Source organism: Vibrio sp. VGrn 2, assembly GCF_009361695.1.
Lineage (GTDB): Bacteria > Pseudomonadota > Gammaproteobacteria > Enterobacterales > Vibrionaceae > Vibrio > Vibrio diabolicus.
On sequence record NZ_RBWD01000012.1, the window covers coordinates 1 to 115,343 of the forward strand.

At 43.9% G+C, this 115,343-nt stretch carries 110 protein-coding genes and 1 pseudogene (1 of these 111 running past the window's edge); 73 read left to right on the forward strand and 38 right to left on the reverse strand.

Annotation, left to right across the window (positions count from 1 at the left end):
• Positions 1 to 319 precede the first annotated feature (319 nt).
• Complete coding sequence (locus tag D8S93_RS17905) at positions 320 to 1,228, forward strand: LysR family transcriptional regulator (protein ID WP_152814560.1); 909 nt, start codon at positions 320 to 322, stop codon at positions 1,226 to 1,228.
• A 47-nt stretch (positions 1,229 to 1,275) separates the two neighbouring features.
• On the opposite strand, the gene D8S93_RS17910 is transcribed toward D8S93_RS17905, so the two are convergent.
• Positions 1,276 to 1,722, reverse strand: coding sequence for a prepilin peptidase (locus D8S93_RS17910; RefSeq protein WP_017818101.1), 447 nt, complete (start codon positions 1,720 to 1,722; stop codon positions 1,276 to 1,278).
• A gap of 192 nt (positions 1,723 to 1,914) precedes the next feature.
• Between D8S93_RS17910 and D8S93_RS17915 the strand changes: the two genes are divergently transcribed.
• The 16 genes and pseudogenes from D8S93_RS17915 to D8S93_RS17990 all read left to right on the forward strand — a co-directional run bounded on the left by D8S93_RS17915 (position 1,915) and on the right by D8S93_RS17990 (position 15,254).
• On the forward strand, positions 1,915 to 2,169 hold the full coding sequence (locus D8S93_RS17915; protein WP_045489096.1) for a Flp family type IVb pilin: 255 nt from the start codon (positions 1,915 to 1,917) through the stop codon (positions 2,167 to 2,169).
• 56 nt (positions 2,170 to 2,225) lie between these two features.
• Positions 2,226 to 2,981, forward strand: a complete 756-nt coding sequence (locus D8S93_RS17920) for a pilus assembly protein CpaB (RefSeq protein WP_038897911.1) — start codon at positions 2,226 to 2,228, stop codon at positions 2,979 to 2,981.
• A 2-nt stretch (positions 2,982 to 2,983) separates the two neighbouring features.
• Positions 2,984 to 4,327, forward strand: a complete 1,344-nt coding sequence (locus tag D8S93_RS17925) for a type II and III secretion system protein family protein (protein ID WP_319803038.1) — start codon at positions 2,984 to 2,986, stop codon at positions 4,325 to 4,327.
• Positions 4,327 to 4,776 (forward strand): hypothetical protein, encoded by a 450-nt coding sequence (locus tag D8S93_RS17930; RefSeq protein ID WP_005445974.1) that lies wholly within the window; start codon positions 4,327 to 4,329, stop codon positions 4,774 to 4,776. Before D8S93_RS17925 ends, D8S93_RS17930 begins: the two co-directional genes overlap by 1 nt.
• A 3-nt stretch (positions 4,777 to 4,779) precedes the next feature.
• The gene (locus D8S93_RS17935; protein WP_005445972.1) at positions 4,780 to 5,979 is read left to right on the forward strand and encodes an AAA family ATPase; all 1,200 of its coding nucleotides are present in this window, start codon (positions 4,780 to 4,782) and stop codon (positions 5,977 to 5,979) included.
• Complete coding sequence (locus tag D8S93_RS17940; RefSeq protein WP_152814562.1) at positions 5,976 to 7,241, forward strand: CpaF family protein; 1,266 nt, start codon at positions 5,976 to 5,978, stop codon at positions 7,239 to 7,241. The genes D8S93_RS17935 and D8S93_RS17940 overlap by 4 nt, the downstream gene beginning before the upstream one ends.
• Positions 7,238 to 8,152, forward strand: a complete 915-nt coding sequence (locus D8S93_RS17945) for a type II secretion system F family protein (RefSeq protein ID WP_193621639.1) — start codon at positions 7,238 to 7,240, stop codon at positions 8,150 to 8,152. Before D8S93_RS17940 ends, D8S93_RS17945 begins: the two co-directional genes overlap by 4 nt.
• Positions 8,152 to 9,018: a type II secretion system F family protein gene (locus D8S93_RS17950; RefSeq protein ID WP_054867411.1), complete on the forward strand. Its 867-nt coding sequence runs from the start codon at positions 8,152 to 8,154 to the stop codon at positions 9,016 to 9,018. The genes D8S93_RS17945 and D8S93_RS17950 overlap by 1 nt, the downstream gene beginning before the upstream one ends.
• Entirely contained in the window at positions 9,018 to 10,106 is a 1,089-nt protein-coding gene (locus D8S93_RS17955; protein WP_152814564.1) for a tetratricopeptide repeat protein, read from the forward strand. Before D8S93_RS17950 ends, D8S93_RS17955 begins: the two co-directional genes overlap by 1 nt.
• Entirely contained in the window at positions 10,103 to 10,645 is a 543-nt protein-coding gene (locus D8S93_RS17960; protein ID WP_005445962.1) for a TadE family protein, read from the forward strand. Before D8S93_RS17955 ends, D8S93_RS17960 begins: the two co-directional genes overlap by 4 nt.
• On the forward strand, positions 10,635 to 11,213 hold the full coding sequence (gene tadF / locus D8S93_RS17965) for a tight adherence pilus pseudopilin TadF (RefSeq protein ID WP_203342555.1): 579 nt from the start codon (positions 10,635 to 10,637) through the stop codon (positions 11,211 to 11,213). Before D8S93_RS17960 ends, tadF begins: the two co-directional genes overlap by 11 nt.
• Position 11,214: 1 nt before the next feature.
• Entirely contained in the window at positions 11,215 to 12,597 is a 1,383-nt protein-coding gene (locus D8S93_RS17970; RefSeq protein ID WP_193621640.1) for a TadE/TadG family type IV pilus assembly protein, read from the forward strand.
• A 1-nt stretch (position 12,598) separates the two neighbouring features.
• A complete protein-coding gene (locus D8S93_RS17975) occupies positions 12,599 to 13,162 on the forward strand; it encodes an OmpA family protein (RefSeq protein ID WP_152814568.1) in 564 nt (187 codons plus the stop codon).
• A 319-nt stretch (positions 13,163 to 13,481) separates the two neighbouring features.
• A complete protein-coding gene (locus tag D8S93_RS17980) occupies positions 13,482 to 14,024 on the forward strand; it encodes a chromosome segregation ATPase (protein WP_152814570.1) in 543 nt (180 codons plus the stop codon).
• A 2-nt stretch (positions 14,025 to 14,026) separates the two neighbouring features.
• Positions 14,027 to 14,230 (forward strand): annotated as a pseudogene (locus tag D8S93_RS17985) (diguanylate cyclase domain-containing protein); the annotation flags it as partial.
• 136 nt (positions 14,231 to 14,366) lie between these two features.
• Positions 14,367 to 15,254 carry a LysR family transcriptional regulator gene (locus D8S93_RS17990; protein ID WP_203342551.1) on the forward strand — a complete coding sequence of 296 codons (888 nt, stop codon included), beginning with the start codon at positions 14,367 to 14,369 and terminating at the stop codon, positions 15,252 to 15,254.
• Here the strand turns inward: D8S93_RS17990 and D8S93_RS17995 are convergent.
• Positions 15,251 to 15,859 (reverse strand): response regulator transcription factor, encoded by a 609-nt coding sequence (locus D8S93_RS17995; RefSeq protein ID WP_005395257.1) that lies wholly within the window; start codon positions 15,857 to 15,859, stop codon positions 15,251 to 15,253. The two genes, D8S93_RS17990 and D8S93_RS17995, sit on opposite strands and share 4 nt — an antisense overlap.
• 478 nt (positions 15,860 to 16,337) lie before the next feature.
• Here D8S93_RS17995 and D8S93_RS18000 point away from each other — a divergent pair, with 478 nt between their 5' ends.
• A complete protein-coding gene (locus D8S93_RS18000) occupies positions 16,338 to 17,318 on the forward strand; it encodes a chemotaxis protein (protein WP_152814575.1) in 981 nt (326 codons plus the stop codon).
• A 51-nt stretch (positions 17,319 to 17,369) separates the two neighbouring features.
• Here the strand turns inward: D8S93_RS18000 and D8S93_RS18005 are convergent, their stop codons facing one another.
• Complete coding sequence (locus tag D8S93_RS18005; RefSeq protein ID WP_152814577.1) at positions 17,370 to 17,894, reverse strand: prepilin-type N-terminal cleavage/methylation domain-containing protein; 525 nt, start codon at positions 17,892 to 17,894, stop codon at positions 17,370 to 17,372.
• A 446-nt stretch (positions 17,895 to 18,340) separates the two neighbouring features.
• Here D8S93_RS18005 and D8S93_RS18010 point away from each other — a divergent pair, with 446 nt between their 5' ends.
• The 4 genes from D8S93_RS18010 (at position 18,341) to D8S93_RS18025 (ending at position 21,191) form a co-directional block, all read left to right on the forward strand.
• Complete coding sequence (locus tag D8S93_RS18010; RefSeq protein ID WP_085343729.1) at positions 18,341 to 19,063, forward strand: sulfite exporter TauE/SafE family protein; 723 nt, start codon at positions 18,341 to 18,343, stop codon at positions 19,061 to 19,063.
• A 101-nt stretch (positions 19,064 to 19,164) separates the two neighbouring features.
• Complete coding sequence (gene rarD / locus D8S93_RS18015) at positions 19,165 to 20,070, forward strand: EamA family transporter RarD (RefSeq protein ID WP_109169905.1); 906 nt, start codon at positions 19,165 to 19,167, stop codon at positions 20,068 to 20,070.
• 207 nt (positions 20,071 to 20,277) lie between these two features.
• Positions 20,278 to 20,664, forward strand: a complete 387-nt coding sequence (locus D8S93_RS18020; protein WP_152814579.1) for an MAPEG family protein — start codon at positions 20,278 to 20,280, stop codon at positions 20,662 to 20,664.
• Entirely contained in the window at positions 20,658 to 21,191 is a 534-nt protein-coding gene (locus tag D8S93_RS18025; protein ID WP_152814581.1) for a DNA mismatch repair protein, read from the forward strand. The genes D8S93_RS18020 and D8S93_RS18025 overlap by 7 nt, the downstream gene beginning before the upstream one ends.
• 291 nt (positions 21,192 to 21,482) lie before the next feature.
• Here D8S93_RS18025 and D8S93_RS18030 read toward each other — a convergent pair whose 3' ends face one another.
• Positions 21,483 to 22,847 (reverse strand): endonuclease/exonuclease/phosphatase family protein, encoded by a 1,365-nt coding sequence (locus D8S93_RS18030; RefSeq protein WP_152814583.1) that lies wholly within the window; start codon positions 22,845 to 22,847, stop codon positions 21,483 to 21,485.
• A 352-nt stretch (positions 22,848 to 23,199) separates the two neighbouring features.
• Here D8S93_RS18030 and D8S93_RS18040 point away from each other — a divergent pair, with 352 nt between their 5' ends.
• Complete coding sequence (locus D8S93_RS18040) at positions 23,200 to 25,302, forward strand: M4 family metallopeptidase (RefSeq protein ID WP_152814585.1); 2,103 nt, start codon at positions 23,200 to 23,202, stop codon at positions 25,300 to 25,302.
• A gap of 150 nt (positions 25,303 to 25,452) precedes the next feature.
• The gene (locus D8S93_RS18045) at positions 25,453 to 25,767 is read left to right on the forward strand and encodes a DMT family transporter (RefSeq protein WP_005395239.1); all 315 of its coding nucleotides are present in this window, start codon (positions 25,453 to 25,455) and stop codon (positions 25,765 to 25,767) included.
• Between the two features lie 82 nt (positions 25,768 to 25,849).
• On the opposite strand, the gene D8S93_RS18050 is transcribed toward D8S93_RS18045, so the two are convergent.
• Positions 25,850 to 26,755, reverse strand: coding sequence for a DMT family transporter (locus D8S93_RS18050; protein ID WP_005395238.1), 906 nt, complete (start codon positions 26,753 to 26,755; stop codon positions 25,850 to 25,852).
• A 184-nt stretch (positions 26,756 to 26,939) separates the two neighbouring features.
• On the opposite strand from D8S93_RS18050, the gene D8S93_RS18055 reads away from it, so the two are divergent.
• The 3 genes from D8S93_RS18055 (at position 26,940) to D8S93_RS18065 (ending at position 29,624) form a co-directional block, all read left to right on the forward strand.
• Entirely contained in the window at positions 26,940 to 27,398 is a 459-nt protein-coding gene (locus D8S93_RS18055) for an NUDIX hydrolase (RefSeq protein ID WP_006742305.1), read from the forward strand.
• Positions 27,399 to 27,513: 115 nt separating this feature from the next.
• Positions 27,514 to 28,086 (forward strand): GNAT family N-acetyltransferase, encoded by a 573-nt coding sequence (locus tag D8S93_RS18060; protein WP_193621641.1) that lies wholly within the window; start codon positions 27,514 to 27,516, stop codon positions 28,084 to 28,086.
• Positions 28,087 to 28,211: 125 nt separating this feature from the next.
• The gene (locus D8S93_RS18065) at positions 28,212 to 29,624 is read left to right on the forward strand and encodes a coniferyl aldehyde dehydrogenase (protein WP_152814587.1); all 1,413 of its coding nucleotides are present in this window, start codon (positions 28,212 to 28,214) and stop codon (positions 29,622 to 29,624) included.
• Positions 29,625 to 29,793: 169 nt separating this feature from the next.
• Here D8S93_RS18065 and D8S93_RS18070 read toward each other — a convergent pair whose 3' ends face one another.
• Complete coding sequence (locus tag D8S93_RS18070) at positions 29,794 to 30,273, reverse strand: aminoacyl-tRNA deacylase (protein ID WP_006742302.1); 480 nt, start codon at positions 30,271 to 30,273, stop codon at positions 29,794 to 29,796.
• 157 nt (positions 30,274 to 30,430) lie between these two features.
• On the opposite strand from D8S93_RS18070, the gene D8S93_RS18075 reads away from it, so the two are divergent.
• From D8S93_RS18075 to D8S93_RS18090, 4 genes are all read left to right on the forward strand, one after another.
• Entirely contained in the window at positions 30,431 to 31,972 is a 1,542-nt protein-coding gene (locus D8S93_RS18075; RefSeq protein ID WP_152814589.1) for a glutamate synthase-related protein, read from the forward strand.
• 185 nt (positions 31,973 to 32,157) lie between these two features.
• Positions 32,158 to 34,329: a catalase/peroxidase HPI gene (gene katG, locus D8S93_RS18080; RefSeq protein ID WP_152814591.1), complete on the forward strand. Its 2,172-nt coding sequence runs from the start codon at positions 32,158 to 32,160 to the stop codon at positions 34,327 to 34,329.
• 177 nt (positions 34,330 to 34,506) lie between these two features.
• Entirely contained in the window at positions 34,507 to 34,959 is a 453-nt protein-coding gene (locus D8S93_RS18085) for an antitoxin Xre/MbcA/ParS toxin-binding domain-containing protein (protein WP_006742299.1), read from the forward strand.
• A 1-nt stretch (position 34,960) separates the two neighbouring features.
• A complete protein-coding gene (locus D8S93_RS18090) occupies positions 34,961 to 35,431 on the forward strand; it encodes an RES family NAD+ phosphorylase (RefSeq protein WP_005376497.1) in 471 nt (156 codons plus the stop codon).
• Between the two features lie 79 nt (positions 35,432 to 35,510).
• Here the strand turns inward: D8S93_RS18090 and D8S93_RS18095 are convergent, their stop codons facing one another.
• Positions 35,511 to 37,361 (reverse strand): acyltransferase family protein, encoded by a 1,851-nt coding sequence (locus D8S93_RS18095; RefSeq protein WP_152814594.1) that lies wholly within the window; start codon positions 37,359 to 37,361, stop codon positions 35,511 to 35,513.
• A 239-nt stretch (positions 37,362 to 37,600) separates the two neighbouring features.
• Here D8S93_RS18095 and D8S93_RS18100 point away from each other — a divergent pair, with 239 nt between their 5' ends.
• Entirely contained in the window at positions 37,601 to 37,876 is a 276-nt protein-coding gene (locus D8S93_RS18100) for a nitrogenase-stabilizing/protective protein NifW (protein WP_152814596.1), read from the forward strand.
• A gap of 119 nt (positions 37,877 to 37,995) precedes the next feature.
• Here the strand turns inward: D8S93_RS18100 and D8S93_RS18105 are convergent, their stop codons facing one another.
• Positions 37,996 to 39,096 carry an alkene reductase gene (locus D8S93_RS18105; protein ID WP_152814598.1) on the reverse strand — a complete coding sequence of 367 codons (1,101 nt, stop codon included), beginning with the start codon at positions 39,094 to 39,096 and terminating at the stop codon, positions 37,996 to 37,998.
• Between the two features lie 11 nt (positions 39,097 to 39,107).
• On the reverse strand, positions 39,108 to 39,494 hold the full coding sequence (gene gloA / locus D8S93_RS18110) for a lactoylglutathione lyase (RefSeq protein WP_152814600.1): 387 nt from the start codon (positions 39,492 to 39,494) through the stop codon (positions 39,108 to 39,110).
• A 210-nt stretch (positions 39,495 to 39,704) separates the two neighbouring features.
• Here gloA and D8S93_RS18115 point away from each other — a divergent pair, with 210 nt between their 5' ends.
• Both D8S93_RS18115 and D8S93_RS18120 read left to right on the forward strand, forming a co-directional pair.
• Positions 39,705 to 40,133, forward strand: coding sequence for a PaaI family thioesterase (locus D8S93_RS18115; RefSeq protein WP_054390572.1), 429 nt, complete (start codon positions 39,705 to 39,707; stop codon positions 40,131 to 40,133).
• 26 nt (positions 40,134 to 40,159) lie between these two features.
• On the forward strand, positions 40,160 to 40,549 hold the full coding sequence (locus tag D8S93_RS18120; protein ID WP_140125943.1) for a MazG nucleotide pyrophosphohydrolase domain-containing protein: 390 nt from the start codon (positions 40,160 to 40,162) through the stop codon (positions 40,547 to 40,549).
• 45 nt (positions 40,550 to 40,594) lie between these two features.
• Here the strand turns inward: D8S93_RS18120 and D8S93_RS18125 are convergent, their stop codons facing one another.
• A complete protein-coding gene (locus tag D8S93_RS18125) occupies positions 40,595 to 41,470 on the reverse strand; it encodes a universal stress protein (RefSeq protein ID WP_152814602.1) in 876 nt (291 codons plus the stop codon).
• A gap of 212 nt (positions 41,471 to 41,682) precedes the next feature.
• Between D8S93_RS18125 and D8S93_RS18130 the strand changes: the two genes are divergently transcribed.
• The 7 genes from D8S93_RS18130 to def all read left to right on the forward strand — a co-directional run bounded on the left by D8S93_RS18130 (position 41,683) and on the right by def (position 47,626).
• Positions 41,683 to 43,029, forward strand: coding sequence for a magnesium transporter (locus tag D8S93_RS18130; RefSeq protein WP_025541176.1), 1,347 nt, complete (start codon positions 41,683 to 41,685; stop codon positions 43,027 to 43,029).
• A gap of 289 nt (positions 43,030 to 43,318) precedes the next feature.
• A complete protein-coding gene (locus D8S93_RS18135) occupies positions 43,319 to 43,855 on the forward strand; it encodes an AAA family ATPase (protein ID WP_193621642.1) in 537 nt (178 codons plus the stop codon).
• Between the two features lie 113 nt (positions 43,856 to 43,968).
• On the forward strand, positions 43,969 to 45,414 hold the full coding sequence (locus D8S93_RS18140; RefSeq protein WP_193621643.1) for an AGE family epimerase/isomerase: 1,446 nt from the start codon (positions 43,969 to 43,971) through the stop codon (positions 45,412 to 45,414).
• Between the two features lie 100 nt (positions 45,415 to 45,514).
• A complete protein-coding gene (locus D8S93_RS18145) occupies positions 45,515 to 45,766 on the forward strand; it encodes a DUF2999 family protein (RefSeq protein ID WP_152814608.1) in 252 nt (83 codons plus the stop codon).
• Positions 45,767 to 46,079: 313 nt separating this feature from the next.
• The gene (locus D8S93_RS18150) at positions 46,080 to 46,409 is read left to right on the forward strand and encodes a YceK/YidQ family lipoprotein (protein ID WP_140367925.1); all 330 of its coding nucleotides are present in this window, start codon (positions 46,080 to 46,082) and stop codon (positions 46,407 to 46,409) included.
• Positions 46,410 to 46,440: 31 nt separating this feature from the next.
• Entirely contained in the window at positions 46,441 to 46,899 is a 459-nt protein-coding gene (locus tag D8S93_RS18155) for an ABZJ_00895 family protein (RefSeq protein ID WP_029817912.1), read from the forward strand.
• A gap of 220 nt (positions 46,900 to 47,119) precedes the next feature.
• Positions 47,120 to 47,626: a peptide deformylase gene (def, locus tag D8S93_RS18160; RefSeq protein WP_005395192.1), complete on the forward strand. Its 507-nt coding sequence runs from the start codon at positions 47,120 to 47,122 to the stop codon at positions 47,624 to 47,626.
• A gap of 64 nt (positions 47,627 to 47,690) precedes the next feature.
• Here def and D8S93_RS18165 read toward each other — a convergent pair whose 3' ends face one another.
• Positions 47,691 to 48,098, reverse strand: a complete 408-nt coding sequence (locus D8S93_RS18165; protein WP_024701298.1) for a helix-turn-helix domain-containing protein — start codon at positions 48,096 to 48,098, stop codon at positions 47,691 to 47,693.
• A gap of 84 nt (positions 48,099 to 48,182) precedes the next feature.
• On the opposite strand from D8S93_RS18165, the gene D8S93_RS18170 reads away from it, so the two are divergent.
• The 4 genes from D8S93_RS18170 to D8S93_RS18185 all read left to right on the forward strand — a co-directional run bounded on the left by D8S93_RS18170 (position 48,183) and on the right by D8S93_RS18185 (position 51,838).
• Complete coding sequence (locus tag D8S93_RS18170; protein WP_152814611.1) at positions 48,183 to 48,686, forward strand: DUF2938 domain-containing protein; 504 nt, start codon at positions 48,183 to 48,185, stop codon at positions 48,684 to 48,686.
• A 232-nt stretch (positions 48,687 to 48,918) separates the two neighbouring features.
• Positions 48,919 to 49,947, forward strand: coding sequence for a phospholipase A (locus D8S93_RS18175; protein WP_193447263.1), 1,029 nt, complete (start codon positions 48,919 to 48,921; stop codon positions 49,945 to 49,947).
• A 94-nt stretch (positions 49,948 to 50,041) separates the two neighbouring features.
• The gene (locus tag D8S93_RS18180) at positions 50,042 to 50,500 is read left to right on the forward strand and encodes a hypothetical protein (RefSeq protein ID WP_005395188.1); all 459 of its coding nucleotides are present in this window, start codon (positions 50,042 to 50,044) and stop codon (positions 50,498 to 50,500) included.
• 333 nt (positions 50,501 to 50,833) lie between these two features.
• Positions 50,834 to 51,838: a metal-dependent hydrolase gene (locus D8S93_RS18185; RefSeq protein ID WP_152814613.1), complete on the forward strand. Its 1,005-nt coding sequence runs from the start codon at positions 50,834 to 50,836 to the stop codon at positions 51,836 to 51,838.
• A 41-nt stretch (positions 51,839 to 51,879) separates the two neighbouring features.
• Here D8S93_RS18185 and D8S93_RS18190 read toward each other — a convergent pair whose 3' ends face one another.
• The 3 genes from D8S93_RS18190 to D8S93_RS18200 all read right to left on the reverse strand — a co-directional run bounded on the left by D8S93_RS18190 (position 51,880) and on the right by D8S93_RS18200 (position 55,316).
• Positions 51,880 to 52,272 carry a hypothetical protein gene (locus tag D8S93_RS18190; RefSeq protein ID WP_047008310.1) on the reverse strand — a complete coding sequence of 131 codons (393 nt, stop codon included), beginning with the start codon at positions 52,270 to 52,272 and terminating at the stop codon, positions 51,880 to 51,882.
• 501 nt (positions 52,273 to 52,773) lie between these two features.
• Positions 52,774 to 54,534, reverse strand: coding sequence for an ABC transporter ATP-binding protein/permease (locus tag D8S93_RS18195; protein WP_152814616.1), 1,761 nt, complete (start codon positions 54,532 to 54,534; stop codon positions 52,774 to 52,776).
• A gap of 167 nt (positions 54,535 to 54,701) precedes the next feature.
• Positions 54,702 to 55,316 carry a PolC-type DNA polymerase III gene (locus D8S93_RS18200; RefSeq protein ID WP_170892646.1) on the reverse strand — a complete coding sequence of 205 codons (615 nt, stop codon included), beginning with the start codon at positions 55,314 to 55,316 and terminating at the stop codon, positions 54,702 to 54,704.
• A gap of 356 nt (positions 55,317 to 55,672) precedes the next feature.
• Between D8S93_RS18200 and D8S93_RS18205 the strand changes: the two genes are divergently transcribed.
• The 8 genes from D8S93_RS18205 to D8S93_RS18240 all read left to right on the forward strand — a co-directional run bounded on the left by D8S93_RS18205 (position 55,673) and on the right by D8S93_RS18240 (position 61,892).
• A complete protein-coding gene (locus tag D8S93_RS18205) occupies positions 55,673 to 56,533 on the forward strand; it encodes an immunity 49 family protein (protein WP_152814620.1) in 861 nt (286 codons plus the stop codon).
• 194 nt (positions 56,534 to 56,727) lie between these two features.
• On the forward strand, positions 56,728 to 56,988 hold the full coding sequence (locus D8S93_RS18210; RefSeq protein ID WP_005376453.1) for a DUF5062 family protein: 261 nt from the start codon (positions 56,728 to 56,730) through the stop codon (positions 56,986 to 56,988).
• 240 nt (positions 56,989 to 57,228) lie between these two features.
• Positions 57,229 to 57,723: a YcxB family protein gene (locus D8S93_RS18215; RefSeq protein WP_152814622.1), complete on the forward strand. Its 495-nt coding sequence runs from the start codon at positions 57,229 to 57,231 to the stop codon at positions 57,721 to 57,723.
• A gap of 589 nt (positions 57,724 to 58,312) precedes the next feature.
• Complete coding sequence (gene hxsD, locus D8S93_RS18220; RefSeq protein WP_025523439.1) at positions 58,313 to 58,723, forward strand: His-Xaa-Ser system protein HxsD; 411 nt, start codon at positions 58,313 to 58,315, stop codon at positions 58,721 to 58,723.
• A gap of 35 nt (positions 58,724 to 58,758) precedes the next feature.
• A complete protein-coding gene (locus D8S93_RS18225; protein ID WP_227484007.1) occupies positions 58,759 to 58,959 on the forward strand; it encodes a hypothetical protein in 201 nt (66 codons plus the stop codon).
• Positions 58,952 to 60,415: a His-Xaa-Ser system radical SAM maturase HxsB gene (hxsB, locus tag D8S93_RS18230; protein ID WP_025523442.1), complete on the forward strand. Its 1,464-nt coding sequence runs from the start codon at positions 58,952 to 58,954 to the stop codon at positions 60,413 to 60,415. The genes D8S93_RS18225 and hxsB overlap by 8 nt, the downstream gene beginning before the upstream one ends.
• Positions 60,416 to 60,417: 2 nt before the next feature.
• Positions 60,418 to 61,575 (forward strand): His-Xaa-Ser system radical SAM maturase HxsC, encoded by a 1,158-nt coding sequence (gene hxsC, locus D8S93_RS18235; protein WP_025545765.1) that lies wholly within the window; start codon positions 60,418 to 60,420, stop codon positions 61,573 to 61,575.
• Entirely contained in the window at positions 61,575 to 61,892 is a 318-nt protein-coding gene (locus tag D8S93_RS18240) for a hypothetical protein (protein ID WP_025523353.1), read from the forward strand. Before hxsC ends, D8S93_RS18240 begins: the two co-directional genes overlap by 1 nt.
• Positions 61,893 to 62,010: 118 nt before the next feature.
• Here the strand turns inward: D8S93_RS18240 and gcvP are convergent, their stop codons facing one another.
• The 3 genes from gcvP to D8S93_RS18255 all read right to left on the reverse strand — a co-directional run bounded on the left by gcvP (position 62,011) and on the right by D8S93_RS18255 (position 66,733).
• Complete coding sequence (gene gcvP, locus D8S93_RS18245; protein WP_152814625.1) at positions 62,011 to 64,875, reverse strand: aminomethyl-transferring glycine dehydrogenase; 2,865 nt, start codon at positions 64,873 to 64,875, stop codon at positions 62,011 to 62,013.
• 128 nt (positions 64,876 to 65,003) lie between these two features.
• On the reverse strand, positions 65,004 to 65,384 hold the full coding sequence (gene gcvH / locus D8S93_RS18250; RefSeq protein ID WP_046876056.1) for a glycine cleavage system protein GcvH: 381 nt from the start codon (positions 65,382 to 65,384) through the stop codon (positions 65,004 to 65,006).
• A 53-nt stretch (positions 65,385 to 65,437) separates the two neighbouring features.
• On the reverse strand, positions 65,438 to 66,733 hold the full coding sequence (locus D8S93_RS18255) for a serine hydroxymethyltransferase (protein WP_005395177.1): 1,296 nt from the start codon (positions 66,731 to 66,733) through the stop codon (positions 65,438 to 65,440).
• Positions 66,734 to 67,110: 377 nt separating this feature from the next.
• Between D8S93_RS18255 and D8S93_RS18260 the strand changes: the two genes are divergently transcribed.
• Both D8S93_RS18260 and gcvT read left to right on the forward strand, forming a co-directional pair.
• On the forward strand, positions 67,111 to 67,734 hold the full coding sequence (locus tag D8S93_RS18260; protein ID WP_152814627.1) for a helix-turn-helix domain-containing protein: 624 nt from the start codon (positions 67,111 to 67,113) through the stop codon (positions 67,732 to 67,734).
• A 260-nt stretch (positions 67,735 to 67,994) separates the two neighbouring features.
• Positions 67,995 to 69,113: a glycine cleavage system aminomethyltransferase GcvT gene (gene gcvT / locus D8S93_RS18265; protein ID WP_152814629.1), complete on the forward strand. Its 1,119-nt coding sequence runs from the start codon at positions 67,995 to 67,997 to the stop codon at positions 69,111 to 69,113.
• 131 nt (positions 69,114 to 69,244) lie between these two features.
• On the opposite strand, the gene vdeR is transcribed toward gcvT, so the two are convergent.
• On the reverse strand, positions 69,245 to 69,973 hold the full coding sequence (gene vdeR, locus D8S93_RS18270; RefSeq protein ID WP_006742273.1) for an efflux transporter transcriptional repressor VdeR: 729 nt from the start codon (positions 69,971 to 69,973) through the stop codon (positions 69,245 to 69,247).
• Positions 69,974 to 70,134: 161 nt separating this feature from the next.
• Here vdeR and D8S93_RS18275 point away from each other — a divergent pair, with 161 nt between their 5' ends.
• From D8S93_RS18275 to D8S93_RS18290, 4 genes are all read left to right on the forward strand, one after another.
• Entirely contained in the window at positions 70,135 to 71,208 is a 1,074-nt protein-coding gene (locus tag D8S93_RS18275; protein ID WP_006742272.1) for an efflux RND transporter periplasmic adaptor subunit, read from the forward strand.
• Positions 71,208 to 72,269: an efflux RND transporter periplasmic adaptor subunit gene (locus D8S93_RS18280; protein WP_152814631.1), complete on the forward strand. Its 1,062-nt coding sequence runs from the start codon at positions 71,208 to 71,210 to the stop codon at positions 72,267 to 72,269. The genes D8S93_RS18275 and D8S93_RS18280 overlap by 1 nt, the downstream gene beginning before the upstream one ends.
• Positions 72,269 to 75,328 carry an efflux RND transporter permease subunit gene (locus D8S93_RS18285; RefSeq protein WP_152814633.1) on the forward strand — a complete coding sequence of 1,020 codons (3,060 nt, stop codon included), beginning with the start codon at positions 72,269 to 72,271 and terminating at the stop codon, positions 75,326 to 75,328. Before D8S93_RS18280 ends, D8S93_RS18285 begins: the two co-directional genes overlap by 1 nt.
• A 175-nt stretch (positions 75,329 to 75,503) precedes the next feature.
• Entirely contained in the window at positions 75,504 to 76,217 is a 714-nt protein-coding gene (locus D8S93_RS18290) for a hypothetical protein (RefSeq protein ID WP_152814766.1), read from the forward strand.
• Between the two features lie 82 nt (positions 76,218 to 76,299).
• On the opposite strand, the gene fruA is transcribed toward D8S93_RS18290, so the two are convergent.
• From fruA to fruB, 3 genes are read right to left on the reverse strand one after another with little or no spacing between them, the layout of a single operon-like run.
• Positions 76,300 to 78,039, reverse strand: a complete 1,740-nt coding sequence (gene fruA / locus D8S93_RS18295) for a PTS fructose transporter subunit IIBC (RefSeq protein WP_152814635.1) — start codon at positions 78,037 to 78,039, stop codon at positions 76,300 to 76,302.
• An 18-nt stretch (positions 78,040 to 78,057) separates the two neighbouring features.
• Complete coding sequence (pfkB, locus tag D8S93_RS18300) at positions 78,058 to 79,029, reverse strand: 1-phosphofructokinase (protein ID WP_074190634.1); 972 nt, start codon at positions 79,027 to 79,029, stop codon at positions 78,058 to 78,060.
• Between the two features lie 9 nt (positions 79,030 to 79,038).
• Positions 79,039 to 80,172 carry a fused PTS fructose transporter subunit IIA/HPr protein gene (gene fruB / locus D8S93_RS18305; protein ID WP_152814637.1) on the reverse strand — a complete coding sequence of 378 codons (1,134 nt, stop codon included), beginning with the start codon at positions 80,170 to 80,172 and terminating at the stop codon, positions 79,039 to 79,041.
• Positions 80,173 to 80,546: 374 nt separating this feature from the next.
• Between fruB and cra the strand changes: the two genes are divergently transcribed.
• Positions 80,547 to 81,527, forward strand: coding sequence for a catabolite repressor/activator (gene cra, locus D8S93_RS18310; RefSeq protein ID WP_005397989.1), 981 nt, complete (start codon positions 80,547 to 80,549; stop codon positions 81,525 to 81,527).
• Positions 81,528 to 81,544: 17 nt separating this feature from the next.
• Here the strand turns inward: cra and D8S93_RS18315 are convergent, their stop codons facing one another.
• Positions 81,545 to 82,498 carry an endonuclease/exonuclease/phosphatase family protein gene (locus D8S93_RS18315; protein ID WP_193621644.1) on the reverse strand — a complete coding sequence of 318 codons (954 nt, stop codon included), beginning with the start codon at positions 82,496 to 82,498 and terminating at the stop codon, positions 81,545 to 81,547.
• Positions 82,499 to 82,724: 226 nt separating this feature from the next.
• Here D8S93_RS18315 and D8S93_RS18320 point away from each other — a divergent pair, with 226 nt between their 5' ends.
• Positions 82,725 to 83,258, forward strand: coding sequence for an RNA-binding S4 domain-containing protein (locus D8S93_RS18320; protein ID WP_047008325.1), 534 nt, complete (start codon positions 82,725 to 82,727; stop codon positions 83,256 to 83,258).
• A gap of 103 nt (positions 83,259 to 83,361) precedes the next feature.
• Here D8S93_RS18320 and D8S93_RS18325 read toward each other — a convergent pair whose 3' ends face one another.
• The 7 genes from D8S93_RS18325 to D8S93_RS18355 all read right to left on the reverse strand — a co-directional run bounded on the left by D8S93_RS18325 (position 83,362) and on the right by D8S93_RS18355 (position 89,898).
• A complete protein-coding gene (locus D8S93_RS18325; protein ID WP_085343694.1) occupies positions 83,362 to 84,180 on the reverse strand; it encodes an EAL domain-containing protein in 819 nt (272 codons plus the stop codon).
• A gap of 92 nt (positions 84,181 to 84,272) precedes the next feature.
• The gene (locus D8S93_RS18330; RefSeq protein WP_152814641.1) at positions 84,273 to 85,193 is read right to left on the reverse strand and encodes an amino acid ABC transporter permease; all 921 of its coding nucleotides are present in this window, start codon (positions 85,191 to 85,193) and stop codon (positions 84,273 to 84,275) included.
• 81 nt (positions 85,194 to 85,274) lie between these two features.
• Positions 85,275 to 86,093 (reverse strand): transporter substrate-binding domain-containing protein, encoded by an 819-nt coding sequence (locus tag D8S93_RS18335; protein ID WP_152814643.1) that lies wholly within the window; start codon positions 86,091 to 86,093, stop codon positions 85,275 to 85,277.
• Positions 86,094 to 86,102: 9 nt separating this feature from the next.
• Entirely contained in the window at positions 86,103 to 86,900 is a 798-nt protein-coding gene (locus tag D8S93_RS18340; RefSeq protein ID WP_152814645.1) for an amino acid ABC transporter permease, read from the reverse strand.
• Positions 86,900 to 87,634 (reverse strand): amino acid ABC transporter ATP-binding protein, encoded by a 735-nt coding sequence (locus D8S93_RS18345; protein ID WP_020835258.1) that lies wholly within the window; start codon positions 87,632 to 87,634, stop codon positions 86,900 to 86,902. Before D8S93_RS18345 ends, D8S93_RS18340 begins: the two co-directional genes overlap by 1 nt.
• A 170-nt stretch (positions 87,635 to 87,804) precedes the next feature.
• Positions 87,805 to 88,452, reverse strand: coding sequence for a lysoplasmalogenase (locus D8S93_RS18350; protein WP_104972557.1), 648 nt, complete (start codon positions 88,450 to 88,452; stop codon positions 87,805 to 87,807).
• A gap of 297 nt (positions 88,453 to 88,749) precedes the next feature.
• Positions 88,750 to 89,898 carry an iron-containing alcohol dehydrogenase gene (locus tag D8S93_RS18355; protein ID WP_152814647.1) on the reverse strand — a complete coding sequence of 383 codons (1,149 nt, stop codon included), beginning with the start codon at positions 89,896 to 89,898 and terminating at the stop codon, positions 88,750 to 88,752.
• 206 nt (positions 89,899 to 90,104) lie between these two features.
• On the opposite strand from D8S93_RS18355, the gene D8S93_RS18360 reads away from it, so the two are divergent.
• Positions 90,105 to 90,986, forward strand: a complete 882-nt coding sequence (locus D8S93_RS18360; protein ID WP_152814649.1) for an AraC family transcriptional regulator — start codon at positions 90,105 to 90,107, stop codon at positions 90,984 to 90,986.
• 277 nt (positions 90,987 to 91,263) lie between these two features.
• Complete coding sequence (locus D8S93_RS18370) at positions 91,264 to 94,428, forward strand: chitinase C-terminal domain-containing protein (RefSeq protein ID WP_152814651.1); 3,165 nt, start codon at positions 91,264 to 91,266, stop codon at positions 94,426 to 94,428.
• 97 nt (positions 94,429 to 94,525) lie between these two features.
• On the opposite strand, the gene glgC is transcribed toward D8S93_RS18370, so the two are convergent.
• The 4 genes from glgC to D8S93_RS18390 all read right to left on the reverse strand — a co-directional run bounded on the left by glgC (position 94,526) and on the right by D8S93_RS18390 (position 100,146).
• Positions 94,526 to 95,743, reverse strand: a complete 1,218-nt coding sequence (gene glgC, locus D8S93_RS18375) for a glucose-1-phosphate adenylyltransferase (protein ID WP_065646271.1) — start codon at positions 95,741 to 95,743, stop codon at positions 94,526 to 94,528.
• A gap of 410 nt (positions 95,744 to 96,153) precedes the next feature.
• Entirely contained in the window at positions 96,154 to 97,902 is a 1,749-nt protein-coding gene (locus D8S93_RS18380; protein ID WP_152814652.1) for a formate--tetrahydrofolate ligase, read from the reverse strand.
• Between the two features lie 236 nt (positions 97,903 to 98,138).
• Entirely contained in the window at positions 98,139 to 99,443 is a 1,305-nt protein-coding gene (locus tag D8S93_RS18385) for an inosine/guanosine kinase (protein WP_005397615.1), read from the reverse strand.
• A 232-nt stretch (positions 99,444 to 99,675) separates the two neighbouring features.
• Positions 99,676 to 100,146 (reverse strand): CreA family protein, encoded by a 471-nt coding sequence (locus tag D8S93_RS18390; protein WP_104970679.1) that lies wholly within the window; start codon positions 100,144 to 100,146, stop codon positions 99,676 to 99,678.
• Positions 100,147 to 100,412: 266 nt separating this feature from the next.
• Between D8S93_RS18390 and D8S93_RS18395 the strand changes: the two genes are divergently transcribed.
• A complete protein-coding gene (locus D8S93_RS18395) occupies positions 100,413 to 100,922 on the forward strand; it encodes a hypothetical protein (RefSeq protein ID WP_006742250.1) in 510 nt (169 codons plus the stop codon).
• Positions 100,923 to 101,116: 194 nt separating this feature from the next.
• A complete protein-coding gene (locus D8S93_RS18400; RefSeq protein WP_005397612.1) occupies positions 101,117 to 101,785 on the forward strand; it encodes an HAD-IA family hydrolase in 669 nt (222 codons plus the stop codon).
• Between the two features lie 429 nt (positions 101,786 to 102,214).
• Here the strand turns inward: D8S93_RS18400 and D8S93_RS18410 are convergent, their stop codons facing one another.
• Entirely contained in the window at positions 102,215 to 103,645 is a 1,431-nt protein-coding gene (locus D8S93_RS18410; protein ID WP_152814653.1) for a methyl-accepting chemotaxis protein, read from the reverse strand.
• Between the two features lie 568 nt (positions 103,646 to 104,213).
• Here D8S93_RS18410 and D8S93_RS18420 point away from each other — a divergent pair.
• Both D8S93_RS18420 and D8S93_RS18425 read left to right on the forward strand, forming a co-directional pair.
• On the forward strand, positions 104,214 to 104,816 hold the full coding sequence (locus D8S93_RS18420; RefSeq protein ID WP_139060986.1) for an ACP phosphodiesterase: 603 nt from the start codon (positions 104,214 to 104,216) through the stop codon (positions 104,814 to 104,816).
• A gap of 67 nt (positions 104,817 to 104,883) precedes the next feature.
• The gene (locus D8S93_RS18425; protein WP_193621645.1) at positions 104,884 to 106,143 is read left to right on the forward strand and encodes a DEAD/DEAH box helicase; all 1,260 of its coding nucleotides are present in this window, start codon (positions 104,884 to 104,886) and stop codon (positions 106,141 to 106,143) included.
• Positions 106,144 to 106,169: 26 nt separating this feature from the next.
• On the opposite strand, the gene D8S93_RS18430 is transcribed toward D8S93_RS18425, so the two are convergent.
• Together D8S93_RS18430 and D8S93_RS18435 are read right to left on the reverse strand one after the other, a co-directional pair.
• Positions 106,170 to 106,958: an EAL domain-containing protein gene (locus tag D8S93_RS18430; RefSeq protein ID WP_152814655.1), complete on the reverse strand. Its 789-nt coding sequence runs from the start codon at positions 106,956 to 106,958 to the stop codon at positions 106,170 to 106,172.
• A 185-nt stretch (positions 106,959 to 107,143) separates the two neighbouring features.
• Positions 107,144 to 107,776, reverse strand: coding sequence for a hypothetical protein (locus D8S93_RS18435; RefSeq protein ID WP_152814656.1), 633 nt, complete (start codon positions 107,774 to 107,776; stop codon positions 107,144 to 107,146).
• A 186-nt stretch (positions 107,777 to 107,962) separates the two neighbouring features.
• Here D8S93_RS18435 and D8S93_RS18440 point away from each other — a divergent pair, with 186 nt between their 5' ends.
• From D8S93_RS18440 to D8S93_RS18450, 3 genes are all read left to right on the forward strand, one after another.
• Complete coding sequence (locus D8S93_RS18440) at positions 107,963 to 108,205, forward strand: DUF2164 domain-containing protein (protein WP_005395529.1); 243 nt, start codon at positions 107,963 to 107,965, stop codon at positions 108,203 to 108,205.
• Positions 108,206 to 108,379: 174 nt separating this feature from the next.
• A complete protein-coding gene (locus D8S93_RS18445; RefSeq protein ID WP_124007873.1) occupies positions 108,380 to 108,919 on the forward strand; it encodes a cytochrome b in 540 nt (179 codons plus the stop codon).
• Entirely contained in the window at positions 108,916 to 109,485 is a 570-nt protein-coding gene (locus tag D8S93_RS18450; RefSeq protein ID WP_005395526.1) for a YceI family protein, read from the forward strand. Before D8S93_RS18445 ends, D8S93_RS18450 begins: the two co-directional genes overlap by 4 nt.
• A gap of 138 nt (positions 109,486 to 109,623) precedes the next feature.
• Here D8S93_RS18450 and focA read toward each other — a convergent pair whose 3' ends face one another.
• On the reverse strand, positions 109,624 to 111,075 hold the full coding sequence (focA, locus tag D8S93_RS18455) for a formate transporter FocA (protein WP_152814658.1): 1,452 nt from the start codon (positions 111,073 to 111,075) through the stop codon (positions 109,624 to 109,626).
• A gap of 303 nt (positions 111,076 to 111,378) precedes the next feature.
• Here focA and D8S93_RS18465 point away from each other — a divergent pair, with 303 nt between their 5' ends.
• Positions 111,379 to 112,284, forward strand: a complete 906-nt coding sequence (locus tag D8S93_RS18465) for a LysR substrate-binding domain-containing protein (protein WP_152814660.1) — start codon at positions 111,379 to 111,381, stop codon at positions 112,282 to 112,284.
• Between the two features lie 442 nt (positions 112,285 to 112,726).
• Entirely contained in the window at positions 112,727 to 113,209 is a 483-nt protein-coding gene (locus D8S93_RS18470; protein WP_152814769.1) for a DUF1097 domain-containing protein, read from the forward strand.
• 151 nt (positions 113,210 to 113,360) lie between these two features.
• Here D8S93_RS18470 and D8S93_RS18475 read toward each other — a convergent pair whose 3' ends face one another.
• A complete protein-coding gene (locus tag D8S93_RS18475) occupies positions 113,361 to 114,995 on the reverse strand; it encodes an ATP-dependent endonuclease (RefSeq protein WP_012842315.1) in 1,635 nt (544 codons plus the stop codon).
• Between the two features lie 271 nt (positions 114,996 to 115,266).
• Here D8S93_RS18475 and D8S93_RS18480 point away from each other — a divergent pair, with 271 nt between their 5' ends.
• On the forward strand, positions 115,267 to 115,343 hold the 5' end (the start) of the coding sequence (locus D8S93_RS18480) for a bifunctional metallophosphatase/5'-nucleotidase (RefSeq protein ID WP_152814662.1). The gene runs 1,666 nt beyond the window's last position; 77 of the gene's 1,743 nt are visible here — the first part of the coding sequence; the start codon lies at positions 115,267 to 115,269; its stop codon lies beyond the right edge, outside the window.

The window sequence follows — 115,343 nt, forward strand, 5'->3', positions numbered from 1 at the left end:
TGCCTGTCTCTTGAGCTCGGAGATGTGTTTAAGAAACAAGATTAAGACACAATATTATAAATTTACCTTTTTTAAATCAATTATTTTTCAGCGTAAAATAATAATTAAAACATGTGTTTGCAATGTTTTTTGTCTTTTCGGATCAGTGTAAAACTTAGTTAATAAGAAACTGGTTTCTTATACAACTGTTTAATGCTTAGACGTAAAATAAGAGACTGAGTTATAGAGGGGAGCTATTTATTAACTAGCTTCATCTGTAGCTTTATGGATTTATAAAAATTATAACTATCGGAAATTATTGGGTCTTGGTGTTATTAAAATGAAAGCAAATAAACGTACCATCGATGTAAAGTACTTGCGCACTTTTTCACATGTTGCAAGGCATAGAAGTTTTACTGCGGCAGCAGAAAGTCTATATTTAACCCAACCAGCCGTTTCACAACATATTAAAAAACTTGAATGTACTATAGGGGCTGAAGTCTTCGATCGAAAAGATGGATTCAATCTGACTAAACATGGCCAAATATTACTTAGTTATACAGACAGAACAATGTCTTTATATGACCAATTATTTGACGAATTGGCTCAAGTAGATATGTTTGATCGGTATTCTATTGCGATATCTGATTCATTTGCTCCAGAGTTGGTCGCAAAAGTAATTAGCTCTTTTAGAGTGTATAACGACGTCGAGTTAGCTATTACAAGTTATAGCGACATGAATTGTGTTGATAAAGAGAACCACGATTTAGTCTTCGCTATTGGTGACACCACATCCGTGGAAGGGCGTGTATTTCCCCTAAACAGAGAACAATACATTTTAGCTTGTGACTGCGCGGTTGATCCTGAAGAGTGCTATCCCGAGCGAATCGTCTTTTGTAACTCTCTTTCTAGGCGAGATGCCGAGGTGCTTCTTGATTCTTTTGGTGTAGATATTTCTAAGGTAAAACATTGGCTTACGACCTCATCATCACGACTGATGATTAACGAACTACAAGCAGCAAACACGTTTGTCGTTTGTCCAAGTTGGACCTTAGGTGATCACAAATGTAGCCAATATTTATTACCAAAATACATTGAGATGTATGTTTGGTGCAACGATTCGGCAGCCAAGAAAATTGATCAAGAACGTTTAAGAAGTTTGATTACCGAAACTTTCCGACTCACATCTAAAGGAGTGGTAAGTAGAAAACCTCCCACTTCCTTACTGACCAGTTGTGAAGTAATGTAGTAAAACGCCATGCCTATTATAAATAGGCATGGCGTTTGTATTTATAGTCAAGAAAAAAGGGATAGATAAAAGAAAAAAAGTCCACTAATACCGATCGGTATTGTGTAAGGAATGCCATTTTTAAAAGGAGGAGTTTGACGAAAAATGGCCGTCATCCACATCAAAAGAATTTGAATTCCGCCCAATAATCCAATAGCAATCATTGCTAATAACATATATTCACTATGTACACCTAAAAATAGTGCACCGATTAATTTTACATCCCCACCTCCAACTACGTTCATCATCCAAAGCAAAAAGAATGCAATAAAAATACATGTACTCACCAGAACTTGATTAAAAGGAGCTGGAGAATAATACAAGCTAGCTAGTGAGGTAACACTGATAAGAAAAATGAATCGATGCTTCACAATCCTATAGCGAATATCACCATAAAAAATACACATCACGCTGGTAAGGCAAGTTAGCCAAAAGATAAATTTTATATAATTCATTTTACTATTTTAATGGAGGGAGATTGGAATTCAATTGCTTCCTAATAATAAATTATTATGTAACGGATTACATGTGTTTATAACAACTATTTATAAATGAATAAAAAAGCTTAATTGGTGTGATTGTTTCTATTGAGGTAGATTTTCTACGTTCACGAAATGAGTGATTAATTCAAGGAAATAGAGGTAAACATGCTTTTAAACATCAATTCTAAACTTCGTAATATCCGTAACAAATTTAAGTCAGACAAACGTGGTGTAACTGCAGTGGAATACGCAATCATCGCTGTAGCAATGTCTTCAATTATTCTGTTTGTATTTAAAGATGGCACTTTGAAAACAACGCTAAATGAAGCGATGGGCAAAATTTCTACTTCAATGGAAAGTGCTAACTCTGCTGGAGGTTCTGGCAATTCTGGCAATAAAGCTGACGGTAAACAAGGATAAGTTAACCAGTTATAAATTTAGAGAGGGGAAACCCTCTCTTTTAAGGTTTTTATTCTATGAGTAGAGCATTAGTTTTTGTATTTGTTGCCATCACTATGTTTTTGGCTTTTTTCTACGTCAGCGATTTTTTTGATCAGCCTGAGCCAGTGGCAGTGGTCGAAAATGAAGTGTTTGTAGAGGTCGCATTCGTTAATCGAGTTGTAAACAAAGCTGAGCCAGTTAACGCCAATGCAATAGATATTCGTGAGTTTCCCGAGTCGGAAGCAAAACAGCATTCATACGTTCCTTACGCGAGCATCAAGATTGATTCAGGTGCGCTATGGGCGAAAGACGTCAAAGAAGGTATGCAATTAACACCAGACTTGGTTTCTAATCCTGGTGAAAAAGATTACATGTATCTTTCACTTAAAAAAGACCAAGTGCCTTATTACTACTTGTCGCAAGGCAGTAGCATTGTAGAAGCGCTACCAATTCAACCTGGCGATCGCGTCAGTTTTGTTGCCACAACCTCATCTCAATCCAATTTATTAGAAAGTGGCTATTCCGATATCGATAGCTTAACGAGCAACGTCATCATTGACGGGGCTTTGGTTTTGCAATCGATGAACGTTTCTGAAGATGATGATTCGTCAAATGAAGAATATGGCTTGATTATCGCGTTGACCGTTAAACAGGTACTTAAGCTAGAAATGGCACAGAAAATTGGAGCCATAACTCTGGTTCCAGCAAAGATGGTTCATAAATACTTATCTGTAAAAAGTAGCGATTTGATTGAGCATCGATTTGGCGTTCGACAGCTGAGAGGGAATTAAGGGTGTTCAATAAAAATATATTATCAGTCACGCTGGGATTGGTTTTGCTTCTCCCAGCTTCCGCGTCAGCTGGGGATCTATTAAGCCTTGATAAAGGTGCAGCGAAGACGATTAATGTAAAACGCAACATTGATACCGTGTTTGTCGCGGATACTCAAATTGCGGATTACAAGGTCATCGCAAACGGGAAATTAGTGATTTACGGCATTGGCCGTGGCGCCACTTCCATTATCGCGTACGACCGAGCAGGAAACGAAATTTACAACGCAGAAGTGGTAGTAAATAAAAGCTTAAGGCTTTTAAAACAAACGCTTATTGCAAGGTATCCCGATGAAGACATTAAGCTGACTAATATTGGTGAGCAAATAGTTATTGATGGTGTTGTTAGCAGCGAAGAGATCAAAGACAAAGTTTACCGCCATGTTGGCGAGATGCTGAAAAAGAGTAAGCAAAGAAATACTTTTGAGCTTTCTGGCGCAAATGGAGAATCCGTTGATCCGCTTGACTATACAGCTACTTACGTTTTCGAAGATATCATCAACAACCTAAAAGTGCTCACTACCGATCAAATCAATGTGAAGTTGACGGTTGCAGAGGTTTCGAGCTCATTCTTAACAGAACTCGGCGTGTCATACGCAGAGACGAATGGTAAGTCGATTGGCGGTGTTGGTCAGTTCGTCAATAAGATTTTGGACTTTACTGCTGAGGATATCGTTGCGGTGATTTCAGCGAGTGGTAATGACAGCATTGGACAAGTGCTTGCCGAACCAAATCTATCTGTGATTTCCGGTGAGTCTGCAAGCTTTCTAGTTGGTGGTGAAATCCCTATTACAGTTCGCGATAACGATGGTATCTCTGTTACTTATAAAGAGTACGGGGTAAAGCTGTCTATGGTGGCTAAGGTAACGGATTCTGAAAACATTCGTTTGTCACTGCTACCGGAAGTGAGCTCTATTGATAAGACCAATGGTGTGAATTCTGGACTCATCAGTGTGCCTTCTTTGAGGACTCGCAAAGCCCAAACGACCGTACAATTGAAAGATGGTCAAAGCTTTGTTCTAGCGGGTCTGTTGACATCAGAAGAACAGGAATCATTAGCCAAAATCCCTTACCTGGGTGATATCCCGATTTTGGGTGCACTGTTTAGTAAAACCAATACTGAAAGAAGAAAGACTGAGCTGATTATCGTAGCGACAGTTAACCTCGTCGATCCTGTTAAAGAGACCGATATCAAACTGCCGAAGTTCAAACGAACGAGTGATCTTGAGCGTTTGTTGAAACTTGATCTTTCAAATGTTGATGACGAAGAGCTGGAAAATACGATAAAGGCGGGAGGCTTTAACTAATGAAGGCAAACCTATTGTTGGTGGTTTCTGTATTACTCTCGGGTTGCTCGGTATCGGTAACACCAAACAAAACAACCGTAGACACAATTGTAGAAACCTTTGAGTTTCGAGTCACAAACAAAGAAGTGGCGATGGATAAATCGGTTAACTTCGTCAATCAAATTAATCTTCAGTATCCAAAGTCGACATTTGCAATCAATTACGACGCCAAAGAAAGTCAGTTTGTTGATGGCTTTGTGAAAGAAATCAAAGCCAAAGGCGTAAACAAGTTGCGTTATACCCTAAACGCAAACAGCGAAAGCAAAGGCGTAAAAATCGTTGCGAAATACCACAAGATGCAAGAGCAAACTTGTGATGCTGTTTCATTCAACACCCTTAAACATCATCCATTTGGGTGCAGCTTGGAATACAACAGACGCTTGAGTATGACGAATCCTGTGGCGGAGTAAAAAATGGATTTAGATAACCTATTCAAAACGACTTCATCAAGCAAAGATAAGAAGAACAACACCATTGATCTGGTTGTTTCAGATGATTTGGCTTTTCTTCAAGCAATCGACGAGCTCTACGCAATCGAAGGTTTCGCTTCACCTTTAAAAGTCGACGATATTGATGACGAAAGTTGGCATAAAACTAACGCTGAAATAAAACATGTCATTCTTGACTTAAGAGCATGTGGCGAGTTGATTTCAGAAGTTGCGGAGATCTCTTCAAGATTAGACGTCAGCATTTCTCTTATTGTAGTGAGTAACATGGACTCAATACTGATGCGAGATAAAGTCTTGTCATTGGGTGCCAACTACATTCTTTGGGACCCTGAACTCGATGGTTTGTTAGGGGCGCTTAAAGAGTCAAGTGCTGCGACATTCTCACCAACAGTTAAGAAGAAGTCCCGCATTGCCAAGCGAGTCTTAATGCTTGGTAGCAAAGGTGGGGTGGGCGTGTCCACGATCAGTGCCTTTCTTTCACACAGTTTGAGTCAACAAGCTAATTTAAAAACCTTGCTTGTTGAGCATGACACCATCGCACTAAACTCAGACATATTTCTAGGCTTAAAAGGGCTAAAAGCGCAGCAAAACAGCATTGATTTGAACCAGTCTGAACTGGATGCCGCGATTGCTGGAAGCTATGTAAAACCCGTTAAAGATAAGCTCAACTTCCTCACATTAGAAAAGAACGTTGCTTGCTTGAGCGATCATGTAGATTCGTTGTTTCGCATCTCTAATGAACTGGTTGATCAATACAACTTTATCATTGATTCCATGCCGCTCAGTGCGATTGATGAGTTGACAGCAGAAGACATCAGTGACCGATACAACCGTATTTTTATTGTTTGTGAACCTTCTGTGGCCTCACTAAGAGCGTACCACTCAATCAAGAAGAAGCTGGGTAAGTCTGAGCATCGAGTGATTTTCTCGATGACGCGATCTCAGAAAGACTACATGATGCCGCTTCAAGGGGCGAAAGAGAAAATCAAAGCCAAAGACGCGATTGATTTTGCTTATGAAGCCAACCTAGAGAAGCTCATTATTCAACAAGGCATTCAAAATACGGCAAAGCTTAAGTTTGCACCTGCCATTGCCAATATTGTGAATTCGTTGACGGGTAAAAAAGTCAAAGTACAGAAAAAGTTCGCGTGGTTTAAGAAATGAATCACTTGAAAGAAGTTTATATCGAGATCCGGGACGAAATCTTTGACGCTTTAGATGCAGCCTCGTTAGTTGACGTTGAACCGTTAGAGCTTGAGAGCCAACTAAAAGACTCCGTTAATATTCTTATTGAGAAGAAGCAACTTCAAATTAGTAGCTTAAAGCGTTTAGAGCTGGTTAAAGCACTGCTTGACGAGTTGAAAGGTCTTGGACCCCTTCAAGCGTTGGTTGATAACGATGAAATCTCGGACATCATGATCAATGGTCCTTCGGACATCTTTATCGAATTGAACGGTAAGGTAGAAAAATCACCAATTCAGTTTGTTAACGAGAAACAGCTCAACACCATTGCTAAGCGTATTGCCTCAAATGTGGGGCGTCGAATTGATGAATCAAAACCGCTTTGTGATGCTCGTTTGGAAGATGGAAGTCGTGTAAACATTGTTATTCCGCCTCTTGCAATCGATGGGACATCCATTTCGATTCGTAAGTTCAAAGAGCAAAAAATCAAGCTAGAAAACTTGGTTCAATTTGGCGCGCTATCGGTTGAAATGGCAAAGCTGCTTTCGATTGCCAGCCATTGTAAGTGCAACATCCTTATCTCTGGGGGTACGGGTTCAGGTAAAACAACCTTGTTGAACGCATTGTCCGGTTTCATTGGTAGTGGTGAACGTATCGTTACCATTGAAGATGCGGCCGAACTTCAATTGCAACAACCACACATTGTTCGATTGGAAACTCGTCAAGCAAGTGTTGAAGGGACGGGTGAAATCACTGCGCGAGATTTGGTAATCAACGCCCTGCGTATGCGACCAGATAGAATCATTGTTGGTGAGTGTCGTGGTGGTGAAGCGTTTGAAATGCTTCAAGCAATGAACACTGGTCACGATGGTTCAATGTCTACGCTTCACGCGAACACCCCTCGTGATGCGATTGCTCGTGTGGAGAGTATGGTAATGATGGCGACAGCCAGTCTACCGCTTGAGGCGATTCGTCGAACTATCGTGAGTGCGGTTGACCTGATAGTCCAAGTACGACGACTCCATGATGGTAGTCGTAAGATCTTGTTTATCAGTGAAATTGTTGGTCTCGAAGGTGACAACGTTGTTATGGAAGATATCTTCCGGTTTGAAAACAACGGAATGGGTGATGAAGGCAAAATCTCGGGCGAATTTCGAACGCCAGGTCTTTCTAAGCGCTCTGTAATTTATGAGCGTGCGAAGTTCTTTGGCTTGGATGGGGCGCTGCAGGAGGTGTTCTCATGATGCTGATTGTCATTTTGCTATGGGTTGTAATTGCGTTGTTTCTGTTTATTGGGCATTCGAAAAAACAGAAAGAAATCACATCGATCATTGAGCAATCTAATACGTTCGAGGGCGTTTCTGGCTCTCGAGCGGTTATCGATTCAGAAAGCTTTGATATCAGCTACCGAAAAAAGATTAAGGATAAATTTAAGCAGTTGAAAAAGCTGTTGAGTCCTAATGCAGGAATCAAATTGATTGGCTTTTTTGCGGGCTCTTCAGTAGCGGTCTACTTCGTTAACGATTGGTTCTTCATGTTTGAGTATTGGAAAGTGTTGCTTGCTTTGGAGCCAATACTGTTTGTGATGTTTATTCTCAAACTTAGTGGCATTCAAGCGCAGCGATTCAAGGATAACTTCCCGGATGCGCTGAACATTCTTTCTGGTGCGCTCTCCTCGGGTCAGAGTATTGTCCATGCGTTCGAATATGTGGGCACTCAGCTTGATAATGAAGTAGGCGAAGAGTTCAAGAAGATGTCAGAGCGCTTACTTATCGGTGAAGACCCAGATGATGTCTTGGCGCGAAGTGCTGCGTCGTTCCCTTATGTTGAGTACTTTTTCTTTGCGGCGACGATTCGAATCAACTTGAGTCGAGGTGGTCAACTAAAAGATGTCATTAACCGCATCAACCGAATCATGTTTGAAGCAAGGGCAATCGAGAAGAAGAAAAATGCACTGACGTCAGAGGCGCGTGCTTCAGCAAAAATCATCGCGGCTCTGCCGGTAATCTTTATCATGATTTTGAAAGTAACCAGCCCTGAAAATTATAACTTCGTGATGTTTGAAGATGGGGGGAAGCCTATTTTCTATTACGTGTTGATCAGTGAAGCTATCGGATTCTTCTTTATCTACATGATATTAAGAGGGGTGAAGTAGTGGTCGATATAAAATTAATCTTTTTAGCATTAGGGTTGTTTATTTCACTATCTGTCGCGTATTACTCGTTAAAAGTGTTTGATAAAACCAAAGCGAATATTTCGACAAAGAAGATCATTGACTCAACCCAAGAAAAGACGCCTTTTGCGGATAAGTTGGCAGTACAACTTTCGCGCCTGTCTTTTAATAAAGAAGAAACGAAAAACAACTTAGTTAGAGCAGGGATTCATAGTGATTTTATTGCGCAAGCTTATTACCTGCTGAAGATTATACCACTGTTATTTTGCTTAGCATTTATTGGTTATTCTTACATGCAGGGAGACATGGAGTTTTCATCTGCGTTTATTTCATTCTCGCTTTCGATGCTTGTGTGTTTGATTGTGCCAGATATGTACATTTCATCGAAAGGGAATGCGAACGTTCGTCACGTCAGTAGTCGACTGCCTTTCTTGCTCGACTTGATGAATGTGTGTGTGCATACCGGGATGACGCTCGAAGCGAGCTTGGAATATCTGTCGAACGAGCTAAAAACAGTCGATGAAAACCTGGCTTATGTTGTTAAAAAAACGTCAGAACGAGCCAAAATTGTTGGTTTGGATCGAGCGCTTACTGAGTTCTATGATCTGGTTCCAACCACAGAAGCGCAAAGCTTTGTCATGACTCTTACTCAAAGCTTGAAGTACGGCTCATCAGTAGGTGCGGTATTAGCTTCCCTCGCTTCTGATATTCGAGAAATAAATATGCTCGATTTGGAAGAAAAAATAGGAAAGATGGGGGCAAAAATGTCCATACCAATGATCGCTTTTATCATGGTTCCTATTGTTGTTCTAATCGCAGCGCCAGGGATAATGAGGATGCTAGGATAATGAATGTAAAAAACTATATTTCCCTTTTTGTTTTACTGCTTTTAAGTGGTTGTTCAACCATCAATCAGGAATTAGTAACCAAAGAAAAACTACTAACTAATTCTGGACAAACTGAACAACTGATCGAGTTTTATAAAGCAAATTTGGTTGAAGTTCCAAGCTATAAGATAAAACTGATCAATTTATACCTCGATAATAAAGACCAAAAGTCTGCCGAGTTATACATAAATACTCTTGAGAAGAAAGACCTCGAAGATCCAGAGATTATTTACATCTTAGCTAAGTTGGAATATCTAAAACGTAATTATGACGCAAGTGAACGCTATCTAGATGACTATTTAGAAAACGGCGGTCCGAAGGGTAATTATTATCTTTTAAAAGGCAAGATTTTAGCGCGTAAGAAAGATTACAGCGGTGCAATCGCCAACTTCAACGACAGCAAGAAAAACGGCGCATCGGACCGAGAAGCGAATAACAATATTGCCGTCGTGATGATGTTGCAAGGTCGTCCGGAACCTGCGATGGAACTGCTCTACAGCTTGTTTGCGGCTAATCCGAACGATGAAAAGGTCCGCTCAAATCTACTATTAGCTTCGACTCGCTCACACCGACCTGACGTAGCACTGGAAGTGTTAAAGCACGACAGCAGCGAACAGGAAGCGCGAGTCAAACTGAAAAAACTCATGCAGAGCGTTAAACCGCTTCCTAAAAAAGTAACGAAAGCAGTTCCACCAAAGCAGGTCGCTAAAGTAAAGGAAAAGAAAAATATGGAAATGGAAACGAAATCAGTCGATTTGAAACCAAAGTACGTAGCACGCTCAGTTCTAGATCCAAAAAACTTACGCCCTAAAGCACCTTCAATTTACCGAATTCAAGTTTTGGCAACCTATAAGGTGATTCCTTCGGATTACTTAAACTATCTGAAAGGCAATTATGGAAGTGTGTATTCCTACACGCACGGCTTATGGAAGCGTTACTGCATTGGTGAGTTCAGTGATATCAATGAAGCAAAGAAATTTCTTGAAAATATGGATATCAAAGGTGCCTTTGTTGTTGATTACACGAAGAAAAGGTACGTCGAGCTATGATCAAGTTTCAAAAGGGAAGTTTGACGGTCGAGACCGCAATGGGCTTGCCAGTTTTACTAATGGTTCTGTTTACTTGGTTTGACTTGTCGGTTTTAACCTACTCAATGGGCGTGACGGATCATGCATTAACCACAGCAGTGATGAGCAGTAAAAAGCAAGGCAGCTCTCACAGTACTGAAAAGGTCGACTACCAAGACGTAATTAAAACCAAGCTTGAATCAAGTGGTGGCGCACTATGGTCAAAAGTTGTTGATCACTCAACGGTTTCGGCATCGGTTTATTACTTTAAAAACCTAACTGACTTTATCCATTGTAATCGCAGTGGAAAAGCGTTGAGTGAATGCCCAAACATCAAGAAAGGCGACACTGCTGAAAACTCAGTCAACATGCCAATTGCCATATACCAATTGAGCTTCACCTATCAGCCTCTGTTTAACTTTGTTATGCCAAGCATGAACATTAGTCGTGAGATGGTCGCGGTTCAGGAGTACGAGCGCTGCACGTTCAAGTTAGGAGAGGAGATCAGTTGTGGTAACTAAGTCAAAGCAAACCGGTGCTTTTATTGTTGAGCTTGCATTGGTCTTACTCTTTTTTGGCTCCATTATTGCCATGCATATCAACTACACCATCGCCGTTAATAAAAAAGGGCAGTTGGATAGGGTGGTGTATTCGATCGTCAGTGTTATTAGTGAACGCCGACAGTTGTTTGCCAATGAACTTGATATTTGCGGCGCAGGAGGTAAGCAGTGCGAGACACACATGAACAATTCGTTCGATATGGCGAAAGGCATGTTGAAACGCACACTACCAGATTTTGACGAAAATGAGCTGGGGATGCGAGTCTTAGAGCTATCTTTGATTGATAAAGATAAGAAGCTTGTTAGAACCACCGCCTTAAAGGGCATGACGGCGGGGTGTAATTTTCCGGATCTAGAGGACATTACAGTGGAAAAAGCAACAAAACTATTGCCTTTGACCACGCAGAACCGACGCCTTCCTCTTTATCACGTGTCTCTTTGCTACAAAACGCCGTTTAACATTATCGGTCTTATGAGCGGTGAGCCGATCAAAGTAGTGACCAGTTCCTATTCATTTGCAAGGATTTAATATGAATCGCTTCACTAAGCAAAAAGGGGTTGCTGGGATCATATTTCTTTCGTTTCTCCCTATATTAATCATCACTTTCTCGTTTTCTGTTGGCTATACGCAACGTTTGCTTGCGCACTCAAAAATAGAAGAGGCGGCTGAAGTTGCAAGTCTTGCCTTGATTGCAAGTCCGGGCAAAGACAATCAAGAAGACAAAGACTATGCGCAGAGAATTGTTGACTTATATATTACCGACAATATTAGCGACATTCAGATCAATGTATCGACCAAGAAGTGTGAGTACAAAGACGGTTGTGTTCAGAAAGCCAATGAGTTATCGCCATTTGCAGACTTCACCGTGGTTGCCACCTCTGAGCATGATTCATGGATTTCACATAATGAAATCGGCGTAGAGCCAAAATTCAAAGTTTCTGGCGACTCGATCACCCGGAAATACTTACCTCAACCGGTGGATATCTACTTCATACTGGATACCAGTCAATCGATGAGTAACCTGTGGTATGGGCAAAACAACAAAACTCAGATGCAGGTGGTGAAGGAAACAATCACCAAGGTTGTCGAAGATTTGAAGGACTTCAAAACCGGGGAGAATAAGAAGAGTCGCGTTGCCTTGTTGACTTACAACGCCTACAACGTGAAATACGATAAAAAGGATCGCAGACTAAAATTCTACGACTATGCAAGTGAGTTTTCTCACACAGAATCATCTTTCCAAAGCATTGTCGATGATATGTTTGACCAGTCTGTGGATGAACAAAACGTGTACCACTCTAGTTATTATAATCAGGCACGAGATATTCCAATAACAGACAACTATCAGGACTTTATCAATATATTGAATTCCAACAAGGTAATGCCTGCAAGAGGGGGCGGTACCGACTCTTGGTTAGGCTTGATTGCAGCAGCGAAAGAAGCGGACAAAGTGAAGAAAGAAGATCGTAACCCGGAACAGGTGTTTATCTTCCTTTCTGATGGTGCAGATACAGACGTACGATTCCCTGACCATCTCCATAGAAATAGTACGTATAGAAACAAATACGATGTAGTCACAAAAAGTTATCGAGACAGTTATGGTTATATTCAGTATCAACAAGTTTACGACAAGTTCTTGAAGTCATTAGTGCGTGAACACAACCTTTGTGAACAGCTCAAGAAAAGAATTTCTAGCAAAGAAAATAAGTTTCAAAGTGAACACGCGAAGTTAGAAGGTGAAAAAACAAAAGTCACTATGGGCGTTATAGGTGTTAACTACAACGTACAAAAAGACGATGGGTTCGGTGATTGTGTTGGCGAGAAAAATATTTATCACGCAAAAAATGGTAAAGATGTCTACAAATATATATTAAATCTGATTAACGAAGAGACAGGACGATTAAAAGATTAAAATGAAAAAATTATTATCAATCGCGATTATTTTTACCTCAAATGTCGCACTCGCTAATTGTATTAATCATGATGAAAACTACGTGAGCTCTAAAATTCTTAAAAGTTCCGAAACCAAAGTCACTCAGGTTGTTGGTAAGTTAGCGGTGACGGTAAATGAAGAACGTTCTATTGTACAGGATAAAAGAGTAGTTAAGGTTGAGGGGGGGAATGCGACCGACAGCTGCATCTTTGATAAGAACTCGATGTCGTTGATCCTCAACTATGATACTGATAAATACCGTTTAACAGGTGCTCACAAACAAGCGATTTCACAATACTTGGAACTGGTTGACGAGGGTACTCGTGTTCTTGTTGAGGGGCATACTGATGAGGTCGGTTCTCAATCTTATAACAAAGGCTTGTCTGCTCGTCGCGCGAATGCCGCAACAACATACCTGAAACGAGGGTTAGGTCTAGGCAACAGGATTGTTGAAAAAGCATTCGGTGAGTCTGCGCCGATTTGTAAGGTAAATGAAAACAAATTATCTGGCTGTAACCGTCGAGTTGTACTGACTATAGAGTAATGTGCAATCCACTAGTTGCTGTCGTGATTTTAATATTTATGTGCTCAATTTTATGTGGTGTTTAAACGTCTTTGCTGATTTTTAGATGGCGTCGAAATAGGTTGGAAATACTAAACGACATCTAAATTATAAACAAAGCTTAGAGTGGGTAGAGCGATAAATACTAGCGATATGTTAAATATGAGCCCTATTTTTGGGCTCAAAGTTTTCTTATTTTAATTGAAGATGATTTAATGTGGTGAGTATAAGTTCTACTTTAATATTACATAGATTAATTTTTAGATATAGAACATTGTTTACAATATTTGCGGATTGATAAATGAAGCTTAATTATGTTTTACAAATGCTAATTTTGTTTTTAGGAAACTCTTGTTATTCTTATGGTAAAGTAGAAAATCTAAGTATGAGTAAACAACTGGAGGTATATGTATATAACACACGTATAATTAAGGATACGTCGGATTCTTTAGTCGGGATAGACTTAGATAGAAATAGTATTCGTGATGACGTTGATAAAGCTATCGGTTATCTTTCGGTAAGCGAGGTTGATAAAGAATTTGTTTCTCGCTATGTAAAGTATGCAACAAAAATACTGGAATATAATTTCAAATTAGATAGGTTAGAAAATAAACTAGTTGCGGATGAGCTTTACAAAGAGCATATATATATTAAAAAATGTTATAAGGAGTCTGGCGTTGATGGCAAGGAACTATATGACTCAATAAATGCTTTAAATGTCTTAATTTTTAATACAGAAACTAGGATAATGGCTTACCTCTACTATGAGAAGTACTTAGATATAAGGCAAACTTACATGGGGGTAAGCTATGATTGTAAAAATAGTAATTTCTATCAAATATGATTATTTTGCCCGGATGCAGCATGAGCAAAGCTTCCATGTTAGCGAAAAAGCTTCGTGGCGTTGTTAAACACAATCGTTTAAATACATTAGATATAGAGATCAGCGTTAGTACAGGTGTTGCTGTGCGCGGAGAGGATGAAACGCTGCAAGAGGTGATCGTGAGAGCAGATGAAGAGTTATATGAAATGAAAAAACAGCGTGTTTGAGGACAACAATACATAACCATGACATAACTGTTTGATAAATTTGACCAAGCAGTACCCTTGGTCTTTTATATTAGTCGAGCAATGCATAATGCTCCTTTGATTGCTGATTAGCATAAGACCCAACTGGTACTGTATCGTGAACAAAGACCTTGATCTAAACCTATTAAAAATACTGGTTCTGCTAGAAAAGCATCGTCAGCTTAAACCCGTAGCGAAAGCCTTGGGCAAGAGTGAGGCGTCGATCAGTAAATATCTTGCTCGCTTACGCATCCAGCTTGGTGATGAACTATTCATTCGTCACCCACATCATTTAGAACCCACCAACTTTCTGATGCGTCAGTTACCCAAAATAGCAGATGCATTAGATAACTTAGAAACATGCTTAGTTCGATCAGAATTCAAACCAGAAAAATACAGTAAGGATATAACGGTCTGTTTACCCCAAACGGCTCAGTACTCATTTGGACACTTGTTGGCGATGGATTTAATGACGCTGTTTCCTAAAGCTCATATTACTGTCGCAACCATCACGGAATATACGGTGGACGAAATCCTTTTAGGCAAAGTGGATGCCCAGCTTCATTACTTCAATGATGAATTGCCAAAATCTATCCATCAGAAATTTATTGGCTACGCGCCTGCTGTGGTTGTTGTTCCGGAAGAGCTTGGGATCACCACTCTTGAAGAGGCTGCCAAACTGCCATTTATTATGCTTGAAATTATCGGTTGGAAAGAGAAAGAGCAGCTTGCAAAACGAGCAATGGAAAATCACGGTATGGTGATCAATCGAATTGCAGCGCTAGATAACGTGAGTAGTGTGCTAAAGCTGCTCAAACAAAAAAAGGCGGCGACGGTTTTTCTGGAGTATCAGGCGCCAATCGAAGGATACCGTTTTATTCGTATTCCTGAATCTTATTACCCCAACGGCTGGCCAAAGGTTGTAATTCAGATGAAGCAAAGCCATCGTCACGACGCAATGCACCAGATATTAACCGATGCCATTGCAAAATATATGAAGAACTAACGATCGCATTGAATGTTTTCAGCGCTTGGGATCGTATGCAGTAATTCAATCAATGAATCTGCATGGTATTTTTTCAAAATACGAGTTTTGTAAGTGCTGATGGTTTTAGCGCTGAGTGATAGTTGTTCTGAAATACGTTTATTTGAATAGCCCTGAGCTAAGTAGTGGAACACCATGGCTTCGCGATTGGATAGCGTGACATCACCAGTAGAAGGAGCGTGAGTAGACTTAAACATAGAGTACCCACGTGAGACACTCACAATCGCGTCAGCAATCGCTTCTTTTGTCTCGTTTTTATTCAAGAAACCATGAGCTCCCATCTCGTAAGCCGCTTTAGAAAGGCTGGAATAGTCGCGTGAAGAAATGAAAAGTAATTTACCTTGATAGCCCGTTGCTAAAATATTCTTCGCCAAACGCATACCATCTCGATCACCAAGGACAACGTCTAGAATAATAAAATCAATTTTTGTATTTCGAACTAAGTCCATTACTTCTGCGCTGTCTTTTGACTGAATGACTTCGGCTGTGTTGATTACGCTCTCAACAAGAGAAGTCAGTGCTTCGCTGTAAAGTGGTTGGTCATCAATGATAAGAACATTATTCAAATGGAGCCTCACTACTATCCGAACTGTCATACCGCCCAACGCAATATGATCGTATTAAGAGGGATTGTAGGAAAAACCTTGCTGATGGAAAGGAAAATGACATTTTCTATAATTGAAATTCACTGAGCACAATTGAATAAGATACTGTCGAATACACCAATACACGAGGGATTTCATATGTGTGGGAATAGTGATAGGCCAACGAAAAACATCAATATTAACCCTAAACTTTTTATCGAAATGGCCGCTAAAAGTGGGAAGGTAAGCTCGCACTAAGTTAACTCATGTTATCCTGTTCAAAAATGAGACATTTTTTCACAGTTTGATATGGAAATGTGCGTTGGCCGTCCTTTTGGTGGTTTACAAACTTTGTTGTAACGACTAAAAAGGATTCTTGGATTTGTAGCCTGAGAATGGCTTCTCATGGCGTTTGCATCAAACTTTTTCTGATGCGTATTTTGGTTGGATAATTGGCTTTATGAGTAACGTAACCAGCACCATTTTGACAGAAAGTGGTACCAATGAGCTTGAAATCATCGAGTTTCATTTAGAAAAAACATTGCCGGATGGCAGCACAAAAACTTGTTATTACGGCATCAACGTTGCGAAAGTACGAGAAGTGATTCGCGTACCAGAGACAACCGATTATCCAAACGCACAACCTCACATGATCGGGGTGTTTTCGTCCAGAGATGTATTGACGCCTTTAGTTGATTTAGCTGGTTGGTTAGGTGTACCAACACGCCAGGACCTAGAGCGTAAGTTTGTTATCGTTACTGATTTCAACAAAATGACCAATGGCTTTCTGATTGATAGTATTTCACGTATTCATCGTATCTCTTGGAATGATGTGGAATCACCAAGTCAGTTTTTGGAAGCGGGCGAACAAGATTGTGTAGTGGCAGTTGTTCGCAAAGAAGGCAACCTGATCATGATTCTCGACTTTGAAAAAATCATCGCGGATATTAACCCAGAGCTGAGTATGGAAAAATACGATGTGAAAGGGGATAAGTCGGTAGATCTAAACCAGAGAATGGTGGGTAAGCGTAATGCTAAAACGATCATGGTGGTGGATGACTCAGCATTTATTCGCTCTTTGATTCAAGATACATTAACTTCTTCAGGTTACAATGTGATCACTTGTAAAGATGGTGGTGAGGCTCATGAGAAATTAATGAGCTTAATCGAGGTCGCGAAAGAAGAAAACTTGCCAGTTAAAGAGCTGTTAGATGCGGTGGTTACGGACGTAGAAATGCCTCGAATGGATGGTATGCACTTAGTGAAGAGACTACGCGATACTGAAGCGTTTCATGAAATGCCGATCATTATGTTCTCATCATTGATGAGTGAGGATAACCGAACGAAAGCACTGTCTCTTGGCGCAAATGATACGATTACCAAGCCAGAGATTGGCCGTATGGTGAATATGATGGATAAATACGTATTTAACTTTGCGTAAACAAACCCGATAAGATTAAAAATAAGGCTGCCGATGGGCAGCCCTGTTGTTTTAAGAACAATGATTAATTACTAGAGTATAGTCTTGGTTTTCTCTAAGTGGTGGACCATAAATGATACTGCACTTCTCTTTTGACGCACTCTTGTCATCTCTTGCCATTATTGCTACGAGCCTTTTATCTTCAAAAGCCTCAATTTTCCAATCTGTTGTACCGTACTGATGTTCAAGTTCATTAACAAGCAACCCCAAAGCAGTCTCATCTGCATCAGGGTATCCGTATAAGAAGACGCATCGCTTGTTGGCGCCAATAGTACAGCCTTCGAAAGGCAGCTCTGCTTTGGTGAATTTATTATCAAAATTTGCAACGTATGCTTTGCTCTCCAACCCTGCAATCGCCATTTTCCCATAACCGACACCGAGCGCTGATGCAATCGCGCCCTTCATGCCTTCTAAACGCGCTTCACGCGCATCACTTTGAAGGTTTAAAAAGCGTGGTGCGGCAGTGACAGCAAGAATGCCGAGCACGACAATAACTACGACTAACTCTATTAGAGTAAATCCAGTTTGTTTTCTCATATTATTTTCACAGCAAGTTAAAGGTAGAAAAAGTAACACTGACCTTACACTTGTTGTTGTGTAAATAAGTACGGTAATGACAAAATGATCAATAGTATAAAGCGATGAGTCATAAAGTGCTATACCGACGTAGTGAGAATCGGCTACGCCTATATAGAGCGGGAGGAGGGTTCAAAGATCTAATGCGGCCGTTTTTGAGCAGTCATTAATTCCGTGGAAGAAATGCTGCATGAACAGTCGAGCATGAATTCGCCTAGATATAAGCATACGCGTACATCGGCTGAATGAAAGACGAAAAGAAGTGACGGCAAACCGCACAAATGGATTGTCTTTTTGTTCACTTTGATGAATGCTACGCGAGATTCATATCACAACACACTCGACGCATTCATTGTGCGAATGTGCTTTGCTTTCGTGTTTGGCTTTCAAATATAAGAATAATCTAAATGGAATTCGATTCGATAAACTTGCTTGCGATAGGGCTAATATTTCTTGGCTCTTATGTACAAACCGCAATAGGCTTTGGCTTGGCAATTGTTGCCGCACCTTTACTGATTCTTTGGGCGCCGGAGTATGTGCCTGCACCAATCTGTTTAGTCGCGTTATTTATTTCGTTGATGAATGCGATGAAGCACCGCAGTAGTGTTGAAATCGGCGGTTTAAAAATGGCATTGATTGGGCGTGTGCCCGGATCGGTCGCTGGCGGCTTGCTACTGTTTTTTGTCTCGACTCAAGCTCTTACACTTTGGATTGGTTTTTTGGTGTTATTCGCGGTTGTGGTGAGTGTTTTACCGTTTCGGGTTGAACCCACACCAGCGCGTATGACATTAGCAGGATTCTTTTCTGGATTGTTTGGTACCAGTTCGGCGATTGGAGGCCCACCGATGGCGCTGTTGTTGCAACATCAAGAAGCGAATCAGTTACGTGGTAACCTATCGGCATTTTTTGTTTTTAGTTCCATCATTTCGCTCGTTGTTCAAATTCCCGCTGGTTTCTTCGCATTACACCATTTGGTGATTACTATTCCGCTATTACCTGCGGCAGCACTTGGGTATTGGCTCGCGATGAAAACCACCCAATCGTTACCAAAAGAAAAAATTCGGTTTGGAGCACTTATGTTGTGTTTTGTGAGTGGGTTTACAGCAGTAGTACAAGCGTTGAACCAGTAATGCCCTCAGCATCTTAAACTCACAGGGATATCGATCTCCTTTTATCATGCATAGCGCGATTTGTTTGCGCTGACTTATTCGTTTAGATGAGCGATAGTTTTATGAATAACACTCGTTATGGCACTTTTATGGCAGCATTCTCCTTTGTAATTTGGGGGCTGCTACCCATTTATTATCGTTATTTACCGAATGCTTCAATGGATGAGTTGCTGGCATGGCGAATCATCGGCTCAGTTCCGGTCGGTTTTTTAATTGTGCTTGGTATAACCCGTCGAGGACCGAATTGGAAAGAAATCTGGTGTGACAAAAAATCTTTGTGGTACACGTTTGTCGCGAGCAGTTTGATGTGTATTTCATGGAGTGCGTTCACTTGGGCTTTGACTCACCATCGAGTCATTGATGCAAGCTTAGGCTTTTTTATTGGACCGTTAGTGTCAGTGGCGCTAGGCGTGTTTATTCTTGGAGATAAGCTTTCAAAAGGTAAACTCATCGCAATTGTGCTAGCAACAATTGGTGTGATGTATCAAGTGATTCATTATGGCCAGTTGCCTGTTATCGCACTAACGATGGGGTTGTTCTTTGCTTTGTATGGCTTGTACAAGAAGAAGATAGCATACGACTGGAGCACCACCTTGTTTGTTGAGGCCCTGCTATTGACTCCAGTTGCCGTGGCGTATTTGTTTTACAAACAATGGACAGTGGGTGAGTTGGCTTCAGGCGTAGATATCACAACATTGCTTTTGTACTTTGGCAGCGCACCGATCACGCTTTTACCACTGATTTTTTATTCTATCGCGATACGTATAACAAACTTATCGACAGTTGGTTTAATGCAATATATTGAACCAAGCTTGCAATTTGTTTTGGCTGTGATGTTTTTCGGTGAACTGTTTGATGAAGTTAAAGCAGTGACTTTTGCCTTTATTTGGGTGGGGCTGTTATTTACAATCTTTGAAAGTATTGTCAAAGGGCATAAGCGTAAAAAGCTGGCCAATCATCCTTTATAGTGCACCATTCTTGAATATTCACGATTTCACTCTGACGCCCTCTATTCGAGGGCGTTTTTAGTTCCATAAAGTATTCTCTTACTCGTTTTCTTATATTCGAGTCAAAGCATAATTTGAGGTTAATTGACGCATTATCATTAGGATACCGCTATATTTATAGCCAAGTGACACGCTATATAATGAAAACCGGATCAAAAAGGACGACATATGATCACAGCTCTATACGCTAGCATTCTTGCAATACTGATTATTTGGTTGGCCGTTCAAGTGATTAAGCAGCGTCGCTTAAATCAGGTTGCTTATGCTGACGGAGGAGTGGAGGCTCTCCAAATCGCTCGTAGTGCACAGAGTAACGCGACAGAGTATATCCCCATTACTCTGATTCTAATGGCACTATTAGAATTCAATAGTGCTTACCCAACCTGGATACATCTCACAGGCATTATTTTCGTGATCGGTCGAATTATCCATGCTCGAGGTATATTGAAAGAGGACTTTAAAAGGCGTGTTAGGGGCATGCAGGTGACATTCCTAGTGATACTTTCTCTGGTTGTGCTGAATATGATTTATCTTCCGTACGATAAGTTATGGTAAGTCTTCGTAGCTATATCCCGCCGCCATGGGTACTCGTTCTGATTGGGTTAGTACTGAATATTGGCGCGATCGTTCTTACTAGCTTGGTCCTTGATAGGCTTGGCAAACAGTATTCGCAACTCGCAGAGCAAAAGGCGGAAAACTTGTACTCCATCCAACTCGCGTGGAATAGCGTTGAAACTCTAGAAAGAAAAAGAGAGGCGTTGCTGCTTCACTTGCACATAGGTCAGAGCGCAGCGATACCTTCGGAGATAGAACAGATATTGGAAGGGCACTTATCCTCTTGGACTCATCACGAATCGGATGAAATACAAATAGATAAACTCCCTCAGCTAATGTCAAAGATAAACCAAGCACAAGCTTCGTATAGAGATCGCATTGATGACTATTACATTGAGAATGTAGAGCTCAATGAGCTAATGGCAAAGCAAGATGAAAAGATCGCTTGGTACAAGAATATCGGGCTCTTCTTGCAAGTATTCGGACTCGCATTAATCCTCGTACGTGATTTGGCTAGGAAGCCATAGAACAAAAGTTAATGGTAGGGTTTATTGCGAAATGCCAATAATAATTTGCAAATTGCAATTCATTGCGTGAGCAAACAGTGGCTATTGGTGAAGTTTTAATGAAAGTGATTAAATAACAACCTGTTTTTGTGCGCTACAAAGTTGGCACGTCTCATGCTTTAGTATGAATGACCCTTTCTAAGCCGAGGGTCACCTAGCCAACTGACGTTGTTAGTGAACCACTTTGTTCACAAATATATACAGCCAATCACGAATCCTTGTGGTTGGCTTTTTTTATTTAAATGACATAGTTTAGAACTGTGCTTTAATCCAGATCATGCGATGGTCGGAAGACACATCTTTGCCATCACCATACTTGCCGATACGCGCATCGTTAAATAGCTTACGACCTTCTTCATAAGAAGCTGACCAGTATACACCAGAGTCCACCAAATTTAGGTTTGCAGAAGGCAAGGCATAATCTACACCTAAGCCAAACGTCGAAGTGATGCGATTCGGATATGGGTGAGTGGAGCTGCGGTCAACAGCGTGCTCGGCTGCCCCAAAGCTTGTCGGATAAAGCTCACCATTCATCACGGTTTGGTTAACCAATGGATCATTATGCAGTTCTTGCATAACAGAGCTAATACCGTCACCGGCTACTGGATCAAGGTTTTGATCGCCCATCATTACGAATTTAGCCCCGCTCGCTAAGCCGCCTTTCTTACCAGCATCGTCGTAGAAATAGTCTTTACCTTGAATATAGTGATGCCAGAACTCTACTTCGGCTGCGTTTTGCGCTTTGTTTTTACCTGGGTCGAATACTGGTGGAGTAGGGTGCGACATCAGTAGATGCACAACTTCCTCGCCATTGCGAGTCGGAATGATAATTGGTGCATCTACGTGGTTTTTAGAAGATAGGCGTACTTGATCCCATTCTTCTGCAGAGTACCACTCATCACCACACTTCATGCCATCTGGAATTTTTTGTGAGCCGTCACAGATAGTAATGGTTGGAATCTTCGCACCTTCCATATCTTTCCATTTAAACGCTTGAAACGTGCGCGTATTTGCCGTATCAATCTTGTATTTAGACATTAGGGCAAAGGCGTATTGACCGTGGTACATGCCAAAGCCCCATGCATCGCCCGGCATTTGACCTGCTGTTCCATTGTTGTCGAGGTCAAACTCGCTTAGCAAACCTGTGTTGGTAGAGTAAGACTCCGCGTAAGGATATTCGATAGGTTCAAGGTTCGCTTCACCGCCTGCACCATTGATGCTTTGCGCGACAGACAGGTAGTTCTTCTGGAAGCCTTCAAGGGCAGCTTTATTTTCGCCTGTTCCGTCGTTGTTGTATTCCGCCATCATAAGAACATCAGGGCGATTCTTCTGAATAATCGCAGCAACGTTCCGAATTTGAATGACTTTTTCCGCAGTGGTTTTGTCTTCAGCGGCGATAGAACCGTCTAAATAGGCAGTAACCAATACAGTTTGCTGCGCTGGTTCAATTTGCATTTCACTCACTAAAGCTTCAAAAGTTGCACGGTCAAAAGAGAGGTTGTAAGTCGCTATTTTTACTTCTTTAGGCTGAACATTGACGTATTCAGTGTCGTCATTACATCCAGATAATAGAGCGGCGCCAACCAGGAGAGCGATAGAGGTTTTGATTGTTTTCATGGGTACGTCATACCTTATAATTGATTCGGCTGAATATTAAAGTCATCAGTAATTGTTTTAAGCGATATCAATCACACAAACGTTTTCATATTTACATGTTCAATTAGTTTTTGTGTGATTTGTGCAATAAACGCAACACTTTCAACACCAAAAGGTTATATGCAAATTGTTAAAAAACGGTGTCGTTTTTAATAGATGAAATGGCACTAAAACATAAGCTGTATGATTGTGTGTGCTAAAATCAATGAGCGGGATGATTACGATAAGTTTGACTTCACTTTTGGGTGAGAAACAAACAAATAAGAACTGGTCAGTTTGGCTTTGCTATTGATGCAAAATAGGGGGCTAACCGATGGGTTCAGTATTAAACTATCAGAGCAGGCTATTTGTCACGGCAATGCTTGCTTCACCACTTCTTTTTTCAACATCTTTATCCGCCGCTCAGTCCGAACGGCTAGAGCAAAACCATGGTCTTGTTGTTGCTTTAGAAAAACGCAACCTTGCAGCCACACAAAATATAGATCGTGTGTTAGGTTTACAAAATGGAAATCGTGTACAAAAGCTGAAAACCAACCAAGGTAAAAACGGCGGTACGCATAGTCGTTATCAGCAGATGTTTAAAGGCGTCCCGATTTGGGGCAAGCAAATTGTCGTACATCGTGATAAACAGGGCCAAATCAAGCATATCAACGGCACTCTCGTAAAGGATATTGCCCGAGATATCAATGATATGGTGCCTAAATTGTCGCTTTCTCAAGCAATGTCTTCAACGCAAAAGCCGTACCGTGAAAACGGATACCAAATAGAGAATCAGCGCCAAGGTTTGCGTATTTATGTCGATAAAAGTGACGTGGCGCACTTAGCTTATATTGTCCAGTTTTTTGCTGATAATGAGCATGGTGGTAAGCCTACGCGTCCCACCTTTCTTGTTGATGCTAAAACAGGAAACATTTTGCTGCAATATGAAGGGTTAGCGCACGTAGAAGCGAATGGTCCGGGAGGAAACCAAAAAATTGGTCGTTATCATTATGGTGTGGACTTTGAGTCTCTATTAGTCCAGCAATCCGGTGATACGTGTTTGATGGACATTCCTGGCGTGGTCAAAACCATCAACTTGAATGGTAGGACGTCTGGCAATACACATACGTTCGTTTGTCCAACCAATAGTGTTAAAGAAATTAATGGAGCGTACAGCCCATTAAACGATGCGCATTACTTTGGCAAAGTGGTATACGACATGTACAAAGATTGGCTGAATACTGCTCCCTTAACGTTTCAGCTTCAAATGCGAGTGCATTACCGCAAACGCTATGAAAACGCCTTTTGGAATGGCTCGAGCATGACTTTTGGCGACGGTGCGAGTTATTTCTATCCTTTAGTGAGTTTAGATGTCTCAGCGCACGAGGTTAGCCATGGATTTACAGAACAAAACTCTGATCTGATTTATTCAGAGCAATCTGGCGGAATCAATGAGGCTTTCTCAGATATGGCAGGTAAGGCGGCTGAATTCTATTCACGTGGTTCTAACGATTGGAAAGTTGGGTACGATATTAGAAAGGCTGCCAATGCGGCGTTGCGCTACATGGGTAATCCGCCCCTTGATGGTCGTTCAATTGATCATGCGTCTCAGTATGTGAGTGGCATGGATGTGCATTATTCAAGTGGTGTGTTTAACAAAGCGTTTTATCTATTGGCGGTTGAGTACAATTGGGGAACGCGACAGGCGTTCGAGGTTTTTGCGTACGCTAACCAGAACTACTGGACGCCAAGCGAAACGTTTGACTCTGCAGCTGCGGGTGTATTGGCCGCCGCCCAAAGCTTAAACGTGGCGGCGAATGATGTAGCCGACGCTTTTGCTCAGGTCGGTGTTTCAGTTGATGGCGGAGTCGTCGAGCCACCATCTAGCACGTGTGAGGCTATCGCCCTAAACAATGGTGTTTCCAGCAACATAGACTCTTCATCTACTGGTGAGTGGCATTGTTTTACGATTGATGTGCCTACCAACAGTTCAGATTTTATTGTTACCACATCGGGAGTAAACGGCGATGCGGATCTTTACGTTAAGCTGGGAAGTGAACCAAGTTTAACTAGCTACGATTGTCGCTCATACAGTAGCAACAGTAATGAAACATGTAGTATTACTTCTCCGAATGAAGGAACGTGGCACATTGGCGTGTACGCTTACAGCAGTTACAGTAACTTGAATGTGGAAGCAAGTTATGTAGGACAAGAAGCTCCACCATCTGATGAAGTTACTACACAATCAATCAACAATGGTAAAACATGGACGGCGATTATTACTGGTTCTGGCTTGATGAATGGCGTGTGGAATGTTATTTCAAATACGCCGTGTGATAACGATAACGAGTGCAGTTTATCCGGTATCGGAAAGAAAACCAGTGAGGTTAGCTTTACGTTGACGGATGGTACCGTATTCATCATCGCTAAGCCCTAGCGATTTTTATGTAAAGAGGCCCTGAAATATCAGGGCCTTATTTTTTTACGTTCAATTTTCTGTATATAATAGCGAGTCACAAAGAAGTGAGGACGACCTCACCGCTCTATCTTTTCTCGGGGACGACCCTATCTCGTTGGGAAATATGACATGGCTTGGGGAATTCTCTTCATTGCTGGCTTATGCGAAGTAGCATGGGCTGTCGGACTAAAATACTCACAAGGTTTTACCAAATTGGCAGCATCTGGCTTTACCGTTACGTTTATGGTGTTGAGCTTTTGGTTACTTGGAATTGCATTAAGGACGCTACCACTCGGTATCGCTTACGGCGTTTGGGTAGGTATAGGAGCGATTGGAACGGCAATCGTCAGTATCTACATATTTAACGAGCCCGCGACGCTAATAAAATTGCTGAGTTTATTGCTTATTGTAGCTGGTATCGCTGGATTAAAGTTATCCGCTTAACGTCAGTTTAAACATAAAAAGAAAGCCAGAGTCGACTCTGGCTTTTTACGTTTTAGTGTTATCTCGCTTTGGGGCTGAAGGGTTAAGCGCTGCGCTTAACGAATGGCAATCGCAAATGGTGGCCAAATACGTTAATGAGTGCGCCCGCTACAATTAGTGCACCACCGATGTACGTCCAGATGAGCGGGATTTCGCCGAAGAAAATGATGCCTAACAACACAGAAAATACGATCTGAATATACGAGTAAGCAGACGCTTTGCCCGCTTGCTGAGTTTGCATTGCTTTGGTTAATCCCAATTGCCCAACTTGGGTGAATACACCAACCAAAACCAACATGAAAGTCAGATACAGGTCGGGCATAACAAAATCATCGCCAATCAGTAAGAGTGAAGCGGGTAGAGCAACCAGAGGGAAATAGAAAATGATCACTGAACTATCTTCAGTTTGGCTAAGTTTTCTAACAATGACATAAGCAATTGAGCTACCAAATGCGCCCAAGATTGCAATCATTACGCTAAACATAGGTAAAGTGCGCTCTGCTTCTTGTCCTGTTTCTGGACTTACCATTATATAGATGCCGAGTAAACACAAGGCAATGCAAAGGAACGTCGATGGTTGAATGCGTTCCTTCAAGAAAAAGACGGCTAGGAGCGCAGTAAATACTGGGTGAATGTATTGGAAGATGGTCGCTTCTGCCAAAGGTAAGGTAGTCACCGAATAATATACGCACATCAATGCCATGGTGCCCACTGCGCCACGCGCAAACAGTAATGGCTTATTATTGCCCCATACAGAAATTCGTTTTCGCTTAACATCTAAATAGCTGATAACAAGTGAGACGAGTGCCCTCGCTGCAACAATCTCAAATACAGGGATACCATGAAGACTGACATGCTTTACTGTGGCAGACATTAGCGCGAAACCGAATGCGGAGAGCACCATAAAGCGCACACCAATGGGAACCAGAGTGTTGAATGAATTAGACATTTTACTGCTCATTTGTTGCGACAGATCGCACTTTAGCATACTCAGCTCACAAAATGATCCGTGATATTCAAACACATCTGCCGAGAGTGAGAATAAGTAGTAGACTATGGAGTCTCAAGCAACCCTATCTTTCATTCGCGCATGGAGCGCATCTAGGAAATATCTAGATATTTAAGGAGCATACATGATCCCAGTACAAGCGACGCATACTTCTGGCGTTGTCATTTCTAAAATTGATGGCGTCGATAAAATGCTGTTGCTCAAACGTGTTAAAGGTGGTTATTGGTGCCATGTTGCTGGTGGTGTAGAGGCCGGTGAAACCGGATGGCAAACTATTCTCAGAGAACTGAAAGAAGAGACGCAAATTGACGATGTTGAGTTACATACTGCAGACTTTCTAGAACAGTTCTACGAAGCAAAAAATAACCGCATCATGGTTATTCCATGCTTCGTATTATTTTGTCCACCTAACCAATCGGTTGTACTTAACGAAGAACACACTGAGTATTGTTGGTGTACGCTTGAAGAAGCAAAGCGACTAGCCCCGTTTGCAAATCAGCACCACCTTTACGAACATGTGTGGAGGCATTACGTAGATGTGGAATCGTTGACGCCATTTACGTTGATTGAACAAACAGACTAGACGAGAACGCCATCCTTTTAAGCACGTTTGACATAATGAATATGGAAGTTTGTTCTCAGCGCAATGAGGCGGTAGGATTTGTGAGTAGTGTTTACTGAAAAAAGGGATAAAGTGGATGGATGAGGTCATGTGCCCAAAGGCGTATCAAGGAAATAGCATGCAGGCCAGTTTTTCTGTTTCAGAAAGGGTCTCAATTGAGCCTCTCACCACCAAACACGCGACCGTTTTACTGGAAGTGGTGAACACGTATCGAAACAGCCTCTCTGGCTATTTGCCTTGGACGGACTTTGTGACCAACCGCAGAGAAGCGGTGAACTACATCTCTCAGCGCGTGAACAGCAAAGCGTTAGATGCCCACTGGTGCGCGATTTATTTTGATGAGCAGTTTACGGGTGTTATTGGCATAAAAGGTGTGGATTCGCACACACGCGTCACTGAGATTGGCTATTGGCTTGCCAACAATGGGCGAGGACACCGAGTGATCGACCAAGTACTCGCGGTGTTGATTCCTTTTTTGAAGCAGAAAGGGCACGCGCAATTCATCCAATTCCACTGTATGGAAGACAACATTGCCAGCATCAATATTGCTGAGCGTGCTGGTGCTACATTAAAAGAATACGTTGATCACGAGTTCGAGACGCTTGACCGCTCTCAACGGCTCGGCATTTATGAGTTGCGTCTGACTTAGCTCCAAACCCACTGATATTTCAATCAGAGTTCGAACTCTAATTTCGCGAGCGCTACAATAGTAACATTGTTGCGCTCGTGTTAATTTGGAGCGTCATTGGTTGAAACTAGGTTAGGAGAAGCATCATGAACGCAATCGCAGAGGTTGAAGTGGACAACCTGTTACAACAAAGCCTTGATCGCTTAAAAGCAGCGTATGCCGCCGAACCTTATCCTAGTCTGGATGAACGTAAGCAGCGCCTTGTCTTGCTAAAACAAGCTCTGATTGCGAATAAACAAGCATTGGTGGAAGCGCTGAGTGACGATTTTGGCTATCGTTCCGAATTTGATACCGCCATGACCGACGTTTTGCCGACGGTCTCGCACATCAATTACACCCTCAAGCAGCTAAAAAAGTGGTGCAAACCAAGTAAGCGTGAATCCGGTCTGTTGCTTGCTCCGTCGAAAGTGACCGTTCAGTATCAGCCACTCGGCGTGGTCGGGATCATTTCGCCGTGGAATTTTCCTGTTATTTTGAGCCTTGCGCCTTTAGTTACTGCTTTGGCCGCAGGTAACCGTGTGATGATGAAGCTCAGCGAATTTACGCCCAAAACCAATAAAGTCATCGTCAATATTTGTCGCGAGTTGTCTGAATATGTCGAAGTATTTGAAGGTGAAGCGGACGTTGCACAATCATTCAGCCAACTGCCATTCGATCATCTTTTGTTTACTGGCTCGACAAATGTTGGTCGCGCTGTGGCAAAAGCAGCGGCTGAAAACCTGACTCCAGTGACGTTAGAACTGGGTGGGAAGTCTCCGGTGATCATTGCAGAAGATGCAGACATGAAGAAAACCGTTGATGCGATTTTGTTTGGTAAATGCATCAATGCCGGCCAGATTTGTGTGGCGCCTGATTACGCGTTTGTACCACAAGAACGCGTCGAAGAGTTCATCACGCTGTTCTTAAAACGTTTTGAAAAACTCTATTTGAAATCCAACAAGAGTCAAAAGCTGACCCATATTATCAATCAACGACAGTATGATCGTTTGACTGCGCTACTTGAGGATGCCAAAGCTCAGGGCGCAAGCCTCCATACTGTTGAAGCGTCACCTCAACAGGAAAGGCTTTTGTATCCTCATTTGATCACAGATGTGTCGGCAGATATGCGTATCATGCAAGAGGAAATATTTGGGCCATTTCTACCCATCAAGCCCTACAATACCGTTGAGGAAGCGATTGACTACATTAATCAGCACCAGCGACCACTTGCGCTGTATGTTATGTCGGACAACAAATCGACCATCAGACATATTGTACGCAACACACACAGTGGCAGCGTCGGCATTAACGACACGGTATTACACGTTGGCGCTGAAGATGCGCCTTTCGGTGGCGTTGGTGAATCAGGCATTGGTCATTATCACGGAGTGGAAGGATTCAGAACCTTTAGCCACGCGAAAACCGTACTCCACACGCCGAAATGGCTACCAAGGACGGGGGCATTAATGCGTCGCAGAGCTATGGCGATAAAAGCGATTCAAAAGATATTTGTTCGATAGTGGTTGGATTGATAAAAACCGCCCAAACGGGCGGCTTTTTTGGTTTCTATGTGTTCTGAATTGCGGATTACCTAAGGTCGGGAAGTTTCCACCACGCGCTGCCAATAGAGAAAGAAAGGTTCTTTTTGAAAGAGCCTTTTTCACGAAATGTCGACAGATTTTTGGAAGTTTAATGCAGAACTTCACTGCTGAATCTTAAGTATTTGCAGTCGTTCATTAGCTCTTTAAATGCCTTTCTATCTAGCTTAATCAGAGTTTCATGATCGCCGGCTTCAAGATAGACATGTTCCAAGTTTGCTAATCTTTCATCACAAACGGTCGACATGTGGTAAGGACTACCAATCGGTGGAATCGCGCCGTGCTCACAATCAGTGAAGAGTCGGTAAACCATACGCTCTTTCACCAAGTGGAAAGTAGCGTTAAATTCATCGTTTAATCTCGACAAACTGATTTTGTTGTTGGCAGGTAAGACTGCCATCATATGATGCCCTTCATGATCCTCAAGAATGACGCCTTTTGCGATATTCATTAAAGGCACACCTGCGGCAACACCACTTTGTAGCGAGCTATGACTGTGGCTGTGATTCACGGTTTGAAAGTGAATGTTATGCTCAGTCAAATATTCATCTAATCGGGTTGCAATCGTCATATAGCCTCCACGTGTATGAGACCCATAAAGAGTATAGGTGAGGCAAGCGACAATCGCGTATTTTACACTGGTTTCGCTGACGCTCTTTCCGCTCCTGTTCTACGCTTATTGCAAGCCAGCGAGAAAGCGTGGTTAACAATAATAAATAGGGGGCAACATGAGCAAGCCAATCATCGCCGATAATAAGCCGATTAAAGTGAATCTAACCGAAGGGCAAGAATATTACTTTTGCCGATGTGGACGTTCTAAAAATCAACCTTATTGCGATGGGTCGCATTCGGGAACAGGCTTAAAGCCAATGAGCTTTACTGCGGAAAAAGATGAAGAAGCGTATCTCTGCCAGTGCAAGCACACCTCTAATGCCCCATTTTGTGATGGAACACATAAGCGTTTTTCTGCTGAGCAAGTCGGCAAAGAAGGCCCTGAGAAAACGCGAGAGAAAAGTGACAAACCGACTGCGTCCGCTACTCAAGAAGAACCAACCCTAGAGTTTATCCACCAATTAGCGAGAGAAGGGCTCTCTAAACTCGGCCATCATGGTCCGATGGCTGCAATGGGGGTTCCTAGGCATTTGCTACCACATTGGGATGCTATACAAATCATGGTGGCGCAAATGGCGACACAACCGTTGTTAGAAGACGTTCCCGTATCAACTGAGCTGATTGTGGGGCCAAACGCGCGTAAGCCGCTCAAGCTCGCTATTCCTTTGTTGGTGTCGGACATGAGTTTTGGCGCACTCTCGGAAGAGGCGAAAGTTGCGCTAGCAAAAGGTGCTGAGTTGGCAGGGACTGGGATTTGCTCCGGTGAAGGGGGGATGCTACCTGAAGAACAAGCTGCAAATTCGCGGTATTTCTATGAGCTTGCCAGTGCTAAGTTTGGTTACGATGAATCTAAGCTTCTTAATGTTCAGGCTTTTCATTTTAAAGGTGGGCAGGGCGCCAAAACAGGCACGGGAGGTCATCTTCCAGCAAATAAAAATGTGGGTAAGATCTCTCAGGTGAGAGGTATCCCCGAAGGGCAACCAGCGATCTCACCGCCAACATTTAAAGATCTTCATACTACTCACGATTTCAGAAAGTTTGCTGACAGAGTCCGTGGCATCACGGGCGGCATTCCAATTGGCTTTAAACTCAGTGCAAACCATATTGAGCAAGACATACAATTTGCGCTCGATGCGGGTGCCGATTACATCATCTTAGATGGTCGCGGTGGTGGCACGGGCGCGGCGCCAACTATGTTCCGTGATCATATTAGCGTGCCAACCATTCCTGCGTTAGCTCGCGCACGTAAGTACTTAGATGAAAAAGGCGCAAGTGACCGCGTCACATTAATCATCACTGGTGGGTTGCGAGTTCCTATGGATTTTGTCAAAGCGTTGGCACTTGGGGCAGACGGAGTGGCGATAGCAAGCAGTGCGATGCAATCGATCGGTTGCGTCGCGGCCCGGATTTGTAACACCAATAATTGCCCTGCGGGAATCGCAACGCAAAATGCCGATTTGAGGCAGCGTCTCGATATCGAAAAGTCATCTCAGCAACTGAAAAATTTCTTCGAATCCTCGGTCGAGCTCATGCAAGTTATGGCAAGGGCATGTGGTCACCACGCTCTGAATGAATTTAGTCGCCATGATTTAGCTACATGGGAGCACAACATGGCGAGGCTGTCTGGGATCAAGTATTCAGGTATGGACTTAAACTGATCTCTATCCATATTTTCTGCATATAGGTACATGTTTGATAACAATTATTTATTAGCCGAGATATGGAAATTTTGACTTGGCGTTAACTAAAAATTCAGTGTATGAACTACGCTGTTTGAGGTGGATATTCGATTTGTTGAATAACAAAGAGTGGTTACCACAACCACGATACGAAGGAGCATTATATGAGCAACACAAACGGCGGTTCGGTAGGTAAATGTCCAGTTATGCATGGTGGGCAAACATCTACAGATAAGTCGGTGATGGATTGGTGGCCGAATGCCTTAAACTTAGACATCCTGCATCAACACGACTCCAAAACCAACCCATTTGGCCAGGACTTTAATTACAAAGAAGAACTGAAAAAGCTAGATGTCGAAGCACTTAAAAAAGACTTAAAAGAGTTAATGACTGATAGCCAAGACTGGTGGCCTGCCGACTGGGGACATTACGGCGGTTTAATGATCCGAATGGCATGGCACGCAGCGGGTAGTTATCGTATCGCGGATGGACGTGGCGGCGCTGCGACAGGCAACCAGCGTTTTGCTCCTCTCAACTCTTGGCCAGATAACGCAAACCTCGATAAGGCTCGCCGCCTTTTATGGCCCATCAAGAAAAAATATGGCAACAAATTAAGTTGGGCCGATCTGATTGTCCTTGCCGGTAACATGGCGTATGAATCCATGGGCTTTAAGACCTTTGGTTTTGGCTTTGGGCGAGAAGACATTTGGCATCCCGAAAAGGACACCTACTGGGGTTCCGAGCAAGAATGGTTAGCCACAAGTGATGCTGATAACAGCCGCTATTCTGGTGAGCGAGATTTAGAAAATCCACTTGCCGCAGTAATGATGGGGCTTATCTACGTCAACCCAGAAGGGGTGGACGGGAACCCAGATCCTCTCAAAACAGCACATGACATGCGTGTGACCTTTGCGCGAATGGCAATGAACGATGAAGAAACTGTCGCGCTCACAGCGGGTGGTCATACGGTCGGTAAGTGTCATGGTAATGGTGATGCCGCAAACCTTGGTCCAGAGCCCGAAGCCGCAGACGTTCATGAACAAGGTCTTGGCTGGATTAACCACAAAACACGTGGCATTGGCCGTGACACGGTAACGAGCGGTATTGAAGGTGCTTGGACGACACACCCTACACAATGGGACTACGGATATTTCCACCTACTATTTAAGTACGATTGGGAACTGAAGAAGAGCCCAGCAGGTGCGTGGCAGTGGGAGCCAATCGACATTGAAGAAGAAGACAAGCCTGTCGATGTTGAAGACGGTTCTAAGCGCTACAATCCAATCATGACTGACGCCGATATGGCGCTCAAAATGGACCCTGAATATCGCAAGATTGCAGAAAAGTTCCAAAATGACCCAGCGTACTTTGATGACGTTTTTGCTCGTGCCTGGTTTAAGTTGACACACCGCGATCTAGGACCAAAATCATGTTATTTCGGACCTGATGTGCCAAGCGAAGATCTTATTTGGCAAGACCCAACGCCTGCAGGTAAGACAGACTACGATGTCGATTTAGTGAAAACAAAAATCGAAGCAAGTGGCCTATCCATTAGTGAGCTAGTAAGCACGGCTTGGGATAGTGCGCGTACTTACCGTGGCTCTGACCGCCGAGGCGGCGCAAATGGTGCGAGAATTCGTTTGGCTCCGCAAAAAGATTGGCAAGGAAACGAGCCAGAGCGTCTAAGTCGTGTTCTTGCTGTGCTAGAAAAAATAGCAGCAGAAGAGGGCTGTAGTGTTGCTGACGCTATCGTGCTTGCTGGTAACGTAGGTATTGAACTGGCTGCGCGTGCCGCAGGTCATGATGTTTCCGTACCATTCGCGCCAGGCCGAGGTGATGCCACTCAAGAGATGACGGATGTTGAATCGTTCGAAGTTCTTGAGCCTGTTGCTGACGGTTTCCGAAATTGGTTGAAGAAAGACTACGCGGTTAAGCCGGAAGAGCTTTTATTAGATCGTGCTCAGCTTATGGGGCTAACGGCGCCAGAAATGACGGTACTTATCGGTGGTATGCGCGTTTTAGGCAGTAACTACGGCGGTGGAAAAGAGGGCGTATTTACTGACCGAGTCGGCACTTTGTCGAATGATTTCTTCGTGAACCTTACTGACATGTCATATATGTGGCAACCGGTAAGTGCTAATCAGTACGAAATCCGTGATCGTAAAACAGACCAAGTGAAATGGACGGCGACTCGAGTGGATCTTGTCTTTGGCTCAAACTCGATTCTACGTTCGTACGCGGAAGTGTATGCGCAAGATGATAATCAGGAAAAATTCATCCACGATTTCATCGCTGCATGGACGAAAGTCATGAACGCCGACCGTTTTGACTTGTAGTAAGTGAAACGATGCAAATCGGTAGATGCGTAAACAAAGTTGATGAATAAGTAAGAGAGGCGGGCGCAAAGCTCGCCTTTTTCTTTACCTGTCTTTTTACTTTGATTGTTACTTTGATTGAAAGTTGAGCTCATTTGAACCATAATAACTAGACTATATGAACCATAGGAGCTTGATATGGCAACTGCAGCATTAAAAAGCTTTAAGCCGAAACAATCTCATAAAGCCAATTTCTGGCTTATGCTAGGTATTGAAGATGCTGAAACGGGTCGTATTGATGCGGTTCACAAAGGCTTTGAGCCCAAGGTATACCGGAACATTGTTGATCGAGTAAAGCTTTCTCAAAGTGAATTCCAACATGTGACACTGATTCCTGTTAGTACAATTAAGCGTCGTCTTAAAAATGATGAGCGTTTTAATACTCAAGAGAGTGATGCAATCTATCGATTAGCGATGTTATTGAAACTCGCGACAGAGTTGTTTGACGACGAAGAGCGCGCGTTAAAATGGATGAGAGAGAATGTGTACGGCTTAGGTGGAAAAAGGCCGCTAGACATGGTCTCGACCACGGTGGATTTTGAAATCGTCAAAGATTTGATCGGCCGTTTAGAGCACGGGGTGTTCTCGTAATATGAAGCTCTATCGTCTCACACAAAAGAAATTTGCTGACACGCCATTCAGCCCCGTTGGCGCAAAGTTGTTTGGAGGGCGATGGAACTCAAAAGGAACCGAAGCCCTCTACTTCTCTGAATCGGAATCCCTTTGCTCGTTGGAAGTGTTTGTTCACGTAAATAACGATCCAGCTATCACCAAACTGTACGATTTATATCGTATTGAAATGCCCGAATATCTCATCGCCACCTTAGATGAAGAAGATCTCCCTGTGACGTGGCGAGCAATACCGGCGAGCGAGTCTACACAGTACATTGGTGACCAGTTTCTCAATGACCCTCATCCCGAGTTTGCCGCACTGCAAGTGCCTTCAACGATTTCACCTCGTGATAAAAACTACGTGGTGAACCCAAATCATCCCAAAATGAAAGAGATCATCAAGAAAGCTGAAAAGCTTGATTTCGCGTTTGACCCGCGCATTTTCAAATAGAGGCGTTGGTTTTGTCTTGCTTTAAAATATTCAGCGCTTACCTGAGATAAGCGCTGAAGCATAAATGCTTATTCCTTGGTTATTGTCGGTCGTAAGTGAACTGTTGAGTTTCATTCGTACGGCTGTGGTAATGCCCAAGCACCAACTCAGCACCTTTGTAAGACAAATGGCTGTCATCGGTATACATGGCGTTGTTCGCACCAACTTTCATTCGACATACACCATTTCTGCAAATGGCATCGGTCAAGTCGACAAACTCAACGTGCTCAAATTGATCAAAGTAGTTCACTAACTTCGCCACGTTTTGAGGGTGATGTCGCTTTGGAGAGAAATCGCATGCGGACTCTTCTGTCTCGCCAAACAAACGCGCTTTCCAAAGGCATTCTCCTACCGCAAAAGGTGCGGAAGGGGTTGGGCCGAAAACGACCACTTCTTTCCCTTCCAGTTCATTCAACAATCCAGTTAATGATGCCTCATAATCAGCTTGTGAAAGCTCTTTATTGAAGTTGGAAGAGATAACGACGCGACGAATTGAAGGGGTACGCAAAATGGTATCGACTGCCTCTTTGAAGAACTGTCGGCAAGAAATTGAGCCAGCAGCTTCCAGGATGTCGACATAACCGACCGCACAGGAATCTTGAGTAAGTTGCACCACGCCAGTTGGTGTTACTTCGGATAGACGCTTCACGTAAACCATGCTGTGACTATTGCCTAACACAGCAATGGTGGGTTGCGGCGCAGACGAGCACACATCGTTAACGTCGGTGTTGCCGTTGCAATCTAAACCGTAACCGTTGTTAACGCGCATGGCCTCGAAAAATGCGCTTCTTTCTGGAAAACCACCGTTTTGATGACCAATAACGCCGAACGTCAACAAGGGCAGCGTCAACAACACAACAACCGTAGACACAGTACGCATACTCATGGCTTTTCGGCTGCGGAACGGCTTTTCAACAAAGCGCCAAGTGAAGTAAGACAGTACAAAAAGAGCGGCAATGTAAAGCGAGATATTGACGTCTTGAGTTGCGTCCAGCATGTAGCGGTAAAACACAAATAGCGGAATGTGCCACAAGTATAAGCTGTAGCTGATTAAGCCAACGAACACAACCCATTTTAGGCTCAGCAATTTACCGCAGACATTGTCTTTAGAGGCAAACAAAATCACTAACGCGCTACCGATGACTGGCACCAGCAAAGTGATACCCGCGCCATCTTGCGATTTTTCAAACAAAAGTGCAGAGGCCAATATCAAAACGATGCCAATGGTTGCCAGCGTATCGTTGGAACGAACTTGAGCTTTTCTCATTATTAATGCGAGTAATGAACCGGTTGCCAGTTCCCAAGCACGAGAGAAGATCATGTAGAAGGCGAAATCAGGATCGTTGCTCGCATAGACAATAGTCATCAAACTCAGCGCAAATACCGCGACAAAAAAAGTCAGGAAAAACGCGTTTTTGCCACGAGCGAGTAGCATGAGTAGCAAAGGAATGACAATGTAGTATTGTTCTTCAACGCCCAAGCTCCAAGTGTGAAACAGCGGATTGGCTTGATCTTCTAAACCGAAGTAATTGTGGCCTTTTAAATACAGAAGAATGTTGGATGAAGAAAGAATAGAAGAGACTGCGAACTGACCAACGTCTTTGTGTGCTTGTGGCAAAAATAGCCACCAAGACATCAAATAGCTGACGGCAATCACCACCAGTAGCAGGGGAAGTATGCGGCGAATGCGTCGCTCATAAAAATCACCGAGGCTGAACTTCTGGTTTTCCAAATCGTTAATCACGATGGTGGTGATCAAATAGCCGCTGATAACAAAAAATACGTCGACGCCAATAAAGCCACCAGCGAACTGCTCAACACCTGCATGAAACAAAATCACCAACGTGACTGCAATCGCTCTTAATCCGTCTACTTCCGCTCTGTAAGTCATATCGTGTCCCTCCAACATTCCGTTTAACGAAGTAGAGCAAAATATGAACCAGAAATAATGTTGCTTTAAATCAGAGTCTTAAAGTGATTATCAAAATAAAAAGGCTGGGGAAATAACGAATTCCCAAATTGAATTTCAATATGGAAATTCCAGAAAGAGTGATGTTAGAAGCGCTAAATCAAAGAACGTAAAGCGCGAGACACATAAACTTCATTGAAAACGATAACGCTAAAGAAACGATGACAGAGAATACGATTCAGGAAAAAATTGCCAGCTTTACTTGTATCGAACAAGCGTTGGATTACTTCGAAATCGAGTTTGATAGCCGATTTATCGAAAACAACCGAATCGAGTTGGTTAAGAGGTTTAACGGCTACTTAATCCTCACTAAACCGGATGATTGGTTTTCAGGCCGCCGCGCACTGAAAAATGCCTACTGTAAAGTACAACGCAGTTTACTAAGTAAAACGACGCGCTCTGCGTGCCGAGGTTGTACATCTTGTCAAAGACGTTAACCCTTGGTGGCTTGCCTAAAAAAGAACCCTGCATCTTGGCGTCACAGGGGGAAGAGCAAGGTTCTTTTGGGTTAGCTATTGGTTTGTCGTGAGTTGCGAATCAGCTTTACGCAGATGAATTAACCCGCATGATACGCAGGGTAGTCCACTAAGCCTTTTTCACCGCCGCCGAACAATGTGGCAGAGTCATGTTCTGCCAGTGGGTAGCCATGCTTGATGCGGCTTGGCAAGTCTGGGTTTGCAACAAACGGGCGACCAAAACCGATCATGTCGGCTAAGCCACTTTCAATCGCGTGTTGCGCCTTTTCTGCGTTGTAACGACCGGCATAGATCAGTGTGCCTTTATACGCCTCACGAACCGCGGTTTTAAAGGCGAGTGGAGTGTCTGGCGCGTCGTCCCAATCCACTTCTGCAATGTGAATGTAAACAACATTGAGTTTATCAAGCAGCGCAGCAGCAGCGGTGTAGGTGTCGACAGGTGTGCTATCAACGGTGCCGTTTAACGAAGTGAATGGTGCAAGGCGAACACCAACACGATCTGCGCCAATGGCTTGCGTCATCGCTTCGACCACTTCACCAAGAAAACGCAGACGGTTTTCAATTGAGCCGCCGTATTCATCGGTGCGGATGTTCGCTTCAGAATCGATAAACTGGTTAACCAAGTAGCCATTTGCTGCGTGAAGTTCGACACCATCAAACCCAGCTTTTATCGCGTTTAATGCGGCTTGGCGGTATTCTTCAATAACATTCTTGATGTCTTGTTTGGTCATCTCACGCGGCTCAACCACGTCGACAAAGCCAGGTTCGTCTGTGCCATTGTCGATAAATACTTTCACGTTTTCTGCTTTAAGCGCAGAAGAAGAAATAGGTTGCTCGCCGCCGATGTTGTCAGGATGAGTCACACGACCAACGTGCCATAATTGCGCGAAGATAACGCCGCCTTTCTCGTGCACTGCATCAGTTACTTTTTTCCAGCCAGCAATTTGCTCTGGGCTATAAATACCCGGTGTCCACGCGTAGCCTTGACCCATTGGTGAAATTTGCGTGCCTTCAGCAACGATTAATCCCGCTTCGGCTCGTTGAGCGTAGTAGGTGGCCATCATGTCGTTGGCGACATTACCTGGTTGAGAAGCACGAGAGCGCGTCATCGGAGGCATAACGATACGGTTTATTAATGAGAGAGAGCCAAGTTGAATCGGTTGAAATAATGCATCTGTCATAGGAAACCTCGTTATTGTTCAGTTTGAATCAGTTCGATTGGGTAGCCATCGGGATCTTTAATAAAGGCGATGTGAGTTTCTCCGCCTTTCATTGGACCTGGCTCGCGAGTAACGTTGCCACCAAGCGCTTTGATTTGTTCGCAAGCGGCGTAAATATCTTCAGACCCCAGTGCCATGTGTCCGAATGCGTTACCCAAGTCGTAACTGTCGGTATCCCAGTTATAAGTTAGCTCGATGGTCGCGCCATCTGGTTGATCAGGGTTACCAACAAACACCAGTGAGTAACGGTATTCTTGGTTTTCAAAACGATCCAAAACACTCATTCCCAGAACTTTTGTATAAAATTCGATAGATTTGTCTAGGTCAGCTACACGGATCATCGTGTGGAGAAACTTCATAAGTCGCCTTTCATAACGTTGCGTAATCACGGTGCAAACCTTATCGCCACTCTAAATAAACTGGAAATTATCGTTAATTATGAAAATGATTATTTAACGTTATGGATAATGAGGTTGTTGGCCCTACAACGTGAAAACAAAGATTACTCGCCGTTTCTTTTTTATAATTGGCATATGCTAATTACTCTTTTTACAAGCTGAGTACTTAACATGTCCGCAAACAGTCACTTTCATTCCACTCACGAATCTCATTATCAATGTGCGGTTTGTTCTTCAATCGATGCAAATCCTAACTCTTTGGCTGTGAACTACCAGTGTCTAGCCGATGGTTCTGTTGTCGGAGAGTTTCACGTTTTACCGCGTCATCAAGGTTACACAGACCTGTTGCATGGTGGCATTGCGAGTTCGCTGCTCGATGGTGCAATGACGCACTGTTTGTTATTTAGAGACATTCAAGCCCTTACCGCGCAGTTGGATGTGCGCTACCATGCACCTATTGAGCTAGATGAGCACGTCACGATTACTGCACACTGTGAAGGTGAACGCCACGGTATATATCAATTGGTGGCTCAATTGCTGGTCAATAATGAAGTTAGAGTGACGGCAAAAGGGAAGTTTATTCGTCCTAAAGAGGCGTAAATAAAAACTCGTTCTACGGAGAGATAATGAAGAAATTTGATGAGTTGTACGCAATTGCGACGAGAAAATCTCAATATGACCAAACCAACACTTGGTTTAAAGGCGTAGAGACTTATCTGGAGGCCATTGGCAAAGAAGTCGATGAAGTCCGTGAAGAGATTCGTGAGGACCGCCTTTGTCATTTAGAAGACGAGTTAGGCGATGTGTTGTGGAACTATCTTAACGTATTAAAAGCGTTGGAAAGAGAAAAGGGCATAGATCCTGAGAAAGTACTCGAAAGAGCCTGCACTAAATACGAGCAGCGTGTATCTGCGATTGAATCGGGACGCAGTTGGGATGAGGTTAAACAGCAGCAGAAACAAGCCTTGAACGCGGAACATGAAGCCGCGCAGTTAGAGGCCATGAAGAGCCAATAACTGCGCGTGATATTATTTAAGACGCGGCGGAATGGGGAAGCCTGATCAATCCTTCGTGCTATTGACCAACAGCAGGTCACAAGGAGGTTGATCAAGTAACGTGTCTACAGTGCTGCCAGACCAAAATTGGGAGGACATGCTTCGTTTACACGCGCCCATAATCAGAATTGCCGCTTGTGATTGCTTCACTGCTTTTGGTAACGCCGTTTCAGGGTTTCCTTCTGGCAGCAGTAGTGGTACTAGAGTTAACTTTTGCGCAGAAATAAAGTCCGTAATGCCTGCTTTTTGGTTGCTCAAAATCTCTGCACGATAGCGAGATAGATAAGGCGCAACGTAGCGGCAGTAGACTAACGTCATTTTTCCGCTCAAGGTTTTTTCTAGCTTTGAGCCTCGCGATACGATGGCTCTATCTACGACTGATTTTGCATCTCCGCGATGAAGCGGCTCTATCGCGCAAAGCATGTTGGCGTGAGAAGGCCATGAACGCTCACTTAATAGTAATAAATCACAATCGTTTTTTGCTAGCTCGGTGAGTAAGGTTTGAATGTCGTGCTTGTTAAAATGCCCCACGAGCAGTAAATCTGTGTGGTCAACAAGCCGTTTCGCGACTTGAGCAATCCAATGACTCCCTTTGAAATGCTCGTAAGAGAGTGTTGGCGTTTCAACTTCCTCTTCTTCACAAAGTTCGATAACGAAGTCTTTAAATTTTGATGTCCAAGCTTCAAACTCAGCTTGTCTCTTTTCTATATGGTCAGAGTTGAAACTAAGGAAATGCGCGAACGCGTGATCTTCACTCCGGCGGTGGTCTTCCACCAATACCACGATGGGTTGAGCCAGCGCTGTCGCAAACTGAATCACTTTACGAAGCACCTTACGACTTGGTAAGGCGGCTTGCTGAGTCAGAAAAAATACTGGTGCCATTGATTACTCCATTATCAAACGAGGCAAATGCGCCTAATGCACACTAAAAGTTTATACCATCCCCTTATGCAAAGACGTTCTTTTTCTGCGAGCAAAATATAAATTCCGCAATTGTGCGCGCCATTGCCTAGAATTTGAACATCAGGATCTCATGCCTTTAGGTAATAGACATCGTGTTGACACTAACGTGATGCCCAAGGAAATCGGTGACAATGATGATAGATTCCAGCCAATTACAGATTAATCGTAAAGTGCCTCATTTGCTTGCCGAGATCATTAAAGCGATAGAGTCGACCGAAGACCTCGGTTTTTTGAAAGACTATCAGGAAGCGCAAATCGCGAACATTTTGGAGTCGGTCAACATTGCTTATCGTAAACGCGTGATAGAAGCGGTGCCGCCAGAGAAGTACTGGACGGTATTAAATTTGCTGCGATACGACACCGCCAAGCACATTCATCAATCACTCAACAAAGAGCTGCAACATGAACGCTTAGCGTACATCACGGATTCGGAACTGATCATCTTTGCAGACTTTCTACCGACCGAATTTGTGGATGAGTACCTTATCGACCAAAGTGAAGAGTCGGTCGCGCACATTCAACAAGCGCTGTCGTATGAAGATAACAAAGTGGGGAGATATGCCGAGCCGCATTTTTTAGTCGCAAATCCTAAAAACAGCGTAGGAGGCATCAAAACCGAGTTGTTAAAACGCGGACAAAGCCCGGTGCGATTGATCATCGTGCGTGATGTCGGAGGCGTTATTGGGACGATAGAACCTCAAACCCTGTTGCTGCATGAGAACCATACCAAACTCACAGACTTGACCGTGGTCACGCCAATTCTGGAAGATATCCAAACGATTCAAAGCGTCAGTAAACAGGTCTCGATTGATGGTGGAGCGCATTGGTTTCCTATCATGGCTGGTGGCAAAATTATGGGCGTTTTGTCGATGGCGACCATCGCGATTACTTTGCGCGAGCTCAGCCTACAAGCTGTAGTGGCAGAAAACGTACGAAGCGAAGAGGATTTGTTCACACCATTAACTGTGGCGACAAAGCTAAGAGCACTTTGGTTGGTGATTAACTTACTGACCGCTTTTGTTGCCTCTGCCATCATTGGTATTTTTGATAATGTGGTCGAGCAAGTCGTTGCGCTTGCTATCTTAATGCCCGTGGTGGCGAGTATGGGCGGAATCGCAGGTAGCCAAACCTTAGCGGTGGCCATTCGGGGTATCGCACTCAACCATTTGCACCAAAGTAACTTGAAGTTATTGGTGAATAAGGAATTAAAAATCGCCACCATTAATGGCTTGATCATGGGATTAGTCATCGCGGGTGTCGTCTACATGGTGTTTGACTCTTGGCCATTGGCGCTTATTATCTGCTGCGCAATTTTTCTCAATAGTCTGGCGGCTGCGGCATCGGGTACGCTGATACCATTCACGTTGAAGAAGTTTAACATTGACCCCGCCGTGGCTGGCTCGGTAGTATTGACGACCGTTACTGATGTCGTCGGTTTCTTTGCGTTCTTAGGCTTAGGTGCCATCTTCTTGATATAGAAAGTCAATTGACGCGTTAACCTGATGATCCAATCTCTCCATTTCCCAACCCAATATTTTGGGCAAGTTTGGTTCGCTCAAAATTCCTCCGTTTTTCATAAACACTGAACACGCCGTTTAAGCTTTCATTTCATCAATATTTTTCACTGCTCATTTCTATCCCAAAACTTTCCACTGCCGATCTCGCTTAACGCTGGCATGCCAAATTACAATTTCAAAGGCCCGATCATGCCAATTTTCTTGGCTGTACACGCATTACTTCACTCAAACAAAAAATAAGGAAAAGATTTTGAACAAACTCATCGTATTCACTGGAGGTCCCGGTGCAGGAAAAACCTCGGTTATCGAACAACTAAAAATACAAGGCTTTATCTGCGCGCCAGAAACAGGTCGTCACGTGATACAAACGCAGGTTGCGAATCACGGTTCAGCATTACCTTGGAATGACAAACAAGCCTTTAGAGACGAAATGACAAAAGAAGAAGTGGGCAATTACCGAGCTTTCAATGTCCACCAAGGGGACGTGTTTTTTGATCGCAGTATTGTGGACGTATATGGCTACAGCAAGTTGGAACAATTGCCAATCTCGCATGAGCTCATCACGCATTGCCAGACGCTTCGTTATCATCCTCAAGTATTCATTTTTCCACCGTGGGCATCGATATTCAGTAACGATGAAGAGCGAAAACAAGATTTTTCTGAAGCGGTCGCCACGTATCAACAGATGGTCGATGCATACCACAAGTTCGGTTATCAATTGATCGAAGTGCCCAAAATGTCAGTCGAAGACAGAGTGGCGTTTATTCTCGACTCAGTCATCGAATAAGGCAGACAGATGAATAATGCAAACAAATGCGTAAGGCGATTGTGACCACGACGACAATATGTGTAAAGGGAGTTATTTATACTGGATAAAATTCAATAACTTAATTGAGTATTATGTCTTTTAAATATCTTACCTTATTGCTCGCAACGACGAGCATGAACAGCTTTGCTAATGTGGACCTGCCTTCGGGGGATGATTGGTTAAACCATGTGACAAAGGGCCTAGCTCCATATTGGATGATGGAAAGTGCGCATGGGCAACCTGCGGGGAATTTTCCGACATTTCGTTGTGATAACGGTGTCATTCTCGACCCACAAAAGCCGTGTGAAGAATTAAACAAAGGGTGGATTAGCCTGCACTTCGATCGCGAATACACACGCATGAAATCGCGTCAAACTTACGCTTATGGCGTGCTTTTTCATCTTACGGGTGACAAACAAGCATTGGAGCTAGCCAAGAAAGGGGCTTATTACCTGATTGATCATCTACGAGATGAGAAAAACGGTGGCTTCGTGAGCTTTACGCGTAGTGGAAAACCGGGGATGGAGTGGCAACAGCGAACTTCTCAAGACCAAGCTTACGCCTTGGTGGGCTTGGCGATGTACTACTACTTGACGCAAGATCCAAAGGTTGAACAAGCACTTATCGACCAGCAAGCGTTTATATTTAAACAATACCGACGAAGCGATGATCGCGGTCTGGCGTGGGTTTTGAAAGATGGTGATGGAGAAAGTGAGAAGCAGCAAGAGTTAGTCGCTCAACTTGACCAAATCAATGGCTACCTGTTGTTAACGGCGCCACTTTTACCAGAACCAGCGCAAGCCAAGTGGAAACAAGATCTGGAGTGGCTGACGCAAGTGATGCTAGATAACTACCACTCTGACAAAGAGCAGCGCTTTTATGGCGCGATACATCACAAAGCAGTAATGATGCCAGATGCGAAACACAATGATTTTGGACACACCACCAAAGCGTATTGGATGACGTATCTCACTGGTCAGTTGTTGGAGAATTCTAATTGGACAGAGTTTGGTTTCAAAGGAATGAAACACACGCTTAAACAAGCGCAATACCAGCAAAACTTTGAGCAAGTCAAAGCGCTTTTCTCACCAGAATGGCAGGGTAAATGGACGCAAGAGAGCATTCCTGCTTGGCAATCAAGACCGCACAAGCATTACAGCTCGTCTTGGGAATGGGCAGAACTCGATCAAGCGGCGATGACGGTTTCTCTTGTCGATGGTTCGATGAAAGAAACGCTTCAATACACGTTACCCACCTTTATGGACGCGTGGGTGGATCATCAGTACGGAGGTGTTGGTCTGAATCCTAAATCAACCAAAGCGTTCCATTGGGGAAATGGTTACCACCAGTTTGAACATGCGTTGGTCGGATATTTGTACTCGCAACAAATGGCAAAACAGCCCGCCAAGCTTTACTACGCGCGACCAGCCGATAGTAAAATGCCACTTAATCCATATTACTTTAACGCGGATATAAAAGCGCTTTCATCGCAAAGTGATGGAGTCACTACCGCAACGTTCACCAATATTCGACCATAACTTGGTCGATGGTGGTGTGGTGGTTAAAGTCTGCGTGCAAACTAACAAAACCCAATGGTAAACTGTGGGTCTGTTTTACATAGTATTTAAAGGTAATTTGATGAACCCGATTCTTGCGATGTTGAAAGAAAACAATATTAGCGACGAGCAAATCAACGAGCTATTTCAGGCGTTAACTCAAAACCCTCTGGCTGCAATGGCAACTATCAGCCAACTAGGTCTGCCACAAGATCAGCTTCAAGCGTTAATGGCGCAGGTAATGCAAAACCCTGTATTGATGAAAGAAGCTGTGGAAGAGTTAGGCCTAGACTTCTCCAAAGTAGTAGAAGCAAAAGCGAAGCTAAAGCAGTAATCGAGTTTTCGATAAAAACAAAAGCCGCCAGAGCCAAACGGTTCTAGCGGCTTTTTTACATCAGATGAAAGGTACGCGACTCCAACGGGAAAGTGAATAGGTTGAGCTTAACTTGGTGCTTGCATAAAAAATCAAGTGCGATTCTAGTCACGTCGCATGAACTCACGGGTGCTATTGGAAATAAATGAATTGTTTCTAATACATAGAACGTATTAACATGGTTGCACTAGGCCCATATGAGTAAATTCATTGAATATACAATTTGAGAGAGGGTTTAGTTTTAAAAATAATAGTTAGTTGGAATCTAGATTAAATGAAAATAAATATATTTAAAAAGCTACAAGTTGTATTTCTTGTGGTGTCAGCATCTTTAATGATGGGGTGTTCGTCTATAGATGCGCATGCTGGTGGCGGATACGGAAAGCCGTTTTCAGGCACAGCGTTATCAGTCGCACGACAACCTTGCTATTTAAGAGCTGATATTACTTCCATCGCGTTATACCCACTATCATTGATTGATATTCCTTTGTCATTAGCAACGGACGTTGTGTTTCTTCCTGTTGATTTAATCATGGTAGCTACACCAACAACGAGTTATGGCGGTGTTGTTTCTCTAGGTTGTCCAAGCGGAAGCATGATCTAAAACGCTTATTTTATTCAAATAAATGGAAGGAATGAAAGTGGAATCGAAAAATAATTACTCAACAGAAAACAACGCTCCCTCGGTGCTCTTTGTAACGTCGCTTTTGTGTTTGGCATCAGTTTGTTTGGCCATACTGCTATTTATTATTGAGTACATTTCTGGCATGGAAATGAACGGTGTCGGCTTTCTTGGGACGTTAATACCAGCGATGAGTGTAGGATATTATTTTGGCTATAAAACAGGGAATATAATGCCTTCGACAACGAGATGGTATTCAGTGCTGCTTTGGAATTTATCGAGCTTAGTGGTGTTTTCTCTCATCTTAATGTTTTTGGGCATCTCTATATTTGAACTGATAGCGGAACTAGGCTGGTTCAGTATTATTATCGTTGTATTAACATTAATAACCGTTTGTCTCGGGTACTTTATTTTCAAGAGTGGTGAAAAAATGGCGATTAAGGTTTTGCTAAAAGCGCAAAAGAGTGCGTAACTCACATATAACGAACGCTTAAAGATAGATACGTAAAAAAGACGCCAGCCATATCGTGCTGGCGTTATTGTTTTCTCTTTCTTTGTGCCTCTTTGGTATCTAGCAAAATCGAATGTTTTAGACGAAACGGTATTTCCACGAAAACTCAACCTGTTTATGTCTGCCCAAACGTGTGTATAATTCGCCGGAAATTACGATTTACAGATAACGAAAGGTAAGTATGGCAGTCCTCGAAATTCTCTCCATTCCAGACCCAAGACTTAAAGTAAAAGCAGAAAAAGTTACTGACGTATCGACAATACAAACGTTGATCGACGATATGCTAGAAACACTTTATGCAACGGGCAATGGCATCGGTTTAGCTTCAACCCAAGTGGGTAGAAAAGAGGCGGTTGTTGTCATCGATATCTCTGACGAACGCAATGATCCTTTAATCTTGGTCAACCCTGAAGTGGTGAGCGGAGAAAACAAAGCACTTGGTCAAGAAGGGTGCCTATCTGTTCCCGAATACTACGCCGATGTAGAGCGTTACACATCAGTTGTTGTGTCTGCATTGGACCGCGATGGCAACCCGATTACAATCGAGAGCGATGAGTTCTTGGCGATTGTGATGCAGCATGAAATTGATCACCTATCTGGTAACTTGTTCATTGATTACCTTTCACCGTTAAAGCAAAAAATGGCGATGAAAAAAGTGAAGAAGTACGTAAAGGCGCAAGCTAAGTAATATGAGAGGAAGTAACTCGCAACCGCGAGTTGCTTCCTTTTAAATCAAGGATAAGTAGAGTGGTTTATCTCGGTTTTTTGGGGACATAACGCTTTACGACCTTCATAAGCCTCTGAAATGAAGAGCAGTCCATATGTGACTCATGAGGGCAGGAGGCAACATGGTTTAGGCTGTCTCGCACCGCTTTCAAACGTGTTATTTGCTCATCAATCTCAAGCGCCTTTTTCGCCAGTAAGTCACGATCAATGTATGGTTTTGAACCTTCTGAGTGATTCAACATTTCCGCCATTTCGTTAAGTGATATTCCAGCGATACGCCCTAAACTAATTAAGTTGAGTTTATTGAGTACCTCTGGCGAATATTGACGTCTCAATCCATTCCTTCCTATCGAGCGAATTAACCCCAACTGTTCGTAGTATCTGAGCGTTGAGGTCGGCAATCCTGATTTTTTAACCACTTCTGCAATATCCATATTATTCCTCATTGACTTCAAGTTGGCTTTAAGTTGTAGCATGCAACTAAGACCTTAACAAATCAAAAACTTGAGGAGCGAAAAATGCTGTTTTTAATAGGATTACAAGCGGCGCTAATAGGGATTGGTGCGACTTTGGTAATGGATTTATGGGCTTGGCTACAAAGGAGAGTGTTTGGTATTCCCTCACTAAACTATGCATTGGTTGCGCGCTGGGTTTTATATATGCGCAAAAGAAAGCTTATGCATGCGCCAATTATGGCAACAGACCCGATGTCGGGAGAAAAAGCACTCGGTTGGCTTTTGCACTATGCCATTGGCGTCGCTTTCGCTTTGGCTCACATTGCTGCTTTTGGGCATCATTGGTTGGTAGAGCCTAGTCTAGTGCCCGGCTTAGTCACTGGTGTGGTAACGTTGGTCTTCCCATTTTTTGTCATTCAACCTTGTTTAGGATTTGGTTTTGCTGCCAGTAAACCCCCAACACCTTGGAAAGCCCGTTTTCTTAGCACATTGGCGCATTTGGCTTATGGCTTGGGTTTATTCATAGCCGCGTTTGCAATCAAAGTGGCGAGCCAGTATTTTGCATAGGGAATATGAGCATCATGCAAACGAGTCTTTTTTGTTTTTATTTATGATGCTCAACTCTTGGTCGTTTTTGGCGCGTTGCTCATAGTGGGCCGATATGTTTGAGGTCTGTCGTATTTATCCAAGACGTAAAGTCGGCGAACATTTAACATTGCCTTAACGCCAGAATGGCAAGCGGTTTACCAAGAAAAATTAAAATTATCTGGTTTGACATAAAGAATATTAAGGGTTTCAGATGGCTTCAAAAGTGGCAGGGATATCAATACTGAGCTTATTGGCAGCGCCAGTTGCGATGGGAGAAACAGCCAGTGCTTATGATTTATGTTTGCTAGACAAAATCAAGCAAAGCGAAGGTGAGGAAACCATAAAGAGCATTCGCGCGCAGTGTGAGCTCGATGCAGTAACAAGTACAGTGCCCGCTGATCCAGAAATTGAAGAACCTGAGGAGCTTCAGGAAAGCTTGGTCGACAAGCGTTTGGAATCAGAACGAGAAAACGCCTTTGAACCATTTAGTTTGGTGGCGCATCGTGTTAACTACATCTTGCCGTTCACTTACAGTGATCGCGTAAATAAGCGTGCTTATGCGGACACTAAGTACGGGGATGAGCTGCGTAAGGAAGAAGCGGAGTTCCAAATTAGTTTTAAAGTGCCAATGAACTACGACGATTTGTTGTTTGATGGGGATGGTTTGTTCTTTGGTATGACGCTCAAGTCATTTTGGCAGGTGTATACAGGAGCAGCATCGCGTCCATTTCGTGAAACCAATTATCGTCCTGAGCTTTTTTATTATACTCCGACAGACTGGAAGCCACTTGATGGTTCGACTTGGTTAGGTTTTGGTATTGAACATGAGTCGAATGGGCAGAGACAAGAGTTATCGCGCAGTTGGAATCGTGTTTACGCCAACTTAACCTTTGCGAAAGACAATTTTGCGGTTTCTCTTCAACCGTGGTGGCGTATACCTGAGGATGAAAAAACATCTCCGAATGATCCTAAAGGTGATGATAACCCGGATATCGAAGATTACATGGGGCACTTTGAGCTATCGAGTGCGTACAAATGGAATGGTTATGAGTTTACCTTCTTAGGCCGCCAGAACTTCCAAACGCATAAAGGCTTTGCCGAATTAGGGGTGTCATTTCCGATCTGGGGCAAACTTCAGGGATACGCACAGTACTCGACGGGGTATGGTAAGAGCTTGATTGACTATGATCATAATCAGCAGCGTATTGGTGTTGGTATTGCGATCAACGGTGTTCTGTAGTTTTTCGGTAGCCCAATAGAAATAAACGCTGGCAATTGAGATTTCAGTATTTAGAATGCGTGGCTGAAATTGATTTCCAACCTAGAGTGATTTTATGCTTCGTGATTACACCTTCGATTGTCTTGTAACCATGCCTCGTCATGAACTGGAAGAGTTTAGTGCTCGCATGATCAGTAAAATGGTGCCTGAAGACGTGATGAATGAGCTATTTACTTTCGATCAAGAAGAAGTGGATAGCGAAGACCGTATGTTGTCTGCACGTCTTGATGCCATGTTACGCATGACAGCAATCGCACTGAGTGAAATTCAACAAGCGTTTGATGACTCAGACAATGCGAAGCAAAATAGCGAGCGAATGACGCGACTGGTTCTTTGGCATTTCTATGCGATTTCATTCCATTTGGAAGAGGCGATCACGTTAGAAACACACTGTGCACTAGTGGAAAAGCTACTCGAAAATACACCTTCGGATGTTTTTGATTGGGTAAAAACATTGACGGAACTTCTGCACACTTACGCTGAAATCAACGCGAAAGAAAACCCTCAAGACTAAGGTTTTTGTCGTTAATCCTTCAGTAAACAAGGCGAGCCATCCGGTTCGCCTTGTTTTATTTTTGCATCTGTAAAATCCGCAGTTTTGTACTTTTGACGTACACCACAAGCCTCGCTTTAGGTTCGCTTCTCACTAGCGAATAGGGCGATTCCTTCTTACACTAAAATCAAAGTGTTTGTTTTCGAACACTTTAATGCGTCATTAAGGTGTGTCTTCCAATCCACTTAAATACGGATAATTTATGTCGGAGAGCGTTCTGGTTTTTAAATTTGAGCCTATTTTGAAGCGCATATGCTTTCTATCTCGGCTACATTTTCGTTGCGGGCGTAAATAATGGACCCGTTAACGCAAGGTTTACTGGGCGCTGCTTTGCCACAGTCTGCGAGTAACAAGCGGCACATTGTGGCTGCTGGCGTGTTAGGCGTGGTTTCAGGGATGGCGCCGGATTTGGACGTACTTATCCGTTCATCAACTGACCCATTGCTGTTTTTGGAATATCACCGACACTTTACCCATTCATTGTTGTTTATCCCTTTTGGCAGCTTTCTCTGTGCTTTAGTGTTGTATCCGTTGTTTGCAAAAAGACGAGGGCTAAACTTCCGACAGAGTTGGTTTTATTGTGCCCTTGGTTATAGCACCCATGCGCTGTTAGATGCTTGCACCAGCTATGGGACTCAGCTTTTTTGGCCGATAAGCAACACACGCTATGCTTGGAACACAATCTCGGTTATCGACCCCGCTTTCACATTTCCTATTTTGATCCTGCTTTTGTTTGCCGCACTGAAGCGAAATCGAAGCTACGCGCGTGTCGCATTTCTATGGTCTCTGGCTTATCTGACTCTTGGGGTTATTCAACGAGATAGAGCAGAAGCGGCCGGGTGGAAAATCGTCCAAGAGAGACAGCACAGCGCTGTGCAGCTAAAAGCAAAACCAACCTTCGGGAATCTTTTGGTCTGGAAAGTGATTTATGAAACGGAAGATAACTACTATGTGGATGCGGTAAGAGTGGGGCGTTCAATAAAAATCTACCCAGGCGAATCCACACCAAAGCTCAATGTGAAAACTCAATTTCCATGGCTCGATCCGCAATCGCAGCAAGCGAAAGACATCGAACGTTTCCGTTGGTTTTCAAATGGTTTTGTAGCGCAAGACCCGAATAACGAAATGCGAATTGTTGACGTGCGTTACTCCATCGTTCCAAACCAAATTAACGCGCTGTGGGGCATCAATCTATCCCCAAAAGCCAGCGCGGATGAACACGTCGAATACACTGCTCATCGAGGTAGTCCAACGGAAGACCGCCAAACTTTTCTCAATATGCTTACGGATTTTGAGTGATGGTTTTTACTTTGGGTACCGATGCGGTGTCGTAATAACCATCACGCTGACTGAAAGTCCTTCACTAGGGTAGGCTTGCTGGCGAAGAAAACTTTGCCAAACAGAGACTTGTACTTCCAGCCAAGAGACAACAGTCGTTTTGCTAAGCTTTTGTTTTCAATGATAGCGACCTCAACGCCTTGGTAATGATATGGATGGCTTTTAATGTAGTCGATAAATGCAGTAAGCACACCTTGCCCGCGAACGGAGGGCGCAAAGTTGACTGCAACAATGGAAAAGCGCTGACTGCCAACAGGGCAACGGACAAAGCAGTGTCCAAGCGGATGAGTGATGGTCTCGGAAAACTCAGGAAACGCGCGAGACTCTAGTTCTTGAGAAAGCGCATCGTATTGTTGACATAAATGATAAAAAAGTTGTTTCGCTTCACTGTTCATCTCGGTGCCACTTACTTGTAACTTGGTTTAAAGGCATTGATTTCACGAACATTGTAACCATAGGCAGCAAGACAAAACGCGGTGAATTTTTACAGTGGTAATTTCCTATTTTTGAAACCTAACTTGTTACAAATGAAGTTGATTGGATTTTATATGGTACTTGGGGATGAGTGTTTCTAGTTGAAGGGAGAGTACGCTGGTTACTGGATTCTTACCGGAGTTCCTGTATTAAAACGAGAACCACTTGGTTTAATGCCGCTCGTTTAACTACGAGTGGCATCTTTTTGTATTTCGTCACCTTGTACAGCGACGAAGGTGCGTGATATAGGAGCTTCTATCCTAGCTCTTTATGGTCAAAATTGTCTCTTTAACCACTCAGCACGTTGCTATTAGATTCCTAGTCTCGCCAAGGCTCGCTGGAATGACACAAAAACATCGTTAAGCTATTGGCATTAAATCACTTGGTCCGTTTTTGCTTATTCTTGAGGGCTTAACTAGGCGTTACTCTAAGTGCTTAAATTGTAACGCCACAAGTCGCTGATACAACTCACAGCTTTGCATTAATGATTGGTGGTTACCAACATCGACTAACTCGCCATTGTCTAGCACCGCTATTTTATCCGCATGTTGGATAGTCGAAAGGCGATGAGCAATGATAAGTGTTGTGCGTCTTTTCATCAGTGCTTCAAGTGCTTGCTGAACGTGATGTTCACTTTCACTATCAAGGGCGCTGGTAGCTTCGTCTAGTAGTAAGATTTTTGGATCTTTTAGAATCGCGCGGGCAATCGCAATACGCTGCTTTTGTCCGCCTGAGAGCCTAACGCCGCGCTCGCCTAAAAAGCTGTGATAACCTTCGGGAAGTTTCTCAATAAACTCATGGGCATGGGCTTTTTTCGCGGCTTCGATGACTTGTTCATCCGTGGCTTCTGGATTGCCGTAGCGAATATTGTGGAACACATCATGGCTAAACAGCGCTGGCTGTTGTGGTACGAGTGCCATTTGGCGTCGAAGCTCGTTTGGGTCGAACTGTCGAATATCTTCGCCACCAAACAACACTTGCCCCTGTTGTGGGTCATAAAAGCGTTGCAGCAATTCGAATAGTGTTGTTTTACCTGCACCAGAAGGGCCAACCAACGCCAATACTTTGCCTTGTTCTGCGGTTAGATTTAATTCTTTGATAGCTGGTTGATTTGGGCGAGAAGGGTAGTTGAAACTCACCGAATTAAAGTTAACCTCAGCAGGTATGTCCGGACGGACAGGCAAATAGTTGCTTGGCGCTTTAATATCGCTGTTTACTTGAAGAATCTCAATCAGCCGTTCGGTAGCACCTGCGGCTCTTTGCAATTCACCCATCACTTCGGAAATGGTTGCAGTCGATGAGGCAACCATAATGGCATAAAACACAAATGCGGCTAGGTCACCCGCAGACATCTTTCCGTGAATCACATCGCTGCCGCCAACCCAAAGCATGCCTGCAATTGCGCTGAACACAATCACAATAACGCCAGAGATTAGGATTGCGCGCTGTTTTACTCTCTGTCTGCCTACTTCATAAGCTTTTTCCACCTCGACAGCGAAAGCCGCTCGTTCGTATGGCTCTGAGCTAAAACTTTGCACGGTTTTAATATGTTCTATCGCTTCACCTGCGTAGCTGCCGACATCGGCCATTGAGTCCTGACTTTGGCGAGAGAGCGCACGCACGCGTCGTCCATAAAACAAAATTGGAACCAGAACCAAAGGCACAGAAGCCAGCACAATCAGTGTGAGCTTAACGTTGGTGGCAAACAACATTATGATGGCCCCAAAGCACATCAAAGCGCTACGCATCGCCATCGAGAACGATGAACCAATAATGCTTTGCAGCAACGTGGTATCGGTAGTCAGGCGCGACATAATATCGCCGCTACTGTTGGTCTCAAAATAGCTCGGATGCAGCGTAATCACATGGTTAAACACCGCAAGGCGAATATCCGCACTGACGCGCTCACCTACGGAAGAGACAAGGTAGAAGCGAAAGAACGTCCCAATGGCAATACACAGTGTGACACCGACAATAAACTGAATCGCATTGGTAAGCTCTTGCAATGATTGTTGAGCAAAGCCTTGGTCGATAAGAATACGTACTCCATAGCCAACGGATAACGTCAAACTTGCCGTTGCGACAAGGGCAACCAAAGCCGCCGCAACCCGCCATTTATAAGGTGCAATAAAGGTGTTGAGTTTAAGAAGAATGCTGAGATTTTTGTTATTTTTTCGGCTCATGAGTGACTCACAAAGCGTTTTAGGTACCTGGCATAGTAAGCCAGTTTGGTTGGTGAGACCAGCGAACTGCCGCATTCAGATTAGGAAGTTCACTGGGATAGCCAATATTGCATCGAAAATCACTTAAACGTCTAAGAGACGAGAATCAGCTTTTAGCTAGGAGGGGGTTAAGCACGGCTTTTGGCGAGTAGCTGGTCGACTTTTCCTTTTGCTGTTTTACTAACCGTTTGCATCAACTGAAAACTTGGCTTAACGATACCTGAGTTTTCTATCCCTTCGACCATTAAGAGCCAAAGCTTGGCTGTCATTTGCGCATCGGCTAGTGCACGGTGGAAAACACCGTCGTTGTCGATATTTTTATAGCGAACAAGTTCACCTAGCTTGTGTGATGGGGCATCTTGAATGAGCCGTCTTGCTACCAGTAAGGAGCAAGCAAACTCACCCGAATAACTACAGTTGATTCGTTCAAGCTCTGCATCTAAAAATCGTTTATCGAAGGACGCGTTGTGAGCGATAAGGTTTTCGCCTGCAATGAACTCACTAAATGACGCCATTACCTCTTCGCAGCTTGGTGCCGATCGCAACATATTGTTAGTAATGCCGGTGTAGTTCTCAATGAAAGAACTCACTCTGAAGCCGGGATTCATGAGTTGCTGAAAACTATCGACAACCTCGCCATCGACTAACTTTACTGCACCAATTTCTATTGCGCGATCACCTAAAGTAGGAGAGAGACCTGTGGTTTCAAAGTCGAGTACGACCACAGAGTTTGCTTGAGGCATAAAATTTTCCAGCTGAGTAATATTGCGCAAGAGTATTATCGAAAGCGACAGAAAAAGAAAGGCGAACACAATGGTGAATATCTGTCTATCTTTACTCCACAAAGTCAGTTTTCGTCGTCCACTGTTTATGGACAGGTACGTTCTGGCTTACCCATCGCGGCTTGTGCGGTAGCCTTATATTTCAAATGTTTTTCGGCTTTTCGATTCATTTCAATTAAGCATTAACTTTCGATGCAACATACTGATTATAAATTGATTTTATAAATCAACTTCGGCATCATTCACGGCTTGATTTTGAAGATGAATATCATCACGGCAAAAAATTAGAACAACTTATAATGCGAGGCTAGGGAACGATGGAACAAATGAAAAATCACTATTTAGAGATACCTGAAGAAAGAAAATTGCGTATTTTTCGTGAGGAAGATGAAGATTTCTACAACTTCTGGGAAAGAATGCTTGATGAAAAACAATCTTTTTATAAGCAACCTCTTAAAAGAATGAAAGGCGATGCTTGGGATTCGCTTCAGGCATTTTTTACTGCTTCAAAATATGGACAACATCAGGCCTCGCCAGCTTATATAAAAAGAGCGCTTGAGTTACTGAATAACGTGTACTTACTGGCCAATCATTCAGATCAAGTTGTTGAATTCTCCGTTGGGCACCGACATTTTTCGGAAGTAGGTAACCGTTCTGTTGCGGGGGGAACGATGGATGCATGGTTGGATGAAATCTGTTTAGCGATGGCTGCGAGAGATTGGCGCTGTGTAGAGCTGATGACCATCATGGATGAGTCGTTAGTGCGTTTAAAAGATCCTTTCGATGTTGCGCTGGTCGAGTTCGTTAGCGGTGTATTTAGCAATTCATCAGCGTTACCAGAGTTATTGCAAACTGTGATGGAGAAATCCTCCCCGCAATATTTAGAATCAACCAGGGTGCCATATGTACACTCTTTGTTTATTCCATTTGTGAATGTGTTTGTTGCCATTATAGATGGCGATGAGGCACATTATCAAGAAGCACTGAGAGATGCGTTAGAGACGCATTACCAGTTCTACATGAATGAAGATGTTCGTTATTCGCCAAAAGGGAATGTTTCTCTAAAACTGACTGGTCTTGCTGCATTGGCATACGATAAGTATGGCTGGACAATTCCAGAAACCGCATATTTGCCGAAATGGCTCGTTTACGGTGAACATGATCTTTGTCCTAAATAAATCATTTGGAGTCTGCGCCCAAGCCCATTCGGATGTTCTGCACGGAAGTATACACAGAAAACATGCCGCGAAAAGGTTGTTTTTTAATCGACCACTCGGTAGTAAGGCATAAACTTATCAATATGCGAGCTTACTAACACGCCATACGTGACACTTCATGTATTCTTAGCCGAAGCGAAGAAGAGGATTTATCAATGTCAAAAAGCTCCAAGCTTCACAATGAAGACAAACTGGTCAAGAAGGCACTAGAGATTGGTGGGAAGATGGCGAAACTACAAGGTTTTGACCTTCCACAGTCACCACAACCTCTGAGAGTAAAAGCGATTTACCTATTCTTGGTTGATGCAAAACAGATAACGCCACTACCGGAAAGTAAGCTAGACGGCGCAAGCATCAAACACCGACTGGCAGTATGGATACACAGTGCATTGCCAGACAACGACCCTCTAAAGTAGAAAACTCAAGAAGTCACATAGGTTATTACTTAACACAGGCCATTAATTAACAAGGCGAGCCAAGTGGTTCGCCTTGTTTGATCTTGGCGAGTGCACCGAGGTCTTTTTGCGTGGCGGTATCATTGATTTACAAAACAGAATCAAAAGGACTAAAGATAAATCCCGAGAAGCGCTACAATGCAGGCGTTGCGAGAGTGCAACCAAGATTACTCATTTACAGAAGCCTTGAAGTAACCATACATGTCTAAAGATTTCGAATTCACTACAGAATACATACTCGACAAACCTTTCTTTGCTGAGTGTTATGATCAAACTAGCCAACCAACGAAGTTTCCACAGGCGTACCTAAAAGGGATGCTGTTTCTTATCTTTGGTGTGGTTTTATTGGAGTTTGAACTGCTACCTAACGGTTATGTCGGTTGGTTCTTTATCGTATTGAGTGTGATTGAAGCGTGCAGCGTTTACTTCAAAAGAACTTGGTGGCTTTGGCGTCAAACCATCAGTTCAAGCCGTGGCAGCAAAGTAGTGTTTGAAGTAAATGCAGATGGCGTGCGCTACAAAAGCGGTAAAGTTGACCGCAGCCTCGCATGGAATGAAATCGACCAACTGGAACAAACTGATTTGGGCTTTATCCTTCACCTTGGTAAACAACGCCAATACATCAGCAAATCTTGCTTAAACGAAGAAGTGATCGCGTTTATGGTAGAGCAGCACGCCGGATCAAAAGCGAGCTAACAAATCCTTACTGACAAAAGAGGCGAGCCAATGGGTTCGCCTTTTTTGATCTTGAAGCTTGGTGTTTAGTGGGTTACTCAAATTCAATCGCAAAAGCTGAATCACTACACTCGGTGTTTTCAATTGGGTCATTCCAGTGAGGATAAGCGAGACTAGGAATCTACTTGCCACGCGTCAGGTTCTTACATAAAAGAGCAAATATTTAGGAAGTCATTGAAATGATGTCAAGTAAGAATTCATAAAGAAGACAAATAAAAATATCTATGCAATCAATTAAATATCGTTTTTGAAGATTCTAAAACTTATCTGTATGGTGTGCGGATTATTGTGAATCACTACTTAGCAAACTTAGTTGATTAGCCTCTGCGGTTAAATGTGACCCACAATTAAAGGGAGCATAGCCACATCATTTGATATCAATCAATTTAATATTAGGGTGTTGATGATAGTTTCCGCGTCGATATTTACGGTTGGATTTTTTAGGTTGGATGACAAAGGAATCTAAGGTGGAATTAACTCAGAGGTGAACTCTAAATTGTCGTTGCGCTGTACATAATCCGACCGATTTTTAACATGTAAGACTTTACTAATGAATATTACAACTCTTCACAATGACCTAGGTGTAGCTGGCAAAGTTACTCTTTCCAAAACTGCATACCCAATTGAAGCATTGCTAAAAGTAGCGTACGACTTCACTGGCGAATTCTACGTATATATTGGTGAAAACGGTGAGAACTACGAAGTGAACATCGCTTTTGCTAATAACCGTAATCCATCTGCAGATGATGTGGCTGCTACGTGTGGTCGCTTCATGAATGAAGTTTGTGACCAAGCTGTTCGCCAGATCGTTCTAAAAGAAACTGGAGCTATTCGTGAAGCTATCGTATCCGCTGCGTTTGCTGAAGCAGCTAAGGGCATCGATAACAAACCAACTCAAGTACCTGGCGTTAATGACAAGTACAAAGATGATCCGCTAAACATCTTGGCTCAAAAAGGTTAGTTATGAGTTTCACACTATCTTTGACAACTTGCGACATGTCAGCTATCAGCGACGCACGCAAAGCATTTAAAGAGCACACTAAGGTTGATGTGCAGAAAAACCAAGGCACTGTATCTCTTGATTTCCAAGTGAACCAGGAATACGGCCCTGAAGAGAAGCAACAAGTAATTGGTTCTTTTCTTAACTACGTTCTACAAGCTACGGCTATTAAAAAGTTAAGTATCGATCATGGCTAAGTTCTTACCATTATCCGAATTCACCGATGCGGAAAGTTACCGCTTGATGCCTTTCAAGCTATCACGCTTCTCGGAAGAAGAGCACCTTATCAGTAATGACTTTGGTGAATGGATGCTCCTAAGCAACGAAGCGTTACAAGCATTGGTTAACAACCAACTGGTCCCAACATCAAAGCTTTACCGCGAACTGAAATCGAAGCACTTCATTTACAGCGGTGACATAACGCTAGGTATGGAAATCTTGGCATCTAAGCTAAAGACCAAGAAAGACTTTATTGTCGGTTTCAGCAAGCTTCACATCTTCTGTATGACGCTACGTTGTAACCATAGCTGTTCTTACTGCCAGGTTAGCCGTAAGACAGAGAATGCGGACAAAGGTTGCTACGACATGAGCGATGAAGTTCTCGAACGCTCTATCGACATCATGCTGCAGAGTCCATCTATGTCCGTCACTATGGAATTCCAAGGCGGTGAATCTCTACTAGCTTTAAACCAGGTTAAGAAAGCGGTACTACTGGCGAAAGAAAAGAATGAGCACGTAGGTAAAGAAATCGTATTTGTTATCTGCACGAATCTTACGAACGTTACTCACGAAGACCTTGAATTCTTCAAAGAGCATAACGTAGAAATCTCTACTTCCCTTGATGGTCATGCTGCGCTACACAACCTGAACCGTCCTACGTCGGGCGGCAATAGCTACGAAAAAGTGATCCGTAGCTTTGATATGGTTCGTGAGATGTATGGTGAACTTCGCTTGTCTGCACTTATGACGACAACCAAAGAATCACTCAATTACCCGAAAGAGATTATTGACGAGTACGTTCGCCAAGGCCTACACCAAGTCTTTATCCGCGAACTTAACCCGTACGGTTTCGCGGAGAAAGCAGCGCGTAAGATCGGCTACACAACGGATGAATTCCTACAGTTCTACAAGGAAATGTTGGATTATATCATTGAAATAAATAAGAAAGGCATTCCTTTTGAAGAGTGTTTTGCTGGTCTAATTCTGCGCAAGCTTATGACACCTTGGAGCATTGGGTTTGTTGATCTGCAGAGTCCAACAGGAACCGGCTTCAACGTAACGCTGTACAACTACAACGGTAAGGTTTACCCAAGCGATGAATCCCGCATGATGGCCGAAACTGGCGATGATACTTTCTGCTTAGGCAATGTCTTGACAGATAGCTACGAGCAGTTGTTCTTTGGTGAGCCAATGCAACTAATCGCGTCAGCAGCTTTGAACGAAGCATTGCCGGCTTGTAGCGATTGTGCATACGCACCATTTTGTGGTTCGGAGCCGGTTCGTCGCCTGCAGACTCAAGGTGATGTGGTTGGCCACCGTCCAACTGATTCATATTGCTACCGTAACAAAGCTATCATCCAGCACATTATTAACTTGTGGCTGAATGGTGATGCAGAAACAAAAGCAATCATGTTGCGTTGGATGCGAGGTTAATTGTGGAAAAGTTCAAAGTAGCGCTGAAGTCGGAGACGACTGGTATCCAGGGCGAACAACTAGGTTTAGCTGTATGCTCATGGTCTGACGATTATCAGGGCAAAAACGTACTGTACTACTACAAAGGTGGTGAGCTAGATCAAACGATGTTGGAGAAGGCTTCCCTTATTGTTACCAAACAACCAGTAGGCGAAGTAAGTTTACCAGTGGTCAAGATTGATTACGATTACTTGGTAGAAGGTTCAGTACTGCAGATCGCACCAAGTGGTAAAATCCGCGTGATGTTTAACCCAGAGTCGGGCAACAATGCGCTGTTCGTTACGGACGCGTGTAATAACTATTGTGTTATGTGTCCGCAACCACCTAAGCCGGTCTCAATTGAGCACTGTACTGATTACTTGTTAGAGATTATATCTCTGATTCGTGAATGCGATGCACCAGAATCACTTGGGATCACTGGCGGTGAGCCGACAATGATTCGCGAAGGCTTGATCGAGGTGATTAGCAAAGCATCAGAGAAATTTCCCGAAACAGTTATCCAATTGCTATCAAATGGCCGTTTCTTTGCTTACCGCGACTACACGAAAGAGCTGGGCGCTACGACTAAGAAATTGTTCGTAGGTATCCCGCTGTTCGGTGCAACTTCAGATATCCACGATTACATTGTTCAAGCAAAAGGCGCATTTGAGCAAACTATCAATGGTATTTATGAGTGTAAGCGCCAAGGCATCGAAGTAGAATTACGCGTCGTTCTTCACAAACATACTGTAGAAGAGTTGGACCTATTAGTTGAGTTTATTCATCGCAACTTACCATTCGTGAACCACGTAGCCCTAATGGGGATGGAGAACATGGGTTTTGCGAAGATGAACTACAAAGATTTGTGGATCGATCCGGTTGAGTATAAAGCAAAGCTATCCCGTGTGGTTGGGATGCTCACTCTGTTTGGTATGAACGTGTCTGTCTTCAACCTACCGTTTTGCCTTGTCGATCCATCAATTTGGAATCATTGTCGTCAAAGTATTAGTGATTTCAAAACTGCGTACCACCCATCTTGTGAGTTGTGCAGTATGAAGCCGGAATGTGCCGGTTTCTTCTCATCAACGAACGAAAAGTTCTTGTTAACAGATACAATTAATATCGTGCCAGTGGAGGCATAATGAAACTACCATCTCTAAAGAAAAGTGGTGATAAATCACCTATTCATAAAATCAAAACTCTAGTTACCAGCGTTCTAGCAGCTACACTATCTTTTGGTGCAGCAGCAGCGCCAGCAAGTACGCCAATCACTGAAGCTAGTTCTATCCTATCTACTCTACAAGTAGACGGCCAAGCGCGTGTGATCAACCTAGCTCCGACTGAAGGTGAGAACCTACTAGCGGCACATTACAGCCACCGTTCTCACTCCAGCCATAGTTCACACCGTTCGCATAGTTCCCATAGTTCACACAGCAGTCACTACTCATACGTGTACTAATCAGTTATATAGATACAGTTCAAGTTCTAAAAGAATGAAAGGGAATGGTGGCTTAGCTGCTCATATAAAAAAGGCGAACCAAACGGTTCGCCTTTGTCTATTTAGATGCTGCCAAAAATTAATCTTCGTAGTTATCGATGCTTGGGCACGAGCAGATTAGGTTACGGTCGCCGTATACGTTATCTACGCGGTTTACTGTTGGCCAGTACTTCCAAGATTTGGTCGCTTTAGAAGGGAAGCAGCCAAGCTCGCGAGAGTAAGGACGGTCCCACTCTTCAGCAGAAAGGTCAACTTGCGTGTGTGGCGCATTAACGAGAGGGTTGTTCTCTAGTGGCCATTCATCGTTTTTCACTTTTTCCATTTCTTCGCGGATTGCAATCATCGCATCACAGAAGCGGTCTAGCTCCTCTAGATCTTCCGATTCCGTTGGCTCAACCATTAGCGTGCCCGCTACAGGGAACGACATAGTTGGTGCGTGGAAACCGTAGTCCATTAGACGCTTCGCAATGTCTTCTTCGCTGATGCCTGTTTCTTCTTTCAGTGGACGAATGTCGATAATACATTCGTGCGCTACACGACCATTTTTGCCACGATAAAGAACAGGGTAGTGTTGGCGAAGTGTTTCCATCACGTAGTTTGCGTTCAGAATTGCTACTTTTGTTGCATCTGTTAGGCCTGCTTCGCCCATCATTGCGATGTAAGCCCAAGAGATCGGTAGGATAGAAGCGCTACCCATATCTGCTGCTGATACAGCAAAATCTTCGCCTTCTACGCCGTCTTCAATATGGCCTGGTAGGAAAGGCGCTAGGTGAGATTTCACTCCGATAGGACCCATACCCGGACCGCCACCACCGTGCGGGATGCAGAAGGTTTTGTGTAGGTTTAGGTGAGAAACGTCTGAACCGATGAAGCCTGGTGATGTTAGACCAACCTGTGCGTTCATATTAGCGCCGTCTAGGTAAACCTGACCGCCAGCGGCATGAACCATTTCACACACTTCTTTCACTTTCTCTTCGTAAACGCCGTGCGTAGAAGGGTAAGTGATCATAATGCTTGATAGGTTGTCTTTGTGCTTCTCGATTTTCGCTGCTAGGTCATCGATGTCGATGTTGCCTTCTTCATCACACTTAACAACCACAACTTTCATTGACACCATAGACGCTGTTGCAGGGTTTGTACCGTGCGCAGAGCTCGGGATCAAACATACGTTGCGGTGACCTTCGCCACGGCTTTCGTGGTAGCGTTGAATCGCGATAAGACCTGCGTACTCACCAGATGCACCAGAGTTTGGCTGAAGTGAGAATGCGTCGTAGCCTGTGATCTCACAAAGCTTCTCTTTTAGATCTTTCGCTAGTGCTGCATAGCCCGCCGCTTGTTCTGCTGGCGCGAATGGGTGGATAGAACCAAACTCAGGCCAAGTAATTGGAATCATCTCTGCCGCGGCATTCAGCTTCATCGTACAGCTGCCTAGTGGGATCATGCCGTGCGTTAGCGAGAAGTCTTTGTTCTCTAGCTGTTTCAGGTAACGCATCATTTGCGTTTCGCTGTGGTGCGTATTGAATACAGGGTGAGTCAGGTATTCTGTTGTGCGGCGTAGCGCTTCTGGAATTGCCGCAAACTCGTTGCCTGCGATTTCCGTCGATAGTGCTGCTACGTCTTCTTTTACACCAAAGACTGCAAATAGTGCTTCTACATCAGCGACCGTGGTTGTTTCGTCACAGCTAATACCTAGCTTGCCAGGTAGTAGACGTAGGTTGATGTCTGCTGAAAGTGCTTTTGCGTAAAGCTCTTCTGTTTTTGAACCTGTGTTGATGGTGATGGTATCAAAGAAGCTGTTATGAGCAAGTTCAAAGCCGCCTTTGGTTAGGCCAGCGGCGATAATCGCAGTCATATGGTGTGTACGGCGAGCAATAGTGCGTAGACCTTCTGCGCCGTGGTAAACCGCGTAGAAAGACGCCATGTTCGCTAGCAATGCTTGAGCGGTACAGATGTTCGATGTCGCTTTTTCGCGGCGGATATGCTGCTCACGGGTTTGCATTGCCATACGCAGTGCTTGGTTGCCGTTAGTATCGATAGAAACACCGATCACACGACCTGGCATGGTGCGCTTGTGTTTGTCACGCGTTGCCATGAATGCCGCGTGTGGACCGCCGTAACCCATAGGAACGCCAAAACGTTGTGCAGAACCGATTGCTACGTCTGCGCCCATTTCACCAGCAGGCTTCAATAGGGTAGAAGCAAGCAGGTCAGTCGCAACAGTGACAAGCGTTTTGTTTGCTTGCGCTTTTGCGATGATGTCCGTTAGGTCACGAACTTCACCTGTTGTGCTTGGATATTGAACTAAAGCGCCGAACACGTCTTGCTCTGGTAGGGATTCTAGCGAACCAACCAGAACTTCAAAGCCGATGAATTTTGCACGAGTTTTTACTACTTCTAGCGTTTGTGGGTGAACATCGTCAGCCACAAAGAATACGTTACTCTTGCTCTTACCTGCGCGCTTACACAGAGTCATTGCTTCTGCTGCCGCTGTTGCTTCGTCTAGCAATGAGGCGTTCGCGATTTCCATACCAGTTAGGTCGATGATCATTTGTTGGAAGTTTAAAAGGGCTTCCAAGCGACCTTGAGAAATTTCAGGTTGGTAAGGTGTGTAAGCGGTATACCAGCCAGGGTTTTCTAGCACGTTACGTAGAATGACGTTTGGAGTAAACGTGTTGTAGTAGCCCTGGCCAATGAATGTACGTTTAATTTGGTTTTGTTTAGCAAACTGCTTCATCGTCACTAGCATGTCTGCTTCGCTTTTCGCTTCTGCCAACGTCATTGGTTGTTCTAGGCGAATTTGTGCAGGCACGGTTTCTTCGATGAGGGCGTCAAGGCTTACCGCGTTGATGGCATCCAACATTTTTTGTTGGTCTGATTTGCTTGGTCCGTTGTGGCGTCCAACGAACTCATTTTGTGTGCTGAGGCTTTGAAGTAATTCAGTCATTGTCCTTTACCTACTCCTTGGCTCGGGTAACGGAAATGGTCGTTAGTGACACATTTAATTATACGTCCGAACCTAGAAAAAAAGCTGCTCTCTAAACAGGCTAGGGAACAGCTTTCGTCACATCCTAATTACTCTTCTTCGATAGAGTTTAGGTATTCTTCCGCGTCTTTTAAGTCATCCAACTCAGATGGGTTTGAAAGCTTCACTTTCACAATCCAGCCACCTTCGTACGGTTCTTCGTTGATTAGCTCTGGGCTGTCTTCTAGTTCTTCGTTGATTTCTACGATTTCACCGGTAACAGGAGAGTAGATATCTGACGCTGCTTTTACAGACTCAACCAAAGAGAAGCTTTCACCTGCTTCTACTTCGTCTTCTACGTCTGGTAGGTCAACGAATACTACGTCACCCAACATTTCTTGCGCATGCTCAGAAATACCAAGTGTTACTGTGCCGTCACCGTTGTCACGTACCCACTCGTGGCTATCTGTAAACTTCAGTGTTTTGTCCATTGCTTAATCTCCAAATAACTTGTCAGGAATTATTGTGATTTTTAAAAAATCGTTTATTGGTAAAGAGGGAAGCGACTGCAAAGTTCTTTTACTTCTTTGCGAACGCGTTTTTCAACGTCTGCGTCACCTTCTGGGTTGTTCACCAAACCATCCAGTACGTCACCAATCCAATTACCGATGAGTTTGAATTCTTCAGCGCCAAAGCCGCGGCTTGTACCCGCAGGCGTTCCTAAACGGATGCCCGATGTAATCATAGGCTTCTCTGTATCGAATGGGATGCCATTTTTGTTACATGTGATCCCAGCACGTTCTAGAGCTTCTTCTGCTTTGTTGCCTTTCAAGCCTTTAGGGCGAAGGTCAACCAGCATTAGGTGCGTGTCTGTGCCACCAGTTACGATGTCGCAACCGCGAGTTTGCAATACTTCCGCTAGGACTTTTGCGTTATTGATCACCGAATCAATATAAGTTTTAAATTCAGGGCCAAGCGCCTCTCCAAATGCAACCGCTTTTGCTGCGATAACGTGCATTAGTGGGCCGCCTTGTAGGCCAGGGAATACGGCGGAGTTGATTTTCTTAATGATGTCTTCGTGGTTAGTCAGGATCATACCGCCGCGAGGGCCACGCAATGTTTTGTGTGTTGTGGTGGTCACAACATGCGCATGTGGCAATGGGCTAGGGTGTGCACCTGTTGCGATAAGGCCAGCAATGTGTGCCATATCGACCATAAGAATTGCGCCAACTTCGTCAGCGATTTCACGGAACTTAGCAAAATCGATAACGCGTGGAATAGCACTGCCACCCGCGATGATCATCTTTGGTTTGTGTTCTACTGCAAGTGCACGAACGTCGTCGTAGTTGATTTCCAGTGTTTCGCGATCAACGCCGTATTGAACTGCGTTAAACCATTTACCAGAAAGTGCTGGGCGTGCACCGTGTGTTAGGTGGCCACCAGCGTCCAAAGACATGCCAAGAATGGTGTCACCTGGTTGAAGAAGAGCCAGTTTCACCGCACCATTTGCTTGAGCGCCTGAGTGAGGTTGAACGTTTGCGTATTCGCAATTAAAAAGTTTTTTCGCGCGTTCGATGGCAATGGCTTCCACTGTATCTACGTGCTCACAACCACCGTAGTAACGACGACCTGGATAACCTTCAGCGTATTTGTTTGTTAGGCATGTGCCTTGAGCTTGCATTACCGCTTTAGAAACAATGTTCTCAGAAGCGATAAGTTCGATTTGTTCGTTTTGGCGAGCGGATTCCGCCTGAATTCCAGCAAAGACAGCATCATCTGTCGCAGAGAGGTTGGTAGAGAAAAAGTTTTCCAAGCTGTGGTTAGGGTAACTCTTATTCATGGTAGTTGACCTTCCAAATCTTAAAATGAACCCGCAATAGATGAATTATGATTTGCGGTTGTGGTTCATTTGTCCTCAAAACAGCTGAACTGCATAGCAGAACAGAGTGAACATCCGGCCCTAAATGTGGGCAAAAACTCCGTCGGATTGCGTGTTTCCTTTACCAATCTCTTACGGAAATATGCATCTCTACATCTAACAAGTTGGTAACATAGCGCCTGCGGCGGGAACAATCAACCAAAAATTTCCTATAGGAAACAAGATTTCAAAATTTGTTAACAAGAGCACGGTTTAATTCACTTGGTGGACTTTTATCCACTATGTGCTTAATGCACAATGCTAGTAGGACAAAAATAAGGATATCTATAGAGGGATTTATGGCAGAAAGTATTTACGATGAATACCCATCGATGACGTTAGCGAAAGAGCAAATTGATCAAAATATCGAGCCATTAAAGCTGGGTCAGCGTATCAAGGATATCCGCTCAAAACTTGGTATTACACTAGAAGAAGCCAGTCAGCGAACAGGGCTTGCTCGTTCTACACTAAGTAAAATAGAAAATGAGCAGATTTCTCCGACATTTCAAGCAATGCAAAAATTGGCGCTTGGCTTACAAATTGATATGCCGCAACTCTTTGAGCCACCTAGAAAAAAGGTTGCGACAGGGCGTAGGGATGTTACCAAGAAGAATGAAGGCAAACCACACCCAACGCAAACTTATGAACATGAGCTGCTCGCTACTCAACTTTCCAATAAGAAAATGATGCCGTTTAAGAGCCAAATTCGTGCTCGTAGTTTTGATGAATACAAAGACTGGGTTCGTCATGATGGTGAAGAATTTCTGCTTATCTTATCTGGTGAGGTCATGTTCTATTCTGAGTTCTACGAACCTGTCGTTCTAAGCGAGGGCGACAGCGTCTATTACGATGCGAACATGGGACATATGTTGACCAGTGTTAGCGAGGAAGATGCGCACATTTTGTGGGTGACAGCCAAATAGTGATAAATAATTGTAAATTTCCTATAGTGAAAGCAAACGATTGCTGTCGGTGGTCGTTATGATGAAAAGGCGCTTTTTTGATGAGAACACACTCATTAAAGCGCTTTTTTTGTACGATTTGTTGTGATTAAAATGTTAAGAGTCACACTTTTGCAAGTCGATCTACGTCTTGTTCGTGCAAAATAGAATGAGCCGTGTTTATTATTGGAAACACATCGAATGCCGATAGCATTCTCGGGTCTATCTAAATGGAGACGAAAATGACTCAAGAACTACTGAAAACACCACTACACGCACTTCACGTTGAAGTTGGTGCCAAAATGGTCCCGTTCGCGGGTTACGATATGCCTGTTCAGTATCCTCTAGGCGTAAAAAAGGAACACTTACACACTCGTGATGCGGCAGGTCTGTTTGATGTTTCTCATATGGGACAACTTCGCCTACTCGGTGACGGTGCAGCTGCGTTCCTAGAAACATTAGTGCCAGTGGATATTGTGGATCTTGAGTCTGGTAAACAGCGTTATGCGTTCTTCACTAATGAAGAGGGCGGCATCATGGACGACTTGATGGTAGCTAATCTAGGCGATCATCTTTTTGTGGTTGTGAACGCGGCATGCAAAGAACAAGACATTGCACATCTACAAGCGCATTTGCCATCTGGTGTTGAGCTAGACATTATCGAAGACCGTGCTCTGCTTGCGATCCAAGGCCCTAAAGCAGCGGCTGTATTGGCGCGTTTTGCCCCAGAAGTTTCTGACATGCTGTTCATGGATATTCGTAAAGTCGATATTTTAGGCGCCGAATGCATTGTTTCTCGTAGTGGCTACACTGGCGAAGATGGTTACGAGATCTCGGTTCCTGCTGACAAGGCAGAAGATCTCGCACGTAAACTGACCGCGGAAGAGGAAGTTGAATGGATTGGCCTTGGTGCTCGTGATTCACTTCGTCTCGAGTGTGGTCTTTGCCTATACGGTCATGACCTAGACACAACAACTACACCTGTAGAAGCAAGCTTGTTATGGGGCATCCAAAAGGTTCGTCGTATCGGCGGTGAACGTGAAGGTGGTTTCCCAGGTGCGGATATTATTCTTAAGCAGATCGAGACCAAAGATGTGGCGCGCAAGCGTGTCGGTTTGGTCGGCCAAACTAAAGCACCAGTCCGTGAAGGCGCGGAATTGTTTGATGCTGATGGCGTTAAAATTGGCGTTGTCACCAGCGGCACTGCGGGTCCAAATGCAGGTAAGCCTGTCTCAATGGGTTATGTGCGTGCTGATCTTGCTGCGATTGGTACCGAATTGTTCGCTGAAGTACGCGGAAAAATGCTACCAATGACGGTTGAGAAAATGCCGTTTGTACCGCAACGTTACTACCGCGGTTAGGTTACTCATTATTGTCATTCTTCGCGTATTCGCGAGGCAAGAAACAAGCAAAAATGCCGAGCTTTCTAGCTCGGCATTTTTATGTATATCGGTTTTATATACGCTTGGAAGTTATCGTAGTTTCTGCAGCCTTATCCGACCGCTTTGTCGATTGTACAACACATGTCGATAACGATATCTTCAAGTTTTTCCGGATGAATCATGTCTTCTTTTGCAATCCCAAACTGAGACGCCATGATCGTATTGAACAGCTCCCAATGTTTGATCAGCATTTTTTCGCGATTATCAGCGATGTCAGGCCATGTCTCTTGCATCATCGGAGTAAGACTGATTGCACCATGTGCAAAAATCAACATCTGCCACTTTGATTCCCACTGATCAAATTGGGCGTTAGGGTTTTCACTGTTGTACTGCTCAAAAATTCCGGTAAATATCGCAGCAAACTCATCTTTTGACTTTAAGAAATACTGCAGCAGGGCACCATCATCGCCTTGGCGAATAGCATCAGCGATCATCTGTACTGGGTGAGGATTAACGAGCGCAAATGCCAGCATGCGAACCATGAACAGATAAATTTTTCTATTCGAAGGTGTGTTCTCAGGCATCTCATTGATTAATTCAGCCATATAGCACTGCATGAATTCATCCATCGCGTCGCTAACCGCTTGCCAAATCTTCTCTTTGCTGCCGAAGTGGTGACGGATCAAACTATGTGAAACACCAGCCTTTTCACTGATATTGCGCAGTGAGACACGCTCGTAACCAAGTTCACAAAACATATCTGCTGCCACCTTAAGGATCAGACACTTAGTTTGTTCTGCGGCTTCAGCACTTCTACGCCCCTGCTTTCTTTCATTCATAGTTCGAATTTTCCCGAATATTGATCAACGCGCTTACTTTTACCAGAAACCGGACGCTTTGACTAATTAATTTGCTTTCCACCTGGAAAATATGTTGATCAATTTCAAATTCTGCATATACTGCACGACTGTGTAATATATAAAACCTACGGAGAAAGCGGGTGCGAAAACAATATTTAAAGCGCACTTTAGTTGGTGCTGTGGTGACATTAAGTCTCTCTGGCATGCTAACTGGGTGTAACAAAGCCATTTCCGAGCCGTCTGAACCTTTAATCAAACCTGTAAAATTACTGGCGGTGAAAGATCTAGAAGTTGAAGACTCGCATGCCTTTTTAGCGCGTATTGATGCGACACATCGCGCACAGCTTTCTTTTCAGGTGGGTGGTGAGGTCGATGAATTACTTGTTCGCATGGGCCAAGAGGTAAAAAAAGGTGAAGTGCTTGCAACGTTAGACCCAAAAGATCTTCAGCTTGCGTTAGACGCCTCTCAAGCACAATTCGCGTTAGCAAAAACGCAATGGGAGCGCGCGAAAAACCTTTATGGAAAAAAGCTGATTAGTACAGATGAGTACGACCAGAAAGAAACTCAATATAAAGCGGCATTGGCAAACTACGAACAAGCCAAAACAGATTTGAGTTATACCAAGATTCACGCACCTTTTGATGGCATCGTGTCATACACCTATGTCAACCCGTTTCAAGTGGTCGCAGAGAAGCAAGAGATCCTGAATCTTATCGATAACACGACCTTAGATGTGTCGTTCACACTGCCAGTAAGTTATGCGGAATCTGTATCACTTGAGTCACTGCAAAACTCCGATATGTGGGTGACGATGGATAGCGAGCCAGGAAAACGTATCCCTGGAAAATTTAAAGAAATTTCGACTCAGCCAAATATCGATACCAACAGTTATGAGGCGATCGTAACCATCACTCGACCAGAAGATCGCAATTTGCTAACAGGTATGACAGGGCAGGTGCACATAGCTAAACAACATCTATCGGACGCGATGACGTTGCCTCAATCTGCTTGGGTAAACAAAAAAGAGACGCAAGGCGAAGTGTGGGTAATGGACAGAAACACACAGCAAGTTAATAAAGTCACTGTGTCTCTTGATGCCTCTGGAGGTGTGAAAGCAGGGCTTGATAACAATGATTACGTTGTTGTTGCTGGCGTTGAGCGACTGGTCGAAGGACAAGTCGTGAAAGCTTGGGTTCGTGAGGGAGGCATTTAATGAAACGATCTCTATTTACGATCTCTGCAATTGCGCTTGCAGTTTTAACGGGTTGCAAAAATGAAAACCAAGCTGTCGTCGAGCAGCCGCTTTTTGTGTCGACTATCTCTGTGGATGCGCCGGTACAAAGCCAATATCGAGCTTTTAAAGGAATAGTTGTACCAGCAGAGCAAACACCTATGGCATTCCGCCGCGCCGGAGAAATTCAACACGTGTTGGTGAAAGCGGGCGACGTTGTTAAGCAAGGCCAAATGATCGCAAAGCTAGATGACAGTAAAGAAAAGCAAGCCGTAAATGACGCAGAAGCGCAATATACACTGGCGATTCGTCAGCTCAAACGCGGTGAAGGCCTACACGCACGTCAGATGATCTCAAAAGCCGAGCTTGACGAGCTAACAGCTAATAAAGAGTTGGCAGAGGCTAATTTCTATAACGCCACCAATCAATTGAACTACACCCGTTTATTCGCCCCGTTTGCCGGTAAAGTGTCGGACGTTTTCAAAGAGCGTTTTGAACGTGTGGCAGTTGGGGAGCCGGTGTTGAACCTATATCAAAACGATTTGGTGTACGTGCGTATTGAGCTTTCCGACAATGTTCTCGCTATGGTGGACCCAAATTCAGACAACATGAGTTACAAGCCTAGAGCAACCTTCTCCGGCATTAGTGACACATTTGCTTTGGACTATTTAGAGCACACAAGTGAGCCTAACTCCGAAACTCAAACTTACGAAATGTATTTGACGATGCCACAGCCAAAAGCAGAGATTCTACCGGGAACCAGCGTCAGTGTTCTGGTCGATATGGTTAAGGCGGGGATTACCTCCATCGATGGTTACAGTATTCCAGTAACGGCGCTTCAAGCGGGCAGCGAAGAGAATGAGTTCTTTGTATGGAAAAAAGAGGGTGACGTTGTCACTCGGGTGCCTGTGATGATTTCCCAAGTGAATGGCAACGGAGCCATTGTGTCGTCAGGAGTTAAGCAAGGCGACGTTCTGATTAATTCAAACCTACGTAAATTACGTGAAGGTAAACATGTGGATGTTGTGGAGAATAAACAATAATGAACATTGCTGAGTACTCAATAAAAAATAAAGTCATCAGCTGGTTGTTTATTATTATCCTTGCTGTTGGTGGTCTAACGTCGTTTTTGGAGCTTGGGCGACTAGAAGACCCGGCATTTACGATTAAAGATGCCATGATCATTTCAACATACCCTGGCGCGACGTCGAAAGAGGTTGAAGAAGAGCTGACGTATCCTTTAGAAAAAGAGATTCGAAAGCTTCCTTACATAGACAAAATTACCTCTACGTCTTCTGATGGTATGTCTCAAATCACGGTCAGTATGGAAATGGACTATGGTCCTGATGAACTGCCGCAAATTTGGGATGAAATGCGCCGTAAAATTAATGACTTGCGACCAACTTTGCCTCAGGGCGTACAATCTTTGCAGATCATTGATGATTTCGGTGACGTTTATGGCGTGATGTTAATGCTCACTGGTGACGATTACGACTATGTAGAGCTGAAACGTTATGCGGATTACTTGACCCGTGAAATCGAGCTGGTAGATGGCGTAGGAAAAGTGGATATCACGGGCGATCAACAAGAAATGCTGTTTGTTGAGATCTCTCTTGACCGCCTTGCCGCGCTGAACTTAGACATGAATGTGGTTGCGAGCTTGTTGAACCAACAAAATAATGTGGTTTCAGCAGGGGAAGTGATGGTCAATGGCGAAAGCCTTGTCATTCGTCCAAGTGGCACCTTAAACACCGTAGAAGCGCTAGAAAACTTGATCATTCATGGTCGTGACACAGGGAACCTAATTCGTCTAAAAGACGTAGCAACGATTTCTCGTGGTATCCAAGAGAAGCCAAGCAACGTCGTACTCTTTAACGGTCAAAAAGCGATTAATATCGGTATCTCGTTTGCGTCAGGTGTGAACGTGGTTGAGGTTGGCGAACGTTTGGATGCGGAGCTTGCGAGCCTTGAGTCTATCAAGCCTGCTGGCATCGATATGAACTACTTTTACAACCAAGCCAATGAAGTGGATGAGTCCGTTAAAGCGTTCGTAATTAGCCTAGCAGAGGCAGTGGCGATCGTTATCATCGTTCTGCTGTTTACGATGGGCTTACGCAGTGGTGTCATCATTGGCGTCGTGCTGTTATTGACGGTGTTCGGTACCTTCATCTTGATGAATTACAACAATATCGAGCTGCACCGTATTTCTCTTGGCGCGTTAATTATTGCTCTGGGTATGCTGGTTGATAACGCGATTGTGGTCGTGGAAGGCATCTTGGTTGGCCTAAAAAAAGGGCGCACTAAAGTTCAAGCGGCCGTCGATATTGTAAAGCAAACACAATGGCCTTTGCTTGGCGCAACCATCATTGCGATTACGGCTTTTGCACCTATCGGTTTGTCGCAAGATGCAACGGGTGAATTCATGGGCTCTCTATTCTGGGTGCTGTGTTTCTCACTATTTTTGAGCTGGATTACCGCTATTACGCTGACGCCATTCCTCGCAGATCTATTGTTGAAAGAAGAGGACAAGAGCCAAGATACTAACGAAGAAGATCCCTACAAAGGTTGGCTGTTTGTTGTATTTGGCGCATCGTTGAAATTCGCACTGCGATTCCGTTGGCTAACGGTTGCTGGCATGGTCGCGCTATTAGTGGGTGCTGTCGTGGCATTTGGTAATGTAAAACAGCAGTTCTTCCCACCATCGAACACGCCGATGTTTTACGTTGATATGTGGATGCCAGAAGGTACGGACATCCGCGAAACGATCAAAAAAGCTGAAGAGGTCGAAAGCTACATTCGTCAGCAAGATGATATTGACTTTGTTTCTGCTTCAATTGGGCAGGGTTTGCAGCGTTTCGCTCTGACTTACCAGCCAGAGAAAAGCTACGAAGCGTACGCCCAGTTCCAAGTTCGCGCCACTGATCGTGAGAGCATGTTCGGTTTGTTGCACAAGTTAGATGCGAATCTGGCGGAGACGTTTGATGCACCGACATTTCAATTTAAATTGATGGAATTTGGCCCTTCACCAGCGTCTAAGATCGAAGCGCGTATTACTGGTCCCGATCCGCAAGTTTTACGTGATTTAGCGGTGCAAGTTGAAGACATCCTTCATACCGACCCTGGTGCCCGAAACATTCGTCACGATTGGCGAGAGCGTACTAAGGAGCTTGTGCCTGTTTTCAATGAGTCTAAAGCTCGTCGCTTGGGCATTTCGAAAGAAGATCTTTCAAGCACACTACAAATGGCGTTTGGTGGTAGCACGTTGGGTTACTTACGCGATGGTACACACACTTTGCCAATTATGACGCGCCTTCCTGAAGAAGAACGCGTGGACTTTGAATCACTACAGAACGTGACCATTTGGAGCCCATCACTGCAAACGTATATTCCGGTCGACCAAGTGATTGATGGCGTTAAATTGGATTGGAGCGAGCCGCTAATTCAGCGTCGTGACCGCAAGCGCACATTAACTGTGCTTGCTGACCACGATGTGTTGAGCGACGACACGGCGGCAAGCTTGTTTGCGCGTGTGCAGCCTAAAGTGATGGCACTGCATATTCCAGAAGGTTACGAAATCACATGGGGTGGTGAGTATGAATCATCGAAAGATGCGCAAGAAGGTCTGTTTGGTTCGTTGCCGATGGGTTACTTGTTGATGTTCATCATTACTATTTTGCTGTTTAACTCAATTAAAAAGCCGTTGGTCATTTGGTTCACCGTGCCGTTGGCGATCATTGGTGTTGCCTTTGGTTTGCTTACCACTAATATGCCGTTCAGCTTTACAGCATTCCTTGGTTTGCTGAGCCTAAGTGGCATGATTTTGAAAAACGGTATTGTGTTGCTTGATCAAATTAACCTTGAGTTGGAATCAGGGAAAGAGCCTTACCTCGCGATTGTCGATAGTGCGATCAGTCGTGTTCGTCCGGTAAGTATGGCTGCTCTGACGACCATCTTGGGGATGATTCCACTCGTCTTCGATGCCTTCTTTGGATCGATGGCAATAACGATTATGGCAGGTCTTGGTTTTGCTACAGTACTGACACTGATTGTAGTGCCAGTGATGTTTGCGATTCTGTTTAGGGTAAAACCGACCACTGCATAGGGACTCCTGGCTATTTGCCAGCTTCCTGCCTAGCCCTGAAGGTTTTCTTCAGGGCTTTTTTGATCTTACCAATGTACACCAACCCATTCATTTACTTGATTCTAATGATTTTCTTACGAATGCAATGCAAATCATGCGTATACTGATGGAACGATACATCAAAGAGCGAGATAACATGAACAAGCGCGTATTACACGGACTCTTCTTCGTCGGTTCTTTCACCTTGGTCGGCTGTACTACGACAGACAGTATGACTACAGAAGAGGCTAAGCAAGCCGTTCCTAAAATCAACAGCGTTAGCACTGAAGTCATCTCCAACTGGATTGATAACAAGGTTTTAGCGCCTGAAGGGCTTTCACTCGAACAAGACAATCTACGTTATATATCGGGTAGCGCCGACTTAAACAGCGATGGCAATGCAGAACACATTGTATTGCTACAAGACCGTTATTTCTGTGGCAGCGGTGGCTGTGCAGCTTATATGTTTGATAACGAGGGGAACGTTATCAATCGAATGTCTGTCACTCGCACGCCTATTGTACTTGCAGATAGTTACAGCAATGGCTGGCAAGATTTTATCGTTTGGAGTAATGGCTCATATCGACTCATGAGTTACAACGGTGAATCTTACCCGAGTAACCCTTCTTTGGAGCCAAAGGTGGAGCGTGACTCAAACCAGCAGGCGGCAATTGCGAATGTAATGGCGACAGAGCTTTATCAGCAAGATGGCTATGACATTATGCCCGCTGATTCGAAAACTTTGTGGACGCCGGCCAATGTATACCACTTCACCTTTAAACATTACGGTGATCCGCATAGTACTTATAAAGCTACCGTGGATATGAACAGTGGGGAAGTAGACATTGTTGCCGTTCCGGCTGCGGAATAAAAAACACCTCCCTTAACCGGAATTAAAGGGAGGTGCTGAATGCCAAATTCGAGGGTGGCATTGTTAAGCGGAGTAATTCTGTTTAAGCCGCGACTTCTTGTTTGGCTTCTGCTTTGCTTTTTAAGAAAGCGTAAGTAAAGCCAGTTACTGCTGTACCAGCTGCGATAGCCACTAAGTACATTAACACTGGTGAAATGGCGTTAGGGATTAACAGTACGAACAGACCGCCGTGTGGTGCCATTAATTTTGCACCGAACAGCATAGATAGGGCACCAGTAAGCGCGCCACCTGCCATACAAGATGGAATCACACGCATTGGATCTTTGGCGGCAAATGGAATTGCGCCTTCAGAGATGAAACACAGGCCCAATACAAAAGATGCTTTACCTGCCTCACGTTCATTTTGTTCAAATTTGTTCTTCGCAATGAAGGTCGCTAAACCCATACCTAGCGCAGGAACCATACCAGCTGCCATGATTGCTGCCATTGGCGCGTAAGTTTGCGAAGCCAATAGACCGACGCCAAATGCGTAAGCGGCTTTGTTTACTGGGCCACCTAGGTCGAAACACATCATCGCACCAAGGATAATACCTAGCAGAACTGCACTGTCAGATCCCATGTTGTTTAGGAAGTCAGTCAGGCCGTTCATGATGCCTGAAACTGGGCCACCTACGATGTATATCATCACAAGGCCTGTGAACAGTGTGGCCACAAATGGAATGATCAGAATTGGTTTAAGCGCTTCCATCGATTGTGGGAGTTTTACTTTGTCCGCAAGGAGCTTCGCTGCATAACCGGCAATGAAGCCAGCTGCGATACCTCCTAGGAAACCAGCACCCGTTGAACTTGCTAGCATACCGCCAACAAGACCAGGAGCCAGACCCGGACGGTCAGCAATTGAGAACGCGATGTAACCCGCAAGAACAGGAATCATCAATGCGAATGCAGAGCCACCACCAATGTTCATCAACGCTGCTGCTAGCGTGCCTTCTTCTTTAAATGCTTCAATACCAAACACGAACGATAGAGCGATGATCAAACCACCAGCGACAACCACAGGCAGCATGTGCGATACCCCTGTCATCAAGTGTTTGTAAGCGCCTTTCTTCTCGTCTGCTGCCGAAGCAGAATTTGCAGAACCTGAATGTTGGTAAATCGTGGCTTGCTCGAATGCTTTGTCCATCTCTTCGGCTGTTTTCTTCAGAGCTGGGCCTGTTTTCGTGCGGTACATCTTTTTGCCGTTGAAGCGATCAAGTGGCACTTCGATATCGGCAGCAATGATCACTAGATCAGCGTCTGCGATGTCTTGATCTGTCAGTTGGTTTTTCGCACCAACTGAACCACGAGTTTCCACCTTGATTTGATGGCCACGGCGTTTGCCTTCTTCTTCTAGCGCTTCTGCTGCCATAAAGGTATGCGCAACGCCAGTAGGACAAGCGGTGATTGCGACAATTTTCTTCGCTGCTGATGTTGCTTCAGCAGTGATAGGGGCTGCAAGTGTGGTTGTTTTTTCAAGTAAAGTGGCGTTTTCAACCGCTTGCTGAAGAAACGCAGTTGCGTCTTTTGCTACTTCGCTGATTTCCGCTTGGTAAACCTTTTTCCCTACGAAACGAGAAGTATCCAGGCTAGTATTTGCCGCAATGATAATGACTTCTGCTTGTTCAACGTCAGCTTCCGTCAGCAGGGTAGGTTCAACCACACTTGATTGACATTCGATTTTTGCATTCCAGGTTAATTTTGCGGCTGCTTGTTCTAGTAACCCTGCCGCAAGGATGCTATTTGCAACACCGCTCGGACAGGCAGTAATAATGGCAATATTCATACGATAACCTTCTGTTCCTTAGTTTTGTTCTAAGTTTGTAATAGGGTAAAGCTCGCTAACTTCAGTTTGCTGCTTGATGTTCTCCAGTTCTTCCTGACTGGTTAGCCCTACGCCGACTTGACTAACTGCCAAGGCAGAAAGTGCTGTAGCGAAGCGCAATAAATCGTTTTTCGGCATCAGTTGCATGTGGCCCCAACACAAGCCAGCAACTAGCGTATCGCCTGCGCCAACGGTGCTTACCACATTCATTCGAGGGGGTTGTGCACGAAGCCATTTGCCTTGGTTTAGCCACATCACACCGTCAGCGCCCATCGACACAACAATGTTCTCGATGCCTTTGTCACTCAGTGTTTGCGCGGCGGCTTGGCATTGTTCTGGTGTTTCTAGGTGTTCGCCAACAAAATCACCAAGCTCTTCATCGTTAGGCTTAATCAACCATGGGTGAGCCTCAATACCTGATTTCAATGCGGCTTTACTGCTGTCGAACAACACCTTTTTGCCTTGTTGATGCAGTGTTTTTATCCACGCAGCACATTGTTCGGCGGTTACGCCTCCAGGTAAGCTACCCGCAAGCACAAAGTAATCGTGAGTCTCTGCGAGACGGAATAGCGTCTCCTCAAAGCGAGCAATTTCGTCAGCCGTTACTTGAACACCAGGGAAGTTAATGTCACTAACGTTGCCACTAGCCTCAACGAGCTTGACGTTGATACGAGTGGCACCTTGTACTTCTACAAACTCATTCTTGACGCCGATGTCATTGAAAAGCTGATGGAATAGCTCAGGGTTATCTTTACCGAGAAAGCCGGTAACCGTGACATCTGCGCCTAAATCGCTCAACACTTTTGCTACGTTGACACCTTTACCTGCAGCATGGAGATTGCTTTGCTGCACTAGGCTCACGGAACCAACGTTTAGCTCATTTACTGAACCTGTTAAATCCAATGCCGGGTTGAGCGTAATAGTGACAACTTTACTTGTTTTGTTCGTCATATCGGCTCCTTAACCTTCACCAAGGCCAGAAGCGATAGCATTCCCGATAGACTCCAAGGCTTGCGGTGCATCAGGGCCTTCCGCAGTAAATTGAAGTTGATGACCGTGCTTAACGCCAAGCGCAATGACTTTCATTAGGCTCTTCGCGTTTACTGTTTTGCCATCACCGTCTAGGTTGGCAACGCGAATGGTGGATTCAAATTTTTTCGCTTCCGCCACTAACATTGCACCCGGACGAGCATGTAAACCATGAGAGTTTTTGATTTTAAATACAGCGGTATTGCCTTCTTCTGAAGATGCGGCTGTGACTTCTTCACCTTTAAACAAAGCAAGAATCTGTTCTACTGATGCATCTAAAAGCTTGCCGTGCTCATTGTTAAACACAATATGAGAAAGCGTTTTTAGGATAGGCTGGTGAGCATTGTTACATGCCGCAAACGCGACAAGTGCACGCACTTTTTGACCTTCATATTCGCAGTCGTTTGCCGTCGAGACAAATGACACGCCTGTGCGAGTTACATGTTTGTCACTGCCAATTAACCAAAGGCCATTACCTAAGTGAGTTGGTGTTTTGGTAACGAGATCTGCGACGAACTCGTTATCAGCACAGCCCGTGTTTTTCAAAAGACCACCAGCAACAGCACTCATTTGTAGCATATCGCTCGCAGGGAACATAAGTTGAATTAAAGAGGCGTCAAAGTCTGCTTCAAGCTGAACATCACCGTGGAGCAGGGCAATAATCTCGTCTTCATTTTTTGCATTACGTAGGCGTTCTTCTACGCCGTCAGCGCCTAGCACTTTCGTTAGCTGTTTAAGAATGCCAAGGTGCTCATCAGATTTAGCTGCAATGCCGATAGCGACGAACACAGTATTGCCATCACCCCAGTCGACACCTTGTGGGAAGTGATGCACAGCAACACCCGTTGTTTTCACCATTGCACGAGTGTCGGTTGTACCGTGCGGGATGGCAATACCGTTCCCCAAAAACGTAGAGTTTTGGTTTTCACGGTTTAGCATGCCTTCCACGTAACCGTGCTCAACTAGGCCTTTGTCTGTCAGGCTTTGCGCAATATTCTTGATTGCTGCAAACTTATCTGTCGCTGATTGCGAGAGGGTAATGTCGTTCTTATTTAGCTTAAGCATGGTGCTTCTCCAGCCTTAAGGTATCAATTTAAAAATGTATTCTGTGTGAGAAGTTGAAAGCTGCTTCTGCTGAGCGCTTATCACTCCTCAAACCATTCTATTTTTCAAGCTAAATCGATTCAGCTTATTGGTAAATTTTTTAAAAGACTCAGAAAAACTATTTTAAAAACTGACGTTAACAAATGAGTCTTTGGCGCTGTCCTATAGCCTAGCTCACAAATTGGTTTGTTGTGTATTCGGGTGATTTACGTCAATTTTTAAGTTTTGCTGAATCCTTTCAGCTTTTATACTGAATCGGTTCAGCTTATAATTCAACTTATCGAAAGATCGTTGATGTATTAATATGATCGCGCGCACAGAATAAGGTTTAGAATATGACACTGGATGAAATAGCCAAATTAGCGGGTGTTTCTAAGACAACTGCAAGCTATGTGATTAACGGAAAAGCGCAGAAATACCGCATCAGCGAGAAGACTCAGAAGAAAGTGATGGCCGTTGTAGAGGAATACAATTATAAGCCAGATCATGCGGCGTCTTCTTTGCGAGCAGGTAATTCACGCTCATTTGGGCTTATCATCCCAGACTTAGAAAACACCAGTTATGCGCGTCTTGCAAAACTGATTGAACAAAACTCGCGTAAAGCAGGGTACCAAATTTTAATTGGCTGCTCTGATGATGATCCTGATACAGAGCAAAAGGTGGCGGAAGCGTTAGTCAGTCGTCGCATTGATGCGTTATTTGTGGCAAGTGGTATGCCCACTGCAAACGAGTATTATCTTAAGTTGCAAAATTCTGGTACGCCAGTTATCGCGCTAGACCGCCCAATGGATGATGAGCACTTTTGTTGTGTCATCAGCGAAGATTTTGACGCCGCACTTGAACTCACTCAGTCAGTACTGTCCGAGGATATAAAGTCCATAGGCTTGATTGGAGCGTTGCAAGACCTTCAAGTTTCAAAAGAGCGTGAGCTCGGTTTTCTATCCGCTTCTCAACAAGGTGGCAAAACGGCAACAGTGGGTTATGGACAACACTTCTCCCGAGAAGAAGGCAAGAAAGTCTTAGAGAGGTGGCTAGCAGAGAACGAGCTGCCAGATGCCATTGTCACAACGTCATACACACTGTTAGAAGGTGTGTTGGATGTGATGCTCGAAAAGCCAGAACTCATGAGCAAAGTTCGCCTAGCGACGTTTGGTGATAATCGACTGCTGGACTTCTTGCCAGTGAAAATCAACTCTTTACCTCAACAATTTGAGTTGATCGCGGACAGTGCAATGGAGTTAGCGCTCAACGCTTCCGCCAAACGTTACAAGCCTGGCGTAGAACTTATCCCGCGTAAAATCGTTAAACGCCACTAAGTTACTAAATAGGTTACTCAAAGCTTTACTTCAGCCGTCAGCGCCACAAATGCGTGGTCGCTGGCGTTTTTATCTCTGTCATAAATCGGGTTGATCAGATGTTGGTTAGACACCTGATAATCAACAACCTCGGCAACCGATATATCTGATAAGGTGTCAAACTCTTGAGAGAGCAAGATATAGTCGAGCACATTCCCAGTGGAAAAATGATAATGCGTAGCGGGGCGTTCATCCTTCAGAGCGTCACTTTGTAATGACCATCCATCTTTGAGTTGCAACTCAGTGACGCTGTCACCAGTATTGGCTACCAATGCGCTATTAACACTGGTTGGAGTGATAGGTTGATTCATATCGCCCATTAACACCGTTGGCATTGGCTCCTTTCTATACCTTTTTTGCATCGCGTCTCTTAACATCGCAGCTTCCCAACCTCTTTGCTGGGTGGATAACCAGCGCCCAATAATCGTGCTAGACGTTTCTGGTTGTTCTGAGTCGGCTGGGCGTTGAGATTTTAAGTGCGTTACGTAAACGGCGATATGGCCGAGTACAGGATGTATCACTTGCGCATAGATAGGTTTGCGACTGAACTCTGGAGCAACATTCACTCCAAAAGGCTCAAGTGTTGCTAAGTCAAACTCTACCGCTTGTACTTTTTCGATTGGAAACCGAGATGCGATTGCCACAACAGGGCTTGAGTAAATGTACTCATCCTCTACATGTGGGGTGTCAACGGTCGCAAAGTAGGGGTAGCCGATGGTTGAAAAGAATGCCTGAGTCTTCTCGATACTGAACACCTCTTGTAAGCCAATCACGTCAGCTTCGAGTTTTTCAATTTGGCGTTGCGTCCAAGCAAGTTTGTCTTGCCATTGCTCTACCGAGTAGATGTTTTCGAAATCATAGTAGGCATCAGGAGGTGCGACAAAATTAAACAAGTTAGCCGTGACAAAGGTAATTCTGCTTGGTTGAGACAAAGTATTCGCTCTTTTCAACAATAACTTGAAGAGTATATACCTTCAGGCTGCGTAATTGCAGCTTCGTTTGAACCAAGCCTCGACATACAAGCTAACGAGCAGCAAGTTAAATGGGTTAAGAGGTGCTCAAATGCCAAGGCTAATCGGTGATTGAGCATCGGCAGAGGTTTCTATTTTTAAGCATTGCGTTTAAACTTCAGGGCATCAAATAGTAAGAGTAAGTAACATGACCCAAGATTACGACCACGAAGAGTATTTAGAAGGCGAAGAGATTGAGATCGAAGCGATTGGCATTGATGTTGATGCGCATCCGATCGAACTGTACAAGCTTTTTAAAATCGCGAACTTGGTCAGCGGTGGCGGCGAAGCAAAGCATATCATCGAAGAAGGTTACGTCGCGGTGAATGGTGAGCTAGAAACACGTAAGCGCCGCAAGATGTATGATGGTGACTTTTTTGAGTTTAACCAGGAATATTATGTTGTGGTTTGCGATGCGCCAGTAACTGAACCTGAAACGGCAGAGCAAAAAGCGGAAAAGAAAGCGAAGAAAGAAGCGCAATCTGCACGTAAAGAGAAATCTCGCCAAAGCAAGCCAGCTAAAGGCTCTGGACCTAAGTCAACAGGCCGAAAAGCAGCGCATAAAGAACGTAAAGCACAACAAAACGCTCTGTCGCAATCGGCGAAGAAAGGTAAGAATGCTGAAAAGCCGCAAGCGACTCGTGATCCGAAGAGCGGACGTAACTCTATTGACTTTTTCTAAGCAAATTAATACCTAGCTAGGCATGTCATCGCCAAGCAAAACCCAAAAGCGCCGAGTATATATCGGCGCTTTTTTGGTTTTACTGTATCGTAAGGGGGCAGTGTCAATGCACTGTCGTCTCAATGTTTAGGCTATCGGTCCAGTGATGAATGGCGCAAGGCTTACCTAAGTAAAAGCCTTGGTAATAATCCAAATCAAGTTGATACATCGCTTGCAGCTGCACGTCTTCTTCTACCCCTTCTATGATCACTTTTGCTCCCATATGAGCCGCGAGCTCAACGGCGCTATGTATGGAAAAGGTTTCTCCGGCGCAGTAATCAAGTAGATAGGAGCGATCGATTTTTATGATGTCAGGGCAGAGCTGCTGAACACGTGCGATATCAGAATGTTGAGCGCCAAAATCATCGATAGCAAAGATAAAACCATTCGCTTTCATTAACTGTACGGCTTTGATCAGTAAATCAGTATCACCGCATGACTCTTCGACTACTTCAAACACCACGTCTGATGGGCTCATACCAAGTTCGGAAAGGCGCTTGTAAAGCAGGCCGTTGTCTTTAAAGCCCATGTCTTTGGTTAGGGTGAGTAGGGTTTGAGGCATGACATTGAGAAACAGTTTGATAGGCGTTCCTGCGAAACAGCGTGCAAAATTTCGAATGTGCATTGCTCTGGATAAAAACTCAACACACAATCGAAAGTAGGGATCGAGGCCATTGTTGGCCAGAAATACATCAGGACGAATTAACGAACCATCAATGCCACGAATTCGCAGTAGAGCTTCCATTCCAATAATACGCTGGTGCTTATCAAAAATCGGCTGATAAACACTGTGAAAAGTGAATTGATTGAGAACTACGTAATATTCACCAAGATTATCTTGCTTAATGTATCGCTCGTAGTCCGATTGATTCTTTAACTCCATGAAAAACGCCGAAAATTTAGCATCTTTTCAATGTAACAGGATGCAATTCTGATTTGAAGATTCAAATGTGTCTAATTACATATACAGTTGAGTTAATTTGAAATGGATTCCGATTTTGCTTCAATGTAGCGAAAAATAAGTGACAACCCGAAACAAATCAAAAAGTAAGCAAGGCCGACAATGAGCCAAATTTCAAAGATATACCCTGATGAATTTGCCATTTCGGTACCAACAAACGTCATTTCTTGTATCGAGATCAGTGAAACGATAGAGGTGTCTTTCACTAGAGAGATGGTTTGACCTGCAAGTGCTGGGGTGATGACTTTGAGCACTTGCGGCGCGATAACGAATCGGTACTTCACCCATCGAGACAAGCCCAATGAATCCGCCGCTTCCCACTGACCTTGGTCGATACTTTGTAAACCACCGCGCACAACTTCTGCAATGTAGGCAGAAGAAAGTAAGCCGACACATAACACGCCAGAGACAAGGTTTTCCCAAAGGTTCGAAGGCCCAAACAGAAAGCGCTGTAGCGCATTTGGTTCGCCGTTGTAGTTTCGTAGAAGATCTTCCAAACCGAGTAACGGGATCAATTGGTTAGAAATGAAAAAGTAGAAAATAAAAACAAACACCAACGGAGGGATGTTTCTCACTAACTGGATAAACGCATTGGCAGGTGTGCGCAACCAAACGGAACGAGAGAAGCGTGCTAAGCCTAACAAAGTGCCAAACACTAATGCGAAGCTGATGCCCCAAATACTGAGCCTTAACGTCGAAATCAAACCTTGTAAGAAGTAGGGCAAACCACCATCTGCTCTAGGCGTGAAAAGTAATTCAAGCGCCTCTTTCCACTGCCACAAATAATGCATACCAACAGCGGACCGATGGTACAGCCAAACACCACCGATACCGCACATAACAAGTAGTACCCAGTCTAGTGTGTTTAATCGAGGTAAAAGGTAGCCTGTGCTGGATTTCGCGGGTGCTGTGCGAGTGGTGGTTTGTTCGCCCAAAAATTTGACTCCGATAGATGATGAAAAAGTAAAATGGATGATTGGAAAGTATAGGCTCGCGAAGACCACGAGCCATTTAGATTACTGGCCTTGCGCGACTTGATCTTGCCAATCTAATGTCGAGAACCAGTATTCATAACGCTGTTTTAACCATCCATCTTGGGTTCTTGCTTCAATCCATTTATTGAAAAAGGCTTTTTTATCTTCTTCCCCCAAGCGAACCGCAAAGGCTTCGTTACCTTTTGAGAGTCGCTCGGAGAATGGAAGGAATAGTTTGTCGCTGTGTTTCACTGTCTCATGCTCTGGTTTTGGGCTAGAAGCGATGACCGCATGGGCGTTACCATTCAGCACCTCTTGGAACGCTTGAGCGTCATCATCAAATTGCAGAATCTTCGCTTTCGGGAAGGTTTCTCTGGCTACTTGAACGGTGAACGCACCGCGACGAGCCGCTATTTTTACGCGTCGTGAGTCAAAATCGGAGAATTCGCTAAAACCTGAAGCCAGCTCTTTGTTCGCTGCCACTTGAACTCCAGAGTGCGAGTAGGGCTCAGTAAACAACACGCTTTTGGAACGCTCAGGCGTGACCGACATGCCACCGATGATCACGTCGAACTTTTTCGCCAGTAGTGCGGGAATAATGCCATCCCATGCAGTCGGTACAAATTCCACTTTCAAACCTGAATCTTGTGCTAAGCGTTTGGCCACATCGATTTCAAAACCGATTAACTCACCTTGCTTGTTGCGCATTGCCCAAGGGACAAATGTTGACATACCAACGCGCAAAGTACCTCGTTCCTTGATTTGATCTACGTTGGGTGTGGCAACATCTTCTTTCGCGATTGTAGGCATAGCGATGGCTAGCCCTAATAATGCAGCAATGGTCGCTTTGAATAACTTCATGTTATCTCCTTATAATTTGCGCCAACTGGCTCCGAGTTTGTGTTCTAGCCATGCAGACAAGCCAGAAAGTGATAGAGTGAGAGCAAGATAAATTGCTGCCACGGTAAACCAAATTTCAAACGGCATCGCCGTCTCAGAGACGATGTTGCGTGCCTGTGTTGTTAAATCAAAAATCGCCATCACGCTTACAATGGAAGAGTTTTTGATCAAAGAAACCACTTCATTTGTCAATGGCGGTAATGTGCGCTGTAAAACCTGAGGCAAAATCACGTCTTTGTAAGTGTAAAACGGTGATAACCCGAGTGTTTGTCCTGCTTCGAATTGCCCTTGAGGAATACTGTTTAAACCTGCGCGGAATATTTCTGCAGTGTAAGCACCTTGGAAAAGGGACAAAGCCAAAACGGCGGTGCTGAATCGGTCCAAACTAATCACGGGGCCAAACACGAAGTAGAGCAAATAGATTTGCACCAACAACGGCGTGTTACGTATTACCTCGACATAAGTGGTGCCAATAACATTGCCGACTTTCGAATCGCTAAGCCTTAGTAATGCGGTGACCAACCCCAACACTAAGGTGAAGAATAGACTAATGGCCGAGATGTTAAGCGTGACCAATAGCCCATCGATAAGTTCGGCGGGCCACCATTCGCCATCTTCATAAAAAGCGATGTAATCAGGTACGCGTTCCCATTGCCATTGATAGCCCATAGCATCGGCACCAGAGTCTAACACCCACACAATCGCGATGAAGAGGAGCGTCATTTGTAGTAAAGCTTGAAGCACAGGTTTGATTACGCGAACTATCATCAGTAACTTAAAATTTGGTTCAAAAATGCTTGGGTTCGTGGATGCTGTGGTGTTTCAAATAAGGCGATCGGTGAGTTCATTTCCACGATTTGGCCTTCATCCATAAATACCACGCGGTTCGCTACTTTTTTGGCAAATCCCATTTCGTGCGTGACGCAAATCATCGTCATTCCGCTTTGTGCCAGCTCAACCATGACATCCAACACTTCATTGATCATTTCCGGATCAAGTGCCGAAGTTGGTTCGTCAAAGAGGAGTAAGTCCGGTTCCATGCATAAGGAGCGGGCAATCGCGACGCGTTGCTGCTGACCGCCAGAAAGCTGGATAGGGTATTTACTCGCTTGCTCTTCAATGTTGACTCGCTTTAGGTAATGTCGTGCGCGTTTTTCAGCTTCTTGTTTTGACAATTTGAGTGTGCGAATCGGCGCTAAGGTGAGGTTTTCCAGTACAGTCAAATGAGGAAAAAGGTGGAAGTGCTGGAACACCATGCCGATTTTACCGGGCTTGAGAGATTTTGCGTGAGAAGGCTGGTCGAATACATGAAGTTGGCCTTCTTGAATCGATTCAAGATGGTTGATGCAACGAATGAGCGTTGATTTTCCTGAACCAGAAGGGCCACACACCACGACGATCTCGCCAGAATGCACGGAGAAGTTGATATCTTTTAGAGCGTGGTAATCGCCATACCACTTGTTTACGTTGCTAAATTCAACAACAGGAGTGTTCTCTTTCAAAGGGGCACGCTATAAAGGAAAAATATCCTTCTACAATAGCAAGTTGTGCGCATTATTTCATTAAGAACAAGCTTATATTCAGGTTCTAAGATTAAGAACCTGCTCACTTTAGTGTTTGATAAAGTAATGTTTTAAGAATTAGGCACAAAAGCTATTACTAATAAGTCAGTTCAACTGAGATACGGATAACGAACAACGATGGCAACAACGGACATTACCATCAATGTTTGTGCGGAATAGTAGGTCACCATGACGACTTGTCGCGAAAATACGGATCGTCCCCCGAAGCGTTCAAAAGCTAAGACGGTACCAGAAACGATGAAGATAAAGCTTCCGAGCACTGCAAACGAGGACGATTGTGTTTTTCCACTCAAATAATACTCGATAGCAGCCCAACACATGGTCATCAATACCAATATGTAGCTGGCAACCGGGAGCTTTTCTTGACCAAGGTCCGGTCGAAACAACCAATAGAAACACACACCGAGTCCAAATAAAGCAATAGGGAGCCAAGGCGTAAAATGCCAAGCGGACATGATGGTAAAACCGTAGCTATAGGAAAGATGGGCAGAGCAGAAGAGCACTAATCCGGTAATAAACTTATCTCTAGGGAGCATTAATAGTAGATCACCAAGCAACGAGAGCGATAAACCAACCAAAATCCAATGCGTATATGGCATATGATAGGCAGGAGACTGGATTAAAATTCCTAACATACAGAGCACTGGTAATGGTTTGGATACGTAGAAGACCCACTTAGGACCTTTACGGATACTGATGATATGTATGAATGCTAATACGACAACAACTAGCCACATAAAATGGATTCTCGAACAGACAAGCTAATGTAGTGGATAACTACAACAAATAAAAGGTCCATTAAGTGAGTAAGTTAGACCTTTGAATTCAATTTTATTTTTTGTTTGTGTAAAGCTGGACAGTTGTCTCTTTACTGACCTACACGATCAATGAGTTTGTAGGGATTAATCGTTATTTTGAGGAGTTCCCGAATTTGAACGTGATGAAGCTTACAAAATAGCATAAAAAAACGGTATTGTGACCGTTAAGTCACAATACCGTTAAACCCTAGAAAGGGCAGTGAACCGTTTTTGCTGTTAGGCAACAGCGAGTTCTAAAATTTCACGACTACGTTCAAGAGTAATCGCTTGGTTTTCACCGAGAACGGTCATTCCGTGTTTATTGAGTTGTTCGATGATGGCATCGATCGCTTGTTCACGACTTTCACCATAGTTTTCTAGCTTAGTTGCGACATCAAGTTGATGATAAAACGCTTCGATCGCTTCGATGGTACGTTCAGCAAGATCGTCTCCAGCTTCAAGTCCAAATACGTTGCGACCCATTTGCTCTAGCTTAGGACGTTTAAATTGCATTTGGTTGCGAAGTAGCGATGGTTGGACGATAGCAAGAGAACGTGCGTGATCGACGCCCCATAGAGCCGTTAATTCATGGCCGATCATATGTGTCGCCCAGTCTTGTGGAACGCCACTACCAATTAACCCGTTCAATGCTTGGTTAGCAGACCACATTAGGTTTGCGCGCCACATATCGTCGTCTCGCTCGGCAAACTGTTCTCCGAGTATTTTTAAGGTTTTCAGCAGTGTTTCTGCATAGCCATCTTGAACCATTGCGCCGGTAGGAAGCGTCAAGTATTGCTCACATACGTGCACCCATGCGTCAACAATGCCGTTGATAAGCTGGCGTTCTGGCAATGTTTTCATTACATCCGGGTCTAACACAGCAAATTTAGGCTGTACAGCTGGAGACATGAACGGAAGTTTGTCTTGAGTTTCTTTTTTAGTGATAACTGCGCCCATGTTTGACTCTGAGCCTGTTGCTGGCAGTGTCAAAATTGCAGCTAGAGGCGTCGCTTCAGTGACTTGGTGTTTACCAATCATGATATCCCAGCCATCACCATCATACTTAGATGCTGCTGCTACGTATTTAGAGCCATCAATGACTGAACCACCACCTACAGCAAGAATAAAGTCAACACCATGTTCTTTTACCATTGCGACCGCTTTATCGAGCGTTTCTTTGGTTGGGTTGGGTTCAACACCAGAAAACTCTAGCCATTCATGTCCCTCTAGTGCTTCTGAGACTTGGTCGTACACGCCATTTTTTTTAATTGAGCCACCGCCGTATACCACTAAAACTTTTTGGTCGGATGGGATAGCTTCTTTGATTGCAGCGATTTGTTTTTGACCAAAGAAAATCTTGGTTGGGTTTACATAAGAAAAGTTCATTATTAGACCTCTTGCTTCCAGTAAAGGAGATTGAATACGTGCATATTAGTCCTGATTAACGTTCGTTAACAGGTCGATTTCTGCAAATAATTTGCCTATTTCTACAAAATTAATGCTCTTGAACTAGAAAGTTAAAGTTGAGAGGAAGTATAGTGCTCACAATAATAATAGAGACCAAACTCGTTGGTCATTGATGGAGCGCTCTAATGCACACTCTCGCAGATATCATGCAGCAATATGTTGAAAAGCAGGGACTGCATGACTTAGAAGGTATGAAGAAAACCGCAATAGATGGCGTATGGTTTTATCGCAGTAGCAAAGGAAATCATCGACAGCCGTTTGTCTATCAGTCTGGCATTATTGTTTTAGGTCAAGGACATAAGAACATTCATATTGGTGATACACCTGTCCAATATGGGCCCGATGATTACCTTGTCGTAGGAGTTCCCATGCCCCTGGAGTGCGAAGCGTTTGCGACAAACAATGAGCCTTTACTTGGCATCTCGATAGATATTTCGCCAACGCTTCTTCATAAGCTCGTTAAAAAACTTGAGGCTGAGAAATTCAGTAATAAGTGTCTGGATGCTACCCGTTGCGGCCTTAAATCGGTACACATGAGCGAAGGTATGCTGGATGCATGCAAGCGACTAATGAGCGCGTTGTGTAATAAGCTGGATGTTGTCATGCTCGGTGATCTACTTCTTGAGGAAATTGTTTATCGCACTTTGGTAAGCAAAGAAGGGTATGTTTTATTTGACTTAGCACACCAAGAAGGCTCTTACGCGAGGGTCGCTAAAGCACTGAATCGTGTTCATCAAGCGTACCATGAACAGTTGAGCGTACAAACATTGGCAGAAGAAGCCAATATGAGTGTGTCTGCTTTCCATCAAGCTTTTCGCAATGTCACGCTTGAATCTCCGTTGCAATACATTAAGAAAGTTCGACTTAATAAAGCGCGCGAGTTAATCCAGTTGGAGGGGCGACGTGTTAATGATGCCGCGAGACTGGTCGGGTACACGAGCCCATCACAGTTTAGTCGCGAGTACAAGCGACATTTTAATGAAACGCCAAGGTCAACAAAGGCTTAGTGATCTTTATTTCAAAATAACGACTTTTTTTGCCTTTTTTATTAATTTGCGAGTGACATATTTATTTGATTTATAAAATTAGTTACTGGTGCCAAATAATAGGTACGTTGTTGCAAGCATTTAGTGGATTGTTGTGAGGCGGTGTGGAAAACTCGTAAATAGATAGTGTGAAATCACCAACTTGTACTTAAGTTATTTTACGTCGAAATAAAAGTATAAGTGCGCTTTGTTTAGCGCATTTAGTATTGTTTTAACAATAACTTAAGGAAGAGCGATTATGCACCTTAAAAACGGCAACGCAGTGAAAAGCGTGTTCACACTAAGCACTCTCACCGCTTCTTGTCTTATGGCCTTCAATAGCTACGCAGCGGTTGACTGTGCCCCTCTAGAAACTTGGCAATCATCAAAAGTTTATAACGGTGGTGACCAAGTTCAACATGAAGGTAATGCTTACAAAGCACGTTACTGGACGCAAAACAGTAACCCAGCGCAATCTGGTGAGTGGGGCGAGTGGGAAACACTTGGCGCATGTGATGGCACTGGACCGGTTGATCCACCTCAGAATGAAGTCCCGACTGTTACTCTAACATCGCCTTCTGCGTCGGCTTCTGTGACTGCGGGGGATGTTGTTAACCTAGCTGCAGATGCAGCAGATACCGATGGTACTGTTAGCAAAGTAGAGTTCTTTGTTGATGGCGTATTAGTTGGTCAGGCAACGTCTGCGCCTTATGCTGCGTCATGGACAGCGACTGAAGGCCAGCACGAATTCTCTACTAAGGCGTATGATGATGCAGGTGCAGTGAGCACAGCAAGCGCTGTGACGTTAACTGTGGCACCAGCACAACCTGGTAACGAAGCGCCGACAGTGGATGTTGCGCTTTCTGCTACTTCTATTGACTTAGGTGGCTCCGTCACACTGACTGCGAATGCCGCAGATGCGGATGGCACCGTTGCTAAAGTTGATTTCTATGTGGCGGGCGTCCTTGCTGGCACCGCAACAACTGCGCCATACACGCTTGATGTAACGCCTTCACAAGCTGGTTCGCTAAGTGTTTATGCGAGAGTAACCGATGATGCCGGAGCAACAGCAGATTCTGCACTTGCGACGTTAACGGTAAACGGTGGCGCGGTGACATCTAACTGTCGCCCTGATGGCTTGTATCAAACAACGGGTGTAGACGTTCCTTACTGTTCTATTTATGACGAAGAAGGTCGCGAGAAAATGGGCGCCGATCACCCACGTCGTGTGATTGGTTACTTTACTAGCTGGCGCGCAGGTGAGGACCCTCAATCTACTTACCTTGTTAAAGATATTCCTTGGGAGCAACTTACTCACATTAACTACGCGTTTGTGAGCATTGGTTCTGATGGTAAAGTAAACGTTGGTGACGTTAATGACCCTAACAACCCTGCTACGGGTAAAACTTGGCCTGGCGTTGAGGTAGATCCTGCTCTTGGCTTCAAAGGTCACTTTGGTGCGCTCGCGACTTACAAGCAAAAACATGATGTTAAAACGTTAATCTCTATCGGTGGTTGGGCTGAAACGGGCGGTCACTTCGATACGAACGGCAATCGTGTGGCTGATGGTGGTTTCTACACCATGACGACGAATGCGGACGGTTCTATTAACCATGCAGGCATCGAGAAGTTCGCAACTTCAGCCGTTGAAATGATGCGTCTGTACAAGTTCGATGGCCTGGATATCGACTATGAATACCCGACATCAATGGCTGGTGCTGGTAACCCTTACGACAAAGACTTCATGGAACCACGTCGTCAGTATCTATGGGCGTCTTACCAAGAGCTGATGAAAGTATTGCGTGAGAAACTTGATGCGGCATCCGCGCAAGATGGCATTCATTATATGCTGACTATCGCAGCACCATCTTCAGGTTACCTACTGCGTGGTATGGAAACCTTCGATGTAACTAAGTACCTAGACTACGTAAACATCATGTCTTACGACTTGCATGGGGCTTGGAATGATCACGTTGGTCACAACGCAGCATTATTCGATACAGGTAAAGACTCGGAGCTAGCCCAGTGGAACGTATACGGCACGGCTGCATACGGTGGTATCGGTTACTTGAACACAGACTGGGCTTACCACTATTTCCGTGGTTCTATGCCAGCAGGTCGTATCAACATCGGTGTTCCTTACTACACCCGTGGTTGGCAAGGTGTTACTGGTGGTGAAAATGGTCTGTGGGGCCGAGCAGCACTGCCAAACCAAGCTGAGTGTCAACCAGGTACCGGTGAAGGTGAGAAGAACAACTGTGGTCACGGTGCTATTGGTATCGACAACATGTGGCACGATACAGACCCTAAAGGCAACGAAATGGGCGCTGGCTCTAACCCAATGTGGCATGCGAAGAACCTAGAAAATGGTATCTGGGGCTCTTACGCAGCCGCTTACGGTCTTGATCCAGTTAACGATCCTTCGGATAAGTTTGTTGGTACATATACTCGTCATTACGATAGCGTTGCTGTAGCGCCTTGGTTGTGGAACGCAGAGAAAAGCGTGTTCCTATCTACGGAAGATAAAGCTTCTATCGAAGTGAAAGCTGATTACGTTATCGATAAAGAAATCGGCGGTATTATGTTCTGGGAACTGGCAGGTGACTACAACTGTTACGTACTGGATGCAAATGGTAATCGTACGGCAGTAGATGCAACTGAACAAGCTTGTGCAGCTGGTAATGGTGAGTACCACATGGGTAACACTATGACCAAAGCTATCTACGACAAGTTTAAGTCTGCAACACCTTACGGCAATAAAGTTGCGACGGGTCCAACACCAACAGAAGCGGTAGACATTACAGTCAGCGTTGGCGGCTTTAAGGTTGGCGACCAAAACTACCCAATTAATCCGAAGATCACGTTTACGAACAACACTGGTCAAGCAATCCCTGGTGGTACTGAATTCCAGTTTGATATCCCAGTATCAGCTCCTGATAACGCGAAAGATCAATCTGGTGGCGGTTTGAAAGTCATTGCTTCTGGACATACTCGAGCAAACAACATCGGTGGCTTAGATGGCGTAATGCACCGCGTATCGTTCTCTCTACCTGCTTGGAAAGATTTACCAGCGGGCGGTACTTACGAGCTTGATATGGTTTACTACCTACCAATCTCTGGTCCGGCTAACTACTCAGTGATTTCTGGTGGTAAAGAGTTTGCGTTCAAGTTTGAACAGCCAGAACTACCAATTGGTGACCTAAATGCAGGCTCGGGTGATGGTGGTACTACTGAACCAGGTAAGTGTGATACGACAGGTTTAGTGACATACCCAGCTCTACCACAAACGGATTGGGCTGGTAACCCAAGCCACGCTAACCAAGGTGATAAGATCATCCACAACGGTGTGGTTTACCAAGCGAACTGGTGGACAGCGGCTGAGCCGGACACAGATGGTAGCTGGTCAACGGTATGTAACATCTAATTATTATGTATTATTTGTTATAGCCTAACGTTAATAGGCACTTAAACAAAAGCGCACGATGATGATCGTGCGCTTTTTTGTTGCGATGGTTTGTCGTTTAGTCGAATTGGTAACTTTCGGGTATGACGACAATACCTTTGTCTGAGATTTTAAATCGCTTCGCATCTTCTAGTTTGTTGATGCCAATTTGAGTATGTGGCGGAATACGAACATGTTTATCAACTATGCAGTTGACCAACTGACTTCCTTCACCGACCTCTACGTCATCAAAAATGATGGAATCGACTACCGTGGCACTGTCTTGAATGCGTACGTTAGAGGAAATGATGGAATGCTGTACTGAGCCTCCAGAATTGATGACACCGGTAGCAATGATGGAGTTAATAAAAATACCTTCATTGCCCGTAGCTGACGATACAGTACGAGCTGGTGGAAACTGCGGCTCGTAAGTACGAATCGCCCAATTGGACTGATAAAGGTTCATTGGCGGCATAGGTTCTAGTAGATCCATATTCGCTTCATAGAAGGAATCAATGGTACCCACGTCGCGCCAATAGCAATCTTTATCGACGCGCCCTTTACTGCCACAGAATTGATAAGCGTAAACGGATTCCGTATCAATCAGCTTAGGTATGATGTCTTTTCCAAAGTCATGACTTGATGAATCGAGTTTTGAGTCGTCTTCGAGTGCTTCTTTTAAAACATCCATATCAAAGATATAGATCCCCATAGAAACGAGGCTTCTAGTTTTGCTTCCAGGAAGGGTGGGTGGGCATTCTGGTTTTTCTATAAATGAAGTAACTAGCCCGTTTTCTGCGGTGCCCATTACCCCGAATGCTGAAGCATCCTCTACGGGAACATCCATACAGGCAACGGTGAGCTTAGCACCTTTCTCTTTATGCTCTTCAAGCATTGCGGCGTAGTCCATTCGATAGATATGATCGCCGGATAACACAACCACATACTTCGCATCATTGCGCGATAGTAACCACATGTTGTGATAAATCGCATCAGCAGTTCCTTCATACCATGCACCACCTTTGCGCATTTGGGGTGGAACCGCAGTAATGTACTCGCCAAGCTCTGGGTTGAATATTGACCAACCATCTCGCAAGTGTTTTTGAAGTGAATGAGATTTGTATTGGGTCAAAACAAGGATTTTACGTAAACCTGAGTGTAAACAGTTGGTTAGTGTGAAATCTATAATTCTATACTTTCCGCCAAAAGGTACTGCTGGCTTGGTTCTATCATCGGTGAGTGGGCTGAGTCTAGACCCCATCCCTCCAGCTAAAATTACGGCGAGTGCGTCTTCCATATTATTCCCTTTCCCTTTTTTGCATGCATCAAAACGGTGCTAACCAGGAGGAAGTGGTTTACAGCGCAGGGGTTTTGAAAATGCTTCTGCTGATGTGTTTACTACTGCAAACTTTAGTACAAGATTCGAGCCATAGAATATCTCTTTAAAAATCAAAGGGGTTAAAAGTTCATCGCAAGGCAATTGCACCACATTAGTGAAGTGCTAAGTAGGCCGTGCATCAAATTGGCGCAAGATTATAGGGAAGGGGAGAAAATAAGTATGGATTTACAATGTAAAGTGAGGATAAAACAGTAAGATAAAGATAATCAAGCACGCCTCTTCGTCTGTTCAAAGTGAGTGGATATAGAAGTAAACCACTCACTCTTTAAACGTGCTTCCTTTATAGTCAACTATACGTTGACGTTACACTAAGAGAGACCGACGATATTTCCTTCATCATCAAGGTCTAAATTCATAAATGCAGGTTTATCAGGCAAACCTGGCATTGTCATCACCGTGCCTGATAACGCATACACAAACCCAGCGCCAGCACACAGACGTAACTCGCGGATAGGGACGGTAAAACCTGTCGGCGCGCCTTTGACAGCGGAATCTGTTGTTATTGATAGTGGGGTTTTCGCTATGCAAACCGCTAAGTTGTTAAAACCTAGATTTTCAAAATGGTTGAGCTGTTCAGTAGCAAGAGAACTCATTTCTATATTGGCGGCACCATAGCCAGCTTCACACACAGCCATAAGTTTTTCGTGTAACGATTGTTCTTTACTGTATAAAGGACGAAACTCTGTAGGCTGGGTACAAGCGTCAATAACATGTTGAGCTAACTGAGTAGTGCCTTGCCCGCCTTGCGCAAAAGCGGTGCTGATAGCGACTTTAACTTCCGGATTAAATTTCTGAACCAGCTCTTCAAGTATTTTAAGCTCTTTCTCACAATCTTGCGGAAACTGGTTAATAGCGACAACAGCTGGAATGCCATATTTATGGACGTTATTAATGTGCCATTTTAAGTTTTCAAATCCCGCTTCCAATGCTGCTTGGTCTGGATTAAAAATGGAATCTGGAATGGCCATACCTGGTCGTAAATCGTAGTGTCCAGAATTTGCTTTGAGGCCGCGTAATGTCGCTACTATCACTACACAATCTGGCGCCTTGCTGGCGGCGGCAGCTTTAATGTTACACGCTTTCTCAAATCCCATGTCCGAACCAAACCCCGCCTCTGTTACTGTGTAACTTGATAGCTTTAGCGCGATGTCGTCGGCAATAATGGATGAATTTCCATGGGCGATGTTCGCAAACGGGCCTGCGTGAATCAACGTAGGAACACCTTCCAGAGTTTGCATCAGTGTCGGTGCAATGGCCTCTTTTAATGTCACTGCCATTGCTCCTGCAACTTGCAGATCCTCCGTGGTTACGGGGTTTCCGTTCAAATCGTACGCTACGACAATTTTCCCGATACGCTGACGTAAATCTTTCAAATCTTTAGCCAGTGCAATGATAGCCATTAACTCAGACGCGGCAGAAATATCGAACCCTTCGTCGCGTTCGTATCCATTGATGATTTTTCCTGGCTCATTTAACCCAATTTTGACGTTACGTAGTGCACGATCATTATGGTCCATTACTCGTTTCCAAGTAATGCTTGCCGTATCGATTTTAAGTGCCTTTAATCCAGTACGTGCTTCAAAGGCATCATAGCCTTCACGCTGTTCATGATACAAGCGAGCATCAAGCGCGGCTGAAGCTAGATTATGCGCTGCCGTCACCGCATGGATATCACCAGTAAGGTGTAAGTTCAGTTCTTCCATTGGAGCAACTTGGGAATAACCACCGCCAGCAGCACCGCCTTTAATACCGAATACAGGCCCCATAGAAGGTTGTCTAATACATGCGATAACGGATTGTCTAAGCTTAGCTAAACCTTGCGCCAGTCCGACTGTTGTAACGGTTTTTCCTTCGCCAAGTGGGGTAGGAGTGATCGCAGTAACAAGCACAAGCTTACCGTTATCATTCTCTTTTAGCCGCTCCAAACATTTTGGATGGACTTTGGCTTTGTGCTTCCCGTGAGTGTCATATTCTTCGGGTAGTAACCCTACTTTTTCCGCAATAACATCAATAGAAGAAAGTGGTGTGTTTCGGCAAATTTCAATATCTGACTGCATGGATAATCCCTAAAGTGACTCGCAGGTAGTGTTGAAAAACAATCTGAGTTGGAGCAAGTATTATTGTTGGGCAAACGTTTGCTCGGTGATAGTACGGTTTCGATTCGGTATGTAAAGAGTTTACTGCTCTATACTGTGCTACATACTAACAAAATCTACTATTTACTGCGCCAGATCAAAACAAAAAGGCCACCAAATGGTGACCTTGATGTATTTTTAGCTTTAAAGCTGTGATCTTAACGATCCCAGTAAGTTTCTTCTAAGCTATCTTCTCGTTCAGGAAGTGCTCGCGATAGGCGAGGAGAGTGTTGCGTCAACACTTCATAGCTTACTCGGTTTGCATATTTACAGATCTGAGAAAGTGATGAGTAAGTCAAACAGCGTACTTCGTGCTTTTCTGAGTTAGGCACTTCTTTTTGATGGAAAGAGTTTGCAGCCATATCATGCAGTAAAGCAGAAAGCGCCGCATCACCTGCGCCGTTGGTGTTCTTAATCTCTAGTGGACCACCCAGGTAAGGACCAATGTAAGAGTATACCTTCATTGGCTTCTCACAATCTCCTTTACGCATCGCACGACTAAATTCGTATTGGTTAAAGGCTTCAATTGAACCTTCAAGAATGTCGTGTGTGGTTTCTCGTTTTACTTTTTCGTCAGTGTAACCTGCCATGTATAGGCCATTTGGCCCAGCAGTACATAGAACAAGATCGACCCACTCAAGTGCTTTATCAGCAGCCGCTAGCGGTTCTGTCTCGCCTGTTAATGCCGCGCCTTCTTCTTCATTCATTGCAACAACAGATATGTTCTCGCGAATGTACTCTTGCCACCACTGCGCGTTACCTTCGATAACGTATTTTGTGCCTAAAGTTAGTACAACAGGGACATCGTGCTTCTTGGCAAAGTCGATCGCTTTTTGTACCGCTTTCGGCATTGGATCCTCTTCTTTACCGCGCATTAGGTAAGAAGAAACAACTAGAGCTGATGCTTTCTCAAAGATCTCTTCAGGAATGCTTTCCGGAAGTAGTTGGTTCATGTGACCTTCATTGATAGCAAATGTGCGTTCGCCATCTTGAGAAATCAGGGTATAGCAACGACCAATAGGACCATCTACCGTTTGTAGGTGGTTGAGGTTCATGCGTGAAGACGTGCGGCAAAGGTAGCGGTAAGCAAAAGAACCAACTTGAATGTTCTTGGACATCACACCGAGCAAAACGGATTTGCTATCCGCCAATACTGAGTAATTGTGGAGCGTGTTGCCAATCGTGTCACCTGGGTATTGGTGTGTGATCAGGCCTTGCTCAACCAGTTCTTCGTAAAGTGCATCTGCTTTGCTTTCTTCAAGAACGAGTGAATGTCCTTTACTTAGGTTGTATTTTTCTAAAAACGCATCATCTACACGCGCTTCGATATCTACGATGGTTTGACCGACACCAACAATAGTTGGGCGATATAGCTTAGGCGCTTGTCGGATTTGGTTTACTAATGGATCTCGAGCGTGAGTTGGGAAGTAGTGTTTAGATTTACGCTGACCAGGAAACTTCATGCTTGTTCTTGAGTGAGAAAAAAAAGAGGCGGGATTGTATCACAAAAAAATGAAAATCGTGGCGTTTTATTACAAAGAAGTTTGCCCGCTGAAAAAATCAGCGAGCTGGAGAAATTGCGACCAAGATAGCCTAAATTACTGATGCTTATAGTACTACAATTGGTCGCTTTTCAGATTGTTGATCGGTCATTCTCTTTAACAACGAGCTTGGAGCTACCCAAAATTAGCTGCGTTACTTTTTCACTTCAGTTGGCTCAACGTAAGCCTTGGTGCCCCAAAGTGGAACCGTCGATAGGCTGTGCTTAAAGCTACCGTCTGTCTCTTTTGTTGTGTAAGACAGGTAGAGTAAGGTTTGGTTGTCTGCGTCATAAATACGACGAACCTTCATTGTTTTGAAGAAAATACTTTTTGACTTCTTAAATACAATTTCGCCAGACTTACTTTTATCTATTTTTGCAATCATCTCCGACGTGATTTCGCCAGTCTGACGACATGATATTGAGCTGTCACTTGGATCCGCCAAGCTAAAATCGGCTTCGATAGAAGCGATGTGACACGTCACCCCCGTGACTACCTCGTCTTTTAATTCACCTACTTTGATGTCTTTCAAAGTAAACCAACCGAGTCCTACATCAGCAACATCGTTATCTGAACAACCAACCAGCGTAGTAGCAAGCAATGCACTTAACAGCATCTTTTTCATTATTTTTGTCCTTAACTAGGAAAGATATTGATGAAATCTATCAGAGGTTTGCAACTAAAACAAAATTTAGCCAAGGAAAGGTCTACGTACGCTAGGTTTGTTGTGGGCTTCATGCTAATGTACTGCTCTAAACGAAATGATGAGTTAGAGTGACCATACTTTCTCCCAATATGTTTGACTTTATATCGCTTGTCGCTCTGTCTAAGCTTCACTCTATGTGAGAATGAAACACTCTGCACATTTCGTTTTGCAACTAAGGTATCAAAATGAATGAACAACAGTTAGCCAGTATCGAGCGTAAAAATACATGGCTGTATGATCTGGTTGAAGTTGAATTTCCAACACCAGAGAGTCTGAAAGGGCGTGATGTCTATTTCAAAGCACTAGAACAAGCAACCTATCAAGTGGTCGACAAAGACACGCTACTTGAGAGTAATTCTGAATTTAGCTCTGACGATATTTTTCTGGTCGATTTTCACCGACTTACTATCATGTTTTCTGTCCTGCAGTCTCAGCGTTGGGATCAACAGTACGATAAAGATATGATTGTGGAATATCTCACTCAGATAATTCTAACGCCAGATTTTGAATTATATGTTGGTTTTAAATCTGGAGCTCCAATTGGTGCCGCTATTATTAGCCACCTTGAAGGAAACACGCTTATCTCTGATGTCGCGGTTTCTGAATCAAAATACAAGAGTTCGTTTGTGGCGGATCTTGCTAAAAGACTAAGTACCGAACACAAGCTTTTAGATTCGGTGATTATTGAAAGCTAATTTGCGCACTCAAATGCATAAAAAGCAAAGCAAGATGACGATAGGTGATCTTGCTTAGAAAAACTGTAATTGCTCCCCTCTATTTCCATGAAATGCCAAGCTCGTCGTTTCAACAATCCCAAACTTAAATAAGATTAAGCCAACATTTTTAAAATCAGCTAGGGCATTAGCCTTTAAGATGTCTGGAGATGGCTATGGCAATTACCAATATTAAGTGCGTGATATTTGATTGTGATGGTACGTTGGTCGATAGTGAACGATTGTGTTGCCAAGCTCTCGTCAATGTATTTAACCTGCATGGCGCAGAATTAACGATGGAAGAGTGCGTTTCTCATTTTAAAGGAGGAAAGCTCGCTGACATCCTTTTAGATACTAAAGAGCTGAAAGATATCAAAGTCCCTATTGATGTCTTAGAGCCGCAATACCGTGAAGAAGTCCAGTCTCTTTTTGTTCGCCACTTACAGCCGATGGATGGCGCAAAGCGATTAATTCAGTTTTTGGATTCGCATAATATCGAATATTGTGTCGCGTCCAATGGGCCGAAAGATAAAATAGAATACGCATTGGAGTTAACAGGATTGCTCGATGCTTTCCAGGGGAAAGTGTTCTCTGCATTCGATGCGAATAGTTGGAAGCCTGAACCTGACTTAATTATGTACAGTGCAATGAGCATGGGCTTTTTACCGAGCGACTGTCTTTATATTGATGACACACCTAAAGGCGTAGAAGCGGGATTAAACGCTGGCATTAAAACCGTACAGCTATTTAATGGTGAGGCAATCAATCGTGTTGATGATGAACGCGTAATTCGCATTCAACATTTAGATGAATTAAAAGAGCAGCTATTTAGCTGCTCTGTTTAATCTCTTAATGGCACACCGTACTTAAGCTATGGATATGTTTAAGTTTGGACTGTAGGTAAGGGGTTTGATGTAGGCATTGGATGGATGAGAAGCTTTTTGTATGAAATCCGCAAGCAGCGCATGTGAATTTCTCTCCATCCGATGAAATGAGATATTCATCACCCTGGCAGAGTGGGCAACTTAGGTTTTCGATGTCTTTTGTATCTTTGTAATTATTCATATTGTTTTCCAGCAGCAAATTGGAATTGGCAGGATTAAGCATAGCGGAACGCTTTGTTTATGAACATTATTTCATCAGGTACAGCGAGAACTTGAGATTCACTTCAAATATCCACTTGTGTGTAGTAGAAAATATCGACGATAACGGCTGAAAACGGCTTAAAGAAAAGGGCTCCTGAGGAGCCCTTGTTGATCATAAATGCTGCAAAGTTATGCTGTGCGGTAGCGTTGTAATACCTCACCAAGAGACACTGACGCCTGAGTGAGATTAGCTACCCCTACGGTAGATTGCTCTGCAACTTCTCTGATTGTGCTCGACTGGCTGCGAATTTCTGAAAGCTCAGATGCAATATCGTTGGCGACTGCGCTTTGTTCTTCTGCTGAGGTGGAAATTTGGATACTCATGTCCATCAATGTGCGTGCGGATTCAGCAATAGACGTCACATCATGACCAATTTCATCAATAAGCTGGCTACTGGTTTGCGCTTGTTGAACGGTTCGATCAGTGATTGAAGCAATGTTCTGGCTCTCAGTTTGTAGTTTCTCAATCATGGCTTGAATTTCTACTGTTGCCTGTTGAGTTCGGCTTGCCAATGTACGCACTTCATCAGCAACCACAGCAAATCCACGACCTTGCTCCCCGGCGCGTGCCGCTTCAATTGCCGCATTCAGAGCCAATAGGTTGGTTTGTTCTGAAATGGCATTGATCGTTGTGATAACGTCATTAATCTGCGTCGTGTTTTCATTTAAATTGGTTACTGATGTGGAAGCCTGTTCAATATAGCTGGATAACGTCTCAATTTCTCCAATCACATTTTGCACGCGATTTCTGCTTAGCTCGATCTTTTGAGCATCCTGATCGGATTGCATCGTCGCTTGTTGGGAAATGCTGGATACTTCTTTTGCAGAGGCTGTCATTTCTTCCATTGCTGTCGCGACGGAATCGAGTGTTTGATATTGATGAGATATCTGCGTTTCGCTCAACTGCATATCTTTTTCGAATGCAGAAGATGTCTCACTCAATGTAGCCGCATTATTTTTCACACTGTTAACCAGTTCACTTAAGGTGTCCATAGATTTATCTAACGCGCAACCAATGGTGCCAAACTCGTCTCGGCCAGGATGAAAACCAAGGCGAGAGGTTAAATCACCTTCACCAATTTTTTCGGTTGTCGTATATAAAACCCACAGGGCGCCTCCTATAAAGGTCGCAACCCAGTAAGAGAAAAGGGCAAAAGGAACAACCCATAAAAAGCTGAGTAACAGAGAGGTTAAGGCTGACAACTTTGCAGATTCGTATTGCGTGGATACGTTTTGAGTCAACTTAATCACTTCGCCAGAATGCAACTTTGCATAAGCGGTGACAGAGCCATCAACAAAAGAGCTCTCGCTTACGCGACTTGATTTCGATACGCCGTTAATTTGTGGAACATGACCTGGTTGAGCGTCAACAATACCAGAAAGTTTCGCTTCGCTAGCAGAAATCGCTTGTTGTTTAAATTGTTGTATTTCATTGAAGTAGCGGCTTCCAGCCACAGAAGTGAGGGCTACTAAAAACAGCAGGAATATAACCCACATTTTGTCGTTGATAGACATCTTGATAAACAGCCTGTCTATCGTTCTAAACTCAACTTCTCTCATTTAAAGCTCCATTAGAGATAAAAGATATTGACCAAATCTATTGCTATATCGAAACAAAATATGCGAAGTTAATCAGCAAAATATGTAACGAAAACTAAATTTAGTTTAAGAAATGAGATCTAAGGACGCCTATAACGGTATGTTATATCTTTAAATTGACATAAATATTGATAAAAGAGCTATTTCTCTGAAGTGCTAAGTAGATATGAAATCTGGTTGCAAACGTTTACTTTTGATTCTGCTCATAGGTTTTTAAATCTTTACTTCTCGCTGTCATGAATGTGTCATATAAAGACTATAAAAAGGAGTTGTTGACGTGGATATGGCAAGGCCAAGCCGTCAGCAAGTACAAGCAAGAGAGCTTAAAATAAAGGAGGTCACAATGAGCGACCAATACCAAAACGATGAGAGCCTAGAGCTGCTAGATGCGCTTGAAATTGGCATTATCTTGTCGGAATACGTTGGCTCAGACAACGAAGCCGAATAGCGGAACACTCTCATCTCGTCGTAATTGACGTTATACTAGGTTCATGTCACACCAAGCCTTAAAGGCCAAAACTGGCGTCGGATGAACTTTCTAGCCCACCTGCATATCGCAGACCACTGTAACAGCCATTTATTGGGAAACTTGCTTGGAGACTTCGTAAAAGGAGATCCAAGCAAGCTGTATGAACGTGATATCTCGAACGGCATTAAATTACATAGATTTGTTGACCGCATTACCGATCACCATCCTATTGTTAACGAATGCAAACCTCACTTCAAAGGTACTGCGCGGCGCTTTGCCCCTATCGCTCTCGATATGTTCTGGGACCATTGTCTCGCAAAACACTGGAACGACTTTTATGCCGTATCTCTCGAACACTTTGTCGACTCGGCATACGAGCGAGTAAACCGTGACGTTAATGAACATTTGCCGCCGCGTTTTTTGGTGCTCCACAGCCGGATGTGGCACGGTCGATGGCTTCAGTCATACCAAGACCTGGATAGTATCGAATTTGCATTACATCGAATGTCGCAAAGAAGCCCGAGAATGGCTGACCTTACTACAACATTTAAAGTGATTGAGAGTGATTACACAGTATTGGAAGAGAAGTTCTCGACACTCTATCGAGACGTTTTACGCCAGTCGTATGATTTTCAGCAACAGCTTATTGATTCAGCCCAATGAGATAGAAAAGTAGTATGGCTATTGGGGCTCTGGTAAACTCTGCGCTCCAAAAATAATGAGGTTACACATGTCTGTTAATTTTGCTGACTTAGGCATTGAACAAAAGCTAATCGAGACGCTAAGCAATCTAAATATCGTGACGCCAACACCAGTGCAAGAAAAGTCTATTCCACATGTCCTTGAAGGAAAGAACTTACTTGCTGCTGCACAAACTGGTACGGGGAAAACAGCTGCGTTTGGTTTACCTATTATACAAACCGTTCAGCAAAAGAAACTCAACGGTACGCCTCAAGCATTGGTTTTGGTTCCAACACGCGAGCTTGCGCAGCAGGTATTTGATAATTTGAATCAGTACTCTGCACAAACCGAACTTCGCATTGTGTGTGTTTATGGTGGTACAAGCATTGGCGTACAAAAGAGGAAGTTAGAAGAGGGCGTTGATATTTTGATTGCAACACCAGGCCGCCTTTTGGATCATCTGTTTAATGGCAACGTAAACATCTCCAAAACCAGTATGCTCGTTCTAGACGAAGCCGACCGTATGTTAGATATGGGATTCTGGCCTGACTTGCAACGCATCTTCCGACGTTTACCCGCCGAAAAACAGATCCTGTTGTTCTCTGCGACATTTGAAAAGCGAATCAAGACTATTGCGTACAAACTCATGGAATCGCCGGTTGAAGTTGAAGTGTCACCAGCAAACACGACGGCTGAAACGGTAAAACAGGTGGTTTATCCGGTAGACAAAAAGCGTAAACGTGAATTATTGGCGTACTTGATTGGCTCGCGCAATTGGCAGCAAGTGCTTGTATTTACAAAAACTAAGCAAGGTAGCGATGAGCTAGCAAAAGAGCTTAAGTTAGATGGCATAAAAGCGGTTTCAATTAACGGGGATAAGTCACAGGGTGCGCGTCAAAGAGCGTTGGATGAGTTCAAACAAGGTAAGGTGCGTGCGTTGATTGCGACAGATGTAGCAGCACGAGGACTGGATATTCAAGAGTTAGAGCAAGTGGTTAACTTTGATATGCCATTTAAAGCCGAAGATTATGTCCACCGTATAGGCCGTACTGGCCGTGCAGGAAAGTCAGGTTTAGCTGTCTCTCTAATGAGTCGGGATGAAGAATATTTATTGCATGCTATCGAGAATTTGCTTGATCAACGCCTACCGCAAGAATGGTTGGCAGGCTTCGAGCCAAGCCTTATAGAAGAAGTCGAGCCTGAGAAAAATGGTAGTGGACGCCGTCGAAGCCGTTCATCAGAGAAGCGTAAGCTAAAAGCAAAATTAGCGATTCATAAGAACCGTGGTAAATCACGTAACTCTCGCTAAACCGCACAAACTTTGTTCTTACATAGTCAGGCTGTTTTTGCCTCTTCATAAACGTCTAACGTTTGCGGGATAGCGAGTAGGTATCCTTGATACATATCGAAACCGAGTTTTTTCATTAAGTTAAGTTGATGCTCGGTTTCAATTCCTTCGATAACGGTTTTAGAACGCAACGTTCTTGCTAGTGATAATGCATCGACTAGAGCTTTCCAGTCACCATTTTCGTATCTCAGCATTAACGAGCGATCCATCTTTATTATGTCTGGACGAACGCCTTTCACTCGTTCAATTGTTGAAGCATTGACGCCATAATCGTCGATCGCCAATTTAAACCCGCCTTGGCTTAATTCACGAGCTGCTTGCGACAAAGAGGACTCGTCTTCTACGTTCAACTCAAGCAACTCCATGACGATTTGTTCATTTACTAAATGAGATTGATAAATGGTTTGTTTTAGCAGCCAATTGTACGTGATGTCTCTGGCTAGTATTTTTGCTGCTTCTGGTAATACATTAAGAAACAGTTGTTTATTGTGAAAGTGAGATTGGGCAAAGTTTTTGATATGAATTAGGCGACTTAAGCGTTCAACATTGAGTAGGTCTTGAGCGGCAATGGTTTTTGATTGGAAAAACTGATCTGGCCTGATCATGGCGCCATTAGCATTGGTAATTCTTACTAGTGCCTCAAGTCCAACGATAGAAATATCTTTTTTATATATAGGTTGAAAGACACTTCGAAGAGTGAGCTTTGCGTATTTCGCAATATATTGCCCGTCGGCTTGTTTGCGGATGCAACTAAGGAGTTGCGAGGTGCTCATCATTGTTACAACAACCTAAATCAATGCTTCTACATCAGCGCTATCGCGCTAATTTTTATTTCATTGGCAGTGAATCTAAGTGGGCTCATGAACTCAAGCAAGAATGATGGTAAAAGATGATTAGATTTGTCGAGTGATATCAAACAAATTGATGAAATGACTGACAATCTTCCTAATGCAATTTGATGTTACCATTGTAGTACTGCATACAGTTGTAAGTATTTTCTGACCAACTGTTGTTTGTTCGAGCGACGTAAAGGATGACCAAACTTAATGTAACAAGGACTAATGCCAAATCGAGTGTCTAACGATTGCGTGAGCAGCGATTCGCTGGTGTACAGCGTGATGCCTTGCTCCGTGTATTCATTGATCTGATCGGGCAGTTCTCCCATCCACCAATGAAGCAACTCTCGGCTCGTTTTGCTGCGACTGATCCAATGATCACAAACTAAAAAGAGTAGATCATTCGGTTGCAGCGCATAACCATATTCGCTTTGCCATTCCGTAATTGATGAGAGTAAGTTTTCTCGACAAGATTTTCCCGCACTGACCATATGGTGGCTCAGGACCCAAACCGTGCCTATTTCAGATGAAATACGGTAGTGATGAGGAAGGTCCGGAGTATTTAAAACTTCAATTGGTTTTACCACGCTGTTGTATCCGAAGTGACGGAAAGTGTGTTCCATTCTTCTTGAAAACGCGAGACCAAGATGATGCTCAGTCATGCCTTGGTTATGTACCGCAGGGTAATGCTTTTCACACAGCTTAAGACAGTCGTCTTGAAAATCATTAACACTTTGAATCACTAGGTCGAGTAGCAAAGAATATCCCTTAATAATTAACAAAACGAACTGCAAAAGGTTAGCATAGTCTTTTGAGAATAGACTAATTTACTTCGGCAACTTCTTGATCTAAACACCAAATTTCTCACAAATGATCGCGCCTACTCTTTAAGAGAGCAAGACGATAGAAGCACACATAGAACAAAATCCTGAAAAAGGGCAAAGATGATAAAGTTAGAACGTGCACAAAAAGAAACGCTGGCAACCGCCATTCAAGATTATATGCAGGACGAACTAGATGTTGAGATTGGCCAGTTCGATAGTGAATTTCTTATTGATTTCATTACAGAAAAACTAGGGCCAATTTATTACAACAAGGGAGTGGAAGATGCAAAATCACTGGTTGAACGTAGAATGTTAGAAGTGTCCGAAGAGCTGTATGAGATAGAACAAGAAGTTAAGCTGTAAGTTTCAGTTTTATAAACGATTTAAAGTTCCTTCAAAAAATTCGAACAACTTGATAGATACGGTGCCATTGGCTGGATGTAAATGATGGTAAATAATCTGTTTCATATGACGTAAATAGGTTAATGTAGTGTTTCTTGCTCAACATTAACTTAGGAATATATCTAGGAACTTGAGATGGATACACTGGTAAAGAATTACAACCTTACTGCACGCGTGATGCACTGGTTATCTGCGTTGTGCATTATTGGTCTATTTGCAGTGGGTTTGTGGATGGTCGACCTTAGCTATTACAGCGAATGGTATCGAACTGCGCCACATTACCATCGCTCTGTCGGTATTTTACTCGCTATTTTAACTTTGGCACGCATTGTATGGAAACATGTTACGGCGTCACCAAAGGTAGAAGGCAAACCTTACGAAGTGCTTGCTGCTAAAGCAGCGCATGGTGTTATGTACCTACTATTGATCACCATCTTTGTTTCAGGTTACCTCATTTCAACGTCTGATGGACGCGGTATCGAAGTTTTTAATTGGTTTACCGTGCCAGGAGCGGGAGAGTTATTCCCAGGACAATCAGACATAGCGGGTGAAATTCACTTCTACGCAGCTTGGGCCGTCATCCTGATAGCAGGTTTGCACGCTATTGCTGCGCTTAAACACCACTTTATCGATAAAGACAACACATTAAGAAAAATGTTAGGAGCTTCAAAATGAAAAAGTCACTCTTCGCTACAGGATTAGCTATCGCTATGGCACTACCATTTGGTGCGCAAGCTGCAGATTATGTCATCGATACCAAAGGTGCTCACGCTTCAATTAACTTTAAAGTTAGCCACTTGGGTTACAGCTTCATCAAAGGTCGTTTCAATACATTTTCTGGTGACTTTTCTTTTGATGAGAACAACATTGCTGATTCAAAAGTGAATGTTGTTGTTGATACAACTAGCTTAGACTCCAACCACGCTGAACGTGACAAGCACATTCGTAGTGGTGACTTCATTGATGCTGGTAAATACAGCGAAGCGACCTTTAAAAGCACAAAAGTGGTTGATAAAGGTAATGGCAAGCTAGATGTAACTGGTGATCTAACGCTACACGGTGTTACTAAGCCTATTACTATCGAAGCTGAATTCGTTGGCGCAGGTAGTGACCCATGGGGTGGTGAGCGCGCTGGCTTCGTTGGTAACACTCGCCTTGAGCTTGCTGACTTTGATATCCCAGTAATGGGTGCTTCAAGCTATGTTGATATGGAACTTCATATCGAAGGCGTTAAGAAGTAACGAGCTTCTTTTAGATACAGTAAAAGCGCTCTTCAACGAAAGAGCGCTTTTTTATTACCTCAATCACAATCGACAACATTGGCAAGCCAGTCAGTGACAGCGATTGAAAGCCAACAGACGTTGCAAGCGTTTAATGAATTACGCTGTTTCTAACTCGTTTTTTTCTACTAGGTTTAAACGCTCACCAAAAATCGGGCGTAGTGCTTTTAATACTTCAGTACGAGTAACAACACCGACCATCTGGCCATTTTCAAGTACAGGAAGTACTTGTGGCTTGCTCACTTTGATGCTTTTTGCGCGTTCTTCTAAAGATAAAGACGTCATGCGAGTGGCGATGCCCATGTTGCTCGTTGGGTACAACTGCTCTTTATCGATACATAGGAATTCGACAACATCAACGAGACGATCACCAGCATCAATTGCGACCACATCGCGGCTCATGATGTCGACGACTTTTTGGTCTTTCACCGGAATGTAGTCCTCACACCATAGTTCTACCATCACATCGTGAGCAGAGAAGAAGCCAACCAATCGATTTTGTACGTCTACAACAGGTGCGCTAGTTACGTTGTTATCAAGTAGCACATCTAGTGCGATTGCTATCGGTGTTTCTGCACTGATGGTAACTGGTTTTGGGTTCATAATGTCTTTAACAAAAGATGCGTTTTTCATGGTGAAATCCTTAACTGACGAGAGTGTTGTAGTCGTTGTGATAGAAGATATATTCGCTGCTTTTAGTTCTGGTCGGCGAAAAATACACCAGTTTGCAAGACCAACTAAAACCGCTCCGCCGACGATGTTGCCAAGCGTGACAGGAATTAAGTTAGCGGTAATAAAGTGCCCAATATTTAAGTCTGCGTACTGTGAAGCGGGCACACCGACGGAGGCCCAAAAAGACTCAGGTGCAAAATTCGCGATAACAATGCCAAGTGGAACCATAAACATGTTCGCGACACAGTGTTCAAAGCCACTGCTGACAAACATGGCCACAGGCATGATTGTCATTGCTGCTTTTGTCATTGCATTTGCAGAGCTAAACGTTAACCAAATCGCTAGGCAGACCAATAGGTTACAAAGGATGCCGAGCGCAAACGCCTGAATGAGAGTGTGATGAAGCTTGTGCTGCGCGATGTTAAGCGCATTTAACCCCCATTGACCGCTATCCATTTGATAAAGACCAGCTGCAGTAACTAGCGCAAGTAGGAACATCGCACCAATGAAGTTGCCAACGTAAACCTTGCCCCAAATAGAAAGCATTTTTCCGAACGAGATTTGCTTATTGGCCCATGAGATACTGGAAAGAACTGAGCTGGTAAATAGTTCACCGCCGCAGATCACGATGAGGATCAAGCCCATACTAAATGCTAATCCGCCAGCAAGACGGCTTAAGCCCCAACCAGCGCCAGCGCTGCCAGTAGTCACCGTGATGTAAAACAAGAACGCCAATCCAATGAACGCGCCCGCCATGATGGCAAGACTCAGTGTCATACTGCTGGTTTTGTTTGCTTTATTTAACGCAAATTTTTCCGCTTCAGCCATCATTTCTTTTGGAGAAAAGTACTGGTGATTTTGAGAGCTGGTCACCGCCATATTGACTCCTTAATTTGTAATCGCATAAAAATTCCTTGGTTATTAACTCAAAAATGAATTGTTGTTTTTATTTAGAAGCCTCAATGACTTCAGTCTCAAAGTCATTGAGGCTTGCGGTGTTCCCGAACCGCACAGTCAGAATAAGGAGAAGGGTTTGGTAGGTAAAATTGATAATATTTAGAAACCTCATCAAATTAATTGATAACTTTATGCGGCTAGGTAAAATGAACTCTATTGCTTATTGGGGCATGTTTTTAACGATTGTGAGGGTATGAAAAATACTCACCAATAATGGAGGACACTTTGCGCTACTCACTTAAGCAATTAGCGGTTTTTGACGCAGTTGCAGATACCGGCAGTGTAAGCCAGGCCGCAGAGAAACTGGCTTTGACACAATCAGCGACAAGTATGTCGCTTGCGCAATTAGAAAAAATGCTTGGCAGGCCTTTATTTGAGAGGCAGGGCAAGCAAATGGCGTTAACCCATTGGGGTATGTGGTTACGACCAAAAGCAAAACGCTTATTACAAGACGCACTGCAGATTGAAATGGGCTTTTATGAGCAACATTTGTTAAGCGGTGAGATTCGCATGGGCGCGAGTCAAACTCCGGCAGAGCATCTGGTTCCAGACCTTATCAGTATCATTGATAATGACTTTCCAGAAATGCGTATTTCCCTTGGTGTGCAGAGTACAAAAGGGGTTATTGATGGCGTATTAGATTATAAATATGACTTAGGGATCATCGAGGGGCGTTGTGACGATAACCGTTTGCACCAAGAAGTCTGGTGCCGAGACCATCTTACTGTTGTCGCTGCATCTCATCATCCTTTTGCTCGCAATCTATCTGTAAGCCTCGCGCAGTTAGAACAAGCGAAGTGGGTGTTGAGAGAGCATGGCTCTGGCACACGAAAAACATTTGATAGCTCTATTCATCATCTAATTGAAGATTTGGATGTGTGGCGAGAGTACGAGCACGTTCCGGTGTTACGCAGCTTAGTTGCTAACGGCCAGTACCTTACTTGTTTACCGTATTTAGATGTAGAGCGATATATAGAAGCGGGTCATCTTGTTGCGTTAAATGTGCCCGAGCTAAAAATGGAAAGGACACTTTCATTTATATGGCGAGCTGATATGGCAGAAAACCCACTAGTCGACTGCATTAAACGAGAAGGTCTGCGCATGATGAAAGGTAAGCCTTCGGTATTGTAAGTTACTACTCAATACACGCAATAAACTCTAGAAGCACAGCAATGCCACTCGCTTAATTGGGAGTGGCATATTTCTATGTACAGTACACTGAACTTCGAAGAACAAGTGTGATTCAGGAGCTTTTATGCACTCACTTGGTGACCCATGATTCTGCACGCCGATATTAGCTTCCCAGTCTCGTTAAAGCTTGCTGGAGTGACCTATTGGAGCTATCCAACACACATCCTTTTTACCTAGCACTAGAAATACTCATTCCCTAAATCTGTTGATTTATCGGTTGCGTCAAATTTTTAGTGCAAGTCATGAAATTGTTATAGCCTTATTGTGATCATTATCACCGATAAACAAGGCTGATGTATCTAACATGTGTCCTTGATTTCAATGTATGAAGGCAGTTATTGAGCCATATGGGTACGATAATAGCCAAGCAGGTACGACTACCATGACGACACTTTTAGCTATCTCTATCACTACTGGAATTTTATCTGGCGTATGGGGTTGGATCGCCATTTCTTTAGGTTTGCTTTCTTGGGATGGTTTTTTAGGTTGCACGAGCTACTTTGCTGCGCCAACTAGTGGATTGAAAGGACTTGGTATCAGCTTAATCACTAATATGACGGGTGTATTCTGGGCAATGGTAATTATCCACGGTTCAACTTACGTTGGTTTGGAAATTATCGGTTATGTGATTACCGCTATTGTGGCATTTTTCATGTGTATTCAAGCGAAACAGGCTTGGCTCGCGTACATTCCAGGCACTTTTATTGGTTCCTGCGCAACATTTGCCGCTGATGGAAACTGGCAACTTGTCATTCCATCTTTGCTGCTAGGTGGTGTGTTTGGTTATCTAATGAAAGCGACTGGACTTTGGTTGCATACGAAATCAAGCACTACTTCTTCTACGCTTGCTGAGCAAGCACAGTAGTGAACCCCCGATCTTATTTGTATCCACTGTGTATTGAGTTTTATCCCTCTCAATACCTTTAATCAAAATTAATGATGTTTGATACAAGCACACCAATTTGGTGTGCTTTTTTTGTATTACAAGGCAAGGTGTGAGTGTGAAATACTCTAACTCATGTATTGCCGTTTGCCATGGTGACAACGCGCTTAAGTGTCCAACGCAGAAGTACAGGAATGCATTCCATACCTCTCTCTTCACAGTGAGATACAATGGCCAAAGCTAAGTCCGGTTTTGCATGCTTTTTCAAAACACGGTTGACGACTTTTTTAGCTGGGATAGGGTGATCATGAGGAACTTTGATGATGTCCTTAAAGAAAAGTTCAAACCCATGATTATATAGAAAATGTTCGATATCTCGATCAGGTAACTCTGTAAGTCTATGCCTTTCCTGATCATGATCGAGTTGCGCTCTCACGGCATGCGCGTACTTTTTACCTGCCGGGTCACCATCGGTAACAACATGCCAGTCGATACCGAACTCTTTTGCTACTTTGATCAGTGACTTCAGTCCTGACTGTGCAAATTCAACGATTTGAACTCCTTCCGCAGCTAAGTCATATCCGCATTGACGAGCCAGTTCATGAAATAACCAAACTTCAGTTTCGCCCTCTACGAGTAACCAACACCGTGCAAACAACGCCCCTGAGCGATGAAAACGAATGTGGAAACCAATTCGGCGTAACTCATCTCTACCAAACTTGGCAGAGTTTAAGCTCTTGGCAATGGTTCGGTCTGACAAGCGAATCAAACGCCGGATTGAATAAAGTGGAACCGAGCCAAGTAACGTACCGCTGTTGGTAGTTAAAATCTTTTGCATTGGCAACAACTGCAATAATGACCACGCTCTAGCGAGATGAGTCGGATGTAGTCGGCCTTCCGGGTCTTCGATGATCAGTATCGGTCTTGCGCAGCGTCTTAAATCGGTAGGGCCTTTTGCTTGAAGGTAAGCATTGAGAAGCCCCATTAAAAGCAAGCGGCTTTGTTTATCATTTGTTTCCTTAAGGAATTGACTTAATCCTTTATCAGAGGAAGGGCTCGTATAAAAAAGACCATCACGAGGTTTTCGTGGGTTACCTTTGCTGACGCTGCGGAACGCAAAATAGTGTTCGACAAGTGTTTGCATTGAATCGAGACTACTGCGAATCTCACCCTTGTTTACGTGCCCAGGCATCGCCAATAGCCGTCGACAGGTGTTATTGATTCGTTTTTCAATCCGAGCATTTTTGCTGTCGCCGTTGACGTGGTTTAGATCTGGGAAGCGTCGAGAGTCTCGTAGGCGGATAACAGGGTGAAGAGTCATCAACTCTACGGCGAGTTTCTCAGAGTGGTGCAGTTTCTTCGGCTTACCGTTATGATCCAAAAATGCGTATTCAGTTTTAATATCATACTCGTCGCGAGACGCACTAATTCGATAGTAAATGACCTGCTCACCATCCTCGTTTGTGCACCATGCAGGTTTTATCCGTCGATAACGCCCAGCTTTTACTTCGTTCTTGTCTTGTGCTTTAAAGCAAACAATGATCTGCAAGTGTTGGGTTTGTGGATGAGAAATTGAATAATCAACGTGAAAATCTTTTAATTCGAATTGATACAATGAGCCATTAGCAGGTAGCGCGATAGAAAGGGCATCGAGCAATGATGATTTACCCCACGTGTTCTCACCGATGAGCGTAGTGAGTTCGTCAAAAGAGAGTGAAAGGCGTTTGATGCCTCTAAACCCGGAGATTTCGATGCGTTCTAGTCTCATCTCAATCCTCCTTGCAATTATTTGAATTATAGAGAGTTATTTTGCTACTCCTAAGCATATATTAATTCGAAATATTGGAGTTAAGCTCAGTTCACAAAATTACGAGAGCCCCTTACTGAATAGAGACCGCAACAAGCGACGCTTGCTTTCAAAAGTAGTGTAGATAGCATCGTGATCACTTAAACATGAAATCAAAAAATCACAGTTTCATAAAATTCATGATTCTGTCATGATTCACTTCTTATTATTATAAGGAATGAAAAGAGAGAAGATGAAGATGAATAACAATCATAAGCCAGTGAGAATCAAACTGGCACACATCAATGACACACATTCCTACTTTGAGCC

Bases quoted from the DNA above. Each gene is read 5' to 3' on its own strand.
- D8S93_RS17905 (WP_152814560.1), top strand. From the start codon at position 320: ATGAAAGCAAATAAACGTACCATCGATGTAAAGTACTTGCGCACTTTT.
- D8S93_RS17910 (WP_017818101.1), bottom strand. From the start codon at position 1,722: ATGAATTATATAAAATTTATCTTTTGGCTAACTTGCCTTACCAGCGTG.
- D8S93_RS17915 (WP_045489096.1), top strand. From the start codon at position 1,915: ATGCTTTTAAACATCAATTCTAAACTTCGTAATATCCGTAACAAATTT.
- D8S93_RS17920 (WP_038897911.1), top strand. From the start codon at position 2,226: ATGAGTAGAGCATTAGTTTTTGTATTTGTTGCCATCACTATGTTTTTG.
- D8S93_RS17930 (WP_005445974.1), top strand. From the start codon at position 4,327: ATGAAGGCAAACCTATTGTTGGTGGTTTCTGTATTACTCTCGGGTTGC.
- D8S93_RS17935 (WP_005445972.1), top strand. From the start codon at position 4,780: ATGGATTTAGATAACCTATTCAAAACGACTTCATCAAGCAAAGATAAG.
- D8S93_RS17940 (WP_152814562.1), top strand. From the start codon at position 5,976: ATGAATCACTTGAAAGAAGTTTATATCGAGATCCGGGACGAAATCTTT.
- D8S93_RS17945 (WP_193621639.1), top strand. From the start codon at position 7,238: ATGATGCTGATTGTCATTTTGCTATGGGTTGTAATTGCGTTGTTTCTG.
- D8S93_RS17955 (WP_152814564.1), top strand. From the start codon at position 9,018: ATGAATGTAAAAAACTATATTTCCCTTTTTGTTTTACTGCTTTTAAGT.
- D8S93_RS17960 (WP_005445962.1), top strand. From the start codon at position 10,103: ATGATCAAGTTTCAAAAGGGAAGTTTGACGGTCGAGACCGCAATGGGC.
- D8S93_RS17970 (WP_193621640.1), top strand. From the start codon at position 11,215: ATGAATCGCTTCACTAAGCAAAAAGGGGTTGCTGGGATCATATTTCTT.
- D8S93_RS17975 (WP_152814568.1), top strand. From the start codon at position 12,599: ATGAAAAAATTATTATCAATCGCGATTATTTTTACCTCAAATGTCGCA.
- D8S93_RS17980 (WP_152814570.1), top strand. From the start codon at position 13,482: ATGAAGCTTAATTATGTTTTACAAATGCTAATTTTGTTTTTAGGAAAC.
- D8S93_RS18000 (WP_152814575.1), top strand. From the start codon at position 16,338: ATGAGTAACGTAACCAGCACCATTTTGACAGAAAGTGGTACCAATGAG.
- D8S93_RS18005 (WP_152814577.1), bottom strand. From the start codon at position 17,894: ATGAGAAAACAAACTGGATTTACTCTAATAGAGTTAGTCGTAGTTATT.
- D8S93_RS18010 (WP_085343729.1), top strand. From the start codon at position 18,341: ATGGAATTCGATTCGATAAACTTGCTTGCGATAGGGCTAATATTTCTT.
- rarD (WP_109169905.1), top strand. From the start codon at position 19,165: ATGAATAACACTCGTTATGGCACTTTTATGGCAGCATTCTCCTTTGTA.
- D8S93_RS18020 (WP_152814579.1), top strand. From the start codon at position 20,278: ATGATCACAGCTCTATACGCTAGCATTCTTGCAATACTGATTATTTGG.
- D8S93_RS18025 (WP_152814581.1), top strand. From the start codon at position 20,658: ATGGTAAGTCTTCGTAGCTATATCCCGCCGCCATGGGTACTCGTTCTG.
- D8S93_RS18030 (WP_152814583.1), bottom strand. From the start codon at position 22,847: ATGAAAACAATCAAAACCTCTATCGCTCTCCTGGTTGGCGCCGCTCTA.
- D8S93_RS18040 (WP_152814585.1), top strand. From the start codon at position 23,200: ATGGGTTCAGTATTAAACTATCAGAGCAGGCTATTTGTCACGGCAATG.
- D8S93_RS18045 (WP_005395239.1), top strand. From the start codon at position 25,453: ATGGCTTGGGGAATTCTCTTCATTGCTGGCTTATGCGAAGTAGCATGG.
- D8S93_RS18050 (WP_005395238.1), bottom strand. From the start codon at position 26,755: ATGTCTAATTCATTCAACACTCTGGTTCCCATTGGTGTGCGCTTTATG.
- D8S93_RS18055 (WP_006742305.1), top strand. From the start codon at position 26,940: ATGATCCCAGTACAAGCGACGCATACTTCTGGCGTTGTCATTTCTAAA.
- D8S93_RS18060 (WP_193621641.1), top strand. From the start codon at position 27,514: ATGGATGAGGTCATGTGCCCAAAGGCGTATCAAGGAAATAGCATGCAG.
- D8S93_RS18065 (WP_152814587.1), top strand. From the start codon at position 28,212: ATGAACGCAATCGCAGAGGTTGAAGTGGACAACCTGTTACAACAAAGC.
- D8S93_RS18070 (WP_006742302.1), bottom strand. From the start codon at position 30,273: ATGACGATTGCAACCCGATTAGATGAATATTTGACTGAGCATAACATT.
- D8S93_RS18075 (WP_152814589.1), top strand. From the start codon at position 30,431: ATGAGCAAGCCAATCATCGCCGATAATAAGCCGATTAAAGTGAATCTA.
- katG (WP_152814591.1), top strand. From the start codon at position 32,158: ATGAGCAACACAAACGGCGGTTCGGTAGGTAAATGTCCAGTTATGCAT.
- D8S93_RS18085 (WP_006742299.1), top strand. From the start codon at position 34,507: ATGGCAACTGCAGCATTAAAAAGCTTTAAGCCGAAACAATCTCATAAA.
- D8S93_RS18090 (WP_005376497.1), top strand. From the start codon at position 34,961: ATGAAGCTCTATCGTCTCACACAAAAGAAATTTGCTGACACGCCATTC.
- D8S93_RS18095 (WP_152814594.1), bottom strand. From the start codon at position 37,361: ATGACTTACAGAGCGGAAGTAGACGGATTAAGAGCGATTGCAGTCACG.
- D8S93_RS18100 (WP_152814596.1), top strand. From the start codon at position 37,601: ATGACAGAGAATACGATTCAGGAAAAAATTGCCAGCTTTACTTGTATC.
- D8S93_RS18105 (WP_152814598.1), bottom strand. From the start codon at position 39,096: ATGACAGATGCATTATTTCAACCGATTCAACTTGGCTCTCTCTCATTA.
- gloA (WP_152814600.1), bottom strand. From the start codon at position 39,494: ATGAAGTTTCTCCACACGATGATCCGTGTAGCTGACCTAGACAAATCT.
- D8S93_RS18115 (WP_054390572.1), top strand. From the start codon at position 39,705: ATGTCCGCAAACAGTCACTTTCATTCCACTCACGAATCTCATTATCAA.
- D8S93_RS18120 (WP_140125943.1), top strand. From the start codon at position 40,160: ATGAAGAAATTTGATGAGTTGTACGCAATTGCGACGAGAAAATCTCAA.
- D8S93_RS18125 (WP_152814602.1), bottom strand. From the start codon at position 41,470: ATGGCACCAGTATTTTTTCTGACTCAGCAAGCCGCCTTACCAAGTCGT.
- D8S93_RS18130 (WP_025541176.1), top strand. From the start codon at position 41,683: ATGATGATAGATTCCAGCCAATTACAGATTAATCGTAAAGTGCCTCAT.
- D8S93_RS18140 (WP_193621643.1), top strand. From the start codon at position 43,969: ATGTCTTTTAAATATCTTACCTTATTGCTCGCAACGACGAGCATGAAC.
- D8S93_RS18145 (WP_152814608.1), top strand. From the start codon at position 45,515: ATGAACCCGATTCTTGCGATGTTGAAAGAAAACAATATTAGCGACGAG.
- D8S93_RS18150 (WP_140367925.1), top strand. From the start codon at position 46,080: ATGAAAATAAATATATTTAAAAAGCTACAAGTTGTATTTCTTGTGGTG.
- D8S93_RS18155 (WP_029817912.1), top strand. From the start codon at position 46,441: ATGAAAGTGGAATCGAAAAATAATTACTCAACAGAAAACAACGCTCCC.
- def (WP_005395192.1), top strand. From the start codon at position 47,120: ATGGCAGTCCTCGAAATTCTCTCCATTCCAGACCCAAGACTTAAAGTA.
- D8S93_RS18165 (WP_024701298.1), bottom strand. From the start codon at position 48,098: ATGGATATTGCAGAAGTGGTTAAAAAATCAGGATTGCCGACCTCAACG.
- D8S93_RS18170 (WP_152814611.1), top strand. From the start codon at position 48,183: ATGCTGTTTTTAATAGGATTACAAGCGGCGCTAATAGGGATTGGTGCG.
- D8S93_RS18175 (WP_193447263.1), top strand. From the start codon at position 48,919: ATGGCTTCAAAAGTGGCAGGGATATCAATACTGAGCTTATTGGCAGCG.
- D8S93_RS18180 (WP_005395188.1), top strand. From the start codon at position 50,042: ATGCTTCGTGATTACACCTTCGATTGTCTTGTAACCATGCCTCGTCAT.
- D8S93_RS18185 (WP_152814613.1), top strand. From the start codon at position 50,834: ATGGACCCGTTAACGCAAGGTTTACTGGGCGCTGCTTTGCCACAGTCT.
- D8S93_RS18190 (WP_047008310.1), bottom strand. From the start codon at position 52,272: ATGAACAGTGAAGCGAAACAACTTTTTTATCATTTATGTCAACAATAC.
- D8S93_RS18195 (WP_152814616.1), bottom strand. From the start codon at position 54,534: ATGAGCCGAAAAAATAACAAAAATCTCAGCATTCTTCTTAAACTCAAC.
- D8S93_RS18200 (WP_170892646.1), bottom strand. From the start codon at position 55,316: ATGCCTCAAGCAAACTCTGTGGTCGTACTCGACTTTGAAACCACAGGT.
- D8S93_RS18205 (WP_152814620.1), top strand. From the start codon at position 55,673: ATGGAACAAATGAAAAATCACTATTTAGAGATACCTGAAGAAAGAAAA.
- D8S93_RS18210 (WP_005376453.1), top strand. From the start codon at position 56,728: ATGTCAAAAAGCTCCAAGCTTCACAATGAAGACAAACTGGTCAAGAAG.
- D8S93_RS18215 (WP_152814622.1), top strand. From the start codon at position 57,229: ATGTCTAAAGATTTCGAATTCACTACAGAATACATACTCGACAAACCT.
- hxsD (WP_025523439.1), top strand. From the start codon at position 58,313: ATGAATATTACAACTCTTCACAATGACCTAGGTGTAGCTGGCAAAGTT.
- D8S93_RS18225 (WP_227484007.1), top strand. From the start codon at position 58,759: ATGTCAGCTATCAGCGACGCACGCAAAGCATTTAAAGAGCACACTAAG.
- hxsB (WP_025523442.1), top strand. From the start codon at position 58,952: ATGGCTAAGTTCTTACCATTATCCGAATTCACCGATGCGGAAAGTTAC.
- D8S93_RS18240 (WP_025523353.1), top strand. From the start codon at position 61,575: ATGAAACTACCATCTCTAAAGAAAAGTGGTGATAAATCACCTATTCAT.
- gcvP (WP_152814625.1), bottom strand. From the start codon at position 64,875: ATGACTGAATTACTTCAAAGCCTCAGCACACAAAATGAGTTCGTTGGA.
- gcvH (WP_046876056.1), bottom strand. From the start codon at position 65,384: ATGGACAAAACACTGAAGTTTACAGATAGCCACGAGTGGGTACGTGAC.
- D8S93_RS18255 (WP_005395177.1), bottom strand. From the start codon at position 66,733: ATGAATAAGAGTTACCCTAACCACAGCTTGGAAAACTTTTTCTCTACC.
- D8S93_RS18260 (WP_152814627.1), top strand. From the start codon at position 67,111: ATGGCAGAAAGTATTTACGATGAATACCCATCGATGACGTTAGCGAAA.
- gcvT (WP_152814629.1), top strand. From the start codon at position 67,995: ATGACTCAAGAACTACTGAAAACACCACTACACGCACTTCACGTTGAA.
- vdeR (WP_006742273.1), bottom strand. From the start codon at position 69,973: ATGAATGAAAGAAAGCAGGGGCGTAGAAGTGCTGAAGCCGCAGAACAA.
- D8S93_RS18280 (WP_152814631.1), top strand. From the start codon at position 71,208: ATGAAACGATCTCTATTTACGATCTCTGCAATTGCGCTTGCAGTTTTA.
- D8S93_RS18285 (WP_152814633.1), top strand. From the start codon at position 72,269: ATGAACATTGCTGAGTACTCAATAAAAAATAAAGTCATCAGCTGGTTG.
- D8S93_RS18290 (WP_152814766.1), top strand. From the start codon at position 75,504: ATGAACAAGCGCGTATTACACGGACTCTTCTTCGTCGGTTCTTTCACC.
- fruA (WP_152814635.1), bottom strand. From the start codon at position 78,039: ATGAATATTGCCATTATTACTGCCTGTCCGAGCGGTGTTGCAAATAGC.
- pfkB (WP_074190634.1), bottom strand. From the start codon at position 79,029: ATGACGAACAAAACAAGTAAAGTTGTCACTATTACGCTCAACCCGGCA.
- fruB (WP_152814637.1), bottom strand. From the start codon at position 80,172: ATGCTTAAGCTAAATAAGAACGACATTACCCTCTCGCAATCAGCGACA.
- cra (WP_005397989.1), top strand. From the start codon at position 80,547: ATGACACTGGATGAAATAGCCAAATTAGCGGGTGTTTCTAAGACAACT.
- D8S93_RS18320 (WP_047008325.1), top strand. From the start codon at position 82,725: ATGACCCAAGATTACGACCACGAAGAGTATTTAGAAGGCGAAGAGATT.
- D8S93_RS18325 (WP_085343694.1), bottom strand. From the start codon at position 84,180: ATGGAGTTAAAGAATCAATCGGACTACGAGCGATACATTAAGCAAGAT.
- D8S93_RS18335 (WP_152814643.1), bottom strand. From the start codon at position 86,093: ATGAAGTTATTCAAAGCGACCATTGCTGCATTATTAGGGCTAGCCATC.
- D8S93_RS18340 (WP_152814645.1), bottom strand. From the start codon at position 86,900: ATGATAGTTCGCGTAATCAAACCTGTGCTTCAAGCTTTACTACAAATG.
- D8S93_RS18350 (WP_104972557.1), bottom strand. From the start codon at position 88,452: ATGTGGCTAGTTGTTGTCGTATTAGCATTCATACATATCATCAGTATC.
- D8S93_RS18355 (WP_152814647.1), bottom strand. From the start codon at position 89,898: ATGAACTTTTCTTATGTAAACCCAACCAAGATTTTCTTTGGTCAAAAA.
- D8S93_RS18360 (WP_152814649.1), top strand. From the start codon at position 90,105: ATGCACACTCTCGCAGATATCATGCAGCAATATGTTGAAAAGCAGGGA.
- D8S93_RS18370 (WP_152814651.1), top strand. From the start codon at position 91,264: ATGCACCTTAAAAACGGCAACGCAGTGAAAAGCGTGTTCACACTAAGC.
- glgC (WP_065646271.1), bottom strand. From the start codon at position 95,743: ATGGAAGACGCACTCGCCGTAATTTTAGCTGGAGGGATGGGGTCTAGA.
- D8S93_RS18380 (WP_152814652.1), bottom strand. From the start codon at position 97,902: ATGCAGTCAGATATTGAAATTTGCCGAAACACACCACTTTCTTCTATT.
- D8S93_RS18385 (WP_005397615.1), bottom strand. From the start codon at position 99,443: ATGAAGTTTCCTGGTCAGCGTAAATCTAAACACTACTTCCCAACTCAC.
- D8S93_RS18390 (WP_104970679.1), bottom strand. From the start codon at position 100,146: ATGAAAAAGATGCTGTTAAGTGCATTGCTTGCTACTACGCTGGTTGGT.
- D8S93_RS18395 (WP_006742250.1), top strand. From the start codon at position 100,413: ATGAATGAACAACAGTTAGCCAGTATCGAGCGTAAAAATACATGGCTG.
- D8S93_RS18400 (WP_005397612.1), top strand. From the start codon at position 101,117: ATGGCAATTACCAATATTAAGTGCGTGATATTTGATTGTGATGGTACG.
- D8S93_RS18410 (WP_152814653.1), bottom strand. From the start codon at position 103,645: ATGAGAGAAGTTGAGTTTAGAACGATAGACAGGCTGTTTATCAAGATG.
- D8S93_RS18420 (WP_139060986.1), top strand. From the start codon at position 104,214: ATGAACTTTCTAGCCCACCTGCATATCGCAGACCACTGTAACAGCCAT.
- D8S93_RS18425 (WP_193621645.1), top strand. From the start codon at position 104,884: ATGTCTGTTAATTTTGCTGACTTAGGCATTGAACAAAAGCTAATCGAG.
- D8S93_RS18430 (WP_152814655.1), bottom strand. From the start codon at position 106,958: ATGATGAGCACCTCGCAACTCCTTAGTTGCATCCGCAAACAAGCCGAC.
- D8S93_RS18440 (WP_005395529.1), top strand. From the start codon at position 107,963: ATGATAAAGTTAGAACGTGCACAAAAAGAAACGCTGGCAACCGCCATT.
- D8S93_RS18445 (WP_124007873.1), top strand. From the start codon at position 108,380: ATGGATACACTGGTAAAGAATTACAACCTTACTGCACGCGTGATGCAC.
- D8S93_RS18450 (WP_005395526.1), top strand. From the start codon at position 108,916: ATGAAAAAGTCACTCTTCGCTACAGGATTAGCTATCGCTATGGCACTA.
- focA (WP_152814658.1), bottom strand. From the start codon at position 111,075: ATGGCGGTGACCAGCTCTCAAAATCACCAGTACTTTTCTCCAAAAGAA.
- D8S93_RS18470 (WP_152814769.1), top strand. From the start codon at position 112,727: ATGACGACACTTTTAGCTATCTCTATCACTACTGGAATTTTATCTGGC.
- D8S93_RS18475 (WP_012842315.1), bottom strand. From the start codon at position 114,995: ATGAGACTAGAACGCATCGAAATCTCCGGGTTTAGAGGCATCAAACGC.